This is a genomic window from Phenylobacterium sp. (genome assembly GCF_030651185.1).
Taxonomy (GTDB): Bacteria; Pseudomonadota; Alphaproteobacteria; order Caulobacterales; family Caulobacteraceae; genus Phenylobacterium.
This window is the reverse complement of record NZ_JAUSCJ010000041.1, coordinates 54,979-164,114: the sequence shown is the minus strand read 5'-3', so window position 1 is coordinate 164,114 and position 109,136 is coordinate 54,979. Positions and strand designations below refer to the sequence as shown.

The following is a 109,136-nucleotide window of genomic DNA, read 5'->3' as shown; positions in this document are numbered from 1 at the left end:
TCACGGTGGTGCTGCTCACCACCGACCTGAAGCTCGGCCTGCTGACCCTGACCGTCTTGCCGGCCCTGATCGCCATCCGCGCGGTCTGGCTGCCCTATTCCAAGAAGAGTTTCCGGGTCGCCCGCGACGCGTCCTCCACCGCCAATTCGGCCCTGGCGGAAAACATCAACGGCATTCGCACCGTGCAGGAAAGCCGCCGCGAGCAACTGAATTTCGAGCTCTACAAGGAGAAGGCCCAGGAGAACTTCACCGCCCAGGTGGGGGCCTCCTGGATGACCCAGATCATGGTCCCGACCGTGGACGTGCTCACCGGCCTGGCCATGGCCATCGTCATCATCGTGGGCGGCAACGCGGTGCTGGGCGGCACGCTGAACGTCGGCGTGATGGTGACCTTCATCCTCTATGTGCAGCGGTTCTTCGAGCCGGTCCGCATGCTGTCGATGCAGTACACCATCATGCAGAGAGCGATGGCCGCCGGTCACCGGATCTTCGAGGTGATCGACGTGCCAGTGACCATCGCCGACAAGCCGGGCGCCATCGAACTGAAGGATGTTCCGGCCACCGTGGAATTCCGCAACGTGACCTTCGGCTACGACCCCAAGCGTCCCATCCTGCACGACATCAGCCTGATGGTGCGCCCCAAGGAGGTCGTGGCCCTGGTGGGTCCCACCGGCTCAGGCAAGACCAGCATCATCGCGCTCGCCCACCGCTTCTACGAGGTGGACCAGGGCCAGGTCCTGGTGGGCGGCCACGACGTGCGCGACGTGACCCTGGATTCCCTGGGCGCCAATATCGGCATGGTGCTGCAGGAGCCCTTCCTGTTCACCGGCACCATCGAGCAGAACATCCGCTACAACACGCTCACCGCCACCAAGGACGATGTGATCGCCGCGGCCAAGTCGGTCAGCGCGCACGACTTCATCATGCGGTTGCCGGACGGCTACGACACGCAGCTGGGCCAGCGGGGCCGCAACATCTCCATGGGCCAGCGCCAGCTGATCAGCTTCGCCCGCGCCCTGGTGGCCAATCCGCAGATCCTGATCCTCGACGAGGCCACAGCCAATATCGACAGCTTTACCGAGCAGGCGATCCAGAAGGCGCTGAAGGTGCTGTTCGCCGGCCGCACCTGCATGGTCATCGCCCACCGCCTGGCCACCATCCGCGACGCCGACCGCATCGTGGTGCTGCAGCAGGGGCGCATCCAGGAACAGGGCAGCCACGACGAACTGATGAAGACCGGCGGCCTGTACTCGCACCTCTACACCTCGGCCCACGCCTCCTTCGACGACCAGGTGGTGGCGGTGACCGGCGATTCCGAGTTCGCGACGCGGACCTGAGGCGGCCTCTCCCCGAGGGTCAGTCGCGCCCCGGGGTCGCCAGGACCTCGATGTCGCCGCCATAGCCCAGGGCGCGCACCCGGCCGATCATCGCCTCGACCTCGGTCCGGGGCGGGGCGACGGCCCGGGTGAAGACATAGACCTTGTCAAACTCGGGTTCCGAGGAGATGAACCACTCACCCTGCGCCCCTGCGGCGATCACCCGATACTCGCGCGACGGGCGGAACGGACCGAAGCGGTAGCGGACGTCCAGCACCGCGTTCTGACCGGGGTCCAGGATCGTGCCGATTCCGGAAAGGGCCCGCTCGCGGCCCTCGGGCCCGTCCTGCCGACAGGCGTCTCGCACCGTGATCCGGCCCTGGCTGTCGCGGCCATGCTCGGTGGTGGCGTACTCGCAACCGCGCGTGAGGCTGGTGGGGGTGCGCGCCTGCTCGTACCAGGTCCCGCGATAGAATGTGTCGGGGTTCAGCGGCCCTGCTGTGGGCGGCGTGGTCGGGCGGCTCTGGGCCAGGGCCGGCGCGCCGCAGGCCATTAGGGCCGACACCGTCATCAGGCCGATCAGGGTCGTGCGCATCTCGGGATCTCCATGAGGCTGGTGCTGAGTCTACGCAGGCCGGGCGCGGGCGGATGCCCGTGCGGGGGCGGAGGCGCGCGCGCAGATGTCGGCGGACTTGGCGGCGGCCCTTCGAGAGGAATGACCGATGCACACCATGCCTCTTCCCGGGACGCCTAGCTCAGCGGGCCACCATCGAGCGTGATGCGGTGCATCAGGCGGTACTGGCCGGGATAATCGTTCAAGGCCTGGTGCCAGGTGCAGCGGTTGTCCCAGATGGCCATCGAGCCCTTGGCCCATTGGAAGCGATGGACGAACTGCGGCTTGACGGCGTGCTGGTAGAGGTAGCCCAGCAGGGCCAGGCTCTCCTCGCGAGTCCAGCCGACGATGCCGGTGGTGAAGGCCGGATTGACGTAGAGCGCCTTCTTGCCGCTGCCGGGGTGGGTGATGACCATCGGGTGGACGGCGTCGGGCACGTCCTTGTTTCCGGCCAGGTCGGCGCGGTCGGTCATGGCGTAGACGCTGCTCTCCCCGAATACGTGCTCCGAGGCGTGGTGCGCCTTCAGGGTGGCGAGCGTCGCCTTCAGGCCGTCGGACAGCGCGTCATAGGCGGCGTACATGTCGGCGAACAGGGTGTCGCCGCCGGTGGGCGGGGTCTCGATGGCCAGCAGCACCGAGCCCATGGCCGGCGCGACATCGTAGCTGTGGTCGGTGTGCCAGCCGCCGCCGATGTTGGTCTGCTGCTCCGGCGTCTTCTCGACCTTGGCGATCTCGGGATAGCGCTCGGTCTTGGGGAAGTAGCGGTTGACGACGATGGGGGCGAGCCGCCGGGCGAAGGCGATCTGCTGCTCGGGGGTCATCTGCTGGCCGTGGATGAAGGCCACGCCGCGGTCGAAGACGGTGGACCGGATCAGGTCGATCTCGGCGTCTGTGGCCCGGTTCAAGTCGATACCCTGAACCAGGGCGCCGCAGCCGTCCGTGGGGCGGATCGAGAGGTCGAGGGTGGGGGTCATGGCGGGCTCCTGTTGCGGAGAGCCTAGGCCGGGGGCTTGGTTCAGTTTGTCACCAGGGTTACAATTGAGAATGAGCCCTCGCGAGCGCGCCGCTGAACTGCTGAGGAAGTCGGTCTGGCTGCAGGGGCATGGGCCACCGCTGATCGAGGCCCTGCTGACCCATGGCCGTATCGTCCACCTGGCCGCCGGAGCCTGGGCGCAGTCGGAGGGCGATGAGCAGACCGGGATCACCCTGGTGGTGGACGGCGCGGTCCAGATGCTGTGCGCCGCGCCCGGCGGCCGCGAGGTGCTGTTTGGCCAGGCCGGTCCCGGCGTGGCCCTGGGCCAGACCCTGCGGTTCGGCGGCGGGCCGCGGCTGGTGACCCTGATCTGCGTCGAGCCCAGCGTGCTGCTGGTGGTCCCCGACCATGCCCTGACCCGGATCGCGGCGGAGCGGCCGGAGCTGTGGCAGGCGGTGGCGGCCCTGGTCTATCTGCAGCTGCGCGGCGCCCTGATGATCGCCGCCGAGGCCGTGGCCCTGCCGCCGCGCCAGCGGCTGGCCGCGCGCCTGGACGTCATGGCCCGCACCGGAGGCCCGACCCTGCGCATCAACCAGCAGGCCCTGGCCGAGATGATGGGCCTCAGCCGCAAGACCGTGAACGCCTACCTGCTGGGCTTCCAGCGCGCCGGCCTGCTGACCCTCGGCTACGGCCAGATCGAGGTGCGTGACGCGAGCGGCTTGCGGCGCATCGCCGAAAGCTAGCCGGCCCCCGGACCGGCGCGCGTCTCCACCTCGCGGGCGTCCACCGGGGCGTGGCATTCCGAGCAGGTCATCACCGGATGGAAGTCGCAGCCGCAGGCCTTGTGGCGGTGCAGCAGGGGCGCGCCCGCCTCGCCGGCATAGTGGCGGTCGCCCCAATGCACGATGGCCATCACCACGGGATAGAGGTCCAGGCCCTTCGGCGTCAGGCGATACTCGTGGCGGACGGGACGGTCCTGATAGGGGACCTTGGCCAGCACGCCTTCGTCCACCAGCAGGTTCAGCCGCTCGGTGATGATGGTCCGCGAGATGCCCAGACGGGTCTGGAAAGCCTCGAACCGCCGCACCCCGAGGAAGGCGTCGCGCAGGATCATCAGGGTCCAGCGGTCGCCGATCACCGCCACCGAGCGGGCGATGGAGCAGGGCTGGTCGGCGAGGTCTTCCCACTTCACGGGCGGGTCCTTTTCGTTGCATCACGACTATCCCATTGACTGGGTCCAGATTCAATACGATGGTTCGTCCAGAAACTGAACTTAGGTGAGGCCATGTCTGGAGAACCACTGCACGCGGCGCCTAAAGTGTGCCTGGTGATCGGCGCCGGGGACGGGGTCGGCGGCGCCATCGCCAAGGCCTTCGCCGCCGAGGGCCTGACCGTCTGCGTCACCCGCCGCGCCCGCAATCTCGATCAGCTCGAAGCCCTGGCGGACGACATCCGCAAGGCCGGCGGCAGGGCCCACGCCTTCGGCGTCGACGCCCGCGACGAGGCCGAGATGGTGGCCCTGTTCGATCAGGTGGAGGCCGAGGTCGGACCCCTGGAGGTGGTGGTCTTCAACATCGGCGCGAATGTGCGGTTCACGGTTCTGGAGACCACCACGCGGGTGTTCCAGAAGGTCTGGGAGATGGCCTGTTTCGCGGGCTTCCTCAGCATTCGCGAGGCGGCCCGGGTGATGACGCCGCGCGGCCGGGGCACGATCCTGGTCACCGGGGCCACCGCCTCCCTGCGCGGGGGCAAGATGTATTCGGCCTTCGCCTCAGCCAAGGCGGCCCTCCGCTCGGTGGCCCAGACGGCCGGCCGCGAGCTGGGACCGGCGGGGATCCACGTCGCCCACATCGTGGTGGACGGCGCCATCGACGGGGTCTTCACCCGCACCAACAATTCCCCTGAGGCCGTCGCGGCCAAGCTGGCCGGCGACGAGATCCTCAAGCCCGACGATATAGCCGCGAACTATGTCTGGCTGCACAATCAGAAGCGCTCGGCCTGGACCCACGAACTGGATCTGCGCCCCTGGAAGGAGACCTGGTGATGGGCAAGACGATCGACTTCATCTTCGATTTCGGCAGCCCCAACGGCTACCTGTCCTGGAAGGTCCTTCCCGGGATTGCGGCCAAGCACGGCGCCACGGTCAACCTGATCCCCTGCCTGCTGGGAGGCATCTTCAAGGCCACGGGCAACCAGTCGCCGGTGACCGCCTTCGGCGGGGTGAAGGGCAAGCTGGAATATGAGGGGCTGGAGACCCGGCGCTTCGTGGCCGCCCACAAGCTCACCGCCTATCGCTCCAACCCGCACTTCCCGGTCAACACGCTGCTGATCATGCGCGGCCTGGTGGCGGCGCGGCGGATGGGGGTGGGCGACGCCTATCTCGCGGCCGTGGTCTCGGCGATGTGGGAGCAGGGACTGAAGATGGACGATCCGGAGGTAGTGGCCGGGGTGCTCACCAAGGCCGGCCTCGACGCCCGCGCGATCCTGGAGGCGACCCAGGACCCGGAGGTGAAGGCCGAGTTGGTGGCCAATACCGAGGCCGCAGTGGCCCGGGGCGCCTTCGGGGTGCCGACCTTCTTCGTCGACGGCGAGATGTACTTCGGCAAGGACCGGCTGCACGCCGTCGAGGCGGAGCTTTCGCGGGCCTGATCGGAGTTCTAGGGTCGGCCTCTGTCTGGAGTGTCGCCCATGAAGACCGTCGCCCTCACCCTCGCCGCCGTCCTGATGGCGGGGACCGCCCAGGCCCAGGGCTCGGGGCCTATCGATCCGGCCCGGCTGTCGGCCATCGTCAAGGTGATGGCGTCCGACGAATTCGAGGGCCGCTCGCCGGGATCGCCGGGGGAGCAGAAGACGGTCGACTACCTCATCGGCCAGTTCCAGGCGCTGAAGCTGGAGCCGGCGGGCGACAAGGGCGGCTGGACCCAGGAGGTGCAGCTCCAGAAGTTGCAGGTCCAGCCGGGCGCCAAGCTCAGCATCGCGGTCGGCGGCAAGACCGTTCCCCTCGAACAGGCCCGGCAGATCAATGTCGCCACCCTGCGCCCAGTGGATCACGTGGACATCGCAAACGCTCCGCTGGTCTTCGTCGGCTATGGGGTCAAGGCGCCTGAGCGTGGCTGGGACGACTTCAAGGGCTACGACCTCAAGGGCAAGGTCGCGGTCTTCCTGATCAACGACCCGGACTTCGAGGCCCTGGCCGGCGAGCCGGTGGCCGGCAAGTTCGGCGGCCAGGCGGCGGCCTATTACGCCCGCTGGACCTACAAGTACGAGGAGGCGGTGCGCCAGGGCGCCATCGCCGCCCTGATCGTCCACGAGACCCCGGGCGCCGGCTACGGCTGGTCGACGGTGGCGGCCTCCAACGGCGAGAGTTTCGACATCGTCCGGGCCGATCCGGCCAAGGACAAGCTTTTGTTGCAGGGCTGGCTGGCGCGCGACACCGCGGTGGATCTGTTCAAGAAGGCCGGCCTGGATTTCGAGTCCCTCAAGACCAGCGCCCGCTCGGCGGACTTCAAGCCCGTGGCGCTGACCGGCGCGACCTTCTCTGCCGACTACCGGGTCACCCACAGCCAGGTGGTCAGCCGCAACGTGCTGGCCAAGCTGACGGGCGCGAGCAAGCCCCAGGAGAGCGTGATGTTCTCCGCGCACTGGGACGCCTTCGGCCTGGGCGAGCCGGTGAACGGCGACAAGGTGCGCCACGGCGCGGCCGACGACGCCATCGGGGTGGCCGGCGTGCTGGAGATCGCCCGGGCGCTCGCCGCTAGCCCGCGCCTGGCCCGCACCACTCTGTTCGCCGCCTGGACGGCGGAGGAGCGCGGCCTGCTGGGCTCGGAATACTATGCCGCCCATCCGCACACCCCATTGGACAAGATGGCGGCCAACCTGACGATGGACGTGCTGCAGACGGCAGGCCCCGCCCGGGACGTGGTGCTGGTGGGCTACGGCCAGAGCCAGCTCGACGACCGGCTTATCGCCGCGGCCAAGGACCAGGATCGGACCGTGACGCCGGACGCCAGGCCCGAGCGCGGCCTGTTCTTCCGCGCCGACCATTTCAGTCTGGCAAAGCAGGGGGTGCCGGTGATGCTGCTGATGGGGCTGGGCGGCGGGGCTGATCTTGTGAAGGGCGGCCGGGCCGCGGGCGACAAGTGGGTCAGCGACTATACCGCCAACTGCTACCATCAGCCCTGCGACGCCTGGAGCCCCGACTGGGACCTGCGCGGCGCGGCCCAGGACGTGGAGCTGCTCTACGTGATGGGCAAGGCCATCGCCTCGGACGCCAAGGACTGGCCCGACTGGAAGGCCGGCTCGGAGTTCAAGGCGATCCGCGAACGCACGGCGGCGGCGCGGAAGTAGCAACCAACTTGTGTGGCGGAGCTTTCCAAAGCTTAATCCGCCGCGTCGTTGCGCCATCTCAACGACGGGGCCACATAGGCCGTTAGTCAGGGCCTGATCCTGATGCCTGCTCTTAGGGAGCCACATACCTTGTCCACGCTTCGCAATCGCCTCGCGCGCGCCGCTCTGCTGGTGCTCGCGCCTGTCCTGATCGCCGGCTGCGGGATCAACAACATCCCCACCAAGGAAGAGCGCGCCAAGGCCCAGTGGGCCGAGGTCCAGAATCAGTACCAGCGCCGCGCCGACCTGATTCCCAACCTGGTGGAGACCGTGAAGGGTTACGCCGCCCAGGAGAAGAGCGTCCTGACCGCCGTCACCGAGGCCCGCGCCTCGGCGACCCAGGTGAAGGTCGACGCCTCGACCCTGACCGACCCGGCGCAGTTCGCCCAGTACGCCGCCGCCCAGGACAAGCTGTCGGGCGTGCTCGGCCGGCTGATGATGATTCAGGAAAACTACCCGGACCTGAAGTCCAACCAGAACTTCCTGGCCCTGCAGAGCCAGCTTGAAGGCACCGAGAACCGGATCACAGTGTCGCGCCGCGACTACAACGAGGCGGTCCGTGACTACAATCTGGAGTTCCGCAAGTTCCCCAACAGCTTCTGGGCCTCCACCGTCCATAGCGGCTCCAAGCCGATGGTGATGTTCCAGGCCAACGCCGCGGCCCAGGCCGCGCCCAGTGTCAGCTTCTCGCCGACGGCGGCGCCGGCGGCTTCCAACCTGCCGGCCGCGCCTGCCCAATGACCCCGCGCAAGGGACCGTGGGGCGCTCTCGCCCTCGCGGTCCTCGGCCTCATGCTGATCGGCGGGGCGGCGATGGCCGCCCCGAAGTTCCCGCCGCTCACCGGGCGCGTGGTGGACAATGCCGGCCTGCTGTCGCCGCAAGCCGAGCAGACGCTCACCGCCGAGCTCGCCGATCTCGAGACCAAGACCGGCCGGCAGATGGTGGTGGCGACCCTGCCCGACCTCGGCGGCTATGAGATCGAGGACTACGGCTACCAGCTCGGCCGCGCCTGGGGCATCGGCGACAAGACCCGCAATGACGGGGTCCTGCTGCTGGTGGCGCCCATCGACAAGAAGGTGCGCATCGAGGTCGGCTATGGCCTCGAGGGCATCCTGACCGACGCGCTCTCCAGTGTGATCATCCAGACCAAGATTCTGCCCGCCTTCCGGTCGGGCAAGATGGAGGAGGGCGTGGTCGCTGGCGCCCAGGCCGTGATCGGCCAGCTCTCCCTGCCCGACGACCAGGCCAAGGCCATCGCCGCGGCGACGCCCGAGCCGGAGGTGGAGTCGGAGTCCAGCCTGCCCGGCGTGATCATCTTCATCGTGGTGATCATCTTCTGGGTGCTCAGCAGCATCCTGCGCGGCGGACGCGGGCGCCGCGGACGTCGCGGGGGCGGCCTGTGGTGGATTCTGCCCCTGCTGCTCTCCGGCAACGGCCGTGGCGGCGGCGGAAGCTGGGGCGGCGGTGGCGGCGGCTTCAGCGGTGGCGGCGGATCGTTCGGCGGCGGTGGGTCTTCAGGAGGATGGTGATGCTTTCAGAGGCCGACCGGTCGCGGGTCGAGGCCGCGGTCGCCCGGGGCGAATTGCGCACCCGGGGCGAGATCTACACCGTGGTGGCCCGGGAATCCTCCGACTACGGCGAGGTGCCGGTGGCGTGGGCGGCGATCGCGGCCCTGGCCGCGCCGGCCCTGCTGCTGGCGGGCGGAATCCATGTGAGCGCGCCCGAGATCCTCACCGGGGAGTGGACGGCCGCCCAGATCGGGACCGTGGCCGAGCAGTCGGTGCGCGGGGCCCTGACAGGCGCCCTGATGATGCAGGGGGTGCTTTTCGTGGTGGTGGCGGTGCTGGTGGGGGTGATCCGTCCCCTGCGCCGGCTGCTGACGCCCAAGGGCTTGAAACGCGAGCAGGTCCGCAGGCGGGCCCAGGAGCAGTTCCTGGCCAAGAACCTGGCGGCCACCCGCGAGCGCACCGGCGTGCTGATCTATGTCTCCGCCAAGGAGCGCATGGCCGAGCTGATCGCCGACGAGGGCGTGGCCTCCAAGGTCGATCCCAAGGTGTGGGACGAGGCCATGGCCGCGCTGATCTCCGGCATCAAGGGGAAGAAACCGGCCGAGGGCTTCGAGGCGGCGATCGCGCTCTGCGCCGACATCCTCGCGCAGCACTTCCCCGCCAATGGGTCCGACAATCCCAATGAGCTGCCCGACAGCGTGGTGGTGTTGCCTTAATTCGGTTTCCTTCTCCCGCAAGGGGAGAAGGAAATGGAAGCCTTCCACCTCCGCAGATTCTCGGCGAGGTTGGCGTCATGCTGACCCTGCTAGCCTTCGCCATGGTGGCGACCTTCATGACTCTGATCATGACGGGTCGCGTCTCGGCCCTGGTGGCCCTGATCCTGACGCCGGTGGCCTTCGGGCTGCTGGCCGGGCACGGCGCCGACCTCGGGCTCATGATGCTCGACGGGGTCAAGGCGCTCGCCCCCACCGGGGTGATGCTGGCCTTCGCCATCCTGTTCTTCGGCCTGATGACTGATGCGGGTCTGTTCGATCCCCTGGTGGCCCTGATCGTCCGCGTGGTCGGCGGCGATCCGGTGAAGATCGTGCTCGGCTCGGCGGTGCTGGCCCTGGTGGTGTCGATGGATGGGGACGGGTCGACCACCTACCTGATCTGCTGCGCGGCCATGCTGCCGCTCTACCGGCGGATCGGGCTCAACCCGCTGATCCTGGCCTGCCTGCTGATGCTGGCCTGCGGGGTGACCAACATCACCCCCTGGGGCGGGCCGACGGCGCGGGCGGCCAGCGCCCTGCAGCTCGACGCCGCCGACATCTTCGTCCCGATGATCCCAAGCATGCTGGCGGGGATGGGCTTCATCCTGCTGACAGCCTGGATTCTGGGGCGGGCCGAGCGCAAGCGCCTGGGCCTGCTCTCCTCCACCGGCGAACTGCGGGCGCCGGACGAGGAAGCGCTGGTCCGTGACCTGGTGGACGACAATGACCGCACCGAACGGCCCAGGCTGATCCTGCTGAACCTCGCCCTGACGCTCGGCCTGCTGACCGCCCTGGTGGTGGGGGTCCTGCCGCTGCCGGTGCTGTTCATGATCGCCACGGCCCTGGCGCTGGTTTTGAACTACCCGTCGCTGGCCGCTCAGAAGGCGCGGATCGCGGCCCATGCGCCCAACATCCTGCCGGTGATCGCCCTGATCTTCGCGGCCGGCATCTTCACCGGCATCCTCAATGGCACGGGGATGACGCAGGCCATGGCCGGCAGCGTCACCGGCCTGATCCCGCCGGTCCTGGGTCCCTACCTGGCGCCGATCACGGCCCTGCTGGCCATGCCCTTCACCTTCTTCATCTCCAACGACGCCTTCTATTTCGGCATCCTGCCGATCCTGTCGGAGGCGGCGGGTCCCTATGGGATCACGCCGGTGGAGATCGCGCGGGCCTCGTTGACGGGCCAGGCTGTCCACCTGCTCTCGCCCCTGGTGCCGTCCACCTACCTGCTGGTGGGACTGGTCCGCGTGGAGCTGGCCCAGCACCAGAGGTTCACCCTGGCCTGGGCCGTGGCCCTGTCCCTGGTGCTGCTGATCGCGGGAATCCTCACCGGGATCGTTCCCCTGACTGGCTAAGGGGCGGCGTCGCGGTTAGGCTCAGTGCAACAAGATATTTGGGAGCGGCGCCGCCATGGCCTTCAAGATCAACGTCAACGGCAAGAGCCAGAGCGTGGACGTCGAGGAGGGCACGCCCCTGCTCTGGGCGCTGCGCGACGGACTGGGGATCCTGGGGCCGAAATTCGGCTGCGGCGTCGGCCAGTGCGGCGCCTGCACGGTCCATATCGACGGCCAGCCAGTGCGCTCCTGCGCCCTGCCCATCGAGGCGGTCGGCGCGGCCAAGGTGGTCACCATCGAGGGCATCGGCGCCACCGCCATCGGCAAGAAGGTGCAGGCGGCCTGGACCGAACTGGACGTCGCCCAGTGCGGCTACTGCCAGCCGGGTCAGATCATGTCGGCCACCGCGCTGCTGAACGCCACGCCCAAGCCCGCCGACGCCGATATCGACGCCGCGATGAGCGGGAATATCTGCCGCTGCGCCACCTATGTCCGCATCCGCGCGGCGATCAAACAGGCCTCTGGCCAGAAGGTGGAGGCGTAAGATGGCCGACGGTTTCGCCGAAGGCGCCTCGCGCCGCGACCTGCTCAAGACCGGCGCCCTGGCCGGCGGTCTGGTCCTGTCCTTCAACCTGGCCGGCAAGGCGGGCGCAGCGGCGCCGGCCGCTGACGCCAAGCTCAACGCCTATGTCAGCCTGACCCCCGACAACAAGGTCACCATCGTCTCCAAGAACCCGGAGATCGGCCAGGGGATCAAGACTTCCCTGCCGATGATCATCGCCGAGGAGTTCGACGTCGACTGGGCCCAGGTCACCACCAAGCAGGCCGACGGCGACCCGGCCACCTATGGCCGCCAGTTCGCCGGCGGCAGCATGGCCACGCCGCTGCACTGGGATGAGCTGCGCCGGGTGGGCGCCGCGGGCCGGGCCATGGTGGTGGCCGCCGCCGCCCAGACCTGGAACGTACCGGCCGCCGAATGTACGACGGCCTCGGGCGTCGTCCATCACAAGGCCTCGGGCCGCAAGGCGACCTACGGTTCGCTGGCCGCCAAGGCCGCGACCCTGCCGGCCCCGGACCTGAAGTCCGTGCCGCTGAAGGACCCCAAGGACTACAAGATCCTCGGCAAGTTCATGCCGCAGGTGGACAGCGCCGCTCTGGTGAGCGGCAAGCCGCTGTTCGGGATCGATGTGGTGGTCCCGGGCATGCTCTACGCCACCTTCGACAAGGCGCCGGTGTTCGGCGCCAAGGTGGCCAGCGCCGACCTGGCCGCCGCCAAGGCGGTGAAGGGCGTACGGCAGGCCTTCGTGGTGGAGGGCGGGACCGATCTCTCCGGCCTGGTCCCCGGCGTGGCCGTGGTGGCCGACAGCTGGTGGCAGGCCCGCAAGGGGCGCGAGAAGCTCAATACCCAGTGGGCCGAGCATCCCACCTCCAAGCAATCCAGCGCCGGCTACGACGCCCAGGCCCTGGCGCTGTCCAAGGCCGCGCCGCTGCGCACTGAACGCCATGACGGGGACGTCGCGGCGGCCCTGAAGGGCGCGGCCAAGACGGTGGAGGCCGCCTACAGCTACCCCTTCATCGCCCACGCCGCCCTGGAGCCGATGAACTGCACGGCCGCCTTCAAGGACGGCAAGCTGGAGATCTGGGCGCCGACCCAGAACCCGGAGGCCGGCCGCCAGCTGGTGGCCAAGACCCTGGGCATCGCGCCCGCCGACATCACCCTGCACATGACCCGCTGCGGCGGCGGCTTCGGGCGCCGGCTCGCCAATGACTACATGGTCCAGGCCGCCTGGATCGCCCGCGAGGCCAAGGCCCCGGTGAAGATGCTTTGGACCCGCGAGGACGACCTCCGGTACGATTACTACCGGCCGGCCGGCTATCACTTCCTCTCAGGCGGCGTCGATGCGAGCGGGACGGTCACGGCCTGGCATGACCACTTCGTCAGCCTGGGGAACGACGGCAAGTTCGCCTCCAGCGCCGGCATGTCGCAGACCGAGTTCCCGTCACGCTTCGTGCCCAACTACCGCTACGACCTGTCGCTGATCCCGACGGGCGTGCCGACCGGTCCGCTGCGGGCGCCGGGCAGCAACGCGCTGTCCTTCGTCATCCAGTCGTTCATCGACGAGCTGGCCCATGCGGCGGGCGCCGATCCGGTCACCTTCCGCCTGAAGCTGCTGGGCGGCGGCGGGATGATGGGGACGCCCGGCCAGAACGGCTACGCCGCCGACCGCATGAGCGGTGTGGTCAAGCTGGCCGCCGAGAAGGCCGGCTGGGGCAAGACCAAGCTGCCCAAGGGGACCGGCATGGGGATCGCCTTCCACTTTAGCCACATGGGCTACTTCGCCGAGGTGGTGCAGGCCACTGTCGCCGCCGATGGCGCGGTGAAGGTCGACAAGGTCTGGGTGGCCGCCGATGTGGGCCGCCAGATCGTCAATCCGGCCGGCGGGATCAACCAGGTGCAGGGCTCGGTGCTCGACGGCCTGTCGGCGGCGCTGGGCCAGGTGATCACCATCGAGAACGGCGCGGCGGTGCAGAGCAACTTCGGCGACTATCCGCTGCTGCGGATGGCCGACGCGCCGCCGGTGGAGGTGCATTTCCTGATCACTGACAATCCGCCCACGGGCCTCGGCGAACCCGCCCTGCCGCCGGCCCCGCCGGCCTTGTGCAACGCCATTTTCGCGGCGACCGGCAAGCGTATCCGCAGCCTGCCGATCAATACCGAGGCGTTGAAGAGCGTTTGACCCCCTTGCGGTCCTGGCGGCTTTCGCCGGGGCCGCGGGTCGCGCTAGGGTAGGACCAGAAGACGCGGCGTCAGCCCGCGCGAAGCGGGTGGAGACATGACGGAAACCCTTGAGCTGCAGGCGAAAGCGACCCGTGGTCCGACGCGCCGGTTTGAACAGCGCAAGACCGCCATCGTCGCCTCGGCCGTCGAGGTCCTGAACCGCAAGGGCGTGCGCGGAATGACGCTCGGCGAGGTGGCGGCGAGTCTGAATCTCGTGCCGACCGGGGTGATCTACTATTTCAAGAACAAGGAAGACCTGGCCGCGGCCTGCTTCCTCAAGGGGGTCGAGGGGTTCAGCCAGTTCCTGGCGGCCGGCGAGACCGGCGCCGGCGCCCGCGAGCGCCTGACCCGGTTCTTCGACGCCTATCTCGACTATCGCCGCCGCATGGCCCTGGCGGAGGTCGAACCCCTCACCACCTTCAACGACGTGCGCGCCCTGAACTCCGCAGCCGTCAACGCCGCCTATGTGGACATGTTCCGGCGCGCGCGGGGCCTTCTGGACGGGCGGGAGACCGCGGCGCTCACCCGGCTGGAGCTGAACGCCCGGACCCACATGCTGCTGTCGGAGATCTTCTGGGCGCCGGTCTGGCTGCACCGGCACGATCCCGAGGACTATGGCCGGGTCACCCAGCGCCTGCTGTCCATCACCGCCGACGGCCTGGCTGCGACCGGCGCCGCCTGGAACCCCAGGCCCTTGCCGAACCTGATCCCGGAACCGCCTGAGGGCGGGGAGATATCCAGCGAGCTCTTCCTGCGGGCGGCCACCGAGCTGATCAACGAGGAGGGCTATCTCGGCGCCTCGGTGGAGAAGATCTCGGCGCGGCTGAACGTCACCAAGGGCGCCTTCTACCACCACAACGAGACCAAGGATGAGCTGGTCGAAGCCTGTTTCGAGCGCACCATAGAGGTGATGCGCCGGGCCATCCGCCAGGCCGAGTTGGTCACCACCGACGGGTTGCAGACCCTGGCCACCGTGGCCGCGGCGCTGGTGGAATACCAGATGTCGGGCAATGCGCCCCTGCTGCGCACCTCGGCCCTGACCTCTGCCCCGGAAGCCCTCCAGCCCAAGCTGGTGGCCAAGTTCGACCGCATCTCCGACCGCTTCGCCTCGCTGATCAGCGACGGGATCGCCGACGGATCGCTGCGGCCCATCGACACCAATATCGGCGCCCAGGTGATCACCGCGGCGATCAATGCCGCGGCCGAACTGCGGCACTGGGCGGCGGCGGTGACGCCGGCCCAGGCGGTGAACCTCTATGTGCGGCCACTGTTCGAAGGGCTGCTTTCGCCGCCGGTGCGCTAATCCACAACGACGAGACGGCTACAGGCCGCGAGAGGGTAGGGGACGTGAAGAAGCTTCTGATCGCCAACCGCGGCGAGATCGCCGTGCGGATCGCCCGTACCGCCGCCGAGATGGGCATCGCCACCGTGGCGGTCTTCGCGGAGGATGACGCCGCCTCCCTCCATACCCGCAAGGCGGACGCGGCGGTGGGGCTGAAGGGCTCGGGCCCGGCGGCCTATCTCGACGGCGCGCAGATCCTGGCGGTGGCCGAGGCCTGCGGCGCCGACGCTATCCATCCGGGTTACGGCTTCCTCAGCGAGAACGCCGCCTTCGCGCGGGCCTGCGGCCAGGCCGGGGTGATCTTCGTGGGGCCGAGCCCTGAGACCCTCGACCTGTTCGGCGACAAGGGGCAGGCCCGGGCGCTGGCCGCGCGCTGCGACGTGCCGATCCTGCCGGGAACCGAGGGCGCGACCACGCTGGAACAGGCCAAGGCCTTCCTGGCGGGCCTGGGGGCCGGCGGGGCGGTGATGGTCAAGGCGGTCTGCGGCGGCGGCGGGCGCGGCATGCGCCCCGCCCGGTCGGTGGAAGAGCTGGAACAGGCCTTCGAACGCTGCGCCTCGGAGGCCCTGGCGGCCTTCGGTGACGGCGCGCTCTATGTCGAGCAGTTCCTGGCGAGGGCCCGGCATATCGAGGTGCAGATCCTCGGCGACGGCGTCAGCGTCTCCCACCTGTGGGACCGCGAATGCAGCCTGCAGAGGCAGCGCCAGAAGGTGGTGGAGATGGCGCCCGCCTCGACCCTGCCCATGGCGATCCGCGAGCAGCTGTTCGAGGCCGCTGTGGCCCTGGGCCGCGCCGCCCACTATCGCAGCCTGGGGACGGTGGAGTTCCTGGTGGAGACCGGCGCCGATCCGCGCCTGGTGTTCATCGAGGCCAATCCACGCCTGCAGGTGGAGCATACGGTGACCGAGGAGGTTCTGGGCCTGGATCTGGTGCGCCTGCAGATCGAAGTGGCGCGCGGCCGCTCCCTGGCGGACCTGAATCTCACCCAGACGGAGGTCCCGGCGCCGCGCGGGGTGGCGGTGCAGGCTCGGGTCAATCTGGAGACCATGAGCGCCGATGGTTCGGCGCGTCCGGCGGGGGGTGTGCTCTCGGCCTTTGAACCACCGTCGGGACCAGGGGTTCGGGTCGACGGCTTTGGCTATGCCGGCTACCGGACCAGCGCCCGCTACGACTCCCTGCTGGCCAAGCTGATCGTCCACGCAGGCTCCGGCGGCCTACCGGTGGCCGTGGCCAAGGCGCACCGCGCCTTGTCGGAGTTCAAGATCGCCGGCGCGCCCACCAACATCGGCTTCCTGCAGAGCCTGCTGGCCCATCCGGCGGTGGTGGCCGGCGAGGTCCATACCCGGTTCATCGAGGAGACCATGGGCGAACTGGCCGCCACGGCCGACGCTCCAAAACTCTACTTCGAAGCCGCCGCATCAGGGGGTGTCGCCAAGCGGGCCGGCGTGCAGATCGACGCCGGCGATCCGCTGGCGGTCCTGGCGCTCGGCAGGGAAGAGCGCGCCCGCGTCGAGGAGGCCGACGCCGAGGCCGAGGGACCGGAGGGGACCCGGCCCCTGCGCGCGCCGCTGCAGGGCACGGTGATCGCGCTCTCCGTCGCCGTCGGCGATACAGTCCGTGAGGGCCAGGCGCTGTTCATCATGGAAGCCATGAAGATGGAGCACGTGGTCTCCGCCGCCGTCTCCGGCGTGGTGCGCGAGATCACAGTGGAGGCGGGCGACACGGTCTTCGAGGACCACCCCCTGGCCTTCATCGAGGCGGGCGAGGTGGAGGGCGACGCGGGCGAGGCCGAGGAGATCATCGACCTGGACTTCATCCGCCCCGACCTGGCCGAGGTGCTGGAGCGTCATCGCCTGACCCTGGACGCGGCGCGACCCGAGGCTGTCGCCCGTCGCCGCAAGACGAAACAACGGACCACGCGGGAGAACGTCGAGGACCTCTGCGATCCCGGCACCTTCACCGAATACGGGGCTCTGACCCTCGCCGCGCGCCGCCGCCGCAATACCCTGGATGAGCTGATCGCCACCACGCCGGCCGACGGCATGGTCATGGGCCTGGGCCAGGTGAACGGCGATCGCTTCGCCGAGGACAAGGCCCGGGTCGCGGTCATGGCCTATGACTACACCGTGCTGGCCGGCACCCAGGGGGCGCACAATCACGAGAAGCTCGACCGGATGAGCGAGATCGCCCTGCGCTGGCGGGTCCCCACGGTGTTCTTCACCGAGGGCGGCGGCGGACGGCCCGGCGACACCGAGGGCGGCGGCTTCACCCGGGGCTTCGAGTTCTGGGGACGGCTGTCGGGGGCTGTGCCCCTGGTGGGGATAAATTCCGGCCGCTGCTTCGCCGGCAACGCCGCCATCCTCGGCTGCTGCGACGTGATCATCGCCACCAAGGATTCGGCCCTGGGCATGGGCGGTCCGGCCATGGTGGAGGGCGGCGGGCTCGGCGTCTTCCGCCCCGAGGAGATCGGGCCGCTGAAGGTCATGCAGGCCAACGGCACCATCGATGTGCTGGCGGACGACGAGGCCGACGCCGTACGATTGGCCAAGCAGTACATCTCCTACTTCCAGGGACCTGTCGCCGACTGGACCTGCGCCGACCAGCGGCTGCTGCGCCGGTCGATCCCGGAGAACCGGCTGCGGGTCTATGACGTGCGCAAGGTGATCGAGCTGATCGCCGACGAGGACTCGGTGCTGGAGCTGCGACCGAAGTTCGGCCTGGCCATGATCACCGCCTTCATCCGCATCGAGGGCCGCCCGGTCGGGGTGTTCGCCAATAACCCGCACCATATCGGCGGGGCCATCGACGCCGACGCCTCGGACAAGGCCGCCCGCTTCATGCAGCTGTGCGAGGCCTTCGACATCCCGCTGCTGTCGCTGTCGGACACGCCGGGCAACATGGTGGGGCCGGAGGCGGAGAAGACCGGCCTGATCCGCCACTGCTCGCGGCTGTTCGTGATCGGGGCGAACCTCACCGTGCCGATCTTCTCGGTGATCCTGCGCAAGAGCTATGGTCTGGGCGCCATCGCCATGACCGGGGGGAGCTATCAGGCGGCCATGTTCTGCGTCGCCTGGCCGACCGGCGAGTTCGGCGGCATGGGGCTGGAGGGCTCGGTGAAGCTGGGCTACCGCAACGAGCTGGCGGCCATCGCCGATCCGGTGGAACGCAAGAGGAGCTTCGACGAGCGGGTGGCGCGGGCCTATGCCGCCGGCAAGGCCCTGGCCCGCGGCGCGGGAACCGACCTGGACGACGTCATCGATCCCGCCGACACCCGCCGCTGGGTGCTGGCGGGGCTGAAGTCCCTGCCGCCGGTTCCGGCCCGCACGGAAAAGAAGCTGCGCTGGATCGATTCCTGGTGAGGCGGGCGCCAGCTTGACCGCAGGGGCCGCGCGAAGGACTGTGCGGCTTGGTTAACAGGAGGGCTGGCGGATGTTTCGATCGATCTCAGCGCTTCTGGGCGTGGCCCTGCTGCTGACGGGGCCCGTCGCCACGGCCCAATCCACCAAGCCCGCCCCGGGGGTCGCGCCAGGTCCGGCGGCCGCCGTGCCCTGGTGCCCGCCGGGCCAGGCCAAGGACGCCGCCGGCAAGTGCGTGGCCTTGGCGGCAGGCCCTCCGGCCAGCGCCCAGAAGGCCGCCGAAACGCCCACCGTCTACCAGACCGTCAACGGTGTCCGTACGCCCATCGTCAGCGGCGCCCCGGCGGCGCCGGTCAAGGCGACCGCGACGCCAGCCGCCAAGCCTTCCACCTATGCCAAGCCTGCCGCGGCCTCCCCGGCGATCGCCGCCGCGCCGCCGCCGACGCCTATCGCGGTGGGAGAGCCGAACGGCGACTGCACCACGCGCGCGCGCAACCTCATCCACGACAGCCGCTCACCCGGCGGCTGTGCGCCCTGTCCGCGGGGCCGGGTTCCCAACCATGCCCGCCAGGCCTGCATCATCCCCATCCCGCCGCCCCATCGGCGCTGAGATGTCCGTCATGCGAACCCTGCTGATCCCCGCGACCCTGCTGGCCCTGGCCTGCGCCACGACGGCGTCAGCCCAGTCCTACAGCCGCGCCATCGACCCCTCGGATCGGGGCGGCCAGCCCTATCCGACCGACCGCGCGCCGCGGGACGACGGGTACCGGCAACCGGGCGCCACGCCGCTGGATGACCGCTACGCCCAGCAGGACGGCTACCCGCAGGACGCCTATCGTCAACAGCCAGCCTACCGCCGCCCCCTAGGCAAGAAGTATCGGCGAGCCCAGGCCGCCGTCAGCCGCTACTCCGCACCCGGTCGGCCGGTCTACTACAACGACGGCATGATCCGCACGGGCCGCGACTATCCGGCCGGGACCGTCGGCCTCAACGGCCACTGACACGTCACGAGGCCTAGTTCGGGATGTAGGTCCGCAGCACGTCCTCGATGATTCGCTCCAGCTGGCCCAGGGTGTTGCAAGGCTTGGCCACGTGGCAGAAGGGCTGATAGCGCTGCATCACACTGTCGCCCTGGCCCCAATAGCTCTCGGGTTCGGGGTTCAGCCAGATCATGGCGCGGCAGCGCTTCTGGATCGTCGCGAACAGGTCGACTCGAGGGTCTGCATAGTTTGACCGCGCATCCCCCAGGAAGATCACCGTGGTGTGGCGGTCGATCTGGTCCAGGTGCAGGTCGCAAAAGTCTTCCAGGCTCTTGCCGTAGTCGGTTTGCTGGAAGCCGATCTTCTTCAGAACCTCCAGGATGGCGGTCTCGACCTTGTTCTCGTCCATCACGTCGTTGACGCTGATCATCCGGCCGGAGAAGGCGAAGGCCTCCATCCTGTCGACAACCTCGTTCAAGCTATAAAGGAAGGTCAGCAGGAACTGGGCGGCGGCGGCGACGGACTTCGAGACGTCGCAGATGGCCACGATGTTCGGCTTCTCGACCTTCTTGGTCTTCCAGACGATCTCGAAGGGCATGCCGCCATAGGCCATGGACTTGCGCAGGGTGCGGCGGACGTCCAGGTGGCCGAGCTGGGCCTTGTTGCGGCGGCGCGAATAGCGATCGGCCAGCCGCTTGGCCATCTTCTTCACCAGGGCCTGCATCATCACCAGGTCGGCCGGGTCGATGCCGCCCTCGGCGTTCAGCGCCTTGCGGGCCAGGAGCTCCTCGCGGAGGTTCTTTCCGCTCTCCGAGGCATAGAGTTCGTGCTGGCGATCGACGAAGCGCTGGGCTTCCTCGGTCAGCGCTTTCTTGCCGGACTCCAGCCGCGCCACCAGGGCCTGACTGCGGGCGTCCTCCAGCTTCTTGGCCGCGGCGATGATCTGCTCGATCTCCGACAGCCCCATCTCCTCCAGCATCCGCCGGGTCAGGCGGCTGCGCTGGGTGGAGAGGCGGATGGACGAGACCTGGGCCCGTTCGGCCGCGGCCTCCATCGCCTGGGCCAGGGCCGAGACGTCGCCGTTGAGCAGCATCTGGGCCAGTTCGGAATTCGCGACCTCCGGAGGCGTGCCCTCCGGCTCGCCGTCCTTACCGGCGGGCGGCGGCGGTTCGAGCTGGAAGGTCTCGCGGTCGAAGAAGGTCTCGAAGGTCTCGTCGAAACGAGTGACCTCGTCGGCGGTCTTGGCCAGGGTCGCGCACAGCGCGTCCTTGAACAGCTCGCGGTCGGCGAAGCCCACCGTGGCCACCGTCAGGTGCGCGTCGATCGCCTCGACGGGCGAGACCTTGACGTCCGCGGCCCGTAGGGCCCGGAGGAAGTCTTCCATCGCGCCTTGCATGGCGGGACCCTCAGGCCAGGGGCCGGCGGATCAGCTCGACGATCTGCGGCTCCACGGAGGCGATGTCCTGCTCGAACTTGAGCAGCACGTTGAGACTGTCACGCACGACCTCGCCGTCCAGGCTCTCGGCGTTGAGCAGGATGAGCGCTCGGGCCCAGTCCACGGTCTCGGAGATCGAGGGCGACTTGCGCAGGTCGAGCGTGCGCAGGGACTGCACGAAGCTCACCAGCTCGTGGGTCAACTTGGCCTCAATGCCGGGCACGCGGCTGGCGACGATCTTCCGCTCCAGGGCGGCGTCGGGCAGGGGGATGTGCAGGTGCAGGCAGCGGCGCTTCAGGGCGTCACCCAGGTCGCGGACGTTGTTGGAGGTCAGGAACACGATCGGCGGGGTCTTGGCCTTCAGCACGCCAAGCTCGGGGATCGAGACCTGATAGGCCGAGAGCACCTCCAGCAGGAAGGCCTCGAAGGCCTCGTCGGACTTGTCGATCTCGTCGATCAGCAGGACGCAGCCGTCATCCTCCCGCAGCGCCTTCATCAGCGGGCGCGGCTCCAGGAATTGTTCGGAGAAGAACAGGTCGCCGATGCCGTGCAGGCGGTCCATGGCCTCGTCCATGGTGCCGCCGGCCTCGGCCAGCTGGGCGCCCATGCGGTCCTTGAGAATCTGGGTGTAGAGGAGCTGCTTGCCGTACTTCCACTCGTAGAGGGCCTTGGACTCGTCCAGGCCCTCGTAGCACTGCATGCGGATCAGCGGCAGGCCGAGCAGGGCGGCGGTGGACAGCGCCAGTTCGGTCTTGCCGACCCCGGCCGAGCCTTCCACCAGGATGGGCTTCTGCAGATGCACGGCCATGTAGAGGGCCGTGGCGATGCGACGGGACGCGATGTAGCCGACGCCGGCCAGCCCTTCGATGAGGGCGTCCACCGAAGCCATGGGGCTGCTGGCAGCGGCCGAATATGCCGCCGTAGCTGAAAGGGTCAAAGTCGTAGCTTTCAAAAATTGGCGCAAAGCACGCCGGAGAGAACGTCAATGACGCCAGTGTGCCAAGCCGCGCGCCCCTTGCGCAAGTCTTCGCGTCGTCGCGGGCGAGTCGGGCGCCGCTTTACCCGAGCTTCACACCACTCTGGGTAAGGAGAACGCCATGCGCCTACTCCCGGCCCTCCTCCTCGGGCTGCTGGTGGCTGGCCCGGCCCAGGCCGGCGACCCGGCGGTCAGCCTCAAGCCTCCGTCCGGCAAGCCGGTGGCGGCGGCCGTCGTCATGGTCGCGGCGGCCGTGAAGCCCGGGGGCGACTGACGTGGAGTTCGTGCTGCGCCGTCTGGCGATGTTCAAGTTCCTGCGCACCAAGCTGACCCTGCTCTACGCGGCGCTGTTTGGGGTGACCCTGATCCTGATCTCGGTGGCGGTGTTCTCGGCCATCTCCAGCGCGGCCCAGCGACAGGTGCGCGGTGAGCTTACCGCCTCGGGCACGGTATTCGACCGCGTCTGGTCGCTGCGTTCGGAGCAGCTGCGCCAGGGCGCGGCCCTGCTGAGCCGCGATTTCGGCTTCCGCGAGGCGGTGGCGACACGGGACCAGGCCACCATCGTTTCGGCCATGGAGAACCTGCGCGCCCGACTGCGGATCGACCTGGCCTTCATCGTGGGCGTGGACGGCCAGGTGACGGCCGCCGACAGCAGCCGGCTGACCCTGCGGGCCGATGATCTGGTGGCGGCGATGTACGAGTCCGAGGCGCCCTCGGGTATCTTCGTGCTCGACGGCATGCCCTACCAGATGATCGCCGCCCCGGTGATGTCGCCCGACCTGATCGGCTGGGTGGTGTTCGCCGCCCGCCTGGATCAGACCGAGATGTCGGCCCTGGAGCGGCTGGCCGCCATCCCGCTGGACGCCAGCGTCGCGCACCGGACCAAGGACGGTTGGGTCTCCAGCGAGACGATAAGCCAGGCCGACATGGCCAGCTTGGCGGCCTTCATCGAGAAGGCCGTGGCCGCCAGGATCACCGCGCCGCGCACCCTGAACACCTCGGCCGGCAAGGCCATCGCGCTCGTCAAACCCCTGCCGGTGCTGACGGCGGGCGAGACCGCCGATCTGGTGCTGAGCTATCCGGTGTCTCGGGCCTTTGGTCCGTACCGCCCGCTGCTGGCGATCATCGCCGGGTCCGGCCTGCTGGGCCTGCTGCTGGTGATCTATGGCAGCTGGACCCTGGCCAAGAGCGTCACCCGCCCGATCTCGGCCCTGGACGAGGGCGCGCGGCGGCTGCAACGGGGCGAGGACGCTCACGTGCCGGTGGAGAGCCAGGACGAGATCGGCCGCCTGGCCGAGAGCTTCAACATCATGGCCACCGAGATCCGCGAGCGCGAGCGGCGGATCACTCACCTGGCGCACCATGACCCCGAGACGGGACTGCCCAACCGCCTGGCCCTGGAGAAGGGACTGGATATCCTGCGCGCGCCCGGGGACGAGGGGCTGTTCGTCGCCGTCCTGGGTGTCGACCGCTTCGCCCATGTGCGCGGCGCGATCGGCTATGCGCCCGCCGCCCAGGTGATCCGCGAGGTCGGCGAGCGGCTGGCCGGCCTGCAGCCGCGCGGTCTGGTGGCCAGGCTCTCCACCGATGTCCTGGCGCTCGCCTTCGAGGCCGGCAGCGAGGCGGCGGCCGAGGCCCTGATGCTGCACCTGCTGGGAGATCTTGAGCAGCCCCTGCATATCGGCGGCGACGCCATCGACGTGGCCCTGACGGTCGGCCTGGCCCCCGTCCTGGCCACTGACGCACCCGGCGCGACCATCGAGCGGGCCAATATCGGCTTCGATCAGGCCCGCGCCGCGCGGTGCAAGATCGCCTTCTTCGACGCCGAGGCCTATGGCGACCCGTCCTCGAACCTGGCCCTGATGAGCGGCATGCTCTGGGCCATCCGCTCGGGCCATATCGAGCTTTTTCACCAGCCGAAGTTCGACCTGCGCGCGCGGACCGTGAACGCGGTCGAGGGCCTGGTCCGCTGGCGACATCCGACCCGGGGCCTGCTGCGACCGGACCTGTTCATTCCCATGGCCGAGGAGACCGGCCATATCCGCACCCTCACCGACTGGGTCCTGCGCCAGGCCATCGAGGACCAGGCCAAGCTGGCTCAGCATGGCCATGTCGTCGAGATGTCGGTGAATATCTCGGGCCGTCTGCTGGGGGACCTCGACTTCGCCGATCTGGTGGACCGCATGGCGCCCCAGGCGGTGGGCAAGCTGTGCTTCGAGATCACCGAGACGGCGGTGATCGAGAACCCCGAAGTCGCCCTGCAGGTGCTCGACAGGTTCCGCGCCGCAGGCGTCCTGATCTCCATCGACGACTTCGGCACCGGCCTCTCGTCCCTGGCCTATCTGAAGCAGATCCGCGGGCACGAACTGAAGATCGACCGCTCGCTGATCATGGATGTCACCGAGAGCCAGCGGGACGCCCTGATCGTGCGCTCCACCATCGACCTGGCCCATAGCCTGGGGCTGAAGGTCACCGCTGAGGGGGTGGAGAAGCCCGACGCCTTCCAGATGCTGGCGGCCATGGGCTGCGACGCCATCCAGGGCTACCTGATCGCCAAGCCCCAGCCGCTCCATGAGCTGTTGGTGTTCATGCGCGACGATGAAGAGCGGAAGCGCAGGTTCGGCTGAACGCCCGTCTAGTGGATCATGTTCATCGCGCCCGGCGCGGGACGCAGGTCGACGCTGACCTCCTGGCGGCCGCCGGCGGCGGGGACGGCGATGGTCTTTGCGACCTGGTTCCTGGCGGTCTTCATATAGGGCTGCCAGACGGTCATGGCGGCGCTGCCGCCGGGCGCGTTGCGGATCAGGGCGATCCCGTCGGCGCCGGTCTTGGCCGCGTAGGGGGTGTCCACCACCACCACGTAGGCGATCATCTGGTCGTGGATGTTGCAGCCCAGGGCCACGACGCCGGCCTTGTCGAACACCACGCTGCGGCTCTCGTCGCGGCCGTACAGTTTCAGTTCGAACTTCTTGGCAGGCGAGAACGAATAGACGTGGTGGCGGACATTGTCCTTGTTGGGGAAGGTCACGTTGCTGCCCACCGGCACGATCAGCACGAAGGGATTGAAGCTGATGTTCTGCTGGGCCACCGAATAGGGCCAGGTGAACTTGATGGGCGCGGCGGCCGCCGCTCCGGAGGCTGGCCTCAGGGTGACCACGGCGTCTTTCACCGGTTGTCCGTGCACATTGCGGACCACCACGGAGAGGTCTCCGGCCAGGGCCTGGGGGGAGAGCGTCAGGGCCGCCAGGGCCGCCAGGATGAGTGCGCGCATGGCCCACCATCGCCCCGCGCCGGTCGCCGCGAGGTTAACGTCGCGCCGGTTCGCCGCCGGTGAACCTTCCTTAAAGGGCTGTGAGGCATGCCTTCCGTAACAGGTTCGGCGGGTCCCGGCGGATGTCCGGGCGCGAGGGGAGCGGAAATCATGACAAGCAAATCGGGCGTGATTTCGCTCGCCCTGGGCCTGGCGATGGCGGGAAGCCTCGCCGAGGCCAGCGACATGGAAACCAGCGGCAAGCTGCTGCTGACCGGCGGCGTCACCAGCGTCGAGGGCGCGGGCGGCGGCGGCCTGGCCAGTTGGGCGACGATTACCGGCTACGGAACCCGTGACGAGTGGGGCGCCAACGCCCACGCCACCTTGGTGGAGCTGCCAGACTACCAGTTCCGCGCCGGCGGCGTGTCGGTGGGCTTCCACGACCGGGTCGAGGTCTCCTACACTCGCCAGGCCTTCGACACCGGCGAGACGGGCGCCAAGCTGGGCCTGGGCCAGGGCTTCACCTTCAACCAGGATGTCGTGGGCGCGAAGGTCCGCGTCCTGGGGGACGCCGTCTACGCCCAGGACAGCTGGGTCCCTCAGGTCGCCGTGGGCGTCCAGTGGAAGAAGAATGACAGGGACACCCTCATCAAGGCCCTCGGCGGCAAGGATGACTCGGGCGTCGACTACTATGTGGCGGCCACCAAGGTGCTGCTGAACCAGAGCCTGGTGATGAGCGGCGCCCTGCGCGCCACCAAGGCCAACCAGACCGGCCTGCTGGGTTTCGGCGGCGGCAAGAACGATGACTACCAGATCCAGTTCGAGGGTTCGGCCGGCTACCTGGTCTCCAAGCGTCTGCTGATCGGCGCGGAATACCGCTCCAAGCCCGACAATCTGGTGGGGCTGAAGGAGGACGACTGGGTCGATGTGTTCGCCGCCTACGCCTTCAACAAGAACCTCTCGGTCACCGCAGCCTATGCGGACCTCGGGACCATCGCCACCTTCAAGGACCAGCGCGGTCTCTACCTCTCGATCCAGGCAGGCTTCTGATGTCGAACCTCCGCACCCTGATCTTCGCCACAGCCCTGGCTGTGGCCGCTCCGGCCGTCGCCGAGGAAAAGCCGGTCGATCCCTATACCCAGTCCAGCGCCAACGCCGGGGCGATCCCGTTCACCGGCGATCAGATGCTGGCGGCTTTCCATGGCCGAGACGGCGTGGCCCGCATCGTTGACGACACCCTCGACCGCAGTGTCGCAGATCCGAAGTTGCGGGAGATCTTCCACGCCACCGACATGGAGCGCCTGCGCCGGACTCTGAAGGAACAGGTGGTCTACCTGCTAGGGGCGCCGGTGGCCTATACCGGCCGCGACATGAAGACGACCCACAAGGACCAGGGGATCAACACCGCTGAGTTCAACATCCTGGTCGAACACCTGCAGCTGGCCATGGACAAGGAAGGCGTCGCCTACCGGTACCAGAACCAGCTGCTGGCCAAGCTGGCCCCGATGAAGCGCGACGTCGTCACCCGCTAGAGCCGCGTCTCCAGACACAAAAAAGGCCCGGGGATCACCCGGGCCTTTTCCGTTTCAAGAGGCGCCTAGTACTTCAGGGTCACCGTGGCCATCACGGTGCGCGGGGCGCCGAAATAGGCCGTGCGGATGCCGCCCACCGAGGAGAACTCCTGGGCGTCGGTCTTGTAGACCTCGTCGGCGAGGTTCTTGCCGTAGATCCCGGCCGAGACATGCCGCTGCGAGCTCTCCCAGACGATCTGCGCGTCATAGAGCCAGTAGCTCGGCTGGAAGATGCCGGGGAAGCGGGCGCGGGTGACCAGGTTGGCGTTGTCGATGGCCAGCGCCATCTCCGAACGGTATCGGGCCTGGGCGCCGACGCTGACGAAGCCGGTGTCCCCCAGGTCCCACTCGTAGCGGCCGGCGACTCGGCCGGTCCATTCCGGCGAGAAGGCCGGGGTCTGCCAGGAACGGTCCAGGTTGGTGAAGCCGGTGGCCGGGGCCACGGCGGCGCGCTGTTCGGAGAACTCTCCGTACTCGGCGTTCAGGTAGCCCACCTCGGCGTTCAGGCTGAGGCCTTGGATGGGATTGGCCGCCAGTTCCAGTTCAGCCCCGTAGATCTTCAGCTGGCCGGCGTTCAGCACGGTGAAGTCGATGGCCGGGATCGGCTGGGTCGGCGAGGTGACCGAGTGGCCGACGCGGGCCTGGAAGTCCTGGTAGTCGTTGTAGAAGACCGTGAAGTTGGCCCGGGCGCGGTTGTCGAACAGCTCGGTCTTCACGCCGGCCTCGTAGGAGAGCGCGGTCTCAGGCGCATAGGGCTGCTCTTCGCCCGGCGCGTTGGCGCGGCCGTTGAAGCCGCCCGACTTGAAGCCCTTGGAAATGCGACCGTAGAAGAAGACATCGTCCGAGGCCTGATAGTCCAGGCTGACCATCGGCGAGACGTCGTCCCAGGTTTCTTCGGCCTTGAAGGCGAAGGTCCCGTTCAGCGCGCCCAGGTTCGAGAAGGTCGAGGTGGTGCGGGCGTATTTCTTCTCTTCGTTGGTGTAGCGGACACCGGCCGACAGCCGTAGCTGCTCGGTCAGCGCGTAGCTGGCGTTGGCGTAGGCGGCCCAGCTGGTGGTCTTCAGGTCGTCGTCCACGGTGCGCAGGAAGCTGAAGGGCGCGGTGTAGGCGTTGGCGAAGGCGGCCTGGTGCGATTTCACCGTTTCCTTCAGATAGTAGAGCCCGCCGATCACCTGCCAGGGGCCCTCGTTATAGGCCAGTTGCAGCTCCTCGCTCACCTGGTCCTGGTCCACCGCCACCAGGGCGTCGGTCAGCTGCAGGGCGGTGGCGTCGAAGTCGATGTAGTCGTCGCTGTCGAGGTTGCGGTAGGCGGTGATCGACTTCAGCGACAGGGTGTCGGTCAGGTCGTAGCCGACGGTGACGGCTGCGCCCCAGTGCTCGAACCGGGTCTCGTTGGGCAGGCCCGGCGTCGTGGTGGTGCTGAAGTTGTATTCCGGGATCGCCAGCGGGACGGGATAGAGCACCGGACCGAAGGCCGAGGTGAGGCTGTTCTGGGCCTGGCCGACGCTGAGGCCGGACTTGTCCTTGGTGTAGTCGGCCGAGGCGTTGACGCTCAGCCGGTCATTGGGCGTCCAGGCCAGGGCCACGCGGCTGGAGAAGGTGTGCTTGTCGTTGTACTCGGCGCCGTTCACCGGATCGGTGACGTAGCCGCCCCGGCTCGAACCCATGGCCGCGAAGCCGAGGGCCAGGGTGTCGCTGACGGGACCCGACAGGGCGATCTTGGCTTCGAACAGGTCGTAGCTGCCGACGCTCACCGAGCTCTGCGAGCGGACGGTCTGGTCAGGCTGGCGGCTCACCAGCTTCAGGGCGCCGCCGATGGTGTTCTTGCCGTAGAGCGTGCCCTGGGGGCCGCGCAGCACTTCGACACGGGCAAGGTCCAGGAGGTCGAACTGGGTGCCCCGGATGCGGCTGTAATAGACGTCATCCACGTAGACGCCGACCGCGGGGTCGAAGGTCTGCAGGGCGTCGGGCTGGCCGATGCCGCGGATGTAGATGTTGGTGGAGTTCGACGAGGCGCGGCCCTGGACCAGGTTCAGGTTCGGCACGGCGCCTTGCAGGTCGGTGATCGCCGTCGCGCCCTGGCGTTGCAGGGTCTCGCTCGAGAAGGCCGAAATGGCGACCGGCGTGGTCTGCAGATTTTCCTCGACGCGGCGGGCGGTGACCACCAGCTCCTCGACCGTACCGGGGGTGGTTTGGGCGTAGCCCTGGCCGGCGATAACGCTCCAGGCCGCGCTCGCGGCGAGCGCGAGCTTCCAATTGGATTGCATATGTCCCTCCCATGGCGCCCGGACGGACGCCTCATTTGAGCGTGACCGTGGCCCCGCTCCCGAGGGGCGTCAATTATTCATTCATCGTGGAGTGAATTTCCGACCAGACACTTTTCGACCGATGCAAGCGCGCCACAGAAGCTGACCCGCGCGTCAGGCCGCGGCGGCGAAATAGGCGTCGAGGGCGGCCAGGGCCTGGGGCTCCTCCAGGGTCGGGGCGTGACCGACGCCGGGGATGTCGACCCGGAGCATGTGCGGCAGCAGCGCGGCCATGCGGTCGGCGACGGCGGCCTCCAGGATGTCGGACTGGCCCCCCCGCACCAGCAGCAGGGGCTTGCCCGTCGCCATGGCGACGAACAGCGGCCAGAGGTCGGGGCCCGTCGCGGCGGGCGCGGCGGTGGGGGCGACCTTGAAGACCTCGGAGATGGCCGGGTCGTAGTCGAGGGCCAGCCCCTTGTCGGTTTCCCGGAACACCCGGCGGGCGAAGCGCTCCCAGTCGGCTTCGGTCAGGCCGGGCAGGGCCTCGCCGTTGACGGACCTGGCGTAGGCGGCGGCCTCCGACCAGCTCGCCACCTGGGGCGCGCCGCCGACATAGCCGGCGATCCGCGCCAGGCCCGCCGCGCCGACCTCCGGCCCGACATCATTCAGCACCACCCCGGCGATCAGGTCCGGACGCATGGCCGAGAGGGTCAGCGTGATCAGGCCGCCCATGGAGGTGCCGACGAAGTGGGCGCGGGCAATCCCGCTCTGTTGCAGCAGGGCGATGACGTCTCCGGCATAGACGGCGGGGTTGTAGTTCAGGGGACTGGGGTCCCAGGCCGAACGGCCGCGGCCCCGCACGTCCAGGGCCAGGACGCGTCGGCCGCAGGCGGCGATCCGCGGCGCCACCACCTCGAAGTCACGGGAATTGCGGGTCAGGCCGTGCAGGCAGACCACCGGCGTCCGCGCCGGGCCGTCGGCCGCCGCATAGTCGCGCGCCGACAGGGTCAGACCATCGGCGGTGGTCCAGGTTCTCATCGCGGGGTCGGTCATGGCGGGCTCCTGATGTCCGGGAACAGCACCCCCGTCCGCCTCTCAAGTCAATCACTCAGCGTTGAATGAACATTGACTTGCGAACCGGAGCCGTCAGGGTCGGCGATCACCTTTGAGACTTCGGCGCAGCGCGCCATACTCAAAGCGCGAACCGTTTGGGAAGGCCACATGGCGACAGCGTTGCAGTCCAAGGCCGCCGGCAAGACCCGGGCCCAGAAGAGCTTCGAAACCAGCGAGCGGATCCTCGACGTGGCCGAGGCCGAGTTCTCGCGCCACGGCTTCGACGGCGTCACCCTGCGGGCGGTGGCCAAGAAGGCCAAGGTCGACACCGCCCTGCTGCACTACTATTTCGATTCCAAGAAGGGCCTGTTCGACGCGGTCTTCCTGCGCCGCGCCGAGGTGCTGAACAAGGATCGCCTGGAGGCCATGGACCGCTACGAGGCGGAAGCCGGCGACAACATCACCGTCGAGGGCGCGGTGGCGGCCTTCCTCAACCCGGTGCTGGAACGCTGCGCCAATGCGGGCCCCGAATGGCGCGCCTATTTCGCCCTGATCGGGGTGGTCAACAATACGCCGGTCTGGGGCGGCGAGACCATGACCCGCTACTTCGACCCCGTCATCCACCGCCTGATCCGGGTGGTGCGCCGCGCCCTGCCCTATGCGCGGGAGGAGGACCTGTTCTGGTCCTATCACATGCTGTCGGGCAGCCTGACCCTGACCCTGGCCGAAACCGGCCGCATCGACACCCTCTCGGGTGGCCTGTGCCGCTCCGCGGACATTGCCGCCGTCACCCCGCGGATGATCGCCTATGCGGCCGCGGGGTTCCGGGCGGTCTGCCAGCGCTAAAGTCCGTACGGGCGGTAGGGCCCCGCGATCAGCTGCTCGAACACGCCCATGCCCTTGATGGGCTCATCGCCCGGCGTCGAGAAGGTCACGCGGCTGAGCGCCTGGATGTGCCAGTTCTCGGGGCTGGCCATGTTCGTGGCGGCCAGATCGATGTCCTCGCGGGCCACCACCAGGTCGCCCTTGTAGCCGCCGTGCCGCCACTCGGGATGGCCATAGCCGATGCCGCGCATCAGGAAGGTCAGGAAGGGCTCGAACTTCACGCTGGCCGAGCCCTGGGCCAGGGGAATGTTGAGGGTGCCGCCCTGGGCGTGGCGGGTGCCGGGAATCATCGAGACGTCGTCGATCTTGGCATGCTCACTGTGATAGCCGCCGCCCTCGCCGGCGCCGTCGGGCAGGATCACCGCCCGGGTGTTCCAGGGCGTGCCGTCGGAGTCGGCGTTGACGTGGAAGAAGACGCTGCGGTCGGCGAAGTTCAGCGGCGTCCACTGCCAGAAGAAGCCGGTGATGGTCTGCGGCACGGCCGGCTGAGGATCGGGGGCGCCGATCGGCCGGATGCCCCAGGAGCGATCCCGCGTCCCGACGCTGCCGGCCGCCAGGGTGACCCGCTTGCCGTCCACCTCGATCCAGCCGCTGCAGCGCACGTTCTGGGTCAGGCGGGTGTAGTCCATGAAGGCGCGGGGGCCGTTGCGGCGGGTGAAGCGCGGCTCCTCGATGGGAAAGGTGCGGCCCTCGAAGACGAGCTCGGCGGCGATGCCCTCCGATGAGGTGACCGTCACCTTCAGCTTCTGCAGGGGTTCCAGGATCTCGATGGTGATGGGCCCGCAGGAGAGCTCCATCCGCTCGCTGTTCAGCACGCGGCTGACGTGCAGGCAGTGCTCCACCCCGTCGCGCACCACCGCGAAGTGGGCGTCGGCGACGTTGAGGTTGGGATAGACCCCGAAGGCGGCGGCGAAGAACTCCGTCCCGTCCGGCTGATAGCCGTTGAAGAAGTACCGGTCGTAGAAGTTCCGGTCTGTGCCCGAATAGGCGATGGGATCGGGAGTCTGGTGGATCGGGAAATCATCGGCCTTGGTGAGCATCGGGCATCCTCCGGGGCGCGTGTTATCGTTGTCGGTATTGCCGCCGCGCGTGTCAGGGCAGTATCAAGTGAACAAAGATAACAAGACAAGGGAGAGCGTCGATTGCTGCCCTCACGTAAGCTTACGTAGGGGCGACAAGCGGCCGGTCGAAGATGAGCGCAGCCGACATGACATTTTCGCAGCTCACGGTCGCTCAAGGCCCCTCGAGCGACCGGTGAGCCATCCTCTGGAACCTCGCATCTCGGCCTATATCGCCGTTCAGATGCCGGAGGCCACCGACGTGGCCGTCCGCGACCTGTCGCGTATTTCCGGTGGCGCCTCGCGGGAAACCTACCGCTTCGTGGCGTCCTGGACGCAAGGGGGCCAGGCTCGCGAGCGCAAGCTGATCCTGCGCCGCGATCCCCCCGCCAGCCTGATCGACACCGAGCGCCGGATCGAGTTCGAGGCCTATCGCGCCTTCCACGGAACCAGCGTCCCGGCCCCGGAGATGCTGTGGCTGGAGGAGGGCGATGGGCCGCTGGACCATCCCTTCTTCATCGCCGAGGAGATCGTCGGCTTCCAGGCCGGCCCCGGCCTGCTCTGGGCCGACCCCTATCTCGACACCCATGCCCGCCTGGCCGAGCGCAAGTGGACCATCCTCGGCGAGATCGCCAAGGCCGATCCGGTCGCCAACGGCCTCGCCGCCGTGATGCCCGCCGTCGCGGCGGGCGACTGCTGGAACCGCGAACTCACCTACTGGGAAGGGGTCCTCAACGACGACGAGGCCGAGCCCCTGCCAATCATCCGCGCGGCCATCCGCTGGCTGCGCGCCAATCCGCCGCCGCCGGCCCAGAAGGTGGGCGTGGTGCATGGCGACTACCGCACGGGCAACTTCCTCTATGACACCGAGGGGCAAATCCACGGCATCCTCGACTGGGAGATGGCCCACCTGGGAGACCCCCTGGAGGACCTGGGGTGGAGCCTCAATCCCATCTGGACCTTCGGCCGCGGCCTGGCCGGAGGGCTCGTCCCGCAGGACCAGGCCGTCGCCATCTGGGAGCGGGCGAGCGGCCTCACGGCCGACCCCGCCGCCCTGCACTGGTGGACCCTGTTCAATTGCGTGAAGGGCCAGGCGATCTGGGTCTCCAGCGCCAGGGCCTGGCTGGACGGCGGCAACCGCGAACCCATCATGGTCTATCCCGCCTGGGCCATGACCAACGCCCAGGACCGGGCGGCTCTGCAAGTCATGGGGCGGCTATGATCCCTTCAGTCCCGGCCGTCCTCATGGACCTTGCCGGCAAGGTCGCCGCCAACGCCGCGCCCCATGTGAACCCCGTCGACCGGGCCAGCGCGCTGGGCCTCTCGGCCCTGCTGATGGGCCTGGCCGCTGAGAACTGGGATAGCGCGGCCCATCATCTGGTGATGGAGAACCGTGCCTTCCGCACCCTGCTGGCCCGGGGCGCGGCCTATGCCCCGCCGCCGGCGGAACATGCCGAGGACGACTTCCGGCTCTCGGCCCTGGCCGCGGAGAACGGCCGCCTGCGCGCGGCCCTCATCACCCTACAGACTGCGGTCGAGGGCCGCGACGAGGCGATGAACGACGCCATCTGGGCGGAACTGCGCGCCTCTACCGAACGGCGGAAGACCCAAGGCTCAGCCGTCTAGATCTTGCGGTCCTGCCAGTAGGCGTCGCGCAGGAGGCGCTTGTAGAGCTTGCCGGTGGGCAGGCGCGGCATCTCTTCGATGAAGTCGATGGAGCGCGGGGCCATGTAGTGGGCCAGCCGGGCCTTGGCGTAGGCCAGCAGCTCCTGCGCCAGTTCGTCGCTGGGGGCATGGCCCGGCGCCGGCTCGATCACGGCCTTCACCGCCTCGCCCATTTCCGGATGCGGGATGCCGAACACCGCCACGTCGGCGACCTTGGGGTGGGTCACCAGCAGGTCCTCGATGGCCTGCGGATAGATGTTCACCCCGCCGGAGATGATCATGAAGGACTTGCGGTCGGTGAGGTAGAGATAGCCGTCGGCGTCGAGATAGCCGACGTCGCCCAGAGCGTTCCAATTGGGGTGCTGCGGGTGGCGGGCGTCGGCGGTCTTGCCGGGGTCGTTGTGGTACTCGAAGGTCGGGGTCTCGCGCTCGAAATAGACCAGGCCGGTCTCGCCGACCGGCAGTTCGGCGCCGTTCTCGTCGCAGATGTGCAGCACGCCCAGCGCCGCGCGGCCCACCGAGCCGGGATGCTCCAGCCAGTCCTCCGAGGTGATGAAGGTCGAGCCCGAGCCCTCGGTGCCGGCGTAGTACTCGTAGAGGATCGGCCCCCACCACGCGATCATCTGACGCTTCACCTCCACCGGGCAGGGGGCGGCGGCGTGGATGGCGACCTGATGGCTGGAGAGGTCGTGGCGGGCGCGGGCCTCCGGCGGAAGCTTCATCATGCGGACGAACATGGTGGGCACCCACTGGCTGTGGGTGACGTGGTATTTCTCAATCAGCGCAAGGGCTTGCTCGGCGTCAAAGCGCTCCATCATCACCACCGCGCCGCCGAAGGACTGGACGCTGAGCACATAGGCCAGCGGGGCGGCGTGATAGAGCGGGGCGGGCGAGAGGTAGACGCTGTCGGGCGTCAGGCCATAGCGGTTGACCGCCTGGCGGGCCGCGAAACCCTCGGCCGGCGTGACCTGCGGCAGGGGTCGCAGGATGCCCTTGGGCCGCCCGGTGGTGCCCGACGAATAGAGCATGGAGTCGCCCATCCACTCCTGGGCCAGCGGCTCGGGCGAGGCGGCGGCCAGGGCGTCCTCGTAGGACTCCCAGCCGGGGATCGTGCCGCCCACCATCAGGCGGACCCTGCAGTTGGGGATCAGGTCGGCCAGGGCCTGGGCCAGCTCGCGCTTCTCGTAGGAGGTGACCAGGGCCTTGGCCCCGCAGTCGCCGATGATGTAGGCGGCCTCGTCCGGCGGCAGGTAGCGGTTGATGGTGGTGACGTAGAGCCCTGAGCGGAAGCCCGCCCAGACCGGGTCCATGAAGGCCAGGTTGTTCTCCATCAGGACCGCGATGTGGTCGCCCCGGCGCAGGCCCTGGGCCCAGAGGAACTGGGCCACGCGGTTCGACCGCTCGTCGAGCTGGGCATAGGTCACCACCTGGCCGGTGTCGGCGGAGATCAGGGCCGGCTTGTCGGGCGTCAGGCGCGCGTGGTCGGGCAGGTACATGGTCTCAAGCTCCCTTTGCGGCCCGTCTTCGCGGGCTGTCCAGGGGAGGACGATGGGGCCGCAATCCTTGGCAGGCAAGGCCTAGCCGTGCCGGGTCCTGGAATCGGCCGGCGCTTCCGTACGGTCATTCAGGCCGTAGTCGCGCAGCACCTCGGCCACCCGCAGGCGGTAGTCGGCGAAGACGCCGGACCGGCCCGCCGCCTGGGCTCCCCGGTGCGGCTCCAGGGCCCGCCACTGCGCCACCGCCGCCTCGTCGCGCCAGAAGGAGAGGGAGAGCAGCTTCCCGGGTTCGGTAAGACTTTCAAAGCGTTCGATGGAGACAAAGCCGTCGATCCCGTCCAGCAGCGGGCGCAGGTCAGCGGCGAGGTCGAGGTAGGCGCCGCGGGTCTGTGGGTGGGGCAGGACCTCGAAGATGACGGCGATCACGCGGTCACCGGGGCGAGAAAAGTCCGCTCCTCCCGCAGGATGAACCGCTGCTGCTGGGCCAGGGCGAAGTTGGCGGCTCCGGCCGGGTCGGTGCGCAGGCGGGCGCGGTAGGCCTCGTAGGCGGCGAGGCTCTGGAAGGAGATCAGGGCGTGGGCGACGTCGTTGGTCCCCTCGTGCGGCAGCCAGTAGCCGATCAGGTCGCCGCCGCAGGCCGGGATGATGGTCAGCCAGTTCCTTGCATAGGCCTCGAAGGCGTCGCGCTGGAAGGGGTCGATGACATAGCGGATGTGGCAGGTGATCGTCACGTGTCGGTCTCCACGGAGGGTAGATAAGGCCCCTCTCATAGGGCGCCCGGACGCGGGCATGTTTCGATGGCGGTCGAATTGTCGTCGAAGGGGTTCGGGGCTAGGCTCAGCCTATGAAACTCGGTCCCGACATCGCCCGGATCGGCGCCCTGCTGGGGGACCCGGCAAGGGCCAACATGTTGACCGCGCTGGTCGCCGGTCAGGCGCTGACGGCTGGCGAACTGGCGCGGGAGGCCGGTATCACGGCCTCGACGGCGAGTTCGCATCTCGCCAAGCTGACCGACGATGGCCTGTTGGTGAGGGTCAAGCAGTCACGCAGTGTCTACTACGCCCTGGCCGGCGAGGACGTGGCGGCCCTGCTGGAGACCCTCATGGGCCTGGCCACCCGCACCGGCCATCTGCGCACCCGACCGGGACCGAAGGAGCCCGCCCTGCGCCGGGCACGGGTCTGCTACGACCACCTGGCCGGCGAGCTGGCGGTCATCCTGCTGGACAATCTGCTGGCCCGCGGGGTGATCGAGGACCGCGACGGCGCGCTCAGCCTGGGGCCTGACACCGGCTTCCTGCGCGCCTTCGGGATCGAGCCCGACGCCCTCCCGCGCGGTCGCCGTCCGGTTTGCAAGGCTTGCCTGGACTGGAGCGAGCGCCGCAGCCACCTGGCCGGCTCGCTGGGGGCCGCCATGCTGACCCGGATCTACGACCTGGGCTGGGCGCGGCGGACCCAGGGGACGCGGCTGGTGACCTTCAGCGCGCCGGGCCTGGCGGCGTTCGAGGCGCAGTTTGGAGCATTTCCAGCGCCGTAGATGGGGGCGGAAAAGCAGCGGTGCTCTGGAATGGCGGCGCGATCAGTCGGCGCCGCCCCGGTGGTCACGCTTGGTGGCGCGGTAGGTCTTGGCCTGGGCGGCGGACTGGCGGCGCTCGGCCGCCTTGGCGATCCGCTCGGCCTTCTGCGCCACCGCCGCCAATTCCCGCCCGAGCTTCTGGAAGTTGGCCCAGCGGCCGGGATCGAGGGCGCCGCTCTGCAGGGCGGCCGCGATCGCGCAGCCGGGTTCGTGAGTATGGCCGCAGTCGTTGAACCGGCAGTCGCCGGCCAGGCTCTCGATGTCGTCGAAGACCTCGCTCACGGCCTCCTCGGCGTCGATCAGCCCCACCTCGCGGATGCCCGGCGTGTCGAGCAGCAGGGCGCCGCCCGGCAGCAGGACCAGCTGCCGACTGCTGGTGGTATGGCGGCCCTGGTCGTCGGCCTCGCGGATCTCCGCCACCGATAGGCGGTCCTCGCCCAGGAAGGCGTTGACCAGGGTGGACTTGCCGACCCCGGACGAGCCGATCAGCACGCAGACCTCACCGGGCGCGACCTGGGCCAGCAGGGGCGCCAGGCCAACGCCGTCCCGCGCCGAGACCAGCAGCACCGGGGCGCCGTCCGCCAGGGCGACGATTTCGGCGGCCTCACCTGTCGGATCGTCGGAGAGGTCGGACTTGGTCAGCACCACCACCGGCCGCGCCCCGCTCTGCCAGGCGGCGGCCAGATAGCGCTCGATCCGGCGCGGATTGAGGTCGGCGTTCATCGAGGAGACGACGAACACCACGTCGATATTGGCGGCGATGACCTGCAGCTTGCCCAGGCTGTCGGCGGCGCGGCGGGTGAGCACCGTGCGCCGGGGCAGGACCGCCTCGATGGTGGCCGCGCCGTCGGCGGGGTTCAGCGCCAGGGCCACCCAGTCGCCGACGGACGGCGGGTCGGCCTCCTGGGCCTCGTGATGCAGGCGGCCCGAGAGGTTGGCGCGCAGTTCGCCGTCATCGGTGGCGACGAGATAGCCGTCGCGGTGCTGGGCGATGACGCGGGCCGGCGTGTGGCCGGCCTCGGCGTGGGCCGCGAAGGCCAAGGCCAGCAGGGCCGACCATCCATATTGCGCGATCACGCTTTCAAGCATGGGAAGAGTTTATCGCCTTTCGGCCGGGAATTCCTCACCCGTTCTCGCCGGAGCCCCAGCTATCTCCTCCTCTTCCCCAGGGGGAGAGGAGAGATCGTCCAGCTTCCCGCCACGTTAACAATCGACAAGCGGGCCAACCTCGGGTTTGTTGCAGCGCCCTCGTTTTGAGGGCCAAGACGAATTTGATCAGGGACGATTTTTCATATGGCTCGAATGTTGCCCGAACCCACGCCGGAGACCCGGCATTTCTGGGAGGGTTGCAAGGACGGCGAACTGCGCCTGCAGCGCTGCACCGAATGCACCCACAGCTATTTCCCGCCCCGCCCGTTCTGCCCCAAGTGCGGATCGCGCGATGTCGAGGTCTATGCCGCCAGCGGCAAGGGCTTCCTCTACTCCTACGTCATCAACCACCGCCCGCGCCCCGACATGGGCACCGAGCCGCACTCCATCGCGGTGGTGGAGCTGGATGAAGGTCCTCGCCTGATGACCAACATCGTGGGCTGCCCGCAGACGCCGGAAGCCCTGCAGCTGGACATGAAGGTCCAGGTGAAGTTCGAGAAGCAGACCGACGACATTTCCCTTCCCCTGTTCGAACCGGCGAAGGGCTGAGAGCGCATATGAAACCGAAATCAGTCGCGGTCGTCGGGGCCGCTGAAACCACCAAGATGGGCAAGATTCCGGACGTTTCCGTCCTGGGTCTGCACGCCGACGCCGCCCTCAACGCCATGAAGGACGCCGGCCTGAAGCCGTCGGACATCGACGGCGTCGCCACCGCCGGGGTCAGCCCCGTCGAACTGGCCCAGTATCTCGGCATCACGCCGACCTATGCCGACGGCACCAGCGTCGGTGGCTGCTCCTTCATGCTGCACGTCCGCCACGCGGCCGCCGCCATCAATGCGGGCCTGGCCAAGACCATCCTGATCACCCACGGGGAATCGGGCCGCTCACGGGTCGGCGCCGGCGGCTTTGGCCGTAACGCCAGCTCGCTGATGGGCCAGTTCGAGATGCCCTATGGCGTCACCAGCCCGCCGACCATGTTCACGATCCCGGTGCTTCGCTACATGAAGACCTACGGCGTGACCGAGGAAGACCTGGCCATGGTGGCCGTGATCCAGCGGGAATGGGCGGCGCTGAACCCGCGCTCGTCCTTCAAGGACCCGATCACCGTCGACGACGTGCTGAACTCGCCGATGATCGCCTGGCCGTTCCGGATGCTGATGTGCTGCCTGGTCACCGACGGTGGCGGGGCCCTGATCCTCACCAGCGCCGACCGCGCCAAGGACTTCCCCAACAAGCCGGTCTACGTCCTGGGCACCGGGGAGAGCGTGGAAACCCCGATGGTCAGCCAGATGGAGGACTTCAACTCCTCCAAGGCGTTCCGCGTCTCGGGCAAGAAGGCCTTCGAGGAAGCCGGCATCAAGCATGCCGACGTCGATCACCTGATGATCTACGACGCCTTCGCCCACCTGCCGCTGTACGGCCTGGAGGACCTGGGCTTCGTGAAGCCCGGCGAGGCCAAGGACTTCGTGCGTGAGCGCAACACCGCCATCGGCGGCAAGCTGCCCATGAACACCAACGGCGGCGGCCTGTCGTACATGCACTCGGGCATGTACGGGATGTACGCCCTGATGGAGAGCGTGCGTCAGATGCGCGGCACCGCGGCCGCCCAGGTCGACGGCGCCAAGATCAGCGTCTGCCAGGGCGTCGGCGGCATGTTCGCCGCGGCCGGAACGGTGATCTTCGGCAACGAAGCCTAGTTTTGTTTCAACGACTTACTGCACCTCATGCTGCGCAGCATGAGGTGCAGCAATTCCGCCCTTCCCGGGAAACCGGGGAGGGCGTTTTGCTGCGGGGGATAGGGTGCAGCATTTCCCAATTCCTCCCCCTCCGGGGGAGGGGGACCGCGAAGCGGTGGAGGGGGCTGGGGCTGTGCAGGTTCCACGGGCCGAGCCCCCTCCGTCTCGCAGGCCTGGCCTGCGATCCACGTCCCCCGAACCGCGCTGCGCGCTGAGGGAGGAATTGAGCCCGCTGACGCTCCCGTTTGTTCGTGTGGTTCGTGTGGTTCGTGGATATTCCTTCTGAATGCGGCACAGCTTTCACATCCTCACAATGCTGGTGGTGCTGGTCTTTGGGTCTGCTGCGAGGGCGCAGCAAACGCCCGACCTCACCCTCGCCGGCGCGCTGACGGGCGCCGATCACCAGACCTATCGCGAGGTCCCGTTCAGGGTCCCGGCGGGGGTCACGGCGATCACGGTGGCCTTCGACTATTCGGGGCGCGACCAGAAGGCGACGATCGACTTAGGCGTTCGCGATCCGCAGCGGTTCCGGGGCTGGAGCGGCGGGAACAAGGCCAGCTTCACGATCTCCGACGCCGAGGCGACGCCGTCCTACCTGGCCGGGCCGTTGCCGGCGGGGACCTGGCGGCTGGTGCTGGGGGCGCCGAATATCCGCAAAGGGACGCGCGCGGCCTATCGCGCGAAGATCTGGTTCGAACGCGCGGGCGACGCGCCGACCAGCCTGTCGGCCACGCCGGTGAGGGCCGGGCCCGGCTGGTATCGCGGCGACCTGCACCTGCACACCGCCCATTCCGACGGGACCTGTCTGTCGCGGCGCGGGCTGAAGGTTCCGTGCCCGGTGTTCAAGACCCTGGAGGCCGCCTCGGAGCGGGGGCTCGATTTCATCGCGGTGACCGACCACAACACCGCCTCACAAAACGGGGCCTTGCGGGAACTGGCGCCCTTTTACGACGACCTGCTGCTGATCGCCGGCCGCGAGATCACCACCTTCCAGGGCCACGCCAATGTGTTCGGGCCCACCGGGGCCCTGGACTTCCAGCTGGGGAGCTCTCGCGTCCCGACCCTGGCCAGGCTGTTGGACGCGGTGAGCGCGGCGGGCGGGGTGTTTTCGATCAATCACCCGGCCCTGCCGTCCGGCGAACTCTGCATGGGCTGCGGCTGGACCGTGGCGGGCACGCCCTATGAGCGGATCGGGGTGATGGAGGTGGTGAACGGCGGGGCCCTGGCGCTGGCTGGCGGCAAGGCCGAGGGGTTGTTCTCCGGCATCGCCTTCTGGGAGGCGCGGCTGAACGAAGGCCACCAGATCACCGCCATCGGCGGGTCCGACAACCACGACGCCACCCTGGGTCCCGGCAAGGCGCCGGCGGTGGGCATGCCGACCACCGTGGTCCGTGGCGCCGATCTTTCCCAGGCCGCGATCCTGGCGGGCCTCCAAGCCGGTCACGTCTTCATCGACATCAGCGGCTCGCGCGATCGCCTGATCGAGGTCACGGCGCAGGCCGGCGACGCGCGCGCCGAGATGGGTGATGTGCTCGCCGCGCCGGCCGGGACGACGGTGCGCGTGACCGTGCGGATCGTCGGCGGGGCGGGCGGACAGCTCAGCCTCGCAGGCCCCGCCGCGCGGCTGGCCAAGCTGCCGGACGCGGTCCTGGCCAGCTACGACGAGACGACCACCTTCGATCTGATCAGCGACGGGATCGCCGGCTGGCTGCGGGTCGACCTGCGCGGCGCCGACGGCCAGCTGGTGCTTTTGACCAACCCGATCTACCTGCGGTCGCCGAACACCCGCTGACCCTGTGGGGCGCCCTGTCGCACCCCGGACAGGAAGGTGTTCTTAACCCTCTCGGGTCAGACTGAAACCGTCGCGCCTCGCGGCGAAACATAAGAACTGTCCGGGTCTTACGGGAATCCACCCCAGGCCCGGCATGAAGGACAGCATGGGTCTCAGTCCCGATTCCCGCGCCCGATTCAACCTTGAGCGAGCTTCCGTGCTCATCCTCGAGGAGTCGACCATGGGCATGAGCATCCTGGTGCAGATCCTCACCGGCTTCGGCGCCAAGGTGCTGCATCGCGCCGAGAACGTGGAAGAAGCCCAGGGCCTGGTGGCCAAGGTGGAGCTGGACCTTGTGGTGGCCGACGCGCTGGGGCCGACCGGCGAGGGCTATGACTTCGTGAGGTGGCTGCGCCGCTCGCGCATCGAACCCAATTGCTACGTGCCGGTGTTGCTGACCGCGGGACATACCCCGGGCAACGCCGTGCAGAAGGCCCGCGACTGCGGCGCCCATTTCGTCATGACCAAGCCGCTGACCCCGATCACGGTGCTGGAGCGGGTGCTCTGGATCGCCCGCGAAGGCCGGCGGTTCGTGGAGTGTGACAACTATATGGGTCCCGATCGCCGCTTCAAGAACGAGGGCGTGCCTGCCGGCCAGGTCGGCCGGCGCCGCGACGATCTGGTGGGCGACGTCGGCGAGGCGAACGAGCCCAACATGGAACAGGACAGCATCGACGGCATGCTGAAGACACGGCGGGTGACACTTTGAGCTCTGTAAAGATTCATATTCCCGTGGTGCGGCTGGCCAAGCTGCTGCGCACCCCTGGCGGGGTTCCCGTCGCCGACGCGGTCAAGCGGGCGGGGGCGGGGCTGGAAAGCCTGCGCGCCGAGTGCCTGGATGAACTGCGGGTGACGCTTGATCAGGCCGAGCTGTGCGCTGGCCGGGCCAATGGCGAGTATGACGCCGCCGTCGCCGACGAGCTCTACGCCATCGCCAGCGCGGCGATCGGCGTGCCCACCGCCTGCGGCCTGGCGCCCATCGACACCGCCCTGGTGAGCCTGGCCGACCTGACCGACTATCTGCGGACCCGCAAGACCTGGGACGCCAACGCCGTGGCCGTCCACCTGCGGGCCTTCCGCCTGCTGCTGCACACCGAGGCGGGCAAGGACGCCAACGGCACCAAGGCCATCCTGGAGGGCCTGCGCCGGGTCAGCCAGCGCTACGCCAAGTCGGAGGCCCCGCGCGCCGCCGCGGGCTGAGGGCTTTACGCATCGCGCGCCAGCCGCTTCACTGAGGTCATGACGCAAGACAGCCTCCGGGACCGCTCCCGCCGCACCCTCGACAGCGCCCGATCCAACCATGAGGACGATCCCTCCCTGCCCAACACCGTCTGGTACGGTCGGGTGCTGGGGTTCCGTTACCAGATCGACGAGGCCATCGCGGTGTTCAGCGAGGGGTTGGAGCGGTTCCCCGACTCCTTCGAACTCCTGCGCCAGCGCGGCCACCGCTATCTGTCGACCCGGCGGTTCGCCGAGGGGCTCGCCGACCTGGCCCGCGCCGCGGAGCTGATCGAGGGCAAGCCGGAGTGGATCGAGCCGGACGGCAAGGGCAACGAGCTGCCGGTGCCCGCCACCAGCATCCAGTTCAACACCTGGTACCACCTGGCCCTGGCGCATTATCTGCTGGGGGACTGGGATGCGGCCGAGGCCGCCTATCGGCGCTGTCTGGACTGGGTGGCGCCCGGCGACCATGACGGGCTGACCGCCTGTAACGACTGGCTCTACATGACCCTGCGCCGCAAGGGCGACGAGGTGGGCGCCGAGCAGGTGCTGGCGACGGTCCCGAGCGGGTTGCCGGACGAGGCCTTCGTCGAAGGCCCCTCCTATTATCGCCGCCTGCGGATGTACCGGGGCGAATTCGCGCCGGACGACCTGCTGACCCCGGAGATCGGCTCCCAGGTGATCCACGACCTGGAGACCCTCTACGCCACCCAGGGCTATGGCGTGGGTAACTGGCATCTCTACAATGGCGACACGGCGCGCGCCCGCGAGGTGTTCGAGCAGATCCTCCGCGGTCGCAGCAAGTACGCCTTCGGCTACATCGCCGCCGAGCGGGACCTGAGGGAGATGGCCGGGGACTAGGGATTCCCGAAGCGGCGCCGTCCCCTTCTGGAGAGGCTGGTGGGCCGAAGTCTTGAACTCGGCCGGTGTGTGACCCGCCGAGCGTTGACGAGGCCACCGCAAAAGTCTCGATGCCGAACATGTTCTTGTTTTGTTCTAGACAAAAGAGCGAGCTTGTGGCAGATTTTCCAGATGCGGCAGCCAAGGCCGCGCCGGCGAAATCGCGAGCGAAAGAGATGTTGAATGGCGGAGATGCCGAATGGAAAGCCGCGTTCCGTTCCTAATCCTTTGGGTGACCCGCATGGCAAATTGGTCCGACAGCGTGGTGCAGGGCAGAGTGCGATAGCCGCGCCGACGCCTCTAGCTGCGGGATCATTCCCCTCAGCTTATGGGCGTCTCGCCTTGCTCAATCGAGCCGCTCGTCCGAACCCCTATGTCACGATCGGCGGTCGAACCTACAGGCGAGTCGACAATGGGCGCGCCGACGTCTTGGTGCACGTTGATGATCCGGCGATCTCGCCCACCGTGCGCGCAGACCGGAGGCAGGCGGTCACTCGCGCCCTCTTCATGGCGGACCACCCGCTCGGGAGCGCCGCCTATGCGATCGCCACGCTCGCGAACGCATCCCCACAGGCGCGCAACGGGGCGCTGATAGGCGGAAGTGCGGCGGATGCCGCACTCCTCGGGGCTGCACCCCGTCCCAGGTTCGCCCCTCTTGCGCCGACGGCCAGACGACCAGTGTTGGCGCCGCCCTTGGTCAAACAGCCTGCGGTCAGACACGGTCGCCCCACCCCGCTTGGACAGGCGACGGGGTTGGTTGCGACTCTAACAGCCTCCACTCTCGGCTCTGGGACGAAGGCCAACCGGCGGGTGACCCCGCCCGGTTGGCAAGGCGACGGGACAAAGTACAATGAAGCGCGGGGACACCTCCAAGCAAAGCAACTTGGAGGTTCAGGTCGGAGCCCACTAGACCTCGTCACATTGACGCAAAATCCAACCAACTCATCTCTGATGCAGCGCTTCGAGAACGCGACGGGGCGGCGGGTCAAGGCGGGGGAAATCATCCAGTATACAGCAATGCCGCTGTACAATGCGGGAGTGCTCGCGCCTGCGAGAATTCTGCTCGCTGCGCTTGGTTCTCGCGGGGCGCCCATCGCTCGCATCATCGAGAATCCTGCGGGGAGGAAGCGTGACCATTGAAAACCTGATCAGGGTGGTCCCGCCGCCGGTGGCGCCCGATGAAACCTATGCCGGACCTTGGGAAGCGATTGAGGCTGACCTCGGAACGGGCCTGCCCCAGGATTACAAGGACTTCGTCCGGCTCTACGGGTTCGGCAGCTTTATGGAGTTCGTGGGAGTCCACGTGCCGGTGTCCTGGAGTCCCTATGTGAGGCTGCAATCCGAAGTTCGCGTGATCTGTGACGTCCTCCGGGATGACGAGGATCGCCCCTATCCCCTGTGGCCTGAGCCGGGCGGATTGCTGCCGTTCGGGAAGACCGACTTCGGCGACTATCTTCTTTGGCTCCCGCGCGGCCCACCCGACGCCTGGGGCGTCGTGGTCTGGGATCGCGGCATGGGGGAGTATGAGGCGTTCGATTGCGGCCTCACCGATTTCCTCGCGGGGCTGGCCACCGGCGACATCGAGCCCAAGGAATTTCCCGACGACATGCTGCCCTGCGAGCGCTTGTTCGAGCCGTCACCCCCCCGCCGGCCCGAGCAAGGTGATTGGGCCCCTGATCTCCTGACAGGACGTTTTGGCGGTGAGGGCGTCGTCCGAGTCCAGCTCAGTTGGCCGCGGGCGGCCGATCCCGGACGGGTGGCGCTGTCTCCCGTGTCGTGGCGCGCGTCATGGCGCGTTTCTCACAGGCCCCGGGCGCCGCGCTGAGAGAGACGTCCGAGCCTCCGTTCCGGAGGCGGCGTCATGACCGCCAATGCGCCAAGGACATCACCCTTCGACGCCCGTAACATCTTGTTTTATCGCAGAATTTGGGCGGTGAGAGAGATTCGAACCCTCGTTAGGCTTTCACCTAAACACGCTTTCCAAGCGTGCGCGATCGACCACTCCGCCACCTCACCCGCCGTCGCGAGCCGCCCTCAGGCCGCCCGCGAAGGCGCGCACAACCCTGGCTGATTGAACCTTGGCGCCGCTTCCAACGACCTGCTGGGGGTGAGATGCGGACGGTCTGCGTCCCTCGCAGCCGTCGCAGGCCAGAGGGCTCGCGCCGGTTGCAGCAGGCTGGAGTGTCTCCTTCCATCCCCCCAGGTCGCCGGGATTCAGTCCCGCGCGCCCGCCTATGGAGAAACGACATGAGGCTCAGGATGATGATGGCGGCGACCGCCGCGGGGCTGGCCCTGGCGGGGTCCGCCGACGCCCAGGTGGTCACCTCGGCGACCAATATCTGCGAGATCGCCCCCGGCGGCGGGGGCGTCTACACGGTGAAACTCAACCTGTTCTCCTTCGCCGACGTCGGCCTGGAGTACACCTTCCGCAAGCAGCCCAGCGGGCCGGCCACCATGTTTCCGGCCGCCCCTCTGAACAGCACCGGAACCGTGCGCAAGTTCCAGCTGCCTGAGGGCACGTACAAGCTGACCTTCAAGCATCCCAACAGCGCACCGATCGGGACCTACGCTCAGAATATCGTGGTCCGGCCCTACCGGGTGGTCGGCCAGACCTGCGTGCTGATCAGCCCGCGCGACAAGATCGAAAAGGTTGGTCCGAAGTTCAACTAGATGGCGGCGCGAGGGGGGCGCGCGATTTGAACCGCCTCCCTCGGCCCAACGACCTCTGTTCAGTTCGCGCAAACCCTGGGCGATCCAATTGAGGTGTAGACCGATGAAGCGCACGATTTTCATGACCGCCCTGATCGGCTGTCTGCTGTCGGCAGGCATGGCCCTGGGTCAGGACACCGGCCGTCCCATGCTCTGCCCAAAGCCGTCCTATGAGACGATCGACCTGAGCACGCCGACGCCCATCAACGCCGACTTCCGGCCCGACATGCTCGCCATCGCCCGCGCGGGCCTCAACGACGCCGCGCCCAACAAGTTCTTCCTGCACACCTTCCAGTGGAAGCCGCCCCAGTGCTGCCAGATCCTGGGCGCCACCCTGACCATCACCCTGCGGGCCAACCAGGCCGGGACCTCGGCCGCCGGTTCGGACGCCGGCAATGACTCGATGGGGGTCATGAGCAACGGGGTCGCCTTCCCCGGCCTGAATGGCGCGGTCTACACGGCCTTCCCGGTGGCCATCAACCAGCCCACCACCCGCGTCTACGTCATGAGCGCAGCGGCCCTGGCCGCCATGAACGCCGACAATCGCCTGAGCTTCTATGTGCAGGACGACACCCGCGTCCTCTCGGCCAAGCTGCAGATCAACCGCTGCTGCGTGAAGTAGCCCAGGACGCGCGAGGCGGGCGGCATTCCGTTCGCCCCGCGTGCGTTTGTCGGAGCTTGCAACGTCCCCAAGGCCGAGAGCCGGTTGGGCCGGAAGTTTTGGCGGTGGGGACAGGCGGAGGTCGACTTGTCTCCACAACTCTCAAGCCACTCGTGGGACTCCTCCACGGATGGCCGGTACCTGCCGGCGCGCCCGGTCCTCAGCTGCCGAGGGAAATCAATGAGCATGCCCGTGCGCCTTCGCTTGGCGAACTCTTTGGCTTCAGCCTGTCGCCACCGCGCGGTCAGATCAAAGAATAGGGCAGGCCCCTTTGGGTTGGGGAGGTCCAATAGTCAGGCGCCTCCCGCAGGGGGTGTCCCCAGCTAGTTGAGACGGGGCGGCCGTAAAGCCGCCCCGTCCACCGTCATCAGGAGAAGACGAAGTCGCTGCTGCTCAGGCTCGACAGGTTCACGCCCTGCAGCGTGATCGAGTGGGCGGCGTCGAGTGCAATCACCACCGAGCTCCCGACCTGGGACGCGTGGCTCATCAGGGCGCCGAAGCCGCCCACCAGGTTGTGGTCGATTTGGATGGTGTCGTTCTGCGCCTTGAAGTCGGTGATCGTATCGTTGCCGAAGCCGGCGCCGAAGACGAAACGGTCCGGCCCGTTCCCGCCAGTCAGGATGTCATTGCCGGCCCCACCGTCGAGAGTGTCGGAGCCATTTTCGCCGGAGAGCTGGTCGATGCCCGCCCCGCCGAACAGCCGGTCGCCGCCGTTGCCGCCGAAGAGGTTGTCGGCCCCGTCGTAGCCATTGACGGTGTCGTCGCCGTTGCCGCCCTCGATACGCTCGTCGGCCGCCGTGCCCAACAGAACATCGGACTTCACCGTGCCAAGAATATTGGCCCCGTTGGCGACGCCGCCAACCGTCACGCTGACCGTCGCAGTGCTGGTGGCGCCCGCAGAGTCGGCCATCACATAGGTGAAACTGTCAGTCGCGGTTTGACCCTCGGTCAACAGGTCCTGGGTGTCTGCGTCGGCGGTGTAAACCACCTTGCCATCGACGATGGCGACACTGGCGCCGCTGGTGGTGGCCGACACGGAAACGAGGGTCTTCAGGTCGCCAGTGTCAATATCGGTGTCATTGGCCAGAACGTTGAGGATCACCGACTGGTCTTCGGAAACCGACCCCGCGTCCGCCAGGGCGACCGGTCCGTCGTTCACGCCGGTGACCGTCATGGTCACCGAGGCCGTGCTCTCGGCGCCGGCGGAATCCCGGACCGTATAGCTGAAGGTGTCGGTGGCCGTCGCGCCGGCCTTCAGGCTCTGGAAGGCCGATTCCGTGACGTAGCTCACGGTTCCATCGGCGTTGGCGCTCACCGATCCCAGGGCGCCGGTGGCGTCGACCGAGACCAGGGTCTTGGTGTCGCCCGCATCGACGTCGGTGTCGTTGGTCAGGACGTCCAGCGTCACCGCGGCGCCATCCTCGGTCGCCGCGCCGCTGTCGGCGACGGCGATGACACCGTCGTTCACGCCGGTGACGGTCATGGTGACGGTCGTGGTGCTGGTCAGGCCCGCGGTGTCCTTCAGGGTGTAGCTGAAGGTGTCGGTGGCCGTGGCGCCGGCCTTCAGCGATTGGAAGTTGGCGCCCGGATTGTAGGTCACCGTGCCGTCGGCGTTGGCGGTCGCTGACCCCGTCGTGCCCGTGGTGTTGACCGAGACCAGGGTCTTGGTGTCGCCGGCGTCGGCGTCAGTGTCGTTGGCCAGCACGTTAAGCGTCACCGCCGCGCCATCCTCGGTCGCCGCGAAGGCGTCGGCGACGGCGACGGGCGCCACGTTGCTGGGGCCGAAGGTGGCGTTGAGCGAGATATTGTCCAGACCGAAGGCGCCGGGGCCGGTGAAGTTGCTGGGGATGACCTCGACGAAGGTCAGCGTGTAGTCACCCGCGCTGAGCGAATTCAAGGTCGCACCGATATCCAGCGACACCTGCGTGACCGGGCTCCAGGCCGAGTCGCCGAACGGGGCCACAAAATGATAGAAGCTGGCCTTTGTGACGCCGCCCTGGGTGAGAACAACATCAAAGGTGCGAGCCGCACCACTGTAACTGGTGGTGGAAGCGAAATCGAACTTCAAGATGGCCGAGGACACGGTCTCATCAATGTGAATTGTCTGGCTCAGGGTGAACTTACCCGGGCTGCCGTCGAAGCCATTAAACGCCGTGTAGCCGCTTATCGGAGTGGCGCTGCCGCCTGCGACGTTACGCATGAACCAGGCCGGTTGGCCTGAGGTGGAATTGACGACCTGAGAATTACCGCTCCCACCGAAGGAGGCCTGATACGGGTTGGTTTGGTTGCTGCCCGCAGTCCAGCCCGCAAATGTGCCGGTGCTGAAGCCGCCGTTGGTGATCAGTTCGCTCATGGTGAATTCGCCCCTTAGTAGAATCGGCCCGCGCGCAGGCCGTTACGCAAATACGTCGGGCAGGGGACTAAAGAGAAGTCTCGGTTATTCAAAACGAAAATCTATATTATCTATAAATTACACGCCTAGAGGGAATATTAGTTAATAGTATTTGATACCGTACCAGAAATAGACACCCTCTCTTCAGCTATCATTCAACTTTGCATTGGTGGTCGCGACTTTAAATTGTCGGGACTCTCCGCCTCGACCCGATCAGGTCTGGGGCGCTCGCGGGTGGAGACGCGGCCCGAAACGCTCATGAGCGCCTCTGAAATCGGGCTTTGTGGGAGGCCAAACTCCGGAGCTGCGGAAATCCGCCGCGAATTCCGAGGGCTTCACGACCTGTGAAATTGGGAGCCGGTTGGACCGGAAGTTTTGGCGGTGAGAGAGGGATTCGAACCCTCGTTAGGCTTTCACCTAAACACGCTTTCCAAGCGTGCGCGATCGACCACTCCGCCACCTCACCGGCCGTCGCAAGCCGCCCTCAGGCCGCCCGCGAAGGCGCGCAATATACTCAGGAAGCTCGCCCGGGCAAGCGGCGTCGGCGACCTGTGGCAAGATGGTTGGGATCGGGCCTTCCGCGCCCTATCTGGCGCGCGCCAGGTGGGTGTGGTTCGAGGACCTGGCGGGGATGGACGCCGCCGAGGTCAGCGACTGCCTGACGACGGCCCACGGCCTGGTCGCGGCCAAGCTGACCTGGGCGCAACGCAAAGAGCTGGGGCTCTAACATTCCTCCCCCACCGGGGGAGGGGGACCGCGAAACGGTGGAGGGGGCTGGGGCCTCGCCACATCCACGGCCCAAACCCCCTCCGTCTCGCAGGCCTGGCCTGCGATCCACCTCCCCCGAAACGGCCTACGGCCTGGGGGAGGAATTGAAGGAGTTAGCCCCCCAGCAGCTTGCGCAGGTCGGCGATGGCGCCGGCGGCCTTGGAGCGGCGCTGACGCCAGAGCAGCAGGCTCACCGCACCGAGGGTGGCGGCCAGGAAGGCGATGGGGCCAAACAGCCAGGCCGCGGCCGCCAAAGCGAAGTAGTAGCCGCGAACGCCGGCGTTGAAGGCCGACAGGGCCGGATTGAGCAGCCGGGCGGCGGCCTCGCCATAGGCGGTCTTGAAGGCCGCGTCCTCGCTGTCGGGCGCCGCGCCCACGGCGGCGATGCAGTAGTTCATCTGGCGGATCGACCAGATGAAATCCAGCAGGCCGCGGGCGAGCGCCACCAGCACCAGGGCGATCTGCAACTCGAACACCAGGCGGGTGGAGGTCTGGATCACCACCAGGCTGGAGGCCGAGCGGAAGGTGCTCTCGCCCCCGAACAGCACGCCCGCGGCCCCGGCTATCAGGATCAGGTTGGAGGAGGCGAAGAAGGAGGCGGAGTTCAGGGCGTGGCCCAGGAGCTGGCCGTCCATGAACTTGTTCTCGCGCCCGGCCATGTTCTTCATCCAGGCGACCCGGATGACGGTCATGTCGGTGTTGATGGCGCCCTTGCCCCGGGCGGCGGCCTTCAGCAGCGGCTCATAGGCCAGCCACGCGACGGCGAAGACGATGAGCGCCGTCAAGTCCAGGGGCGAGAGCGCGAGCGGCAAACTAGTCCTCCGTGATCAGGCTGTGCTTGTTGGTGTCGCGCAGGGTCAGCGCCACCAGGAAGGCCAGGCCCATGATCGTCGCGACATAGACATAGAAGCCGCTCTCCATGCCCTCCTTCTTGAACCACAGGGCGACATACTCCGCCGTGCCGCCGAAGATGGCGTTGGCCGTGGCGTAGGGCAGTGCGACGCCGAGCGCCCGGACGTGGGCGGGGAACAGCTCAGCCTTCAGCACCGCGTTGACGGCGGTGTAGCCCGACAGGATCAGCACCAGGGCGCACATCAGGGCAAACGCCATGGTGGGGTCGGTGGTCACCGCGATCTTCGAGAAGATGGGATAGGTGAAGATGGTCCCCAGCAGGAAGGCGGCCACCAGGGTGGTCTTGCGGCCAACCGCATCGGACAGCGCCCCGAAGGCCGGCTGCGCGATCATGTAGACCAGCAGGGCGGCGGCCGTGATCGCGGTGGCCATGTCCTTGGTGAAGCCCGAGGTGTTGACCAGGAATTTCTGCATGTAGGTCGTGTAGGCATAGAAGGCCAAGGACCCCGCCGAGGTCAGGGCGAAGATGGTCGCCGTCTCCTTGGGGAACTTCACGAACAACAGCATGGTGCGGCTGCGTTCCGCGCCCTCGGCCTGGGCGGTCAGGTAGGACTGGCTTTCCTCCAGGCCGGTGCGGATCCAGAACACCACGATGGCCAGGACCCCGCCGATGGCGAAGGGAATGCGCCAGCCCCATTGGGCCAGATCCTCCGGCGACAGCACGTTCTGAAGCAGGATGAGGACGGCCAGGGCGGTGAGCTGGCCCAGGATCAGGGTGACGAACAGGAAGCTCGACCAGAAGCCACGGCGCTTCTTGCCGGCCATCTCCGACATGTAGGTGGCGCTGGCGCCGTACTCGCCCCCCAGGGACAGACCCTGGACCAGGCGCGCCAGGACGAGCGCCACGGGGGCGGCGGTTCCGATCATCGAATAGTCGGGGATGATGGCGATGGCGAAGGAGCCGGCGCACATCATGGAGACCGAGACGGTCAGGGCGGCCTTTCGCCCCGCGCGGTCGGCATAGAGGCCCATGAACCAGGCGCCGATGGGCCGGGCCAGGAAGCCCACGGCGAACACCGCGGCGGCCTGCAGCAGCTGGGCGGTCTCGTCGCCCTTGGGGAAGAAGTGCTTGGCGAAATAGAGGGCGAAGGAGGAGTAGACGAACCAGTCGTACCATTCGACGAAGTTGCCCGCCGATCCGCCCAGGATGGCCCTGAACCGCTGCATGGGGGTCAATCCCGGCGCCAGGGCCTCAGACGGAAGTTCACCGCCGCTTTCCGTAACTGTCATGCATTCCCCCGACCGAACTGGATCGGGGGAATGCTAGAATGTCTTGCCGCCTACGCGAAGGGCGCTTGCGCTATATCCGGCCCATCAGGACCAGGACCAGGACGATCACCAGCACCAGGCCCAGGCCGCCGGAGGGGAAGTAGCCCCACGAACGCGAGTGCCCCCAGGTGGGCAGGGCGCCGATCAGGGCGAGTACGAGAATGATGAGTAGAATAGTCCCCAGCGACATGGCTCAAGCCTCCCTGAGGCCTGGCCGGGTGGCCAGGCGCTATGGCCGGGAAACGAGCGTCGCCGGAGAAGGTTGCTAGTCCGCCATATCGGCGGTGTGCAGGCGGGCGTCGGCTTCCTTGACCTTCAGGGCGTAGAGCAGGCCGATGAAGGCGCCCTTCACCCGGGGCAGCAGGGCCAGCGTCGCCACGGCCAGGGGGATCAGGGTGGCAGGCACCATGATCGCCGCCGGCGCCTGCCAGATGATCGGGAAGAACAGCAGCGGCGCCACCAGCAGGTGGCCGACGATCAGGATGGTGAAATAGGCCGGGCCGTCGTCGGCGGGATACTGGGCGATGTCGTGGCCGCAGACCTGGCAGCGGGGCTCGACCTTCAGGTACTTCCAATAGAGCGCGCCCTGCTCGCAGTGGGGGCAGCGCCCACGGAGGCCGCGGGTCATGGCTTGGATCAGGGTGGGACGTTCGTGACGGGACATGACCGCCATATGTGTATCGGGGCCTTGGGAGTCCAAGGTGACGGGCGGTCGCATCGGGAACATGATCTTCGCAATCCCAGGCGGGGCTTGGAGTTCCCCATTGATGGCGCGTCGTTAGGTCTCACGGCGTGGGCGGGAACGTATCAGCCGCACAACTCATTGATGAGCAAGATGCGGAGAAGATTCATGAATTCCGATCCCAAGCCCATGTCCGACGGAAAATCCGTCCATGGCCATACCGGCCCCACGACCCCGGCCGAGGACAAGATGCGCAATGCCGACCCGGCGGTGGCGCCGCCGGGGGACAGGGTCAAGATCGCGGAAGCGGCGTCCCGCGAAGAGGACGCCTGACAGCGCCTAGCGCTTGGCGTCGTCGGCGGCGCCGCTGACCGCGCGGCCGGCGGCCGAGACGTCACGGCCCGCGCCGGAGATGGTGTTGCAGGCGGCGGTGAGCAGGGCGGTGGCGGCGACGGCGAGAACCAGGATCTTGCGCATTCAGTAGCTCCTTGAGGATGGCGGGCGTCATAGCCAAGCTTGAGGGCGATTTGTAGGCGAGGGTGAGGTCCTGGGGCAAGGCGCGTGGACGGTGCGCAATGACGTCCTTCGCGGGGTCGACAGACCGATCGGGCGAACCCACTGCGTCACCCCGGCCGTAGCGAAGAGGAGAGCCGGAACCCAGGGGCGGTGCGCACGGCCCCTGGGTCCCGGATCGCCTATCGGCGTCCGGGATGACGGGGGTGTCGTTCTGAGATCGGAGCGTGACCCCTCATGCGTCAGCTTCGCTGACAACTCCTCCCGCAAGGGGAGAAGGATAAGCCGCTAATCGGCGTCCATCTTCAGGGCGGCGATGAAGGCTTCCTGCGGGATTTCCACCTTGCCGAACTGGCGCATGCGCTTCTTGCCGGCCTTCTGCTTGTCCAGCAGCTTGCGCTTGCGGCTCATGTCGCCGCCGTAGCACTTGGCGGTCACGTCCTTGCGCAGGGCGCGCACGGTCTCGCGGGCGATGATGCGGCCGCCGATGGCCGCCTGGATCGGGATCTGGAACATGTGGGGACTGATGAGGTCCTTCATCTTCTCCACCATGCCGCGGCCGCGAGCCTCCGCGCGGTCGGCGTGGACCAGCATGGAGAGCGCGTCCACTGGCTCGGCGTTCACCAGGATCGACATCTTCACCAGGTTGCCGACCCGGTAGCCCTCGATGGCGTAGTCGAAGGAGGCGTAGCCCTTGGAGACGCTCTTCAGGCGGTCGTAGAAGTCGAACACCACCTCGTTGAGCGGCAGGTCATAGACCACCAGGGCGCGGGAGCCGACATAGCTGAGTTCCCGCTGTTCGCCGCGGCGGTCCTGGCAGAGCTTGATCACCGAGCCGAGATACTCGTCGGGGGTCAGGATGGTGGCCTTGATCCAGGGCTCGGCGATGGTGGCGATCTTCACCGGATCGGGCAGGTCGGCCGGGTTGTGCAGCTCCATCTCCGAGCCGTCGTTCAGACCGATCTTGTAGACTACCGAGGGCGCGGTCGCGATCAGGTCGAGGTCGAACTCGCGGGAGAGGCGCTCCTGGATGATTTCCAGGTGCAGCAGGCCCAGGAACCCGCAGCGGAAGCCGAAGCCGAGCGCCGCGCTGGTCTCCATCTCGTAGGTGAAGGAGGCGTCGTTCAGGCGCAGGCGGCCGATGGCGGCGCGCAGGTCCTCGAAGTCGGCGGCGTCCACAGGGAACAGGCCGCAGAACACCACTGACTGGGCGACCCGGAAGCCGGGCAGGGCGGTGGCGGTCTGGCGCTTCTCGTCGGTGATGGTGTCACCGACGGCGGCGTCGGCCACCTGCTTGATCTGGGCGGTGATGTAGCCGATTTCGCCGGGGCCGAGCTCGGCGACCTCGGTCTGCTTGGGCTTGAAGACGCCGATGCGGTCGATCTGGTGGGTGACGCCGGCATTCATCATGCGCACCTTCATGCCGGCCTTCAGCACCCCGTCGAGGACGCGGACCAGCACGACGACGCCGAGATAGGGGTCGTACCAGGCGTCCACCAGCAGGGCCTTGAGCGGCGCGTCGCGGTCGCCCTTGGGGGGCGGCAGGCGGGTGACGACGGCCTCCAGCACCTCAGCGATGCCCTCGCCGGTCTTGGCCGAGCAGAGCACGGCTTCGGAGGCGTCGATGCCGATGACGTCCTCGATCTGCTGGCGAATCCGTTCGGGCTCGGCGGCGGGCAGGTCGATCTTGTTGAGGACCGGGACGATCTCGTGATTGTTGTCGATGGCCTGGTAGACGTTGGCCAGCGTCTGGGCCTCGACGCCCTGACTGGAGTCCACCACCAGGATCGAGCCCTCGCAGGCGGCCAGGCTGCGGCTGACCTCATAGGCGAAGTCGACGTGGCCCGGGGTGTCCATCAGGTTGAGGACATAGGTCTCGCCGTCGCGAGCCTTGTACTCCAGACGCACGGTCTGGGCCTTGATGGTGTTGCCGCGCTCGCGCTCGATCTCCATATTGTCCAGGACCTGCTCGGTCATCTCACGCTTGGTGAGGCCGCCGGTCTCCTGGATCAGGCGATCGGACAGGGTCGACTTGCCGTGGTCGATGTGGGCCACGATGGAGAAGTTGCGGATTCTGGAAAGAGGGGTGCTCATGGTGCGCCAGCCTCTACCACATTCCGGCGCTCCTGCGAGGGCGGAGCGGCCCCTGGCGGGTCATCATGCTTAATCGGACGTTAAGCTGCGCCGCCGCATTGATGGCGCCAGGGGATGGGAGGCTGTTTCGCCTTCATTCGGGGACGTTCCATGGATCGCCGCACACTGATCGTTTCGGGCCTGGCCACGCTGGGCGCCGCCGGGGCCGCCAAGGCCCAGGAGCCGGGCCAGCCCGGCCCCTACCAGACACCGAACTATCCGGCCGCCCCGCCGCCGTCTCCGGGCCAGAATCCCAACTATCCGGCCCCGGCCCCGGCCGAGCCCTTCTCCCGCGAGGAGATGGTCAACAACGTCTCCGACTTCCTGGGGGTGACCGCCGAGGCCGCCGGGGGCGCCATCGAGCGGGTGTTCCGCGACAATGGCCGGCCCACGGCCTATATCGCCGGCCAGGAGGCCTCGGGCGCGATCTCGGTCGGCGCCCGCTACGGCAAGGGCCTGCTCTATATGAAGAACCGCGAGCCGCTGGAGGTCTTCTGGCAGGGCCCGTCGGTGGGCTGGGACCTGGGCGGCAACGCCAGCCGGGTCTTCACCCTCTGCTACAATCTCCAGTACCCGGAGATCCTCTTCCAGCGCTTCCCGGGCGTGGAGGGCTCGGCCTATCTGGTGGGCGGGGTGGGCGTGAACTACCTACGCTCCGACGAGGTGATCCTGGCCCCCATCCGCGCCGGCGTCGGCCTGCGGCTGGGCGCCAACATCGGCTATCTCGGCTTTAGCCGTAAGCGCCGGGTCTGGCCCTTCTAGGGACGGCCGGCCTCCTAGTGCTTGTCGGTCTTGGAGGCCAGCAGGTCCATCAGGGCCAGCATGACGCCGGAGACCACGAAGGTCAGGTGGATACCCACCAGCCAGGCCAGGGTCCGGTCGGGGATCGGCTCGTTCTCCGACAGGCGCATGAAGGCCCGCAGCAGGGCGATGCCGGAAATCGCCACGATGGAGGCGATCAGCTTCATCTTCAGGCCCGAGAAGTCCACCGTCCCCATCCAGGAGGGGCGGTCCTCGTCGTCGCCGGTGTCGATCTTCGAGACGAAGTTCTCGTAGCCCGAGAAGGTGACGATCAGCAGCAGGTTGCCGGCCAGGGAGAGGTCGATGAGGGAGAGCGCCATGAGGATGGCCTCCTCCGGGCTCATGGTCGTGATGTGCTGGAACTCGTGCCAGGCCTCGTTGAAGAAGACGATGACCAGGCCGGCCAGGGCCAGGATCAGACCCACATAGAAGGGCGCCATCAGCCAGCGGGAGCGGAACAGGGCCGTCTCCAGCCAGCGTTCGAGGACGGGCTTGGGCTTGGCGTGGCGCGGGGCGGTCGGGGGCGTGGTCATGCGCAAGGTATGGGATGGCGCGCGGGGGGTTTCAAGCGCGCACCCCGGGTGTCATCCCGGTTTCCGCGTGAGCGGAAGACCGGGACCCAGACGCGCTGATCTATCCTGCAAGCCCCGCGCATCTGGGTCCCGGACAACGCTTCGCGTTTCCCGGATGACATCGAGGGCGGAGCTAGCTCCGCAGCTTCGCGCCCACGGCCTTGTCGGCGGCCGCCACGATCCTGGCCGACAGGGCCTCGATCTCCGGCTCGGTGAGGGTCTTCTCGCGGGGCTGGAGCAGGACCTCGATGGCCACCGACTTGGAGCCCTCGGCCACGCCGGCCCCCTGATAGACGTCGAAGACCCGGGCGTCGGCGATCAGGGCCTTGTCGGCGGCGAGGATCGGGCGGACCAGGTCTCCGGCCGCCACCTCGGCGCCGACCACGAAGGCGAAGTCGCGGCTGAGCGGCATGAGGGCCGACAGCTCAAGGGCCGGCCTGGTCTTGGTGGACTTCCTCTTGCCCTCGGGGAGGGCGTCCAGGTTCAGTTCGAAGGCCACCAGCGGGCCGTCGACGTCCAGCGCCTTGAGCACGCGCGGGTGAAGTTCGCCGAACTCGGCGACGATGGTCTTGGGGCCAAGCTGCAGGCGGGCCGAACGACCCGGATGCCACCAGTCCGACGTGCCGCCCTGGACCAGCTGCAGGTTCGGCGCGCCGATCTCCTCCAGGATGGCCATCAGGTCGGCCTTGAGGTCGAACAGCGGATCGGTCCTGGCGCCGTCCCAGCGGCGGGGCGGGTGCGGGGCTGTCAGGGCGGCCAGCACGGTCACCTGGTCCTGCGGCTCGTCGCCGCGATAGAGCGGGCCGATCTCGAAGGCGGCCAGGTCGGGGAAGCCGCGCCGGGCGTTACGGCCCGCCGCCTCGATGAGGTTGGGCAGGATGGACGGCCGCATGCAGTCCAGATCCGAGGCGATGGGATTGGTCACCACCAGCTTGGGATCGCCGCCGCCGAACAGTTTCGCCGTCGCCTGGGCCGTGAAGCTCCAGGTGATGGTCTCGGCATAGCCGCGGGCGGCCATGGCGCGGCGCGCCACCCGGACCCGGCCCTGGCGCACGGTGAGCACGCCGCCGGCGGCGGGGGCCAGTTCGGGCAGGGGCGTGGCGGGCAGGGCGTCGTAGCCCTGGATGCGGGCCACCTCCTCGACGAGGTCGGCCCTGCCCTCCACGTCGCGGCGCCAGGAGGGCGGGGTGACCTGGTCGCCGGCGACTGCGAAGCCGAGCCTGGTGAGGATCTCGTCGATGCGGGCCTCGCCGATATCCAGGCCCGACAGCTGCTTCACGTAAGCCCGGTCGAAGGTCATGGCGGTGGGCGGCGTGGGCGCCTCGCCGGCCAGGGTGAGTTCCGAGGCCTCGCCGCCGCAGAGTTCGAGGATCAGCCGGGTCGCCAGCTCCAGGCCGGGGACCAGGGACTGGGGATCGACGGTGCGGGCGAAGCGGTACTGGGCGTCGGAATTGATGCCGGTGCTGCGGCCTGTCTGGGCGGTCAGGATCGGGTCGAACCAGGCGCTTTCCAGGAAGACCTCGGTGGTGGTCTCCGAGCAGCCGGTGCTCTCGCCGCCCATGACCCCGCCCAGGCCGATGACGCCCGAGCCGTCGGCGATGACGCAGATGTCAGGGGTGACGGCGTAGGTCTTGCCGTCGAGGGCCGCGACCTCTTCGCCCGAGGCGCCCATACGGGCCTCAATGAAGCCGCCGGTCAGCTTGGCGGCGTCATAGACGTGCAGCGGCCGGGCGCGGTCGTAGGTGATCAGGTTGGTGATATCAACGAGGGTGTTGATGGAGCGCAGGCCGATGGAGGTCAGGCGCTGGGCCAGCCAGGCCGGGGAGGGTCCGTTCTTCACGCCGCGGATCAGCCGGCCGGAGAAGGCCGGGCAGGCCTCGGGCGCGGGCAGCCTGATCTCGATGGGATTGGCGAAGCTCCCGGGGACCGGGGCGATGGCGATGTCCTTCAAGTCGCCCAGACCGGCGGCGGCCAGGTCGCGGGCGATGCCCACCACGCCCAGCCAGTCGGGGCGGTTGGGGGTGACCTCGAAGTCGATGACGGCTTCCAGGCTCAGCGCCGTGGCGGCCGGCGTCCCCACCGCCAGGTTGTCGGGCAGGTCCATGATGCCGTCAGACTCAGATGCGGCCTCCAGCTCGGAGGCCGAGCAGAGCATGCCGTTGGAGACCACGCCACGCACCGGCTTCTCCACCAGCGTCACGCCCAGGCCCGGCACATAGGCGCCGATGGGGGCGTAGATGGTGGTCAGGCCGGCCCGCGCATTGGGGGCGCCGCAGACGATCTCCTTGCGGCCGTCGACGGTGTCCACCTGGCAGACCCGCAGGCGGTCGGCGTTGGGGTGCTGAACCGCCTCGACGATCTTGGCGACCGTGAAGGCGGCCAGCTTGGTGGCGGGGTCGGCGACGTGCTCGACCTCCAGGCCGGCCATGGTCATGGCGTCCACCAGTTCGGAGGCGGTGGCGGTGGTGTCGAGGTGCTCGCGCAGCCAGGAGAGGGTGAACTTCATTGGTCGGCTCCTTCGCCGAGAATCTCGATCAGGCGGAAGCGCTCGCACCAGAGCAGCATGTCTGGGGCGTAGGTGGCTTCGCGGACGAAATAGTCCTCATGGACGGCGGCCCAGTGGGCACGGCTGAGGTCGCCCTCGCCCTCCTCCGCGGCGAAGGTGGCGTCGACCTCGTCGAACCGGCGCTGGACCAGTTCCACCGACTCGATGATCGCGCGCGGGGCGCCCGCGCCGTCCTGAACCACATAGCGTGCGCCGGGGGCGCTGCCCTTCAGTCCCTGGGAGGCGGCCCAGCAGGTGGCGGTCTTCTTGCCCGCCAGGACCAGGGCCAGGAGTTCGTCGGCCATGGCGGGGCTGTCGCCGAACATGAAGTGCTCCAGGCCGGCCAGGTCGGTGAGAGCGGCCATCAGCTGAGCCCCGTCGCCGGGTTCGGCGCGGCGAAGGCCGAGAAGCCGTAGTGCTGCAGCCAGCGGACGTCGGTGGCGAACATGTCGCGCAGGTCGGGCATGCCGTATTTCAGGACGCCCAGCCGGTCGACGCCGCAGCCGAAGGCGAAGCCCTGCCAGACGTCGGGATCCAGGCCGCAGTTGCGGAGCACATTGGGATGGACCATCCCGCAGCCGAGGATCTCCAGCCAGTCGGTTCCCTGCCCGATCTTCACCTCACCGCCCGAGCGGTCGCACTGCACGTCCATCTCGGCGCTGGGCTCGGTGAAGGGGAAGTGGTGCGGACGGAAGCGGGTGACCACGTCCGGGGTCTCGAAGAACCGGCCGAGGAAGGTCTCGAGCGTCCACTTCAGGTGGCCCATGTGGATGGCCTTGTCGATCACCAGACCCTCGATCTGGTGGAACATCGGCGTGTGGGTCTGGTCACTGTCCTTGCGGAAGGTGCGGCCCGGCACGATGACGCGGATCGGCGGCTCCTGGCCCGTGGCGATCCAGGGGGCGGCCGGCTTCTGGTTGGTGCGGTTCATGACGCGCACCTGCACGGGACTCGTGTGGGTGCGCAGCACCTTGCGTTCGCCCTGCTCGTTCTCCGGCAGGAAGAAGGTGTCGTGCATCTCCCGGGCCGGATGCTTGGGCGGGAAGTTCAGGGCCGTGAAGTTGTTGAAGTCGGTCTCGATGTCCGGCCCCTCGGCCAGGGCGAAGCCCATGTCGGCGAAGATGGCGATCATCTCGTCCATCACCTGCATGGTGGGGTGGACCCCACCCTTGCGGCGCGGCGGCGCCGGCAGGGAGAGATCGACGCGTTCCGACGCCAGGCGGGCGTCCAGCTCGGCGGCCTCCAGGCCCGCCTTGCGCTCGGCGATGGCGGCGGCGACCCGGTCGCGCAGGCCATTGATCCGCGGGCCCTGTTCCCGGCGCTCGTCGGGGGACATGGCGCCCAGGGATTTGAGCAGGTCGGAGATCGCCCCGGACTTGCCCAGGGCCGAGACCCGTATGGCCTCCAGGGCCTGAAGGTCGGTGGCGGCCGCGATGGCGGCGGTGAGGTCGGCTTCGAGTTTGGCGGTCATGACACGGCGTTCTTAGAGGGGGTGACAGGGCGCGGGAAGAGGACAGCAAAAAGCCCTCCGGCGGTTCGGCCGAAGGGCTTTGAATGCTTTAGGAGCCAAGGGCTCCCGGGCCTCAAGCCAGAGCGGCGCGAACCTTCTCAGCGATGGCCTTAAACGCAACCGGGTCGTTGCCCGCGATGTCCGACAGGACCTTGCGGTCGATCTCGATCCCGGCCAGGTCGAGGCCGTGGATAAAGGTCGCGTAGGTCAGACCCTCGATGCGGGCCGCGGCGTTGATGCGCTGGATCCAGAGCGAGCGGAAATTACGCTTGCGGACCTTGCGGTCGCGATAGGCGTACTGACCGGCGCGGTCGACCGCAGCCTTGGCCGTGCGGATGGTGTTCTTGCGGCGGCCGTAGAAACCCTTGGCCTGCTCAAGAACCTTCTTGTGACGGGCGTGGGCGACAACGCCCCTTTTAACGCGTGCCATGTGTCAGTGCTCCGATCAAAGGCCGTAGGGCAGGTAGGACTTGATGGTCTTGACGTCGGACGACGACATGACCTTCGTGCCACGGTTCTGACGGATGTACTTGGCGCTGTGGCTCATCAGCCGGTGGCGCTTGCCCGCGACGCCGGCCTTGATGAGGCCAGACGCAGTGATTTTGAAGCGCTTCTTGGCGCCTGACTTGGTCTTCAGTTTCGGCATTTCTCTGCGGAGCGTGAGCCCCGTCCTCTGGCGTATTGATGAACCGTCCTGGCATGCCATTGGGCCAGACGGTTCCGAAGGGGAGGGCGAATACGCGAAAGGGTGCGGGAAAGCAAGGGTTTGAGTCCCGGCGCCGCGCGTTCATACCCCTGTCGACACGGAGCGAAACCCCATGGCCCGCCAAGCCGCCGCCAAGCATCCCGCCAGAAAGCCCCGCAAGCATCGGCCCATGGTGATCGGGGCGTTCCTGGCCCGTCCGCGGCTGCTGGCCTCGTTCGCCGTGGGCCTGGCGGTGTGGCTGGCCTGCGCCAGCCTGACGACGTTTCAGTGGAGCACCAGCGCCATCTTCGGCTGGGACGCCACGGCCCTGGTCTTCATCGTCGCCCTGATCGCCTTCATGATCGGAAAGTCGCCGGCGGACATCCGCAGGCAAGCGTCGTCGCAGGACCAGGGCCAGGGCATGATCCTGGCGGTGGTCGTCCTGGCGGCGGCCTTCAGCATCGCGGCGGTGGGGGTGGAGCTCTCAACGGCCAGGGGTGGCCACGGCCTGGAAAGGGCCGGCCGCGTGGCGCTGGCCTTCGGGACGGTGGCGGCCTCCTGGTTCATGGTCCACCTGATCTTCGCCCTGCACTACGCCCACGAGTACTACGCCCCCGAAGCCGAACCGACGGGCAAGGCGGTGGCGGGAGGCCTGGCCTTTCCGGGCGGAGAGGAGCCCGACTACTGGGACTTCGTGCACTTCTCGACGGTGATCGGGGTGGCGGCCCAGACGGCCGACATCGCCTTCACCTCAAAGCCCCTGCGGCGGATCGGCACGATCCACGGGATCGTGGCCTTCACCTTCAACACCGTGGTGTTGGCGCTCACCATCAACCTGCTGGCGGGATTGTTCAGCGGAGGTTGAGGGGCCGAGAGGCCGATTTTTGAACCACGAACCTCACGAACCACACGAACGGGAGGGCCGCCGTCGTCGCTGCCATGAGGACAGCCGCTGCGCGGCGCCGGGCCGCGCGCACGCCCACGCAGCCGCGCGTTCGTGTCGTTCGTGAGGTTCCTGGTTCCTCTTCTTTATGAAGCGGGCGGCTGCCCATGCGGCAGGCGCTTGATCACCTGCAGGGCCAGGATCACGGCGGGCACGATGAGGATGGCGGTGAGCGCGAAGGGCGCGCCGGGGGAGACCAGGCTGAAGAGCTGGCCCGCATAGATCGGGCCGCCGATCCGGGCCAGGGCATTGTTGGACATGTTGAGGCCCAGCATCTCGCCCTGGCGGTCGGGTGGGGTGGACTTGGAGATCAGCCCCACCAGGTTGGGGAAGCAGATCGACTGGCCAAAGCCGACGATGGCCAGACCGAGCACCGCCTGGGCCGGGACCTGCGAGGTGAACTGCACCAGCATGCCGACGAACATCAGGCACAGGCCGGCGATCAGCACCCGCGGCTCGCCGAAGCGGGCCACCAGCCAGCCGGTGGCGATGCCCTGGCTGAAGGCCCCGATCACCCCGATGACCATGAAGGCCAGGCCGATCTCCCGAGGCCCCCAGCCGAACTTGGCGGCGGTCCACAGGCCGTAGGTGGCCTCGATGCCCGCGAAGCCCGAGACGATGACGAAGGAGATGATCAGGACCCGGGCGATCACCGGATGGGCGAAGGCCTCGCGCAGCGCCACCTGACGGCCGCGCGGGCGCACGTCAGGCGTACCCGGCCGGGTCTCGCGCACGAAGAAGAAGACGCCGGCCGCCGAGGCCAGGCCAAGCGCCGCGGCGGCGAACAGGGGCAGCTGGAAGCCGATTGGGCCGAGGCTGGGCTGGGCCAGCAGACCCCCCAGGGCAGGTCCGGTCATGAAGCCCATCGAGAAGGCCGAGCCCATCACCCCCATGCGGCCGGCGCGCTTCTCCGGGGGGGTGATGTCGGCCATGCAGCCCTGCAGGGTGGAGATGTTGCCGGCGAAGAAGCCACCGGCGAACCGCGCAACGAAGGCGAACAGGATGTTGGGGGAGAAGGCGAGCGCCACATAGGCCAGGGCGCTGACCGCGATGGTGACGATCAGCACCGGCCGGCGACCGACCCGGTCCGAGAGCCGGCCCCAGAAGGGCTCACCCAGGAACTGGCCGAAGGAGAACATCGAGAACAGCAGGGCGATCTGCCAGGCCGGCGCGTCGAAGGCCTTGCCGAAGAACGGCAGCAGCGGGATGACCACCCCGAAGCCGGCGATGTTGAGGAACACCACCGACAGCAGGATGATCAGGGCGCGGAGGTCCTGCTTTTCGCTCGGGACGCTCGCGCCGGGCGGGGTCATGGCTCGGGCTTTGGCGGCTCGCTCAGGAGCCGCGACCTGCGGGTCGCCGACAGCGCCAGCAGGATGGCCGGCGCCACCACCAGGGCGCCCAGGATGAACGGGCCGTCCCGCATGACGGGCACCATCAGGCCCGCGCAGACGGGTCCCACCACCCTGGCCAGGGCGCCGGTGGCGTTGTTGAGGCCCATGATCTGACCCTGCCTATGGGGGTCGGCGGTGCGCGAGATGATGGCGCCCACATTGGGGAAGGCCACCGACTGCCCGGCCGCGGTCAGGCACATCAGGGCGATGGTCATGGGGCCGCTGACGGAGAAGACCTGCAGGGCTGCGGCGACCGCGGTCATGCCCATGCCGATGGACAGCATCACCCCCTCGCCGAAGCGCTCGGACATCTGGCCGGTGACCATGGTCTGGAAGAAGAAGGCCGTGGCGCCGGTGAAAGCGAAACATACCGCGATCTCGCGCGGGCCCCAGCCGAAGCGGGCCTGGGACCAGAGGCCAAACTGGCTCTCGATGCCCGTGAAGGCGAAGCCCACCAGGAAGGTCAGCAGCATCATGCGGCCGATCACCGGATGGGTGACGGCCTCGCCAATGGCCGACCAGCGGCTGGGGCGATGGCTGATGCCTTCCTCGCGGACCCGGCTTTCCTTGATGAAGATGGTGATGGCCACGACGCACAGCGCCGCCAGGCCCGAGGCGATGAACAGCGGAATGCGGAAGCCGGCCGGGCCCATGCCGGTGTGGGCGAAGAAGCCCCCCACCGCGGGGCCGATGATCAGGCCGACATTCCAGGCCGCGCCCTGATAGCTCATTTGGCGGGCGCGCTTCTCAGGCGGGGTGACGTCGGCGATATAGCCCTGCACCACGGCGCCGTTGCCGGCGGCCAGCCCGCCCACCAGGCGGATGGCGAAGGCCGCCCAGATGTTGGGGGCGAAGGCCAGCGCCAGGTAGCAGAGGCAGTTGCCGATGATGGTTGAGATCAGCAGCGGCTTGCGGCCGTACTTGTCCGACAGTCGGCCCCATAGGGGTTCGCCGAAGAAGGCCCCCACCGAGTAGGCGCCGAAGATCGCTCCGATCTGCCACGGCTCGGCGTCGAAGGAGTCGGCATAGAAGGGCAACAACGGGACGATGATCCCGAAGCCCAACATGTTGATGAAGATAACGGCGATCAGCGACGCCGCAGCGAAACGCGGCGCCGGGGCCTTATACGGCTCGGACTGGGACATAATGATCCGGTGTTAAGCTGGACCGATCAGGGCGTAAAGACCCAGTGTGACGCTGGGTTGTCGCAGTTCACCTGGGGGCACGAAAAAGCGGCCGCCCCTGGGGGACGGCCGCTTCAAATCGTTTGCGGCGATCAGACCTTAGCGCGGCGCCAGGATCATGATCATCTGGCGGCCTTCCATGCGGGGCTCGTACTCGACCTTGGCCACCGGCTCGAAGTCGGCCTTCACCTGCTGGAGCAGCTTCATGCCAAGTTCCGGGTGGGCGAGTTCGCGGCCACGGAAGCGCAGGGTGACCTTCACCTTGTCGCCCTCTTCGAAGAAGCGGTGCATGGAGCGCGCTTTGACTTCGTAGTCGTGGATGTCGATGTTGGGACGGAGTTTGATCTCCTTGATCTCCACCACCTTCTGCCGCTTGCGCGCCTCGTTCTTCTTCTTCTGCTCCTGGAACTTAAACTTGCCGTAGTCCAGGATCTTGCAGACGGGCGGATCGGCATTCGGCACGATCTCGACCAGGTCCAGACCCGCTTCCAAAGCGGCTTCCAGAGCGGAGGAGGTCGGCATCACGCCCTGTTTCTCACCGTGCTGATCGATGAGCAGAACCTTGGGGACGCGGATGTCTTCGTTGATGCGCGGTCCGTCTTTGACGGGCGGCGCCTGCATGGGGCGGCGAATAGGCTTTTGCTCCGTGAGCTATTTCAAGGCGAACGCGCCGGCCACGCAATGCGCTCCGGGGTCGTTCGGACAGTATATGACCTTGCGGACCCTCGCGATCAAGCGCCGCCGGGGGCTGGGGCCAAAGCATTCGCCGCCTGTGCGACGCTCGCCACAGCCAGATCGCCCAGATTATCGGCCTGCAGCACCGCCACATGGCCGCGCGGAGCCGACAGATTGGGGTCCGAGGCCCGCGAGAACAACACGATGGTCGGCGCGCCCGTGGCCGCGGCCAGGTGCAGCGGTCCGGTGTCGTTTCCCACCACCAGGGCGGCCTTGGCCCCCAGGATTGCGATGCGGGCGAAGTCTGTGCGGCCGGTGAGGTCGCGGGCCTTGCCGACATAGCGCTGGATCTGGCGGGCCTCGGCGCTCTCCTGGGGGCCGCCCAGGATGACGATGTCGAAGCCGCGGTCGTAGAGGATCTTGCCGAGCTCGCCGTAGCGGTCGACGGGCCAACGCTTGTCCAGCCGGTGGGCCGAGCCGCCGGGGATAAACAGCACATAGGGCCGGGGCATGACGCCGCCGGCCACGGGGCGCTCCTGGGGCGCCTTGCGCAGCACCCAGGACAGGTCCGGCGGCGGGGCGCTGCCGGGCTCGGTCGGCGCGTCGGGATAGATGCCCGCATACTTCAACTGGTCGGCCTGGCGCTCCAGGGTGTGCATGGAATTGCGGTGGGGATTCTTGTGCGGCAGGGCGCAGCCCATGGCGATCCCCGACCACTCCGGCGGGAAGGGCCGCAGCATCTGGAAAATGCGGTTGGAGGCCGAGGAGGTCTGTAGGTCGTAGACTCGGTCGTACTTGGCCTTCTTGATCCGGCCGCGCAGGGCCAGCCAGGCGCCGGGGCCGTTGGGTTTGCCGTCGGTCTCCACGGCGTTGAAATAGGGTGAGCTCTTGGCCAGGCCCTCGAACTGCGGGGTGGTCAGCAGGGTGATGTGGGCGCGTTTGTGCGCCTCGCGAATCTTCTTCATCGCCGCCAGGGCCAGGACGAAGTCCCCCAGGGCCGACAGCTTGATCACCAGGATCTTCTTGATCTCACGCGCCATGGGCCCTCGCCGTCAGCACGCGTTCATAGGCTTCCATTGTGGCCGCGCACATGGCCTCGGCGGAATAGAGCTGGCGGGCGCGGGCCGAGGCCAGCTCGCCCATCCTGCGAAGTTCGACAGGCCCAAGCTCGATGGCGTGGGTCATGGCGGCGGCCCAGGCGCTCGCGTCGCCGGGCGGGACCAGCCAGCCGGTCTTGCCGTCTAGCACCGTCTCGGTGGCGCCGCCGTGGCTGGAGGCGATCACCGGGCGCCCCATGGCCTGGGGCTCGACGGCGGTGCGGCCGAAGGACTCCGGGACGGTGGTGGGCAGGATGGCCAGATCGCAGACCAGGCAGGCGGCCGGCATGTCGTCACAGTGGCCCACCAGCTTGACCTCGGCGGTGAGGCCCTGGTCGCGGATCGAGGTTTCCAGTTCCTCGCGATAGTCGGTGCGGCCCTGGTCGTCGCCGGCGAAGATGATCAGGAAATTGGACCGGCCCTGCGCCTTCATCCGGGCGGCGGCCTCGATGATGGTGGGGTGGCCCTTGATGCGGGTCAGGCGCCCGCCCAGCAGGATCTTCACGCGGTTGTCGGTGGGGGCGATCCCCCAGGCGGCGCGCAGATCGGCGATCCGCTCGCGGGTCACCCAGGCGGGGTTGAAGCGGTCCAGGTCCACGCCGCGCGGAATGGTGACGATCTTCTCCGGCGGGAGGTCATGCTCCCTCAGCACGTGGTCGCGGGTGTAGTCGGAATTGGCGATCACCAGATCGCCCCGGGTCATCACCGCATTGTACCAGCGCTTCAGCTTGGTCTTGGCGTTGTAGATGCCGTGATAGGTGGCCACGAAGGGCGTCCCCGTCGCCTGGGCCGCCCACAGGGCCGAGAAGGCCGGGGCCCGGCTGCGGGCGTGGACCAGGCTGACCTTCTCCTTGCGGATCAGGTCCACCAGGCGGGCGGCGTTGCCCAGCATCACCAGCGGGTTCTTCGACTGCACCGGCATCTGGGCCAGGCGGCCGCCGTCGGCCTCCAGGCGCGCAGTCATGCGACCGCCGCGGGTGGCCACCAGGGCCTTGCCGCCGGCGCGCACCACCGCATTGGCCACGTCGATCGTGGTCTGTTCGGCGCCGCCGGTTTCCAGCTCGGGGACGACCTGCAGCAATGTGAAGTTGGGAGGCAGTGTCACGGCCATCTGCATAACGCACTGCGGGGGCGCGTAAAGCCCGTCGCACGCTGACGGGCCTCCTCGCACGGGCTATTGATCAGCCATGAGCGAAGAGACGGGTTTCCTGGCGCGGCCGGACGGCGAGCGCGTGGCGTGGCGGCGCGTGGCGGGCGAAGGTCCCACCGTGGTCTGGCTGGGGGGCTTCCGCTCCGACATGGCCGGGACCAAGGCGGCGGCGATCGCGGACTGGGCGCAGGCGCGGGGCCGAGCCTATGTCCGCTTCGACTATTTCGGCCACGGCGAGTCCAGCGGCGACTTCGCCGATGGGACCATCACCCGCTGGCGCGAGGATGCTCTGGCGGTGATCGACGACCTCGCCGCGGGACCGCTTGTCCTGGTGGGCTCCTCCATGGGCGGCTGGATCAGTTGCCTGGCCGCCGCCGTGCGCGCCGACCGGATCAAGGCCCTGGTGCTGATCGCGCCCGCACCCGACTTCACCGAGAAGCTGATGGCGCCCGAGATCGACGCCGCCGGCCGCGAGGCCCTGGCGCGAGACGGCGTCTGGCTGCGGCCCAGCGACTATGGCGAGCCCTATCCGATCACCGCCAATCTGCTGGAGGACGGCGCCCGCTGGTCGATCCTGCCGGGCCCCGTGCCGATCACCGCGCCGGTGCGTATCCTGCAGGGCGGGGCCGATCCCGATGTTCCCTGGCGCCATGCCCTGGAGCTGGCCCAGGCGCTGAACAGCGACGACGTGGTCTTCAGCCTGATCAAGGACGGCGACCATCGGCTGTCGCGGCCTGCCGACCTCGCCCGGCTGCTGGCCGCGCTCGACGAGGTCTGTCCGGACTGAGACGCGGCGTGTCCGGACAGGTCTTTGATTGCCGTGCGGCGCGGGCGCGGCCAGACCTTGACCATGACAAGCCAACCCGCCACCAAGTCCGCCAAGCAGGAGCTGATCGAGATCGGCAAGACCGTCGGCGCCGCCCTGCTGATCGCGCTCGTGCTGCGGATCATCTTCTTCCAGCCCTTCACGATCCCCTCGGAGTCCATGGAGCCGGCCCTGCTGAAGGGCGACTACATCATCGTCTCGAAATACGACTACGGCTGGAGCGCCCACTCCATCCCGTTCAGCCCGCCTCTGTTCCGGGGCCGGATCCTGGACAAGCAGCCCCAGCGCGGCGACGTGGTGGTCTTCCACCTGCCGCGCGACAAGAAGATCACCTACATCAAGCGGCTGATCGGCCTGCCCGGCGACCGCATCCGGGTGGCGGGAGGCCGGGTCTACGTCAACGGCAAGGCCATCGCACGCAAGCCGCTCGGCATGATCGAGGACCCCGGCGCGCCGGGCGTGCAGGTGATGCAATACGCCGAGCCCAAGCCCAATGGCGCCAGCTACGTCACCTTCGACCGCGCCCCCGACCATGAGGGCGACAACACCGAGGTCTATGTGGTGCCTGAAGGCCGCTACTTCATGATGGGCGACAACCGCGACAACTCGCTGGACAGCCGCTGGCCTCAGGAGATCGGGGTCGGCTACGTCCCGGCCGAGAACCTGGTGGGCAAGGCGCGCTTCATCATGCTGTCCTGGAAGGGCGGCGCCTCGATCTTCAAGCCCTGGACCTGGGTGATGCGGTTCGATGCGAGCCGCGCCTTCCACCGGCTGGACTAGCGGGCGGCGTACTCGGCGCGGCTGAGGACGCCGTCGTGGTTGGTGTCGATGCGTTCGAACTGGGCCGCGGCCACGCTGGGGCGCGCCAGCGACGGCAGGGCCGCAGCGCCAACCGCCGCGGCGATCGCGGCCCCGACGAGCAGGCGCAGGCCCTTGCGGGAGACCCGCGGCTTGGCCGGCGCCTCCAGCTGCTGGTCGATGAAGGCGCGCAGGGCCTCGCTGGCCGAGCGGCCATCGGCCCGGCAACGGGCCATGAAGGCTTCCTTGGTCGGATACGGAATCCGAATCTCCAGGGATTCGCTTTTCTTCAGTCGTCTGGGCTCGGTCATGGTGCGGTCTTCGAAAGGATGAGCGAGGCTAGCCAAGCCTATGTCGCGCCCGTGTGACAGGAAAAAGGTGTCCGGACAGTCTGGGCCCTATGCCCAGGGATCTATGATCGTTGGCCCATAGCCCAAGAAGTCCGTGACGTTTCGCGTCGCGACAGAAGCGCCGCACGCTTGAGCGATCGCGGCGACTTGGACGTCTAAAGCGCCTGCAGGTCGTCCTTCGCGCCGGCGATCGGCCGCCAATTTCGCATAGGCCTTGGCGGCCGATCCGTCGAAAGGCAGAACCCGGTCGGCGAAGTCGATGGCGAACATCTGCTCTGCGGCGGCCAGAAGCATGGTGCGCCGATGACTCTCCGGCAGCAGAGCCACGCCGTACAGGATTTCGGCCTGTGTGATGGTGGTCGTGAAGAGGGTTTCGCTGGGCTGATTGGACAGCCAAGCCCGCACGACCTCGGAGGGGATCGGTCTCATCAGTTCCGACACCACGTTGGTGTCGAGGATGATCACTCTTCAAACCTGGGAGGTTCACGCAACGACTCCCGACCTGTCAGGTCCAGGTCCACGCCGCCCAGGGCGGAGAATCTCATTCGAATAGCCTCGCCGAGGTGAGGTCGGCTCGGCGCCGGGTCTGTTAGGGCGTCCCGCAAGATCGATCGGACCTCTTCCTCCATCGAGCGCCCGTGATGCGCGGCCCGCATGCGGAGGCGTGCTTTCAGCGGATCTTCCAGATTTCGGACGGTGATGCTGGCCATGATATCAATGTAGGCAATGATATCATTGATTGCAATGATGGGGGCCCTAACCGCCCGCCGCCAGGATCGCGGCCAGCCCCTCGCGGTAGGTCGGATACTGCGGCCGCCAGCAAAGCTCGGCCTTGGCCCGTGCGTTGGAGACCCGCTTGGTCTCGGCATAGAAGCGCCGCGCCGCAGGGGTGAGGGCGTCGAGGTCGAGGGCCTCTTCCGGCGGAGGCTCCATCCCCAGAAGCTTGGCGGCGTAGGCCACCACCTGGCTGTTGGGCGCCGGTTCGTCGTCGCAGAGATTGTAGATGCCGCCGGCGCGGGGCCGGGCGATGGAGGCCTCAAGGCCGGCGGCCAGGTCATCGACATGGATGCGGCTGAACACCTGGCCCGGCGCGGCGACCCGGCGGGCACGGCCCTCCCGCAGGCGGTCGAAGGCCGAGCGGCCTGGGCCGTAGATGCCCGGCAGCCGGTGGATTGTGACGGTCAGGCCCATGCCGCGGCCGACCTCGAGCCAGTCGCGCTCGGCGCCGACCCGGCGCGCGCCCTCGGTGGATTGCGCGGCCAGCCGGCTCTGCTCGAACACCCAGCGGCCGCGCCGGTCGCCATAGACCCCGGTGGTGGAGAGGTAGCCGATCCAGTCGGGAAAGGCCCCGACCTTGGCCATGGGGCGCACCAGGGCGGGCAGGGCCGGACAGCCCTCGGCGGTCGGCGGGGCGGTGATCAGCACGGCCTGGGCGGAGCCCATCTCGGCGGCGATGGCGTCGGGGTCGGTGAGCGGGATGGGCTCGACCCCCTCGGCCGAGAGCCGTGCGGCGCCACCCTCATCGCGAAAGGTCGCCGCCACGGTCCAGCCTTGCGGGGTCAGGCGCCTGGCCAGGGCGCGGGCGGAGAAACCGTAGCCGAAGACGAAGAGGCGCATGACCAGGCTTAGAGCAGGGCCTGGACAGCGGCGCGGGCGGCGTCGGCGAATTCCGGCCGGCGCAGGGCGAAGGCGACATTGGCCCGCAGCAGGCCGATCTTGTCGCCGCAGTCGTAGGTGACCCCGTCATATTCCAGAGCGTGGAAGGTCTGGGTCTTCATCAGCTGGACCATGCCGTCGGTGAGCTGGATCTCGCCGCCGGCGCCCTTGCCCTGGCGCTCCAGTAGATCGAAGATTTCCGGCTGCAGGATGTAGCGGCCCGAGATGAACAGGTTGGAGGGCTCGGTCCCCGGGGCGGGCTTCTCCACCATGCCGGTCATGCGGTTCAGGCGGCCGTCCTGACCGTCGAGGGCGACGATGCCGTACTTGTGGGCCTCGCCGGCCGGGCAGGGCTCCACGGCGATGATGTTGCCGCCGACCTTTTCGTAGGAGGCCACCGCCTGGGCCAGGGCCGGGACATCGGCGGCCATCAACATGTCGGGCAGCATGACCGCGAAGGGCTCATCGCCGATGATGTGGCGGGCGCACCAGACGGCGTGACCCAGGCCCAGCGGCGCCATCTGGCGCACGAAGCTCATGCCGCCCGGCGTCGGCAGGTCGGCGCGGACCTCGGCCAGGATGTCGGTCTTGCCCTTGGCCTCCAGGGCGCCTTCGATCTCGGGATTGGAGTCGAAATAGTCCTCGATGGCGCCTTGGCCGCGGCCGGTGACGAAGACGATATGTTCGATCCCCGCGGCGCGCGCCTCCTCCACCACATAGGAGAGGATCGGCCGGTCGAAGATGTTCAGCATGTTCTTCGGCGTGGTCTTGGCGCCGGGAAGCACCCGGGTCCCCAGACCCGCCACGGGAAGCACAGCCTTGCGCACGCGTTTCGTCATTCAGTCCTCCGTCTGGTCCTGACTAGAGGAGCCAACGCACGAAATCCATTCCCGCCGTGTGACTGTATCGGCGAAACCTTGCGGCGCCCGTCGGCTACTCGACGGTGACCGACTTGGCCAGGTTGCGGGGCTGGTCGACGTCGGCCCCCTTCTGGACAGCCACATGGTAGGCCAGCAGCTGGATCGGCGCGGAGAACACCAGGGGGGCCACCAGCGGATCGCAGGTCGGCACGATGATCACCTTCACCCCGGCCGGCGCGTTTTCCGCGCCCTGGGCGTCGGTGAACAGGATGATCGGCCCGCCGCGCGCCATCACCTCGCTCATGTTGGACATGGTCTTTTCGTAGAGCGCGTCTGAGGGGGCGATGACGATCACCGGGGTGGCCTCGTCGATCAGGGCGATAGGGCCGTGCTTCAGCTCGCCGGCGGCATAGCCCTCGGCGTGGATGTAGCTGATCTCCTTGAGCTTCAGGGCGCCTTCGAGGGCCAGGGCCGACATGGCGCCGCGGCCGAAATAGAGCACGTCTCGAGCCTTGGCGAGTTCCGGCGCCAGGGCGCGGATGGCCTCCTCGACCGCGATGGACTGCGCGATCAGGCGCGGGGCTTCCAGCAGCAGCTTGGAGAGCCTGCCTTCCTCCGCGGCGTCGATCCTGCCCCGCGCCGCGCCGGCGGCGATGGCCAGGGCGGTGAGCGCGGCCACCTGGCTGGTGAAGGCCTTGGTGGACGCCACCCCGATCTCGGGGCCCGCATGGGTGGGGAACAGGACGTCGGCCTCGCGGGCCATGGTGGATTCGTGGACATTGACCACGGCGGCAGTGGTCAGCCCCTGGGCCTTGCACCAGCGCAGGGCGGCCAGGGTGTCGGCGGTCTCGCCCGACTGGGAGACGACGATGGCGAGCGTGCCCGGGGTGACCGGCGGCTCGCGGTAGCGGAACTCCGAGGCCACCTCGACGTCCACCGGGATGCGGGCCAGCCGCTCGAACAGGTAGCGGCTGATCAGGCCGGCATAGAAGGCGGTGCCGCAGGCGATGATCTGGATGCGGTCGACCTTGGAAAAGTCGATGCCGCCCGGGGCCGTGGCCTTGCCGGTGACGGGATCAAGATAGGCCGAGAGCGTGTGCTGGCAGGCGTCGGGCTGGTCATGGATCTCCTTTTCCATGAAGTGCCGGTAGTTGCCGCGCTCCACGAGGGCCGCAGACGGCGAGACGACGCGCATCTCGCGGGTGACCGCCTGGCCGTGCTCGTTGAAGATCGCGGCCGAGTTGTGGTCGATGGCGACATAGTCGCCCTCTTCCAGATAGGCGATGCGAGTCGTGAAGGGGCCGACGGCGAGCGCGTCGCTGCCCAGGAACATCTCGCCCGAGCCGTAGCCAACCACAAGGGGGCTGCCGCGCCGGGCGCCGAGGATCAGGTCGTCGCGGCCCTCGATCAGGACGGCGATGGCGTAGGCGCCGTGCAGGCGGTCCAGGGTGGCCTTGAGGGCGGCCAGCGGCTCCAGGCCGGTGGCCAGGTTGGCGTCCAGCAGGTGGGCGATGACCTCGGTGTCGGTCTGGCTCTCGAAGCTGCGGCCCTTGGCCTCCAGTTCGCGGCGCAGTTCGGCGAAGTTCTCGATGATGCCGTTGTGGACCAGGGTCACCTTGCCCGCCTGATGCGGGTGGGCGTTGGCCTCGGTAGGCGCGCCATGAGTGGCCCAGCGGGTGTGGCCGATGCCGACCATGGCCTTCAGCGGGTCAGCGGACAGCACGTCCTCAAGGGCGCGGATCTTGCCCTTGGCGCGGCGGCGCTCGACCTTGCCGCCGACGACGCCGGCGATCCCCGCGGAGTCGTAGCCGCGATACTCCAGGCGCTTGAGGCTCTCCAGAAGCCGATCCTGAACCGGGGCCGTCCCGACAATACCGATGATGCCGCACATGGACCCGAGGTTCCTTTTGTCAAACGAAGGCGCAATAATCTTTGAATGCCCACGCCGCCTTTAGCATTCGCAAACGCGGCGTCGACTAAATCTCAGTTTCGTATCGTTTCGAGAGCTGCTCCTGATGACAAAGCGCGCCTATTTCGGAACTGACGGCATCCGCGGTCAGGCCAATAGCCATCCCATGACCGCCGAGGTGGCGCTGCGCGTGGGCTTGGCGGCGGGCAAGCTGTTCATGTCGCAGGACGACCGCCGTCACATGGTGGTGATCGGCAAGGACACCCGGCTGTCGGGCTACATGGTGGAACCGGCCCTGGTGGCGGGATTCGCCAGCGTCGGCATGGACGTGCGCCTGCTGGGACCGATGCCGACGCCGGGCGTCGCCATGATGACGCGGTCGCTGCGGGCGGACCTGGGGGTCATGATCTCGGCCTCGCACAACGCCTACATCGACAACGGTATCAAGCTGTTCGGCCCCGACGGCTACAAGCTGTCGGACGAGCGCGAGCTGGAGATCGAGGCCCTGATGGACCAGCCCCTGGCCGACGGCCTGGCCGCGCCGGCCGCGCTGGGCCGGGTCGCCCGCGTCGACGACAGCCAGGCGCGCTACGTCGAGATCGCCAAGGCCACCTTCCCGCGCCGCATGAGTCTCGCCGGCCTGCGGGTGGTGATCGATTGCGCCAATGGGGCGGCCTACAAGGTGGCGCCGGTGGTGCTGTACGAACTGGGCGCCGAGGTGATCAAGATCGGGGTCGATCCCAACGGCGCCAATATCAACGAGGAATGCGGCTCCACCCATCCCGAGGCCATGGTTCGGGCTGTGAAGGAATATCGCGCCGACATCGGCATCGCCCTGGATGGCGACGCCGACCGGCTGCTGATCTGCGACGAGAAGGGCCACGTGGTTGATGGCGACCAGATCATGGCCCTGATCGCCGACAACTGGGCCAAGCGCGACCGTCTGAACGGCGGCGGGGTGGTGGCCACGGTGATGTCCAATCTGGGCCTCGAACGTTTCCTGGCCGCCCGGAACCTCAAGCTGGAACGCACCGCCGTGGGCGACCGGGCGGTGATGGTGCGGATGCGCGAGGGCGGCTTCAACCTGGGGGGCGAGCAGTCGGGCCACATGATCATGTCCGACTTTTCCACCACCGGAGACGGCCTGCTGGCGGCCCTGCAGGTGCTGGCGGTGCTGAAGCTGGCCGACAAGCCGATGAGCGAGCTGGCCCACCAGTTTGAGCCGGTGCCGCAACTGTTGCAGAACGTGCGCTTCGCTGGCGGCAAGCCGCTGGAGGACGAGCAGGTCAAGAAGGTGCTGGCCGCGGCCGAGGCGCGCCTGGCCGGAACCGGCCGTCTGGTGGTCCGCGCCTCGGGCACCGAACCCCTGATCCGGGTCATGGCCGAGGGCGACGACGAGAAGCTGGTCCGCGACGTGGTCAAGGATATCGTCGGCGCGGTGAAGAAGGCCACCGCCTAGTCGCCACGCCTGGAAGGATCCGGAGGTCAGCGCCCTACACGCCCATGTGAAGACCCCGCGGTCGCTGCATCCTGAACAAAGGGTTTCCCGGGGTATTCAAGCTCCAGAATTCATGTCAGCTTCGTAATGTTGGGGCCGCTCGACCGGCCCGGACGAAGAAGAAGTGAGTTCTGGGAGGACACATGCAGCGTAACCCCGTTATCGCGGGCGTGACGCGAGGACCGATCCGGGCGACCAGTTCGATCGCCTGCCTCGCCTTCGTCGCGCTTCTCGCCGTCGCCTTCTGGGCCGGCGCGCTCTGGATTGGAACGGTCCTCTTCAACCTGCTGAGCTAGACGCCGCAGGTTGACCGAGTCGTCCGAGCAACGCCCAAGGGGCGTTGCATCTCTGCGACTTACGCCCGCCCGATGGAGGCGTACTTGAAGCCTCGCGAGCGCAGGTCCTCGGGCTTGTAGATATTGCGCAGGTCCACCAGGGTCGGGGTCTTCATCAGCAGCTTGATCCGGTCGAGATCGAGCGCCCGGAACTGATCCCATTCGGTGATGATCACCAGGACGTCGGCGCCGGTGGCCGCCTCATAGGCGTCGGCCTTGAAGTCCACATCCTTCAGCATGTGCTTGGCCTCTTCCCCCTCGGGGTCGAAGGCCTGGATCCTGGCGCCCAGCTTTTGCAGGGCGGGCAGGATGTCGAGGGCCGGGGCGTCGCGCATGTCGTCGGTATTGGGCTTGAAGGTCAGGCCGAGCACGCCGACCGTCTTGCCGGCCAGGTCGCCCTCGACGGCCGCGGCCACCTTGGTGGACATGGCCTTCTTGCGGGCGTCGTTGATCTCCACCGTGGTCTCGATCAGCCGCACGGGGCTGCCGGCGTCGACGGCGGTACGCACCAGGGCCAGGGTATCCTTCGGGAAGCAGGAGCCGCCATAGCCCGGGCCGGCGTTCAGGAACTTGCCGCCGATCCGCTTGTCCAGGCCGATGCCCTTGGCCACCTGCTGCACGTCGGCGCCCAGGGCCTCGCAGAGGTCGGCGATCTCGTTGATGTAGGTGATCTTCAGCGCCAGGAAGGCGTTGGCGGCGTACTTGATCAGCTCGCTGGTGCGGCGGCTGGTGAAGACGATCGGGGTCTCGTTCAGATAGAGCGGGCGATAGAGCTCGGTCATCACCGGCCGGGCGCGCTCATCCTCCAGGCCCACCACCACGCGGTCGGGACGTTTGAAGTCCTCGATGGCCGCGCCTTCGCGCAGGAACTCCGGATTGGAGACCACCGCGAACTGAGCGTCGGGGCGCTTGGCCTTGATGATGCGCTCGATCTCGTCACCGGTGCCCACCGGCACGGTGGACTTGGTGACGATGACGGTGAAGCCGTCCAGCAGGCCGGCGATCTCCTCGGCGGCGGCATAGACGTAGGAGAGGTCGGCATGGCCATCGCCGCGGCGCGAGGGCGTGCCCACGGCGATGAACACCGCGTCGGCCTTGGCCACCGCCTCGGCGGCCTCGGTGTCGAAGCTCAGGCGCCCGGCCTTGACGTTCTGGGCCACCAGCACATCCAGGCCCGGCTCGTAGATCGGGATGCCGCCCGACTTCAGGCGGTCGATCTTGCCCGCGTCCTTGTCGATGCAGATCACGTCATGGCCGAAATCGGCGAAGCAGGCCCCGCTCACCAGGCCCACATAGCCGGTGCCAATCATCGTAACGTGCATCTTCTATCCCCGAATTCGTGCTGGCCCTGCGTCAGGCCGGTACATCTTTTTGCAGCGCAGCAAAAGTGGCGCCGTGCTTCAGACTTCCTGATTGTAGGCGCCGACCTCAGGCCGTTTGGCGAGCCGCGGCTTCACCTCTTCGCGGAACAGGGCGCGCATGTCGGCGTCGGACTGGGTGCTCTCCACCACCACGACGATCTCGGGCTTGTTGGAGGAGGCGCGCACCAGGACCCAGGAGCCGTCTTCGAGCGCCACGCGGACGCCATTGACGGTGATCACCTCGACGATCTTGCGGCCCAGGATCGTGCCGCCGGCCTTGGCCAGGGCCTCGTACTCGGCCACCACGTCGTCCACCACACCGTACTTCACCTCGTCGCCGCAGTGAGGCGACATGGTGAGCGAGGTGTAGGCGATCGGCAGGGCGTCCTTCAGCTGCGAGAGCTTCTTGTCCGGGTTGCGATCCATCATCGCCAGGATGGCGGCCGCCGCCGTCAGGCCGCAGTCGTAGCCCCAGCCCAGCGGGGCGTTGAAGAAGAAGTGGCCGCTTTTCTCGAATCCGGCGAGCGCGCCCAGTTCGGCGGTCTTGCGCTTGATGTAGGAGTGGCCGGTCTTCCAGTAGACGGTCTTGGCGCCATTGGCCGCCAGGACGGGGTCGGTGGCGTAGAGGCCCGTGGATTTCACGTCGACCACGAAGGTGGCGTTCTGGTGCAGGATCGACAGGTCGCGGGCCAGCATCAGGCCGATCTTGTCGGCGAAGATTTCCTCCCCGGTGTCGTCCACCACGCCGCAGCGGTCGCCGTCGCCGTCGAAGCCGAGCGCCAGGTCCGCGCCATGTTCGCGCACCGCCTTGGCCATCTCCTGCAGCATCTCGTGATCTTCAGGGTTGGGATTGTAACGCGGGAAGGTCCAGTCGAGCTCGCAGTCCATCTCGATGACCTCGACGCCCATGCGGCGCAGGGCCTCGGGCGCGAAGGCGCCGGCCGTGCCGTTGCCGCAGGCGCAGACCACCTTCAGGGGGCGCTTCACCGCCACGCGGCGCACGATGTCGGCGACATAGCGTTCCGCGACACCGGCGACGTGGGTCAGGGAGCCGCCGGGGCGCATCTTGGACTGGCCGCCGAGGACGATCTCCTTCAGGCGGCCCATCTCGACGGGGCCGAAGGTCAGGGGCCGTTGCGCGCCCATCTTCACCCCGGTCCAGCCGTTCTCGTTATGGCTGGCGGTGACCATGGCCACGCAGGGGGCGTCTAGGTCGAACTGAGCGAAATAGGCGATGGGCGACAGGGCCAGGCCGATATCCAGGACCTCGCAGCCGGCGGCCAGCAGGCCCACGGTCAGGGCCTGTTTCACATTGATGGAGTAGGATCGGAAGTCGTGGCCGATGACGATCTTGGTCTGGCCCAGCTCCTGGATATAGGTCCCGAGGCCCAGGCCGAGGGCCTCGATGCCCAGCAGGTTGATGTCGGGGCCCAGCAGCCAGCGCGCGTCGTATTCCCGAAAGCCAGTGGCCTTCACAAGTGGATAGATTTCGTAGTCGAGGGTGTTGGGTACGAGGTCGGCGCGCGGAACGGGAAGCATCAGGACTCCATCGTATGTCTTCGGCAGGCTTCTTAGAGGTCTTGAGACCTTAAGACCATGCGAACGCGAGCCTTGAACTTGTGTTTTGTGACGATTGCTAGACGCCTGCGCGCACCAGGTCGTGAACGCGCAAGATTCCGACCGGTTTGTCCCCCTCCACCACAAACAGCACGGTGACCATCGGCAGCGGGTCGCTCATCAGGGCCAGGGCCTCGCCGGCCAGCATGCCGGGGGGCGCGGTCTTCTTGGGGCCTGGCGTCATGACCTCGCCGGCGGTGTGGCCCATCAGGCCGTCGATGTGGCGGCGCAGATCCCCGTCGGTGATCACGCCTTGCAAGGCGCCGTCCGGACCCGTGACGCCGACGATGCCGAAGGCCTTTTCCGTCATCACCAGCAGGGTCTGGGCCATGGGGGTGTCGAGCGACACGAGGGGCAGTTCGGCGGCCCCGTGCATCAGGTCGCCCACCGTCTGCAGCATGGCGCCCAACTTGCCGCCGGGGTGGAAGGTCTTGAAGTCCTTGGCCGTGAAGCCGCGCCGCTCCAGCAGCGCGACGGCCAGCGCGTCGCCCAGCGCGATCTGCAGGGTGGTCGAGGTGGTGGGCGCCTTGACCTCGGCGGTGGCCTCGGCGGCGTCGGCCAGCTGCAGAACCACGTCGGCGGCCTTGCCCAGCGCGCTCATCGGATCGGCGGTCAGCGCGATCAGCGGGATGTGGAAGCGGCGGGAATAGGCCAGGACGTCGGCCAGCTCCTTCACTTCGCCGGACTTGGACAGGCAGAGCACCACGTCCCCCTCGGCGATCATGCCGAGATCCCCGTGGCTGGCCTCGTTGGCGTGGACAAAGAAGGCCGGGGCTCCGGTGGAGGCGAAGGTGGCGGCGATCTTGCGCGCCACGTGGCCCGACTTGCCGATGCCCGAACAGACGATCTTGCCCTTGGCGGCGTGGAGAATGTCCACGGCCCTGGCGAAGGCCTCCCCCAGCCCGTCGGCCTGCTGGGTCAGGGCGTCGGCCTCGGCGGCCAGCACTCGGCGACCCACGGCCACGGCGTCGAAATCGCTCATTGGGTCGGGGCTATGGCTTGGCTTTGCAGGTCGGAAACCGCCTGCCGGGCCTGGTTGACGCGTTTGTTGGCGGCCTCACTCTCGCGCTTCATGGCGGCTTGGACGGCCGGCGTGCGCTGGGTGGGGGTGCGGCCGAAGACGCCTGGCGAGCGGTCGCCGAGCCCCTGGGGCCAGACAAGGGCCAGGGCCACCATCGCGAGGGCGGCCAGGGCGATGGCGGGGAAGAACAGGCGGTCACGCATGGTTGGGCGGATATAGCGGCTACAATCGCCTCGGGCCAGCGAACCCTTGACCTCTCCGCCTTCGCCCCCTAGCCCGCAGGCCTCGACCGCGAATGGAGGTTTCCCAGTGCCCACCCTGATCCTGCTGCGCCATGGCCAGAGCCGCTGGAACCTCGAAGACCGCTTCACCGGCTGGGTGGACGTGGACCTGACGCCGGAGGGCGAGGCCCAGGCGACCAAGGGCGGCGAACTGATCAAGGCGGCCGGGATCCAGATCGACCGGGTGTTCACGTCGGTGCTGACGCGGGCTATCCGCACCAGCTGGCTGGCCCTGACGGCGGCGGGCCAGGTCTTCGTGCCGGAGACCAAGGACTGGCGGCTGAACGAGCGCCACTACGGCGGGCTGACCGGCCTCAACAAGGCCGAGACCGCCAAGAAGCACGGCGACGACCAGGTGAAGGTCTGGCGCCGCTCCTATGACGTGCCGCCGCCGCCGCTGGCGCCCGGCGGTGAGTTCGACTTCGCGGGGGACCGCCGCTATGCCGGCGCCGCCCTGCCGGACACCGAGAGCCTGAAGACCACCCTGGACCGCGTCGAACCCTACTGGGCCGCCGAGATCGCACCGAAGCTGGCGGCCGGAGAAACCGTGCTGGTCGCGGCCCACGGCAACTCCCTGCGGGCCATCGTCAAGCTGCTCTACGCTCTGTCGTCCGATGCGATCATTGACGTGGAGATCCCGACCGGCAATCCGCTGCTGATCGAGCTGGACAGCGCCCTGAAGCCGACCTCGGCCCGTTACCTGGACGCGGCCCGCGCCACCAAGCTGCCGACCTACGGGACCTAGATCGAAAAATGCTCTAAACTTTTGAATTAGAGCCCTTTTTATCCGATCCGATTGAAGCAATCTGATCGGAAAGGGCTCTAGCGCGCCGCCACGCTGAGCGCCTGGGCGATCTGGGCGTCGGTGCGGCGCATGGCCAGCAGCAGCAGCGCCGCCACCACGGCCGGGATCGCCGCCCAGGGCTGACCGGCGGCGGCCAGACCCGTGGCGGCGGCGATGCTGACGCCGACCCCCACCTCGGCCAGGGTGGAGAACCAGCTGGACCCCCGGCGGCGGCGGAATTCCGAGCGCTTGGCCGGACGCTGATACCAGATGTTGATCAAGCCGTTGGCCAGGGTCGCGGCCAGGCAGCCGAGGGCGGCGGCCAGGCCGACGCCGGGCTCCAGCACGATGAGGATCGCCAGGATCGGGGTCAGCAGGGCCGCGACCGGGATGAAGGCCGCCGTCAGCTTGGCCCGACGCGCGGTGGCGATCGGTGTCGGCGCGCAGGCGATCAGGTCCGGGGAGTCCTCCGCCGAGACGGTGATCCAGGCCAGGCTCGCGGCCACCTGACCGGCGACGAAGACGAGGGCCGCGGCCCCGCCCGGCAGGGCGAAGAGTGAGTGACTTCCGGCGTTGCGCACCAGCAGGAAGCCCAACGGCAGCAGGTACAGCACCCGCAGCATGACCTGGGACATCAGGGCCGCGTCGCGGCTCATCAGCCGCAGCTCCTTGCGCACGGTGGCCGCGAAGGCGCCGCCGGTGAAGGCCACCGGCCGGGTGCGCGCCTTGACCGCGCTGGCCTCGGCTCCGGCGGCGGCGGCGGAATCGGCGGCGAACCGGCCCCCCAGCCAGAGGTTCACCCCGGTGAACATCGTCAGCGCCACAGCCAACAGGATCAGCACGGCCGCGGGGTCGCCCAGCAGCGCGCGCAGAGGCAGGGCCGCGACCGGCGGCATGACGAAACTCGGATCGGTGGCGGCGGCCACCAGGTCACTCCACACCGAGCCCACCGGCGCGCCGAAGATGCTTCGCGCCTGGGTGACCAGGAAGAACCCGGCCCCGATCAGGGCCGAGGCGACCTGTGCGATTGTGCGGGTCCGACGCGGCCCGATGGCGGCGAACATGGCCATGGCCACCACCAGGCCGCAGGCTGTGGCGGCGATGGCCACGGCGGCGAGGACCAGGAAGGCCGCCAGCCAGGGCGGATGGCCGATCAGGGCGATGGGGATCAGGAACGGCCCGAGGAAGGCCGAGAACACCAGAAACAGGTTCAACGCGATGGCTGCGAACCGCACCGTCAGCACCTTGCGCGGATCGATGGGGGACGAGAACAACAGGTCCAGGTCGCCGCGGTCGTAGAGGACGTCGGCCGCGGCGGCCAAGGTCTGGGACAGCATCAGGCTGAACATCACCGCCAGGATGACGTCGGCCAGCAGGATGCCCGTAGGTGTGACGCCGATCTCCACCCGGCGCAGCATCAGGCCGATGGGCACGCCGCCGATCAGTGTGACCAACCCCACGCTGGCCAGGGCGATCCAGCCGCCCCGCCGGTTCTCGCCGCGCCGCGCCAGCAGGGTGCGCCAGCCCAGCCGCATCTCGTGGGCCAGCAGCCAGAGGGTCGATCCCGGCGGCGCGATCACGCGGGGGCGGCCTGGGCCTGGCTGGTCAGGTCGAGGAACAGGTCCTCCAGGCTCGCGGCGCCGTCGCCGGCCTGGGCCCTCAGTTCGTCCAGCCGCCCCTCGGTGAGCAGTCGGCCATGCTGGATGATGCCGATGCGGTCGGCCATGCGTTCGGCCACCTCCAGGATGTGGGTCGTCAGGATCACCGTGGCGCCGGCCTTGGTGCGCGCGGTCAGCAGGTCCTTCACCTGGCGCGCGGCCCCGGCGTCCAGGCCGGTGAGCGGTTCATCGAGGATCAGCAGTTTCGGATCGTGGATCAGGGCCCCGGCCAGCGCCGTCTTCTGTTTCATGCCCCGCGAGAAGCCCTCGCAGCGGCGGCCGCGTTCGTCCCACAGGCCCAGCATCCGCAGCAATTCCTCCGACCGCGCGCGGGCCGTCCTGGCCTCCACGCCCCAGAGCCCGGCCACGAATTCCAGGTATTCCAGGGGCGTCAGCCGATCGTAGAGCATGGGCTCGTCGGGCGCCCAGGCGATCAGCCGCTTGGCGGCCATGGGGTCGGCCATCGCATCGACGCCAAACACCCTGATGGATCCGGTATCCGGCTTCAGCAACCCGGCCACCATCCGCAGGGTGGTGGTCTTGCCAGCCCCGTTGGGACCGAGCAGGGCGTACAGCTCACCGGAGCGGACCGTCAGGTTCAGGTCGTCCACGGCGGGCGTGCGGAAGGTCTTGTTGAGGCCCCTGATCACCAATGCGTCGGTCACGAAGCCTCCCCGGTCGAGGCCCGACTATGGGCGAGAGGTGGCAGGCGCTCAACCACGCGGGGTTGCGGGGAGGGCGGTGGGCGCCTCACAAACCTGGCATGATTGACCAGGCTCATATGCGCGCCGCCATCGCGCTCGCTCAGACCCACCTTGGGAAGACCGGGGTTAACCCGTCCGTGGGGTGCGTGATCGTCGCCGGCGGCGAGGTGGTGGGCCAGGGCGTCACCCAGGTGGGCGGCCGTCCACATGCGGAGGAACAGGCCCTCGACCAGGCCGGCGAGGCGGCCCGGGGGGCGACCGCCTATGTCACCCTGGAGCCCTGCGGTCAGAGGTCCACGGGAACCGCCTCCTGCTCGGAACGGCTGGTGGTGTCGGGGATCACGCGCGTGGTCATCGCCTGCACGGACGCCTCAACCTATGCGTCGGGGCGCGGCACGGAAGGGTTGCGGGCGGCCGGCCTCAAGGTGGAGCTTGGCCTGCTGCAAACCGAGGCTGCAGGCCTCTACGCCGGCTATGAGCCGCCCAAGGCTTAGCGATTCTTCACCGTGATTTCGCTAAGTCGCGGAAACAGCGTGTTAATTACGATAACCTAATCTGGGGATAGTAAGTTCACGGTCCCCCAGCCTCCCATGTCGCTTCAAACCGCAACTATCCAGGATCTCCAGCCCCTCACCCAGGCTGAGGTCGACGCCATCTGCGCCAAGCATGACCGGCTGTGGACCTCCAAACCGGGCGGCGCGCGCGCGGTGTTCGCCTGGAAGAATCTCACCGGCCTGGACCTGCGGGGGCGCAATCTTTGCGACGGCGATTTCACTGGCGCGATCCTTTCCGACTGCCAGTTTCAGGGCGCCCGCCTGGACCATGCCAATCTGTTCGGCGCGGACCTGCAGAACGCCAATCTCACCGACGCCTCGATGCGGCGGGCCGATCTGCGCGGCGCCTGCCTGCGCAACGCCAACCTGACCGGCGCAGACCTCTTTGAGTGCGACCTGCGCGAGGGCTCGATCGCCTCTGTGGACCGTGTCCAGGGCTTGAAAGTCATGGAACACCAGAACCGGGTGGGCGAGATGCAGGGCGCCATCCTGGCCGGCGCCAACCTGGAGCGGTCGCGCCTGTCGGGGGTGATGGCGGTGCGGGCCGACTTCACCGACGCGGTGCTCAAGGACGCCAAGCTGATCCGGGCCAACCTCAAGCAATGCACCCTGACCGGCGCCAACCTGGCCGGCGCGGACCTCTCCGGCGCGGATCTCGCGGGCGCGGATCTGCGCGACTGCATTCTGGTGGGCGCCAAGACCTTCTCCTGGAACGTCAGCCAGGCCGACATGCGCGGTGCGCTCACCGACCAGCCCTCGGGCAAGGCGGTCTCCGACTTGCCGTACAAGACCATGATCCGCGACCATGCCCGCTGGTGTGAAACCGGTGGGGCCGAGGGCTCGCCCAGCGTGTTCGACAACGCCGACCTGCGCGCGCTGGAGACGGTGCGCGGCTTCAACCTGACGGCGCTCTCGGCCAAGGGTGCGGTGTTCTACGGTCTGGACATGGAGGGCGTGCAGCTTCAGGGCGCGAACCTGGAGGGCGCGGACCTGCGGGCCTGCAACCTGCGCCGCGCCGATCTGCGGGGTGCGCGGATGATGGGCGCCAAGCTCGCCAGCGCCGACATGCGCGACGCTCAGATGGGGCCGCTGCTGCTGGGGGGCGACCGCATCCTGCCCTGCAACCTGACGGGCGCCAGCCTGAAGAACGCCGACCTGGCGCGGGCCGATCTGCGCCACGTGCTGCTGATCAATTCAGACCTGAGCCGCGCCAACTTCACCAACGCCCAGCTACGACAGGCCAATTTCACCGGCGCCCAGAAGTGGGGCGCGCGGGGCCTGGGCGAGACAATCTGAAGGCCAGCTTAACGGTTCGGTTGCATCTGAGGTCTAGGTCTGAAGACCGCCGTTCGCCAAAAGCCGAGACGCAATGTCCAGCATCACCTTGTCCGGTCGAAGAAAGCTCTCTCCCGGCGAGATCGAGCTGATGGTCTCGAGCCATGAGAAATTCATCGCCGGCCGCCCCGGCGGCAAGCGCGCGATCCTGAAGTTCGTCGACCTGTCGGGCGCCGACCTGGCCGGCCGCAACCTGTCGGACGCCGACGTCTCGGCCTCGGTCTTCGACGGGGCCAAGATGGCCGGGATCAACCTGGAACGCGCCATCCTGTTCGGCTGCGACCTGCGCAAGGCCGATCTGCGCGGCGCGCGCCTGGTCCGGGCCGACCTGCGCGGCGCCTGCCTGCGGGGCGCCAACCTGTCCCAGGCCGACCTGACCCAGGCCGATTTCCGGGTCGGTCAAGTCGCGATCCCTCACGCCTCCAAGGGCCTGGCCTCGGTGGTCCACGAGACCCGCGAGGGCCAGCTCGACCACGCCATCTTCGCCGGCGCCACCCTGGACGGCTCCCGGCTCAACGACGCCTCGCTCTTCGCCTCCGACTTCACCGACTGCTCCCTGAAGGGCGCCAAGATGTCCGGCGCCAATCTGAAGGACGCCAACCTGTCGGGCGCCATGCTGGACGGCGCCGACGTGGCCAACACCAATTTCGAGGGCGCGAACCTCTCCTTCGTCACCATCATCGGGGTCGACGTGGCCCAGGCCCGCACCTACGGGGCCAACATGTCCGGCGCCATGCGCGCCCCGAGCGACGAGGTCGTCGAACGGGCCGAGGAACTGTTCGCCCGCGCTCAGGCCAACCACCTCTGGTGTCAGACCGGCGGCCGCGAGGGGAAGCCCGCGGTGTTCGACAATGAAGACCTGCGGCCCCTGGCCGGCCGTCTGCGGGGCCTGCGGCTCAGCGCCATGAGCGCCAAGGGCGCGATCATGGTTGGGCTCGACCTGACAGGGGCCCACCTGCAGGGCGCCCACATGGACGGCGCGGACCTGCGCGGCGTCCGCCTGCGGGACGCCGACGCGCGCGGCGCGCGGCTGACCGGCGCCAACCTCACCAAGGCCGACCTGCGGGGGGCCATCTTCTCGCCCCTGCCGCTCAGCGCCACCCGTCAGACCGCCGCCAGCTTCGAACGGGCCAATGTCCGCTACGCCGTGGCCCAGGGGGCCGACATGACCGACGTGATTCTGGACGGCGCCGACCTGCGCGGTTGCGACTTCTCCGGGGCCCGGTTGAGCGGGGCCAGCGTCCGCGACGTGCAGCTGCACGCCACCCTCGGCTTCGATCTGGCCCGCGCCGCGGCCTGAGTGTTCGCTGACGCAGCGTCAGAGGCGTAGCCTGACCGCCTCAACGTGAGAGGAAGCTCCCGTGCAGACTGTCAGTGTGGAAACCCGCGGCCGGATCGCCATCGTCACCATCGAGCGGCCGGATAGCCGCAACGCCGTCGACGCCCCCACCGCCCAGCAGCTCTACGACGCCTTCAAGGCCTTCGACGCTGACCCCGACCTGGATGTCGCCATCCTGCAGGGACGGGGCGGGACCTTCTGCGCGGGCGCCGATCTCAAGGGGGTCAGCGAGGGGCGGGGCAATCGCGTGCATCGCGACGGCGATCTTGGCCCCATGGGTTGTACGCGGCTGGAGCTGTCCAAGCCGGTGATCGCCGCCGTCGAGGGCCATGCCGTGGCCGGCGGTATCGAGGTGGCGGCCTGGTGTGATCTGCGGGTGGCGGCGGAGGGCGCGATCTTCGGGGTGTTCTGTCGGCGGTTCGGGGTGCCGCTGATCGACCTGGGCACCGTGCGCCTGCCGCGCCTGATCGGCCACTCGCGGGCCATGGACCTGATCCTCACCGGGCGTCCGGTCGACGCGGCGGAGGCCTACGCAATCGGCCTGGCCAACCGGCTGGTTCCCAAGGGCCAGGCGCTGGAGAGCGCGATCGAACTGGCGCAGCAGCTCTCGGCCTTCCCCCAGGCCTGCCTGCGCAGCGATCGCGCCTCGGCCATCGCCCAGTGGTCGATGGACTGGGACTCGGCGACGGTGAACGAGGCCGACCTCGGGCGCGAGACCCTGAGATCGGGCTCGGCGGCGCAGGGGGCGGCCCGGTTCGCGGCCGGCGAGGGCCGGCACGGCAAGTTCTAGTTCGCGGGCGGACGGAGACCGGCGCGCAGCTCGGCGCCGGTCAAGACGCCGTTCCTGTCGGCGTCCAGCCGGGCGAAGCGGTGGCGGGCATGTCCTTCGACATCGGCCAGGGTGATCTCGCCGTCGGTGTCTGTGTCGGCGCGCATCAGCCGACCGCCGGCCCGGCGCGGGGCGGCGAAGTCGCGGTCGGCCCGGGCCTGTTCGAGTTCCTCGGTGGTCACCTTGCCGTCCTGGTTCAGATCGGCGGCGGCGAACCGCTCGCGGACTCGGGTCAGCATCTGGTCCAGGGTCTGGGACTGGCGCTCTTGAGCCGGCGTGGCGGCGGTCATCGCCGAGGTTTTCGGATCAATCGCCGCGACGGTCTTCTCGGGCGCCCGGGGCGCGCAGGCGGCCAGCAGGGCGGTGGCGAGAGCGACGAAAGCTAGGGGCTTCATGATGTGCTTCTTGGACTGATCTTGTGATTTGAATATGACATCATCGATCTGAGCCCCGTCTGAACGCCGAATATCATCTTCAGTTCATGAAATTTCTTCGGCGAAATCTTTGTCCCGCAATTTGAATACAATAGCGGCCGTGGAGCATCGCTCTGCAACAAGGGTCACGGAAAAGGGCGGCGCGTCCCCGCGCCGCCCTCCCGGAGTTCCGACCTAAGGGGGCTTAGGCGGCCTTCTCGCCTTCGATCAGCGGCGCGCTCTCGCCCGTGGCGATGTCGATCCGGCGAGGCTTGAGAGCCTCGGGAAGTTCGCGCTTCAGGGAGATGGCCAGAAGGCCATCGGAGAGCTTGGCCTCGGTCACCACCACATAGTCGGCCAACTGGAACCGGCGCTCGAAGTCGCGCTCGGCCAGGCCGCGATGCAGGAAGCGGCGCTGGTCGTCATTGGCGGCCTTGCGGCCTTGGACGGTGAGGAGGTTTTCCTTCACCTCGATATTGAGCTCGTCGGGGCGGAAACCCGCCACCGCGATCTCGATGCGGTAGGCGTTCTCGTCGGTGCGCTCGATGTTGTACGGCGGATAGCCGGTGGCGGCGTCCGCGGTGGCGGTCTCAAGCAGGGCCGCGAGGCGATCGAAGCCGACGACGGAGCGATAGAGGGGGGAAAAGTCGACAGTACGCATGTGGGTCACATCCTTCTTGGCTAAAGCAAGGTTGCAGGTCAGGGATGCAGGTTCAGCACGCACCGAAGTCTCGCGCCGCCTGGAAGGCCCGGAAATCCAGCGCCTTCGAGTGATTAGGTAGGAACCGATTTTCGGGCTTCAAGGGGCTTGTTCTGACGCAAACGTCATGGCGCGGGGCCTTGCCAGGGAAGGCTTGGCCATTAGGGTCGCGCGGTCTCCAAACACCTTGAGGTCGCTCAATGTCCGCCCGCTCGCTCGCCCTGCTCTCCGCCTTCGCGCTCATCAGCCTCGCGCCCGCCGCCCAGGCCGCGGAGGACAAGGCGCTGAAGGCCGCCATCGCCGGAGCCGCCCGGACCGAGGCCAATACGGCGCGGGACGCCGCGCGCCATCCCTACGAGACCCTGGCCTTCTGGGGGGTGAAGCCCAAGCAGACCATCCTCGAAATCTCGCCGGGCGGCGGCTATTGGACCGAGATCCTCGCGCCCTACGCCAAGGCCACCGGCGGGACCTACATCGCCAGCGCCGCCGACCTGGACAATCCCAAGCTCTCCGACGGCGCCCGCAAGGGCCGCGTGGCCTTCGAGGCCAAGTACGCCGACGAAGCCAAGTTCGGGAAGGTCGGCTTCGTCAATTTCGGACCTGAGTCCAAGCCCCTGGGGTCGGCCTCGGCCGACATGGTCATCACCGCGCGCAACATCCACAACTGGCTCTGGCAGCCGCCCATGCTCGACAAGGCCATGGCCGATTTCTACGCCGCGCTGAAGCCCGGGGGCGTGTTGGCGGTTGAGGAACACCGCGCCGATCCCCGGCCGCAGAACGCCGACGCCCGCGACGGCTATGTCGCCACGGCCACGGTGGTGGCCGCCGCCGAGAAGGCGGGCTTCAAGCTGGCCGCGTCCTCGGAGGTCAACGCCAACCCCAAGGACACCAAGGACCACCCCTTCGGCGTCTGGACCCTGCCGCCGTCGCGCACCAGCAGCCAGGGCGGCAAGGCTCCGGACCCCGCCTTCGACCGGGCGAAATACGACGCCATCGGCGAGAGCGACCGCATGACCCTACGCTTCGTCAAGCCCGGCTGAGGCGGCGGTTTTGACCGGTCCATCAACGCAGTCTACTGCGGTTGAGTGTTCTTCCAGGGGTTCGGTTTCGTAATGCTTTCAGCGGGGTCTCTGTCGCGGCGTGCGATGATCGGTTCGACCCTGGCGCTCGCCGCCTGCGGCAAGAAGGCTGACAAGCCGCCCACCGCCAAGGCCGGCCCCATGACGCTGGACCAGGTGGTGGCCGGCGCCTGGCGCGACCCCGCCGATCGGGCCCGAGATCCCTGGCGCCATCCCGCCGAAACCCTGGCGTTCTTCCGTCTGGCGCCGGGTCAGAGGGTGGTGGAATTCTGGCCCGGGGCGGGCTGGTATACCGACATCCTGGCCCCCTATCTGGCGGCCACCGACGGTAAGCTGTTCGCGGCCGACCTGCAGACCAACGATCCCGGCGAACCGGCCTCGGCCGAGATCGTGGCGGCCTACCGGCGCAAGCTGCGCGCCAAGCCCAAGCTGTATGGCGACGTGGAGATCACCTCCTTCGGCCCCACCAGCGGCGCGGTGGCGCCGGCCAATTCCGCCAACCTCGTCCTCTTCCTGCGCAATCTGCACAACTGGATGGCCGCCGGCATCGCCGAGAAGGCCTTTCACGACGCCTTCGTGGCCCTGAAGCCCGGCGGCGTGCTGGGGGTCGAGGAGCATCGCGCCACGGCCGGGGCGGTGCAGGACGTGCTGGCCGCCGATGGTTACGTACAGCAGGCCTATGTCATTCAGTTGGCTCAGGAGGCGGGGTTCATTCTCGACAAGACCTCGGAGATCAACGCCAACCCCAAGGACACCAAGGACCATCCCTTCGGCGTCTGGACCCTGCCGCCGGTGCGCCGCTCCTCGCCGCGCGGCCAGCCTGACGATCCGACCTTCAACCACGCCAAGTATGACGCCATCGGCGAGAGCGACCGGATGACCCTGCGCTTCGTCAAGCCGACCTGAAGCCATGGCCACCCCCGACATTTCCGAGATCGCCGCCGGCTTCGCCGCCGGCTTCGCCGCCGCCGGCTGCGACGGCGCCCTGCACATCCTCGACCTCACCACCGGCGCGGAGGTGGGGTTCGAGGCCGACCGCCCCGTCGTCCCGGCCTCTGTCTTCAAGGTCCTGGTGGCCCTGGAGTTCTACGCCCGGGCGGCGGAGGGCGAGATTGATCCGGCCAAGCAGGTGGACCTGCGCCCCGCCGTCGTCACCCCCGGCCCGGTGGGCATTTCCAACTTCCAGGATCCGTTGCGGCTATCCCTGCGCGACCTCGTCCGGATGATGCTCACCTTGAGCGACAACGCCGCCACCGACCTGCTGATCGGCCGCCTGGGTCTCGACGCCATCAATGCGCGGGCCGTGAGCTGCGGCTGCCGCGAGACGCGGATCGTCAGCGACCTGAAGACAATGCTGGACACCATGGCCGTTGAGCTGGAGTTCCGGAACTATGCCGAGCTGCTGGCCGCCCAGGCGGGCAAGCTGGGGCCGGCCGCGCAGGCGGGCAGCGTGGACCCGGCCCGCATCGCCGCGGTGGCCGCCCTCGATCCGGCGCGGGGCTCACGGACCACCGCGCGGGACATGACCACCCTGCTGGCGGCGGTCTGGAACGATACCGCGGCCTTGCCGCCCGCCTGCGCCATGCTGCGCGATGTGATGGGCCAGCAGGTCACCCGGCGCCTGGAGGCGGCGGTGCCCGACGGCGGGGCGCTGGCCGCCAAGAGCGGCGCCCTGTTCGGCCGCGTCCGCAACGAGGTGGGCGTGATCACTTGGCCCGATGGCTCACGCTACGCCGTGGCTGTCTTCACTCATGCCCATGCGCCATTCGCGGGGGCCGCGGCCATCAACGCCCAGATGGCCCGCGCGGTGAAGTCGGGGATCGAGGCCCTTTGGGCCGCGTGATGTCAGAGCTGGGTCTTGTAGTCGGCGAGGATCACCTCGTTGGTCACCGGCAGCTTGCCCATGTTCAGCTGGTCGAAAATGATCTCCGCCCCACTGGGCAGGGCTGAACGTTCGACCTGGGCTTCGGCGTCCCACAGCCGGCCGCGCATGATCGCCTTGGGGCAGTGGAAGAAGGCCTCGTCGACGGCGATGGACAGCACCAGGCGCGGGGTCTTTCCGAACTCCACGAACTGGCCCAGCAGCTCCGGATCGGCGCTGGCGCTGGCCCGCCCGTTCACCCGGTAGACGTCATCGACGCCGGGGATCATGAACATGAAGCCGATGCGGCCGGGACCCGCCAGCAGGTTGCGGAGGGTGTCGAGCCGGTTGTTGCCCGGACGATCGGGCAGGAAGAGCGTCAGCCCGTCCTCGCTGACATGAACAAAGCCCGGCTCCCCGCCGCGCGGCGAGACATCCATCGAACCGTCGGGGCCGGCCGAGGACACCACGCAGAAGGGTGAGAGCGCGATGAAGGCCTTGCCGTGCTTGTCGACAACGGCCAACGCCTTGTCGATCACCAGCTTTCCGGGCTGGCGGTAGATCTGATCCAGGTCGGCGAGTTCGAAGGGCTTCATGGCGTCCTCGTTGTTGCGAAGCATTCGCAACTATGCGCGCCACGCCCACGATGTGCAAGATGAACGGGGCCCTAAACGCCGGGTCAGGAATGAGCCACCTTGATGCGCTATTCTGTCAGCATCATTCGGGTCGAGAGCTGGAACATGTTGCGCATCGTCACTGCTGGACTGATCACCCTGGCCGCCGCGGCGTCGGCCCCGGCCTTCGCCCAGGAGTCCACCATCCAGCCCGGCTACTGGGAGGTGACCAACAAGGTCCAGGCGGTGATCAGCCAGACCAAGAAGGAGCGGCGCTGCATCACGCCCTCGGAGGTGGCCAAGTTCACCATGGGGCCCAGCAATCGCCACTACAGCTGCACCTATCCGACGCGGATCTTCCAGAACGGCAAGATCACCCTGAAGGGAACCTGCGCCAGCAAGAAGGGCCGCCAGGTCGCCATCGAGGCGACGGGCTCCTACTCGCCCAGCACCTTCAAGATGGTGGCGGAGGTGGACACCACCTATGCCGGTCTGCCGCTGGGCGGGCGCTTCACCACCGATGCGCGCCGCTTGGGCGACGCCTGTCCCGCACCGGTCAAGGCGGACTGATCAGCGGCCACCGAAACCCCTCGCTAACCCTGCGAAAAGCGGCGGCGTTTACATCATTCGCCCGAGAGGCGAAGGTGCCCCCTTCATCCACTGGGAAGGGCCGAGTCCTTGGCGAGCTTGCAGGAACTGACGGAGCGGGTGCGGACGGGAGTCGGCGACGACTCCGGCCTGGGCAAATCCGTGAAGTTCGACCTCAAGGGCGAAGGCTTCATCCACATTGACGGCGGGGTCGTCTGCAATGACGACAAGCCGGCCGACCTGACCATCACCATCAGCCAGAACGACATGAAGGCCATGGGCAAGCGCGAGCTGGACCCCATGACGGCGGTGATGCGCGGGAAGATGCGCCTCTCCGACATGGGCCTGGCCATGTCCCTGCAGCCCCAGGTCCAGCAACTCTTCTCCAAGATGGTGGCCGAGCATGGCTGAAGCCGCATCCCTGGTCTCTATCCCCCAGGCGCCGATCCCGGCGGGCGGCGCAGCCGAGTGGGTGGTCTGTTCCGGCGGCGCGAAACTGCGCGTGGCGCTGTTCAAACCCAAGGGCGCCTCGCGCGGCTCGGTGGTGCTGAGCACGGGCCGCACCGAACACATCGAGAAGTACTTCGAGGTGGTGCAGGAGCTGATGGATCGCGGCTTCACGGTCCTGGTCCAGGAGTGGCGCGGCCAGGGCCTGTCCCATCGCGAACTGCCCGACCGGCTGAAGGGCCATGCCTACGGCTACCAGACCTTCCTCGACGACTATCACGCCATCCTGGCCGCCTTCGAGGCGCGCCTGCCCAAGCCGTGGATCGCGGTGGGCCACTCCATGGGCGGCTGCCTGACCCTGCTGGCGCTCGCCAAGGGCGAGGCGCCCCGCTTCGCCGCAGCGGTGCTCTGCGCGCCGATGCTGGGGGTGCGGACGGGAAACACCCCGCTCTACCAGGCCAAGCTGATGGCCGCCTGGAAGAGCCTGACCGGCCGCGGCGGCCAGTATGTGCAGGGCCCGCCCGCCGATCCGTTCAACGAGGTCTTCGAGGGCAATGTCCTCACCCACGATCCCGTCCGCTTCGCCCGCACGCGGGCTCAGGTGGCGGCCAATCGGGACCTGGCGCTGGGCAGCCCCACCTGGGGCTGGCTCGATTTCGCGTTGCGCGCCACCGGCTACCTCGCCAACCCCGCACACCTGCGGAGCGTAAAGATCCCAGTGGTCATCGTTTCAGCCGAAGACGACAAGCTTGTCCTCGACGACGCCCAACGATTGGTCGCATCACACTTGCCCGCCGGCGAATTCGTCAGCGTGGCCGGCTCCTATCATGAGATTCTTATGGAAACGAACACCAAGCGCTCCGGCTTCTGGGCCGCCTTCGACTCTCTGATCGGCAAGATCACCGGCGCCAAGCCCGCCCCGGCCAAGCCCGCCGCCGCAGCGCCGACTCCCGCCCCGGTTCCGGCTCCGGCTCCGGCTCCGGCGCCCGTCGCCGCTGCGCCGAAACCGGCCGCTGCGCCCAAGCCTGCCGCAGCTCCGAAAGCGGCCGGCAAGAAGCCCGCAGCCAAGGCTGCCGCGCCCGCCAAGGCTGCGGCGCCGAAGACGGCCGCCAAGCCCGCCGCGAAAGCCGCTCCGGCCAAGGCTCCGGTCAAGGCCGCGGCTCCGAAGACGGCCGCCGCCCCCGCCAAGGCTGCCGCGCCCAAGACGGCGCCCAAGCCCGCGGCTAAGCCGGTCGCTGCGAAGGCTCCGGCCAAGGCCGCCGCGAAACCCGCGGCTGCGAAGCCCGCGCCCAAGGCCGCGGCCCCGAAAGCCGCCGCCAAGCCTGCCGCGGCGAAAGCGGCGCCTAAGCCCGCCGTCAAGCCCGCCGCCACCAAGACGCCCGCGGCGGCCAAGAAGCCTGCCGCCCCGAAGGCCGCTCCGAAGAAGACCTGATTAGTTCGCTGACCGCTTGAGGGCGACCAGGGCCTCGTCGAGGCAGGCCCGGTCGCCGGCGATCACGATCTGGCCGCCTTGCTGACCCACGGGGTTTCCGCGCCAGTCGGTGACCAGGCCGCCGGCCCCCTCGATCAGGGGGATGGCGCTCTCAATGTCCCAGGATTTCAGGCCGGCCTCGATGACCATGTCCATCGTGCCGGCCGCCACCATGGCGTAGGCGTAGGCGTCGCAGCCCAGCCGGGCCAGCTTGGCCGCCGCCCGAACCTGGGTCCAGGCGCCCAGCTCGGCGCCGTTGAAGCAGCCTTCCGGGTCGGTGGTGGCGATGATGGCGTCGGTCAGTTTCGGGCAGGCGCGAACCTTCAGCGCCTTCTCCTGGCCGCGCGCGATCAGGCGCGAGCCCCCGGCATGGCCGATATAGAGCTCGCCGATATAGGGCTGGCCGATGGAGCCCAGCACCGGGCGTCCGTTGTGCCGCAGGGCGACCAGCGTCGTCCAGACCGGCAGGCCGGCGATGAACGCCCTGGTCCCATCCACCGGATCCAGGACCCACACGAACTCCGCGTCCGGACGATCCTCGCCATACTCCTCACCGATCACCCCGTGCTCGGGATAGTGCGCGGTGATCAGCTGGCGGATGGCCGCCTCCGCGCCCTTGTCGGCGGCGGTGACGGGATCGAACCAGGTGGCCGTGCCCTTGTCCTCCAGCCCGTGATCGGCCCGGAACAGCGGGGCGATGGCGGCGGCTGAGGCGTGGTTCAGTTCGATCAGAAAGCTATCGAGAGCAGCGAGACGGTCGGGAGCGAGCATGCACTCGCTTTATCCCGCCGCTCGCCCTCGCGATATCCCCCCAGATACGCAGGGGAGAGTCAGACAGCCTCGTGTTCGCCGTTCAGCGACTTGGCGAGGTCCAGCAGACGGCGGCGCGGACGCTCACCCAGCTGGTAGTAGGCGCGGATCAGGTCGAGGGTCTCCTTGCGGGCGAACATCTCGCCCCCGCCGTCGCCTTCGTTGGCCGGTTCGCGCTGGGCCAGTTCCGAGAGGCCGTCATAGAAGTAGCCGACCGGCACTTCCAGGGCCTCGGAGAGCTGCCACAGGCGGGCGGCCGAGATGCGGTTCGCGCCGCATTCGTACTTCTGAATCTGTTGGAACCGCACGCCGCAGGCGCCGGCCAGTTGTTGCTGGGTCAGACCCAGAAGACGGCGGCGCCGGCGAAGGCGCTTACCGAGATGAACGTCGATGTCGTTACCCATGGGATGCACCGCCCCTTCTTCGTATCTGTTGGCGCCCGTCCCAAAGCGAGACGGTCTGGCCTGAAATGGGCAAGTCGCGCGCCAGGAGACTCCGGCTCGCGTTGCGCGGATCAGGGGGGGCGGCTAGGACAGGCCATGGCGGAGACGCGACCCTCCCTGGCCCAGCATGTCGTGTGGCGGCTCGAGGCCCTGGCCTATGACCTGGTCACCGGTCTGGCGCGGCTGTTTCCGATCGACGGCGTATCGGACTTCGGCGCCTGGCTGTTCCGCCGGCTGGGCCCGCTCACCAGCACCCACAAGGTGGTCCAGACCAACCTGCGGATCGCCTTCCCCCAGGCGGGCGACGCCGAGATCGCCCTGCTCACCGACGAGAGCTGGGCCGAGGCGGGACGGGTGGCCCTGGAATTCCCGATCCTCGACAAGATCATCAACGATCCCACCCGGGTCGAGGTGGTGAACGCCGAGCGCCTGAAGCAGATCGCCGACACCGGTGAATCCGTGGTGTTCATCTCCGGCCACTTCTCCTCGATGGAGGTGATGCCCGCCGCCATCGTCCACGCCGGGATCACCTGCCAGATCACCTATCGGGCGATGAACAACCCCTATGTGGACGAGAGCTTCCGCCGCTCGCGCTTCCGCTATGGCGTCCGGCTGTTCGCGCCGAAGGGGACCGAGAGCGCCCGGGAGCTGATCCGGGCCCTGGCGCGGGGCGAATGCGTGGCCCTGATGAATGACCAGAAGTTCAACGGCGGGGTGGCCGCGCCGCTGTTCGGCGTCACCTGCTACACCGCGCCAGGCCCCTCCAGCTTCGCCCTGCGCTTCGGAATCCCACTGCAGCCGATGTCGGTGCGACGCACCCACAAGGCCCGCTTCCAGGTGGTGGTCCACGACCCCATCCACCTGGAGAACACCGGCCACCGCAACGAAGACATCGCCGCCGGGGTCGCCCGCGTGAACGCCTTCATCGAGGACCGCATCCGCGACCGGCCCACCGAATGGTTCTGGGTCCACAAGCGCTGGCCGGGCGAGATCTACAAGCGGTCGCGAAAGTGAGCGGCGCGGAGGTTTTCTGAACCTCCGACGCTGACAGGGTGTCAGGCCGCGGCGGCCGGATCAAGCCAAGCTATTGTGCCTTGCCAGGTCGCCCGGCCCTCGCCGATTTTCGGGCCATGACCTCAGATATCTCAGGCGACTGGCACGGCGTGCTCGACACCGGCTCGGTGAAGGTGAAGCTCGGTTTCCGGCTCGACGGACCGGCGGCCTGGCTCAACACGCAGGCGGCGGGGGTGGTCGATCTGCCGATCACGCACGCCGACGGGCGGCTGGCGTTCGAGAGCGATCCGTTCGACATCGCCCTGACCCTCGCGCCGGTGGGCGACCGGCTGCAGGGAACCTGCCGCCAGGGCGGCATCGTCTTTCCCGTCACTTTCGAGCGCGGTGTGGCGCCGGCGGTCGTCCACGCCGCGCGACCCCAGGCCCCGAGGCCGCCCTTCCGATATGAGGTCCAGGACATCACCTTCGCCGGCGCGGACGGCTCGCCGCTGTCGGCGACCTTGACGCTGCCGAAGGGCAAGGGGCCCCACCAGGCTGTTGTGCTCTCCAACTGGTTTGGCCAGACCGGTCGGGATCAGCTGGTGGCCGGTCACCGGCCCTTCGCCATCTGGGCCGACGACCTGACCCGGCGCGGCTTTGCGACCCTGCGCTTCGACAGGCGGGGAACCGGCCGGTCGCAGGGCAATTTCCAGGACGCCACCACCGGCGACTTCGCGGCCGACCTCGCGTGCGCCGTGGCGATGCTGCGCGACCGGTCCGATATCGGCGCGGTCGGTCTGCTGGGGCACAGCGAGGGCGGGCATATCTCCGCCGACGTTGCGGCGGGCGACCCGGCCATCGCCTTCTGTGTCCTAATGACCCCCACCGGAGTCCCCGACGAGGTCATCGTGGAGACCGAGCTTTTCCGCGCCATCGATGCGGTGGGCGGGATGCCGCAGGGCCGTGATCGGATTGCCCGCATCAGCCGGGCCCTGGCGCTTGCCTCCAAGGCCCCGAGCGCCGACGAGGTCATCGCCCAGGTCCGCGCCTCACTTCAGGCTGCGGGTCTTCCCGCCGCGCGGATCGAGTTGCGTGCCGCCGTGGCCGCCACCCCCTGGCGGCGCTACTGGGCGACATACGACCATACGGCCAGCCTCCGGCGGCTGGATTGTCCGACCCTGGTGGTGTTCGCCGAGCACGATCTGCAGACGGCGCCCCGTGTTCACGAGGCGGCGATCACCGCCGCGCTGGCGGGCAATCCCCTGGCGAGGATCGTGACCCTCCCCGGTCTCAACCACTTCCTGCAGCCAGCCATCACCGGCGCACCATCGGAGTACGGGGATATCGAGACCACGCTTGATCCGAGCGCCATCGACGCGGTGTGCGGCTGGATCGCGGCCCTCTAGGCCGGCGTCCTCACGCCGATCAGCAGCATGGGGTCGAGGTTGCGGCCGTGCCACTTCATGCGCCAGCAGAGGTGGGGACCTGTCGCACGGCCCTCCTTGCCCACGGCGCCGATCACTTGGCCGCGCTCCACCATTTCGCCCCGCCGCACGTCAACCCGCGACTGGTGCAGATAGAGGCTGATCAGGCCCTGGCCGTGGTCGATCATGGTCAGACCGCCCTCGAAGTGCAGGCCGGTCTCGGCGAAGGCGATGACGCCCGGCGCGGGCGCCTGGATCGGGGTTCCGGTCGGGGCCGCGAGGTCAGCGCCGAAGTGCGGGGTGCGCGGCTCGCCGTTCAGGATGCGCTGGCCGCCAAAGCGGGTGGTCTGGCGGTACTTGGCCAGCGGGGCGATGAAGCCGCCCTTGAACCCGTCCAGGTCGGTGCGGCTGGCGAAGCCCTGCGCCTTGCGCGCGGCTTCCGCCCGGATACGGGCCAGTAGGGCCTCGCCCGTCGGGTTCACCTGGTTTGGGGCCAGGCCGTTGATGCGCTGGATGTCAAAGCCGCCCGGCGCGATCTGAGCGGTGTGGCTGGCCTCGCCGTCGCCATTGACCACGCGGATAACCGCCTGCGGCCCGGCGTCGCGATCAAAGCCGACGACGAAGAACCCGGTTTCGGAGGCTTCACCCTCGGGCTGGCCGTCCACGAACACCTGGGCGCGAGGACTGGTGCGGCCAATGACGCTGCCGCCCTGCTGGTATCGGCCGGTGAGCGACAGGCCCGGCGTCGCGGCGCGGGCGGACCCCGAGAGCGCCAGGGCGCCCAGGCCCAGGAGGGCGCCGCGCCGGTTCAGCGGTTGGTCGCCTGCCAGCGGGCCAGGCTCTCGGCCGGGCCGGCATAGGCTTCCTGCAGCGGGGCGCTCCAGTAGCGCAGGGCCTCCAGCGGCACCTTCACCGAGGAGACGGCGCAGACCACGTAGCGGCCAGGCTTCAGGACGACGAACTCGCCGTCCCCATAGTGGACGACAGCCAGGTCGGCGGTGGATCCGGAAAGGTCATGGGCGTTCATGGGCGCCATCTTAGACGACCCGACTCGCTCAGAACAGATCGCCCTGCGCGGAAGGTGACGAGGGCTTGGGCGCGCGGACCGGACGGGCCGGCGCCGGCGGCGGTTCGGGGAGGGCGGTGGGGGTTCCGTCGATGGTGGCCTCACGGGTGGTGTCGGCGAAGACCAGGGAAATCCCCTCGCCGCTCCGCAGGGAGGCGCCGTCCAGGGCCAGGGAGCCATCCGCGCGGAGCACCTTGGCGAACCCCCGCCGGGGCGGCGCCTTGGGGTCCAGGGGGGCGAGCAGCTTGGCCTGGTAGGCCAGCCGCTCGGTCATCCGTTCCAGGCCCCGCGCCAGAGCCGGTTGTAGCCGCAAGGCGGTTCGGGCCAGCGCCTGGGCCTGCTGCTCCTGCGGCCGCTGGAGCAGGACCGGGACCAGGCGGGCGGTGAGGCGGGTGAGCTCGGAGCGATGAACGGCGATATTGCGCGTGAGGCCGACCGATAGCCGCGAGGCCACCCCCGACAGCCGCTCGGCCTGGAGCTGCTGCGGGCGCTGGAGCAGGGCGGGCGCGAGACGGCCAGCGACCCGAACCAGTTGGTTGTCGTGGATGGAGAAGTTGCGGTTTAGCGCCGCGGCCAGCCGGTTGGCCACCAGGCCGAAGCGCTGAGCGGCCATTTCCACCAGGTCCCGGGCGCGGGTGAGCGACCGACCGACATTGGCCACACGTTGCCGACGATCCTCCACCATCCGGCCCCCCTGGCGGTGCAGGCGAGAGGACAGGTCGCCGATGGCGGCGCGCAGTTCCGCCAGCACCGGGGTCGCCATTTCGGCCGCCGCCGTGGGGGTCGGCGCGCGGCGGTCGGAGACGAAGTCGATCAGGGTGGTGTCGGTCTCGTGGCCCACCGCCGAGATCAGCGGGATCGTGCCGGCCGCCACGATGCGGGCCAGGCCCTCGTCATTGAAGGCCCAGAGGTCCTCCACCGAGCCGCCGCCGCGCGCCACGATCAGCACGTCGGGCCGCGGCACGGGGCCGTCCGAGGTCAGGGCGTTGAACCGCTGGATGGCGTTCCCCACCTGGGCGGCGGCGGCGTCGCCCTGGACCACGCAGGGCCAGACGATCACCCGGCAGGGCCACCTGTCGCGGATGCGGTGCAGGATGTCGCGGATCACCGCGCCGGTGGGGCTGGTGATCACGCCCACGACCATGGGCATGGCGGGCAGGGGGCGTTTTCGCGAGGCCTCAAACAGGCCCTCGGCCTGCATCTTGGCCTTCAGCCGTTCGAGCTGGGCCAGCAGGGCGCCGACGCCGGCGGCCTCCATGGTCTCGATGACGATCTGGTAGCGGGAACCGGCGGGGTAGGTGGTGATCTTCCCGGTGACGATCACCTCCAGCCCCTGTTCGGGCCGGACCGACAGGTTCTTCACCGAGCCCTTCCACACCACCCCGTCGATGGCGGCGCGTTCGTCCTTCAGGGTCAGATAGACGTGGCCGTTGCCGTGGAAGGTGACCTTGGAAAGCTCGGCGCGCAGTCGGACGAAGCCGTAGGCGTCCTCAAGCGTGCGCTTCAGCGCGAACGCGAGTTCCGAGACGGAATAGGCTTTGGCGTTGGAGTCGGTCGACTCTGGCGCGAGGTCGGTCATGCGGAGAGATTAGCGAGGGCCGGGCCGAATCCCAAACCCTCGCCAGCTCTCCAGAGCAACCTAGATGTAGCGGCGCAGCGAACGGGCCAGTTCGTTGGGGCCCGAGCGCTTCTTGGCCTGGGCCGGCTGATAGGCGACCCGGGCATGCTCGGCGCAGTAGGGGCCGTCATCCTGGCGGCGGCCGCAGAAGGTGAAGCCGTCGGTGGAGGGGTCGCCGATCGGCCACTTGCACATGTGGGCGCCGAGCGTCAGCACGGTGGCCGAGCCGGGAGCCTCGTCGATATAGCGGACCGGCGCCGGCACGGGGGCCTGGGCCACCAGCGGCTCGGCGATGCGGCGCGGCGCGGCGGGCTGGGCCACGGCGCGCTGCGGACGCGGGGCCTTGAAGACCGGGCGGGCGGGCTTGGAAGGGGTGGCGCGGCCCGAGAGGCCAAGCCGGTGAACCTTGCCGATCACCGCGTTGCGGGTGACGCCGCCAAGCTGCTTGGCGATCTGGCTGGCGGACAGGCCGTCCTGCCAGAGCTTCTTGAGATTTTCGACGCGTTCGTCTGTCCAGCCCATGGTCTTGCTCCGCGTGTCCTGGTTCCATCAGCCCCGCGCGGCAGACCCAGGATCAATATGTTGTGGCAGCGCGCTACTCACGACATCACCAACTACCAGATATCGTAAACAGATCCTTAAGAGCCACAATAGGCGCCCCTCCCTTCATCCACAGGAACCACATATAGCGTCGCAAGGCCGCACCCTTGCGCTTGTCGCGGCCTGGGCGCACATGGGCCCTCATGAAGGATATGCCCGACGCCGCAGCCGTTATGCCGCCCCAGCCCCGCGACTATCACGGGGTCAACTGGGCCGGTCTCAGAACCCTCTATATCCGGGAGATCCGCCGGTTCTGGAAGGTGGGCATGCAGACCCTGGCCGCCCCGGTGGTCACGGCCCTGCTCTATATGATGGTCTTCGTGGTGGCCGCCCAGGGCGCGCGGGTCCCCGTCCACGGCGTGGCCTTCGCCACCTTCGTGGCGCCCGGCCTGATCATGATGCAGATCCTCAACAACGCCTTCGCCAACTCGTCCTCGAGCCTGCTGCAGGCCAAGATGAACGGCCTGACCGGCGACTTCCTCACCCCGCCCCTGACGCCCCTGGAGCATGTGGCCGGCTTCGCGCTCGGCGCCGCCACCCGTGGCATCGTGGTCGGCGCGGTGACCTGGCTCGCGGTCCTGCCCTTCGCCGCCCTGCCGGTCACCCACCTCTGGGCGATCCTCTACTTCGGGATCGGCGCCTCGATGATCCTGGGCCTGCTGGGCGTCATGGCCGGGCTGTGGAGCGAGAAGTTCGACCACATGTCGGCGGTGACCAACTTCATCATCATGCCGATGACCTTCCTGTCGGGCACCTTCTACCTCGTGGAGCGCCTGCCCGAGCCGTTCCGCTCGGCCAGCCACTACAACCCGTTCTTCTATCTGATCGACGGCTTCCGCTACGGCTTCATCGGCCACGCCGAGGGCTCGCTGATCGCCGGCATGGGCATGACCGCCGGTCTCGTGATCGCCTTCAGTTGCATCTGCCTGTGGATGTTCGAGACCGGCTACAAGCTGAAGACCTAGCGGTGGCCGATTCTCCGCTCGCGCGAACTTGATCTCTATCAATGTCCGTAGGTTGAATCGGCCTTCTGGTGAAGCTGGGCGTCCGGCGCCCTACAGACCCGGATTGAAACAATGCAGGCAGACCTGTCGCACTTCAAGGCGATGCGCGCCGCGCCCGTTGTGCCACTGTCCCCCGGTCGCGGCGAGCCGCCCATGCCGATCCCCGAGATCGCCTCGGCCTGCGCCGATTGCAGCCTGCTGGTGGAGGCCGATCATCGGATCGCCAACCACCTGACCATGCTCGGCGGCTATGTGCGACTGAAGGCGGCGGGCCTGGACCGGGAGACCCGGCTGCTGCTGGAGACCATAGGCGCCCAGGTGGACGCGGTTGGCCGGCTGCATCGGGCCCTGGCCACCCATGGCCATCGCGGCTCGGTGGACCTCAGCGAGCACCTGCGGGCGATCTGCGCGCCCTTCGCCTCGGGATTGGCGGGCGCCGCCAAGCTCATCCAGGACATCCCGGCCCCGTGCCACGTGCGGGCCGATCAGGTCCTGCCGCTCAGCCAGATCGTCTCGGAGGTGATCACCAACGCCTTCAAGTACGCCCACGCCGACGGTCAGGCCGGAGTTGTCCGGGTGCGGTGCCACGGGCGCGAGGGCGGGGCGGTCCAGATCGAGGTGGTGGACGACGGGCCGGGCCTTCCGGCCGGATTTGATCCGGCCACCGACGGCGGCCTGGGCTTTCGCCTAATCCGGACGCTCAGCCGGCAGGTGGGGGCGACCACGGCCTTCGAGTCTGCGGGCCTGGGCCTGCGCTTCCGCCTCAGCCTGCCCTGAGCGCCGACCTGTCACCGATCGGTCGTGCGCGAGCAATATTGACAGGACTGGGTTCGAAGACGAAAACGTCGAGCCTTCCTGTCCCCGCCGCCACGCGCCGGGGACGGTTCTCTTTTGGGAGGTATCCCCAGTGACTGAAAAGACCGCGACGCAAGCCGCGCCCGTCCCCAGCGATCACATCATGGGCGTGTACAACCGCACCCCGCTGGCGTTCGAGCGAGGTGAGGGCGCGCGACTCTTCACCACCGACGGGGACGCCTATCTCGACTGCATGGCCGGCATCGCCGTGAACGCCCTGGGCCACGCCAATCCCAAGCTGGTGCAGGCGGTGAAGGACCAGGCCGAGAAGCTCTGGCACGTCTCCAACATCTTCACGATCCCGGGCCAGGAAAAGCTCGCCAAGGTGCTGACCGACGCCACCTTCGCCGACGAGGTGTTCTTCACCAACTCCGGCGCCGAGGCCATCGAGTGCGCCATCAAGACGGCGCGCAAGTACCACTGGGCCAAGGGAAACCCGGAACGCATCGACATCATCGGCTTCGAGGGCTCCTTCCACGGCCGGACGCTGGCGGCGGTCAACGCCTCGGGCAACAAGTCCTATCTGGAGGGCTTTGGCCCGCCGATGCCGGGCTTCGTCCACCTGCCCTATGGCGACCACGAGGCGTTGAAGGCGGCCATCGGCCCGACCACCGCGGCCATCCTCATCGAGCCGGTGCAGGGGGAGGGCGGCGCCCGCGCCCTGCCCGAGGTCTGCATGCGCGGCCTGCGGCGCCTGTGCGACGAGCACGGCATCCTGCTGATCTATGACGAGATCCAGTGCGGCCTGGGCCGCACCGGCAAGCTGTTCGCCCACGAATGGGCCACCGACGCCGCGCCCGACATTATGGCGGTCGCCAAGGCGCTCGGCGGCGGCTTCCCGGTGGGCGCCTGCCTGGCCACGGCGGAAGCCGGCCGCGGCATGACCGTCGGCTCCCACGGCTCCACCTATGGCGGCAACCCGCTGGCCATGGCCGTGGGTCTGGCGGCGATGGAGGAGCTCAACAGTCCCGAGCTGCTGGCCCACGTCCGCGAGGTGGCCGGCTACTTCGTCCAGCAGCTTTCGGGCCTGCAGGAGCGCTTCCCCGACGTGGTGGAGGACATCCGTGGCAAGGGCCTGCTGATCGGCATCAAGCTGAAGACCCCGAACCGCGAGTTCATGCAGCATGCCCGCGACCAGCACATGCTGATCGCCGGCGGCGGCGACAACTGCGTGCGCCTGCTGCCGCCGCTGAACCTCACCCTGGAAGAAGCCCAGGAAGCCATCTCGAAACTCGAGGCCTCCTGCGAGGCGGCGCGAACCCAGGCGAAAGCCGCGGCCTAACTTCACACCGCTCATCCCGGCGAAGGCCGGGACTTTAGATTAGGACTCCTCGCTCTCAGGCTGAACCTGGGCCCCGGCCTTCGCCGGGGTGAGCGGGAGTTGGGAGATTCCCATGACCCAAGTCAGACACTTCCTCGACCTCTGGCGGATTCCCCCCGCCGACCTGCGCGCCATCCTGGCCGACGCCAAGGCCCGCAAGGCCGCGCGCAAGGGCTGGACCCAGGGCCGCGTGGACGCCGACGCCCCGGGCGCCGAGCGGACGCTCGCCATGATCTTCGAGAAGAACTCCACCCGCACCCGCTTCTCCTTCGACGCGGCCATGCGTCAGCTGGGCGGCGACGTGATCATCTCCACCGCCAACGACATGCAGCTCGGCCGCGGCGAGACCATCGAGGACACCGCCATGGTGCTCTCGCGCATGGTGGACGCGGTGATGATCCGCGCCAACCGCCACACCGACCTGGAGACCTTCGCCTCGGTCTCCAAGGTGCCCCTGATCAACGGCCTGTCGGACAAGAGCCACCCCTGCCAGATCCTCGCCGACCTACTGGCCTTCGAGGAGCGTTGCGGTTCGGTGGAGGGCAAGACTCTTGCGTGGATCGGCGACGGCAACAACGTCTGCTCGACCTTCATCCACGCCGCCCCGGTCTTCGGGTTCAAGCTGCAGATCGCCAGCCCCGCCAAGTACCACCCCGACCGTGTCGACCTGGCCCGCGCCGCCGAGCTGCAGGGCCGGATCACCGTGACCGACAATCCGCTCGAGGCCGTCGCCGGCGCCGACTGCGTGATCACCGACACCTGGGTCTCCATGGGCGACACCGACCGCGACGACCGCCTCGCCGCGCTCGGCCCCTATCAGGTCACGCAGGAGCTGATGGAGAAGGCCAATCCCGGCGCCGTCTTCATGCACGACCTGCCCGCCCACCGCGGCGAGGAGGTGACGGCTGAGGTGCTGGACGGTCCCCGCTCCCTGGCCTGGGACGAGGCGGAAAACCGTATCCACGCCCAGAAATCGATCCTGGCCTGGTGCTTCGGCGCCATCGGCTGATCTGCCACGCTCGCAAAGCGGCGGGCCTTTCCCTATATGGCCCGCCCATGAGCACTGAAACACTCGCCGCCCCCGACGATCTCGTCGCCCCGTTCCAGATCGAGGGCGAGCCCGTGCGCGGCCGCCTGGCCCGGCTGGGCGCCGCCGTCGACGAGATCCTGGCGGCCCACGACTATCCCGAAGCCGTCGCCAACCTGCTGGGGGAGGCCTGCGCGCTCGCCGCCCTGGTGGGCTCGGCCCTGAAGTTCGACGGCCGGCTGATCGTCCAGGCCCAGGGCGACGGGCCGGTCCGCTACGTCGTGGTGGACTACGACACCGACGGCGCCCTGCGCGGCTACTGCCGCTACGATCCCGACGCCGTGGCCAAGGCGGCCCAGGGCTTCGTGCGGCCGGGCGCCAAGACCCTGCTGGGGGAGGGGGTCTTCATCATGACCGTCGACCAGGGCGCCGACATGGACCGCTACCAGGGCATCACCACCATCGAGGGCGAGACCCTGGCCCTGTGCGCCGAGCAGTACTTCGCCCAGTCCGAACAGACCCCGACCCGCGTGCGCCTGGCCGTGGGTCAGGCCGACCTCGGCGACGGCCTGCGTTGGCGGGCCGGCGGCATGCTGATCCAGAACATCGCCGAGGACGAGAACCGCGGCCCCACCGCCGAGGCCTGGGTCCGCACCCAGGCCTTCTTCGAGACCATCGGCGAGGACGAGCTGATCGACCCCACCATCTCGGCCGAGACCCTGCTGTTCCGCCTCTTCCACGAGGACGGCGTCCGGGTCTTCGAGGCCAAGCCGCTGAAGGCCTTCTGCCGCTGCTCGCAGGAACGCATCGAGAGCGTGCTGACCTCGTTCTCGCCCGAGGAGCGCGCCGACATGGTCGAGGACGACGGCCTGATCAAGGTGACCTGCGAATACTGCTCCAGCACCTATTCGGTCGATCCGGCGCGGCTGACGGCGGAGGCCTGATTCCTTCTCCCCTTGTGGGAGAAGGTGGCCGGTCGGAGATCGGTCGGATGAGGGGTCGATAGACCTATCGGGCAAGCCTTGCGGACTGAGCGGAGAGGGGAGCGCGACCCCTCATCCGTCAGCTTCGCTGACACCTTCTCCCACAAGGGGAGAAGGATCACTCAGGCCGCGTCCAGCGCCCGTTCGACATCGCGGATCAGATCCCCTGACCCCTCCAGGCCCACGCTCATCCGCACCCAGCCCTCGGTGAGGCCGATGCTCAGGCGTTCGGCCTCGGGCATGGAGCGGTGGGTGGTGGTGGACGGGTGGGTGGCCATGGACTTGGCGTCGCCGAGATTGTTGGAGATATCGACGATGGCCAGGGTGTCGAGGAACCGCCAGGCGGCCTCGCGCCCGCCCAGGTCGAAGGCCACGACGCTGCCGCCGCCGGTCATCTGGTTGGCGATGATGGCGGCCTGCGGGTGGTCGGGGCGGCCGGGATAGATCACCTGCCGGCACTTGGCGTGCGCGCCGATGGCGTCGGCCACCTTGGCGGCGTTCTCCGTCTGGCGGGTGACCCGCAGCTCCAGGGTTTCCAGGGCCTTGACCAGCACCCAGGAATTGAAGGGCGAGAGCGCCGGGCCCGTGTGGCGCAGGATGTCCTTGTAGCTCTCGGTCATCAGCTCCGCGCCGCCCAGGATCGCCCCGCCCAGCACCCGGCCCTGGCCGTCGATGTGCTTGGTGGCCGAGTAGACGACGATGTCGGCGCCGAGGGCCAGCGGCTTCTGGAACAGCGGGGTGGCGAAGACATTGTCCACCACCAGCTTGGCGCCGGCGGCATGGGCGACGTCGGCGACGGCCCCGATGGCGGTGATCTCCAGCAGCGGGTTGGCCGGGGTCTCCACCAGGAAGGCCTTGGTGTTGGGGCGCACCGCGTTCTTCCACGCCTCGATGTCGGTGGCGTCGACGAAGGTCACGTCCACGCCGTAGCGCGGCATCAGTTCCGAGAGGATCCAGCGGCAGGAGCCGAACAGGGCCCGGCCCGCCACGATGTGGTCGCCGGCCCGCACCAGGCCCTGCAGGGCCACGTGGACGGCGGCCATGCCAGAGGCCGTCGCCCGGCACTGCTCAGCGCCCTCGAGAAGCGCCAGGCGGTCCTCGAACATCTGGGTCGTGGGGTTGCCGAAGCGTTGGTAGATGAAGCCCGGCTCCTCGCCGGAGAACCGCTTGTCGGCGGCGCTGGCGCTGTCATAGGCGAAGCTCTGAGTCAGGAAGAGCGCCTCGGAGATCTCGCCATAGGGCGAGCGGGCCATGCCGCCGCGCACCAGCTTGGTCTCTTGCTGCCAGGTGTTCGGATCTTCGGCCATGGGGCGCTCCTTGGTATGACGTCCGCAGAAAGCGCCTTCGCGCGCCAAACCGGAATCCAGTTTTCCTGCGAAAGCCTTCAGGGAGGGCGGCATGAACCTCACGGCGCGCCTCGCGGTCAAGCTGGACCGTTCGCCGTCTGGCTGAATCGACTTCCGACCTGCACAAAAACGGGGCAACCTCAGCTTAACTATAGGGAGGACACTACCTAATGCCGCTCAATATGCTGTTTCGCCTTCTCGGCCTGATCCTGGTTGTGCTGGGCCTGCTCAACGTCGCCATCGGCTTCCTGCCGGCCTCGGTCCTGGCCTCAATTCCGAAGCAGCTGATGCTGGTGGAAGGATTCGCCCAGTCGGTGAGTCTGCTCGGCCTCGGCGCCATGATCTACCTGCTGGCCGAGATCGCCGCCAAGCGCCCGGCCAAGAGCTACTAGGCTCCCGTGCCGGTCAATTTTGCGATCCGGGTCTTCAGCCTGATCCTGACCTTCTTCGGGGCGCTGAATCTCGTGATCCTGGCCCTGTCGGACCATCTGCAAAGCTGGGTTCCGGCGGTGCTGCGCCCGGCCGCCACCTTCGGTGAGGCGCTCGCCCTGTTCGGGGTGGGCGCCGCCGTCACCATGCTGGCCGAGATCGCCGGCAGGGTCGGGAAGAAGCACTAGGCGGCGGGGGGAGGAGAGACCCTAGCCGCTGCGCTCAGATCCACCTCCCCCGAAAGGGGAGGAATTTCGCGCTTCCAGTTCCTCCCCCAGCGCGTAGCGCGGTTCGGGGGAGGTGGCGCGCGTGCCAGCGCGTGACGGAGGGGGTTTGGCCCTCGCCAC

At 68.3% G+C, this 109,136-nt stretch carries 113 protein-coding genes and 2 tRNA genes (1 of these 115 running past the window's edge); 61 read left to right on the top strand and 54 right to left on the bottom strand.

Translation table 11 applies throughout. The features are described from left to right. Window positions 1–1,337, top strand: the 3' portion of a protein-coding gene (locus tag Q7J39_RS20220) for an ABC transporter ATP-binding protein (RefSeq protein WP_304829765.1). It extends 529 nt beyond the left edge of the window; only the last 1,337 of its 1,866 coding nucleotides appear in the window; its start codon lies beyond the left edge, outside the window; the stop codon is at window positions 1,335–1,337. 19 nt (window positions 1,338–1,356) lie between these two features. On the opposite strand, the gene Q7J39_RS20215 is transcribed toward Q7J39_RS20220, so the two are convergent. Then, window positions 1,357–1,911, bottom strand: coding sequence for a lipocalin family protein (locus Q7J39_RS20215; RefSeq protein WP_304829762.1), 555 nt, complete (start codon window positions 1,909–1,911; stop codon window positions 1,357–1,359). A gap of 155 nt (window positions 1,912–2,066) precedes the next feature. Beyond that, window positions 2,067–2,903, bottom strand: coding sequence for a TauD/TfdA family dioxygenase (locus tag Q7J39_RS20210; protein ID WP_304829759.1), 837 nt, complete (start codon window positions 2,901–2,903; stop codon window positions 2,067–2,069). Window positions 2,904–2,973: 70 nt separating this feature from the next. On the opposite strand from Q7J39_RS20210, the gene Q7J39_RS20205 reads away from it, so the two are divergent. Continuing rightward, a complete protein-coding gene (locus Q7J39_RS20205) occupies window positions 2,974–3,645 on the top strand; it encodes a Crp/Fnr family transcriptional regulator (protein ID WP_304829756.1) in 672 nt (223 codons plus the stop codon). On the opposite strand, the gene Q7J39_RS20200 is transcribed toward Q7J39_RS20205, so the two are convergent. Next, the gene (locus tag Q7J39_RS20200; RefSeq protein ID WP_304829753.1) at window positions 3,642–4,094 is read right to left on the bottom strand and encodes a helix-turn-helix domain-containing protein; all 453 of its coding nucleotides are present in this window, start codon (window positions 4,092–4,094) and stop codon (window positions 3,642–3,644) included. The two genes, Q7J39_RS20205 and Q7J39_RS20200, sit on opposite strands and share 4 nt — an antisense overlap. A gap of 93 nt (window positions 4,095–4,187) precedes the next feature. On the opposite strand from Q7J39_RS20200, the gene Q7J39_RS20195 reads away from it, so the two are divergent. From Q7J39_RS20195 to Q7J39_RS20135, 13 genes are all read left to right on the top strand, one after another. Continuing rightward, window positions 4,188–4,946, top strand: a complete 759-nt coding sequence (locus tag Q7J39_RS20195) for an SDR family NAD(P)-dependent oxidoreductase (RefSeq protein ID WP_304829750.1) — start codon at window positions 4,188–4,190, stop codon at window positions 4,944–4,946. Further along, window positions 4,946–5,551, top strand: coding sequence for a 2-hydroxychromene-2-carboxylate isomerase (locus Q7J39_RS20190; protein ID WP_304829747.1), 606 nt, complete (start codon window positions 4,946–4,948; stop codon window positions 5,549–5,551). The genes Q7J39_RS20195 and Q7J39_RS20190 overlap by 1 nt, the downstream gene beginning before the upstream one ends. Before the next feature lie 39 nt (window positions 5,552–5,590). Further along, a complete protein-coding gene (locus Q7J39_RS20185; protein WP_304829744.1) occupies window positions 5,591–7,249 on the top strand; it encodes a M28 family metallopeptidase in 1,659 nt (552 codons plus the stop codon). Window positions 7,250–7,351: 102 nt separating this feature from the next. Further along, complete coding sequence (locus Q7J39_RS20180; protein WP_304829740.1) at window positions 7,352–8,029, top strand: LemA family protein; 678 nt, start codon at window positions 7,352–7,354, stop codon at window positions 8,027–8,029. Next, the gene (locus tag Q7J39_RS20175) at window positions 8,026–8,817 is read left to right on the top strand and encodes a YgcG family protein (protein WP_304829737.1); all 792 of its coding nucleotides are present in this window, start codon (window positions 8,026–8,028) and stop codon (window positions 8,815–8,817) included. Before Q7J39_RS20180 ends, Q7J39_RS20175 begins: the two co-directional genes overlap by 4 nt. Next, window positions 8,817–9,512, top strand: a complete 696-nt coding sequence (locus Q7J39_RS20170; RefSeq protein ID WP_304829734.1) for a TPM domain-containing protein — start codon at window positions 8,817–8,819, stop codon at window positions 9,510–9,512. The genes Q7J39_RS20175 and Q7J39_RS20170 overlap by 1 nt, the downstream gene beginning before the upstream one ends. 77 nt (window positions 9,513–9,589) lie before the next feature. Then, window positions 9,590–10,906 carry a CitMHS family transporter gene (locus Q7J39_RS20165; protein ID WP_304829731.1) on the top strand — a complete coding sequence of 439 codons (1,317 nt, stop codon included), beginning with the start codon at window positions 9,590–9,592 and terminating at the stop codon, window positions 10,904–10,906. Between the two features lie 55 nt (window positions 10,907–10,961). After that, window positions 10,962–11,429 (top strand): (2Fe-2S)-binding protein, encoded by a 468-nt coding sequence (locus tag Q7J39_RS20160; RefSeq protein WP_304829728.1) that lies wholly within the window; start codon window positions 10,962–10,964, stop codon window positions 11,427–11,429. Window position 11,430: 1 nt separating this feature from the next. Beyond that, complete coding sequence (locus Q7J39_RS20155; RefSeq protein ID WP_304829725.1) at window positions 11,431–13,623, top strand: xanthine dehydrogenase family protein molybdopterin-binding subunit; 2,193 nt, start codon at window positions 11,431–11,433, stop codon at window positions 13,621–13,623. A gap of 96 nt (window positions 13,624–13,719) precedes the next feature. Then, complete coding sequence (locus Q7J39_RS20150) at window positions 13,720–14,967, top strand: TetR/AcrR family transcriptional regulator (protein ID WP_304829722.1); 1,248 nt, start codon at window positions 13,720–13,722, stop codon at window positions 14,965–14,967. 44 nt (window positions 14,968–15,011) lie between these two features. Continuing rightward, entirely contained in the window at window positions 15,012–18,365 is a 3,354-nt protein-coding gene (locus Q7J39_RS20145) for a carboxyl transferase domain-containing protein (protein ID WP_304829719.1), read from the top strand. Window positions 18,366–18,435: 70 nt separating this feature from the next. Next, complete coding sequence (locus Q7J39_RS20140; protein WP_304829716.1) at window positions 18,436–18,972, top strand: hypothetical protein; 537 nt, start codon at window positions 18,436–18,438, stop codon at window positions 18,970–18,972. A gap of 10 nt (window positions 18,973–18,982) precedes the next feature. Continuing rightward, window positions 18,983–19,363, top strand: coding sequence for a hypothetical protein (locus Q7J39_RS20135; protein ID WP_304829713.1), 381 nt, complete (start codon window positions 18,983–18,985; stop codon window positions 19,361–19,363). Between the two features lie 13 nt (window positions 19,364–19,376). Here Q7J39_RS20135 and Q7J39_RS20130 read toward each other — a convergent pair whose 3' ends face one another. Together Q7J39_RS20130 and Q7J39_RS20125 are read right to left on the bottom strand one after the other, a co-directional pair. Then, on the bottom strand, window positions 19,377–20,726 hold the full coding sequence (locus Q7J39_RS20130) for a VWA domain-containing protein (RefSeq protein ID WP_304829710.1): 1,350 nt from the start codon (window positions 20,724–20,726) through the stop codon (window positions 19,377–19,379). Window positions 20,727–20,748: 22 nt separating this feature from the next. After that, window positions 20,749–21,666: a MoxR family ATPase gene (locus Q7J39_RS20125; protein WP_215342880.1), complete on the bottom strand. Its 918-nt coding sequence runs from the start codon at window positions 21,664–21,666 to the stop codon at window positions 20,749–20,751. A gap of 208 nt (window positions 21,667–21,874) precedes the next feature. On the opposite strand from Q7J39_RS20125, the gene Q7J39_RS20120 reads away from it, so the two are divergent. Next, window positions 21,875–22,027 carry a hypothetical protein gene (locus Q7J39_RS20120; protein ID WP_304829705.1) on the top strand — a complete coding sequence of 51 codons (153 nt, stop codon included), beginning with the start codon at window positions 21,875–21,877 and terminating at the stop codon, window positions 22,025–22,027. A 1-nt stretch (window position 22,028) separates the two neighbouring features. Next, window positions 22,029–24,380 (top strand): bifunctional diguanylate cyclase/phosphodiesterase, encoded by a 2,352-nt coding sequence (locus tag Q7J39_RS20115; RefSeq protein WP_304829702.1) that lies wholly within the window; start codon window positions 22,029–22,031, stop codon window positions 24,378–24,380. An 8-nt stretch (window positions 24,381–24,388) separates the two neighbouring features. Here Q7J39_RS20115 and Q7J39_RS20110 read toward each other — a convergent pair whose 3' ends face one another. After that, window positions 24,389–25,024 (bottom strand): methylamine utilization protein, encoded by a 636-nt coding sequence (locus Q7J39_RS20110; RefSeq protein WP_304829699.1) that lies wholly within the window; start codon window positions 25,022–25,024, stop codon window positions 24,389–24,391. A gap of 150 nt (window positions 25,025–25,174) precedes the next feature. Between Q7J39_RS20110 and Q7J39_RS20105 the strand changes: the two genes are divergently transcribed. After that, window positions 25,175–26,053 (top strand): DUF3034 family protein, encoded by an 879-nt coding sequence (locus Q7J39_RS20105; protein ID WP_304829697.1) that lies wholly within the window; start codon window positions 25,175–25,177, stop codon window positions 26,051–26,053. Further along, entirely contained in the window at window positions 26,053–26,535 is a 483-nt protein-coding gene (locus Q7J39_RS20100; protein WP_304829695.1) for a group 1 truncated hemoglobin, read from the top strand. Before Q7J39_RS20105 ends, Q7J39_RS20100 begins: the two co-directional genes overlap by 1 nt. 65 nt (window positions 26,536–26,600) lie before the next feature. Here Q7J39_RS20100 and Q7J39_RS20095 read toward each other — a convergent pair whose 3' ends face one another. Both Q7J39_RS20095 and Q7J39_RS20090 read right to left on the bottom strand, forming a co-directional pair. Then, window positions 26,601–28,841, bottom strand: a complete 2,241-nt coding sequence (locus Q7J39_RS20095) for a TonB-dependent receptor (RefSeq protein WP_304829693.1) — start codon at window positions 28,839–28,841, stop codon at window positions 26,601–26,603. 153 nt (window positions 28,842–28,994) lie between these two features. Further along, window positions 28,995–29,873: an alpha/beta fold hydrolase gene (locus Q7J39_RS20090; protein ID WP_304829690.1), complete on the bottom strand. Its 879-nt coding sequence runs from the start codon at window positions 29,871–29,873 to the stop codon at window positions 28,995–28,997. Between the two features lie 168 nt (window positions 29,874–30,041). On the opposite strand from Q7J39_RS20090, the gene Q7J39_RS20085 reads away from it, so the two are divergent. Further along, a complete protein-coding gene (locus tag Q7J39_RS20085) occupies window positions 30,042–30,719 on the top strand; it encodes a TetR/AcrR family transcriptional regulator (RefSeq protein ID WP_304829686.1) in 678 nt (225 codons plus the stop codon). On the opposite strand, the gene Q7J39_RS20080 is transcribed toward Q7J39_RS20085, so the two are convergent. Then, complete coding sequence (locus Q7J39_RS20080; RefSeq protein ID WP_304829683.1) at window positions 30,716–31,798, bottom strand: hypothetical protein; 1,083 nt, start codon at window positions 31,796–31,798, stop codon at window positions 30,716–30,718. The genes Q7J39_RS20085 and Q7J39_RS20080 overlap by 4 nt on opposite strands. A gap of 214 nt (window positions 31,799–32,012) precedes the next feature. Here Q7J39_RS20080 and Q7J39_RS20075 point away from each other — a divergent pair, with 214 nt between their 5' ends. After that, a complete protein-coding gene (locus Q7J39_RS20075) occupies window positions 32,013–33,038 on the top strand; it encodes a phosphotransferase family protein (protein ID WP_304829680.1) in 1,026 nt (341 codons plus the stop codon). Then, window positions 33,035–33,442, top strand: coding sequence for a hypothetical protein (locus tag Q7J39_RS20070; RefSeq protein ID WP_304829675.1), 408 nt, complete (start codon window positions 33,035–33,037; stop codon window positions 33,440–33,442). The genes Q7J39_RS20075 and Q7J39_RS20070 overlap by 4 nt, the downstream gene beginning before the upstream one ends. Here Q7J39_RS20070 and Q7J39_RS20065 read toward each other — a convergent pair. From Q7J39_RS20065 to Q7J39_RS20055, 3 genes are all read right to left on the bottom strand, one after another. Next, window positions 33,439–34,977, bottom strand: coding sequence for an acyl-CoA synthetase (locus Q7J39_RS20065; protein ID WP_304829672.1), 1,539 nt, complete (start codon window positions 34,975–34,977; stop codon window positions 33,439–33,441). The two genes, Q7J39_RS20070 and Q7J39_RS20065, sit on opposite strands and share 4 nt — an antisense overlap. Window positions 34,978–35,058: 81 nt before the next feature. Then, on the bottom strand, window positions 35,059–35,403 hold the full coding sequence (locus tag Q7J39_RS20060; RefSeq protein WP_304829668.1) for an antibiotic biosynthesis monooxygenase: 345 nt from the start codon (window positions 35,401–35,403) through the stop codon (window positions 35,059–35,061). Continuing rightward, the gene (locus tag Q7J39_RS20055) at window positions 35,400–35,708 is read right to left on the bottom strand and encodes an NIPSNAP family protein (protein ID WP_304829665.1); all 309 of its coding nucleotides are present in this window, start codon (window positions 35,706–35,708) and stop codon (window positions 35,400–35,402) included. The genes Q7J39_RS20060 and Q7J39_RS20055 overlap by 4 nt, the downstream gene beginning before the upstream one ends. A 113-nt stretch (window positions 35,709–35,821) precedes the next feature. Between Q7J39_RS20055 and Q7J39_RS20050 the strand changes: the two genes are divergently transcribed. Further along, entirely contained in the window at window positions 35,822–36,511 is a 690-nt protein-coding gene (locus Q7J39_RS20050) for a helix-turn-helix transcriptional regulator (RefSeq protein ID WP_304829662.1), read from the top strand. A 42-nt stretch (window positions 36,512–36,553) separates the two neighbouring features. Here the strand turns inward: Q7J39_RS20050 and rsgA are convergent, their stop codons facing one another. Then, entirely contained in the window at window positions 36,554–37,639 is a 1,086-nt protein-coding gene (rsgA, locus tag Q7J39_RS20045; RefSeq protein ID WP_304829658.1) for a ribosome small subunit-dependent GTPase A, read from the bottom strand. Between the two features lie 204 nt (window positions 37,640–37,843). On the opposite strand from rsgA, the gene Q7J39_RS20040 reads away from it, so the two are divergent. From Q7J39_RS20040 to Q7J39_RS20010, 8 genes are all read left to right on the top strand, one after another. Further along, on the top strand, window positions 37,844–38,248 hold the full coding sequence (locus tag Q7J39_RS20040) for a Zn-ribbon domain-containing OB-fold protein (protein ID WP_304829655.1): 405 nt from the start codon (window positions 37,844–37,846) through the stop codon (window positions 38,246–38,248). An 8-nt stretch (window positions 38,249–38,256) separates the two neighbouring features. Next, window positions 38,257–39,396 (top strand): hypothetical protein, encoded by a 1,140-nt coding sequence (locus tag Q7J39_RS20035; protein ID WP_304829652.1) that lies wholly within the window; start codon window positions 38,257–38,259, stop codon window positions 39,394–39,396. A 325-nt stretch (window positions 39,397–39,721) separates the two neighbouring features. Further along, entirely contained in the window at window positions 39,722–41,227 is a 1,506-nt protein-coding gene (locus tag Q7J39_RS20030; RefSeq protein WP_304829648.1) for a CehA/McbA family metallohydrolase, read from the top strand. 133 nt (window positions 41,228–41,360) lie between these two features. Continuing rightward, window positions 41,361–41,975 (top strand): PleD family two-component system response regulator, encoded by a 615-nt coding sequence (locus tag Q7J39_RS20025; RefSeq protein ID WP_370690122.1) that lies wholly within the window; start codon window positions 41,361–41,363, stop codon window positions 41,973–41,975. Continuing rightward, window positions 41,972–42,466 carry a hypothetical protein gene (locus Q7J39_RS20020; protein WP_304829641.1) on the top strand — a complete coding sequence of 165 codons (495 nt, stop codon included), beginning with the start codon at window positions 41,972–41,974 and terminating at the stop codon, window positions 42,464–42,466. Before Q7J39_RS20025 ends, Q7J39_RS20020 begins: the two co-directional genes overlap by 4 nt. Before the next feature lie 39 nt (window positions 42,467–42,505). Further along, entirely contained in the window at window positions 42,506–43,348 is an 843-nt protein-coding gene (locus Q7J39_RS20015; protein WP_304829638.1) for a tetratricopeptide repeat protein, read from the top strand. Window positions 43,349–43,570: 222 nt separating this feature from the next. Then, complete coding sequence (locus tag Q7J39_RS20935; protein ID WP_370690121.1) at window positions 43,571–44,527, top strand: DNA/RNA non-specific endonuclease; 957 nt, start codon at window positions 43,571–43,573, stop codon at window positions 44,525–44,527. Then, window positions 44,517–45,212: an SMI1/KNR4 family protein gene (locus Q7J39_RS20010; RefSeq protein WP_304829634.1), complete on the top strand. Its 696-nt coding sequence runs from the start codon at window positions 44,517–44,519 to the stop codon at window positions 45,210–45,212. The genes Q7J39_RS20935 and Q7J39_RS20010 overlap by 11 nt, the downstream gene beginning before the upstream one ends. Window positions 45,213–45,318: 106 nt before the next feature. On the opposite strand, the gene Q7J39_RS20005 is transcribed toward Q7J39_RS20010, so the two are convergent. Then, window positions 45,319–45,403 (bottom strand) — tRNA-Ser (locus Q7J39_RS20005). A gap of 231 nt (window positions 45,404–45,634) precedes the next feature. On the opposite strand from Q7J39_RS20005, the gene Q7J39_RS20000 reads away from it, so the two are divergent. Beyond that, window positions 45,635–46,057 carry a hypothetical protein gene (locus Q7J39_RS20000; RefSeq protein ID WP_304829631.1) on the top strand — a complete coding sequence of 141 codons (423 nt, stop codon included), beginning with the start codon at window positions 45,635–45,637 and terminating at the stop codon, window positions 46,055–46,057. A 103-nt stretch (window positions 46,058–46,160) separates the two neighbouring features. Then, window positions 46,161–46,718, top strand: a complete 558-nt coding sequence (locus Q7J39_RS19995) for a hypothetical protein (RefSeq protein ID WP_304829628.1) — start codon at window positions 46,161–46,163, stop codon at window positions 46,716–46,718. A 406-nt stretch (window positions 46,719–47,124) separates the two neighbouring features. On the opposite strand, the gene Q7J39_RS19990 is transcribed toward Q7J39_RS19995, so the two are convergent. Further along, window positions 47,125–49,110, bottom strand: coding sequence for an Ig-like domain-containing protein (locus Q7J39_RS19990; RefSeq protein WP_304829626.1), 1,986 nt, complete (start codon window positions 49,108–49,110; stop codon window positions 47,125–47,127). A 415-nt stretch (window positions 49,111–49,525) separates the two neighbouring features. Next, window positions 49,526–49,615: transfer RNA gene (locus Q7J39_RS19985), tRNA-Ser, on the bottom strand. 93 nt (window positions 49,616–49,708) lie between these two features. On the opposite strand from Q7J39_RS19985, the gene Q7J39_RS19980 reads away from it, so the two are divergent. Beyond that, on the top strand, window positions 49,709–49,876 hold the full coding sequence (locus Q7J39_RS19980) for a hypothetical protein (RefSeq protein ID WP_304829623.1): 168 nt from the start codon (window positions 49,709–49,711) through the stop codon (window positions 49,874–49,876). Between the two features lie 154 nt (window positions 49,877–50,030). On the opposite strand, the gene Q7J39_RS19975 is transcribed toward Q7J39_RS19980, so the two are convergent. From Q7J39_RS19975 to Q7J39_RS19960, 4 genes are all read right to left on the bottom strand, one after another. After that, on the bottom strand, window positions 50,031–50,729 hold the full coding sequence (locus Q7J39_RS19975) for a DUF599 domain-containing protein (protein WP_304829620.1): 699 nt from the start codon (window positions 50,727–50,729) through the stop codon (window positions 50,031–50,033). 1 nt (window position 50,730) lies between these two features. After that, entirely contained in the window at window positions 50,731–52,059 is a 1,329-nt protein-coding gene (locus Q7J39_RS19970; RefSeq protein ID WP_304829617.1) for an MFS transporter, read from the bottom strand. A 70-nt stretch (window positions 52,060–52,129) separates the two neighbouring features. Further along, on the bottom strand, window positions 52,130–52,288 hold the full coding sequence (locus Q7J39_RS19965) for a DUF3309 family protein (protein WP_304781084.1): 159 nt from the start codon (window positions 52,286–52,288) through the stop codon (window positions 52,130–52,132). A 75-nt stretch (window positions 52,289–52,363) separates the two neighbouring features. Next, a complete protein-coding gene (locus Q7J39_RS19960) occupies window positions 52,364–52,726 on the bottom strand; it encodes a DUF983 domain-containing protein (RefSeq protein WP_304829614.1) in 363 nt (120 codons plus the stop codon). Between the two features lie 222 nt (window positions 52,727–52,948). Between Q7J39_RS19960 and Q7J39_RS19955 the strand changes: the two genes are divergently transcribed. Then, complete coding sequence (locus tag Q7J39_RS19955; protein WP_304829612.1) at window positions 52,949–53,113, top strand: hypothetical protein; 165 nt, start codon at window positions 52,949–52,951, stop codon at window positions 53,111–53,113. 6 nt (window positions 53,114–53,119) lie between these two features. Here the strand turns inward: Q7J39_RS19955 and Q7J39_RS19950 are convergent, their stop codons facing one another. After that, window positions 53,120–53,257, bottom strand: coding sequence for an entericidin A/B family lipoprotein (locus Q7J39_RS19950; protein WP_304829609.1), 138 nt, complete (start codon window positions 53,255–53,257; stop codon window positions 53,120–53,122). Between the two features lie 324 nt (window positions 53,258–53,581). Then, window positions 53,582–55,387: a translation elongation factor 4 gene (gene lepA, locus Q7J39_RS19945; protein ID WP_304829606.1), complete on the bottom strand. Its 1,806-nt coding sequence runs from the start codon at window positions 55,385–55,387 to the stop codon at window positions 53,582–53,584. Window positions 55,388–55,537: 150 nt separating this feature from the next. Here lepA and Q7J39_RS19940 point away from each other — a divergent pair, with 150 nt between their 5' ends. Then, window positions 55,538–56,188, top strand: coding sequence for a DUF1134 domain-containing protein (locus tag Q7J39_RS19940; protein WP_304829603.1), 651 nt, complete (start codon window positions 55,538–55,540; stop codon window positions 56,186–56,188). A gap of 14 nt (window positions 56,189–56,202) precedes the next feature. On the opposite strand, the gene Q7J39_RS19935 is transcribed toward Q7J39_RS19940, so the two are convergent. The 6 genes from Q7J39_RS19935 to rpmI form a co-directional block, all read right to left on the bottom strand. Next, complete coding sequence (locus Q7J39_RS19935) at window positions 56,203–56,760, bottom strand: TIGR00645 family protein (protein WP_304829600.1); 558 nt, start codon at window positions 56,758–56,760, stop codon at window positions 56,203–56,205. A 172-nt stretch (window positions 56,761–56,932) separates the two neighbouring features. After that, entirely contained in the window at window positions 56,933–59,305 is a 2,373-nt protein-coding gene (pheT, locus tag Q7J39_RS19930) for a phenylalanine--tRNA ligase subunit beta (protein WP_304829597.1), read from the bottom strand. Continuing rightward, window positions 59,302–59,709 carry an ASCH domain-containing protein gene (locus Q7J39_RS19925; RefSeq protein WP_304829594.1) on the bottom strand — a complete coding sequence of 136 codons (408 nt, stop codon included), beginning with the start codon at window positions 59,707–59,709 and terminating at the stop codon, window positions 59,302–59,304. Before Q7J39_RS19925 ends, pheT begins: the two co-directional genes overlap by 4 nt. Further along, window positions 59,709–60,815 carry a phenylalanine--tRNA ligase subunit alpha gene (pheS, locus tag Q7J39_RS19920; protein WP_304829591.1) on the bottom strand — a complete coding sequence of 369 codons (1,107 nt, stop codon included), beginning with the start codon at window positions 60,813–60,815 and terminating at the stop codon, window positions 59,709–59,711. Before pheS ends, Q7J39_RS19925 begins: the two co-directional genes overlap by 1 nt. 112 nt (window positions 60,816–60,927) lie before the next feature. After that, window positions 60,928–61,284 carry a 50S ribosomal protein L20 gene (gene rplT / locus Q7J39_RS19915; RefSeq protein ID WP_293497045.1) on the bottom strand — a complete coding sequence of 119 codons (357 nt, stop codon included), beginning with the start codon at window positions 61,282–61,284 and terminating at the stop codon, window positions 60,928–60,930. A gap of 15 nt (window positions 61,285–61,299) precedes the next feature. Next, a complete protein-coding gene (gene rpmI / locus Q7J39_RS19910) occupies window positions 61,300–61,500 on the bottom strand; it encodes a 50S ribosomal protein L35 (protein WP_215342450.1) in 201 nt (66 codons plus the stop codon). 172 nt (window positions 61,501–61,672) lie between these two features. Here rpmI and Q7J39_RS19905 point away from each other — a divergent pair, with 172 nt between their 5' ends. Beyond that, window positions 61,673–62,404 (top strand): DUF1345 domain-containing protein, encoded by a 732-nt coding sequence (locus tag Q7J39_RS19905; protein WP_304829587.1) that lies wholly within the window; start codon window positions 61,673–61,675, stop codon window positions 62,402–62,404. A gap of 164 nt (window positions 62,405–62,568) precedes the next feature. Here the strand turns inward: Q7J39_RS19905 and Q7J39_RS19900 are convergent, their stop codons facing one another. From Q7J39_RS19900 to Q7J39_RS19880, 5 genes are all read right to left on the bottom strand, one after another. Continuing rightward, window positions 62,569–63,795 carry an MFS transporter gene (locus tag Q7J39_RS19900; RefSeq protein ID WP_304829584.1) on the bottom strand — a complete coding sequence of 409 codons (1,227 nt, stop codon included), beginning with the start codon at window positions 63,793–63,795 and terminating at the stop codon, window positions 62,569–62,571. Further along, window positions 63,792–65,021, bottom strand: coding sequence for an MFS transporter (locus Q7J39_RS19895; RefSeq protein ID WP_304829581.1), 1,230 nt, complete (start codon window positions 65,019–65,021; stop codon window positions 63,792–63,794). The genes Q7J39_RS19900 and Q7J39_RS19895 overlap by 4 nt, the downstream gene beginning before the upstream one ends. Window positions 65,022–65,159: 138 nt before the next feature. Beyond that, window positions 65,160–65,681 carry a translation initiation factor IF-3 gene (infC, locus tag Q7J39_RS19890; protein ID WP_304829578.1) on the bottom strand — a complete coding sequence of 174 codons (522 nt, stop codon included), beginning with the start codon at window positions 65,679–65,681 and terminating at the stop codon, window positions 65,160–65,162. A 110-nt stretch (window positions 65,682–65,791) separates the two neighbouring features. Beyond that, window positions 65,792–66,775: a glycosyltransferase family 9 protein gene (locus Q7J39_RS19885; RefSeq protein WP_304829575.1), complete on the bottom strand. Its 984-nt coding sequence runs from the start codon at window positions 66,773–66,775 to the stop codon at window positions 65,792–65,794. Next, window positions 66,765–67,937: a glycosyltransferase family 4 protein gene (locus Q7J39_RS19880; RefSeq protein WP_370690120.1), complete on the bottom strand. Its 1,173-nt coding sequence runs from the start codon at window positions 67,935–67,937 to the stop codon at window positions 66,765–66,767. Before Q7J39_RS19880 ends, Q7J39_RS19885 begins: the two co-directional genes overlap by 11 nt. Window positions 67,938–68,019: 82 nt before the next feature. Between Q7J39_RS19880 and Q7J39_RS19875 the strand changes: the two genes are divergently transcribed. Together Q7J39_RS19875 and lepB are read left to right on the top strand one after the other, a co-directional pair. Beyond that, complete coding sequence (locus Q7J39_RS19875) at window positions 68,020–68,769, top strand: alpha/beta fold hydrolase (RefSeq protein ID WP_304829570.1); 750 nt, start codon at window positions 68,020–68,022, stop codon at window positions 68,767–68,769. A 63-nt stretch (window positions 68,770–68,832) separates the two neighbouring features. Then, entirely contained in the window at window positions 68,833–69,588 is a 756-nt protein-coding gene (gene lepB / locus Q7J39_RS19870; protein ID WP_304829567.1) for a signal peptidase I, read from the top strand. Here lepB and Q7J39_RS19865 read toward each other — a convergent pair. The 5 genes from Q7J39_RS19865 to glmS form a co-directional block, all read right to left on the bottom strand. Continuing rightward, complete coding sequence (locus Q7J39_RS19865) at window positions 69,585–69,917, bottom strand: hypothetical protein (protein WP_304829564.1); 333 nt, start codon at window positions 69,915–69,917, stop codon at window positions 69,585–69,587. The genes lepB and Q7J39_RS19865 overlap by 4 nt on opposite strands. A gap of 87 nt (window positions 69,918–70,004) precedes the next feature. Next, complete coding sequence (locus tag Q7J39_RS19860) at window positions 70,005–70,421, bottom strand: type II toxin-antitoxin system VapC family toxin (protein WP_304829561.1); 417 nt, start codon at window positions 70,419–70,421, stop codon at window positions 70,005–70,007. A gap of 291 nt (window positions 70,422–70,712) precedes the next feature. Beyond that, window positions 70,713–71,573, bottom strand: a complete 861-nt coding sequence (locus tag Q7J39_RS19855; protein WP_304829558.1) for an SDR family oxidoreductase — start codon at window positions 71,571–71,573, stop codon at window positions 70,713–70,715. 8 nt (window positions 71,574–71,581) lie between these two features. After that, complete coding sequence (locus Q7J39_RS19850; RefSeq protein ID WP_304829555.1) at window positions 71,582–72,451, bottom strand: UTP--glucose-1-phosphate uridylyltransferase; 870 nt, start codon at window positions 72,449–72,451, stop codon at window positions 71,582–71,584. A 94-nt stretch (window positions 72,452–72,545) separates the two neighbouring features. Then, the gene (gene glmS / locus Q7J39_RS19845; RefSeq protein WP_304829552.1) at window positions 72,546–74,363 is read right to left on the bottom strand and encodes a glutamine--fructose-6-phosphate transaminase (isomerizing); all 1,818 of its coding nucleotides are present in this window, start codon (window positions 74,361–74,363) and stop codon (window positions 72,546–72,548) included. A 124-nt stretch (window positions 74,364–74,487) separates the two neighbouring features. Here glmS and glmM point away from each other — a divergent pair, with 124 nt between their 5' ends. Further along, the gene (glmM, locus tag Q7J39_RS19840) at window positions 74,488–75,840 is read left to right on the top strand and encodes a phosphoglucosamine mutase (RefSeq protein WP_304829549.1); all 1,353 of its coding nucleotides are present in this window, start codon (window positions 74,488–74,490) and stop codon (window positions 75,838–75,840) included. Between the two features lie 182 nt (window positions 75,841–76,022). Next, on the top strand, window positions 76,023–76,175 hold the full coding sequence (locus Q7J39_RS19835) for a hypothetical protein (protein WP_304829546.1): 153 nt from the start codon (window positions 76,023–76,025) through the stop codon (window positions 76,173–76,175). A 59-nt stretch (window positions 76,176–76,234) separates the two neighbouring features. On the opposite strand, the gene Q7J39_RS19830 is transcribed toward Q7J39_RS19835, so the two are convergent. The 4 genes from Q7J39_RS19830 to Q7J39_RS19815 all read right to left on the bottom strand — a co-directional run bounded on the left by Q7J39_RS19830 (window position 76,235) and on the right by Q7J39_RS19815 (window position 80,416). Next, window positions 76,235–77,536: a UDP-glucose/GDP-mannose dehydrogenase family protein gene (locus Q7J39_RS19830; RefSeq protein WP_304829543.1), complete on the bottom strand. Its 1,302-nt coding sequence runs from the start codon at window positions 77,534–77,536 to the stop codon at window positions 76,235–76,237. 78 nt (window positions 77,537–77,614) lie between these two features. Further along, window positions 77,615–79,114: a phosphomannomutase/phosphoglucomutase gene (locus Q7J39_RS19825; protein ID WP_304829540.1), complete on the bottom strand. Its 1,500-nt coding sequence runs from the start codon at window positions 79,112–79,114 to the stop codon at window positions 77,615–77,617. 97 nt (window positions 79,115–79,211) lie between these two features. Then, window positions 79,212–80,174 (bottom strand): SIS domain-containing protein, encoded by a 963-nt coding sequence (locus Q7J39_RS19820; protein ID WP_304829538.1) that lies wholly within the window; start codon window positions 80,172–80,174, stop codon window positions 79,212–79,214. Continuing rightward, complete coding sequence (locus tag Q7J39_RS19815) at window positions 80,171–80,416, bottom strand: hypothetical protein (protein WP_304829535.1); 246 nt, start codon at window positions 80,414–80,416, stop codon at window positions 80,171–80,173. Before Q7J39_RS19815 ends, Q7J39_RS19820 begins: the two co-directional genes overlap by 4 nt. 106 nt (window positions 80,417–80,522) lie before the next feature. Between Q7J39_RS19815 and gpmA the strand changes: the two genes are divergently transcribed. Next, window positions 80,523–81,239, top strand: coding sequence for a 2,3-diphosphoglycerate-dependent phosphoglycerate mutase (gene gpmA, locus Q7J39_RS19810; protein ID WP_304829532.1), 717 nt, complete (start codon window positions 80,523–80,525; stop codon window positions 81,237–81,239). 77 nt (window positions 81,240–81,316) lie between these two features. Here the strand turns inward: gpmA and Q7J39_RS19805 are convergent, their stop codons facing one another. Both Q7J39_RS19805 and Q7J39_RS19800 read right to left on the bottom strand, forming a co-directional pair. Beyond that, the gene (locus tag Q7J39_RS19805; RefSeq protein WP_370690119.1) at window positions 81,317–82,858 is read right to left on the bottom strand and encodes a hypothetical protein; all 1,542 of its coding nucleotides are present in this window, start codon (window positions 82,856–82,858) and stop codon (window positions 81,317–81,319) included. Continuing rightward, complete coding sequence (locus tag Q7J39_RS19800) at window positions 82,855–83,601, bottom strand: ABC transporter ATP-binding protein (protein WP_304829529.1); 747 nt, start codon at window positions 83,599–83,601, stop codon at window positions 82,855–82,857. The genes Q7J39_RS19805 and Q7J39_RS19800 overlap by 4 nt, the downstream gene beginning before the upstream one ends. 98 nt (window positions 83,602–83,699) lie before the next feature. Between Q7J39_RS19800 and Q7J39_RS19795 the strand changes: the two genes are divergently transcribed. From Q7J39_RS19795 to Q7J39_RS19780, 4 genes are all read left to right on the top strand, one after another. Then, window positions 83,700–84,134, top strand: coding sequence for a bifunctional diaminohydroxyphosphoribosylaminopyrimidine deaminase/5-amino-6-(5-phosphoribosylamino)uracil reductase RibD (locus tag Q7J39_RS19795; protein ID WP_304829526.1), 435 nt, complete (start codon window positions 83,700–83,702; stop codon window positions 84,132–84,134). A 96-nt stretch (window positions 84,135–84,230) separates the two neighbouring features. Further along, window positions 84,231–85,490, top strand: a complete 1,260-nt coding sequence (locus Q7J39_RS19790) for a pentapeptide repeat-containing protein (protein ID WP_304829523.1) — start codon at window positions 84,231–84,233, stop codon at window positions 85,488–85,490. Window positions 85,491–85,563: 73 nt separating this feature from the next. Continuing rightward, on the top strand, window positions 85,564–86,829 hold the full coding sequence (locus Q7J39_RS19785; RefSeq protein WP_304829520.1) for a pentapeptide repeat-containing protein: 1,266 nt from the start codon (window positions 85,564–85,566) through the stop codon (window positions 86,827–86,829). 61 nt (window positions 86,830–86,890) lie between these two features. Then, window positions 86,891–87,658 (top strand): crotonase/enoyl-CoA hydratase family protein, encoded by a 768-nt coding sequence (locus tag Q7J39_RS19780; RefSeq protein WP_304829515.1) that lies wholly within the window; start codon window positions 86,891–86,893, stop codon window positions 87,656–87,658. Here the strand turns inward: Q7J39_RS19780 and Q7J39_RS19775 are convergent. Then, a complete protein-coding gene (locus Q7J39_RS19775) occupies window positions 87,655–88,092 on the bottom strand; it encodes a hypothetical protein (protein ID WP_304829512.1) in 438 nt (145 codons plus the stop codon). The genes Q7J39_RS19780 and Q7J39_RS19775 overlap by 4 nt on opposite strands. 223 nt (window positions 88,093–88,315) lie before the next feature. After that, entirely contained in the window at window positions 88,316–88,771 is a 456-nt protein-coding gene (locus Q7J39_RS19770) for an Hsp20 family protein (protein WP_304829510.1), read from the bottom strand. A 239-nt stretch (window positions 88,772–89,010) separates the two neighbouring features. Between Q7J39_RS19770 and Q7J39_RS19765 the strand changes: the two genes are divergently transcribed. The 3 genes from Q7J39_RS19765 (at window position 89,011) to Q7J39_RS19755 (ending at window position 91,732) form a co-directional block, all read left to right on the top strand. Next, window positions 89,011–89,850, top strand: coding sequence for a class I SAM-dependent methyltransferase (locus Q7J39_RS19765; RefSeq protein WP_304829505.1), 840 nt, complete (start codon window positions 89,011–89,013; stop codon window positions 89,848–89,850). 105 nt (window positions 89,851–89,955) lie between these two features. After that, a complete protein-coding gene (locus Q7J39_RS19760) occupies window positions 89,956–90,795 on the top strand; it encodes a class I SAM-dependent methyltransferase (RefSeq protein ID WP_304829501.1) in 840 nt (279 codons plus the stop codon). A gap of 4 nt (window positions 90,796–90,799) precedes the next feature. After that, a complete protein-coding gene (locus Q7J39_RS19755; protein ID WP_304829496.1) occupies window positions 90,800–91,732 on the top strand; it encodes a serine hydrolase in 933 nt (310 codons plus the stop codon). A gap of 2 nt (window positions 91,733–91,734) precedes the next feature. Here Q7J39_RS19755 and Q7J39_RS19750 read toward each other — a convergent pair whose 3' ends face one another. After that, entirely contained in the window at window positions 91,735–92,370 is a 636-nt protein-coding gene (locus Q7J39_RS19750) for an MSMEG_1061 family FMN-dependent PPOX-type flavoprotein (protein WP_304829493.1), read from the bottom strand. 78 nt (window positions 92,371–92,448) lie between these two features. Here Q7J39_RS19750 and Q7J39_RS19745 point away from each other — a divergent pair, with 78 nt between their 5' ends. The 3 genes from Q7J39_RS19745 (at window position 92,449) to Q7J39_RS19735 (ending at window position 94,831) form a co-directional block, all read left to right on the top strand. Then, window positions 92,449–92,934, top strand: coding sequence for a DUF3617 family protein (locus Q7J39_RS19745; RefSeq protein ID WP_304829490.1), 486 nt, complete (start codon window positions 92,449–92,451; stop codon window positions 92,932–92,934). Between the two features lie 108 nt (window positions 92,935–93,042). Then, window positions 93,043–93,363, top strand: coding sequence for an SCP2 sterol-binding domain-containing protein (locus Q7J39_RS19740; RefSeq protein WP_304829487.1), 321 nt, complete (start codon window positions 93,043–93,045; stop codon window positions 93,361–93,363). Then, window positions 93,356–94,831: an alpha/beta fold hydrolase gene (locus Q7J39_RS19735; RefSeq protein ID WP_304829484.1), complete on the top strand. Its 1,476-nt coding sequence runs from the start codon at window positions 93,356–93,358 to the stop codon at window positions 94,829–94,831. The genes Q7J39_RS19740 and Q7J39_RS19735 overlap by 8 nt, the downstream gene beginning before the upstream one ends. Here Q7J39_RS19735 and hisN read toward each other — a convergent pair whose 3' ends face one another. Next, window positions 94,832–95,641 carry a histidinol-phosphatase gene (gene hisN / locus Q7J39_RS19730; RefSeq protein WP_304829481.1) on the bottom strand — a complete coding sequence of 270 codons (810 nt, stop codon included), beginning with the start codon at window positions 95,639–95,641 and terminating at the stop codon, window positions 94,832–94,834. It abuts the gene before it with no gap. A gap of 59 nt (window positions 95,642–95,700) precedes the next feature. Continuing rightward, window positions 95,701–96,084 (bottom strand): helix-turn-helix domain-containing protein, encoded by a 384-nt coding sequence (locus Q7J39_RS19725; RefSeq protein ID WP_215906474.1) that lies wholly within the window; start codon window positions 96,082–96,084, stop codon window positions 95,701–95,703. A 135-nt stretch (window positions 96,085–96,219) separates the two neighbouring features. Here Q7J39_RS19725 and Q7J39_RS19720 point away from each other — a divergent pair, with 135 nt between their 5' ends. Further along, the gene (locus tag Q7J39_RS19720) at window positions 96,220–97,137 is read left to right on the top strand and encodes a lysophospholipid acyltransferase family protein (protein WP_304829476.1); all 918 of its coding nucleotides are present in this window, start codon (window positions 96,220–96,222) and stop codon (window positions 97,135–97,137) included. Between the two features lie 116 nt (window positions 97,138–97,253). After that, the gene (locus tag Q7J39_RS19715) at window positions 97,254–98,522 is read left to right on the top strand and encodes a S9 family peptidase (RefSeq protein WP_304829473.1); all 1,269 of its coding nucleotides are present in this window, start codon (window positions 97,254–97,256) and stop codon (window positions 98,520–98,522) included. On the opposite strand, the gene Q7J39_RS19710 is transcribed toward Q7J39_RS19715, so the two are convergent. The 4 genes from Q7J39_RS19710 to Q7J39_RS19695 all read right to left on the bottom strand — a co-directional run bounded on the left by Q7J39_RS19710 (window position 98,519) and on the right by Q7J39_RS19695 (window position 101,746). Beyond that, window positions 98,519–99,205: a M23 family metallopeptidase gene (locus tag Q7J39_RS19710; protein ID WP_304829469.1), complete on the bottom strand. Its 687-nt coding sequence runs from the start codon at window positions 99,203–99,205 to the stop codon at window positions 98,519–98,521. The two genes, Q7J39_RS19715 and Q7J39_RS19710, sit on opposite strands and share 4 nt — an antisense overlap. 143 nt (window positions 99,206–99,348) lie before the next feature. After that, entirely contained in the window at window positions 99,349–99,567 is a 219-nt protein-coding gene (locus Q7J39_RS19705) for a DUF2093 domain-containing protein (RefSeq protein ID WP_304829466.1), read from the bottom strand. A gap of 28 nt (window positions 99,568–99,595) precedes the next feature. Continuing rightward, on the bottom strand, window positions 99,596–101,185 hold the full coding sequence (xseA, locus tag Q7J39_RS19700) for an exodeoxyribonuclease VII large subunit (protein WP_304829463.1): 1,590 nt from the start codon (window positions 101,183–101,185) through the stop codon (window positions 99,596–99,598). Window positions 101,186–101,245: 60 nt separating this feature from the next. Then, on the bottom strand, window positions 101,246–101,746 hold the full coding sequence (locus Q7J39_RS19695) for a GcrA family cell cycle regulator (RefSeq protein WP_215342376.1): 501 nt from the start codon (window positions 101,744–101,746) through the stop codon (window positions 101,246–101,248). Between the two features lie 221 nt (window positions 101,747–101,967). Between Q7J39_RS19695 and Q7J39_RS19690 the strand changes: the two genes are divergently transcribed. The 5 genes from Q7J39_RS19690 to Q7J39_RS19670 all read left to right on the top strand — a co-directional run bounded on the left by Q7J39_RS19690 (window position 101,968) and on the right by Q7J39_RS19670 (window position 106,975). Further along, a complete protein-coding gene (locus Q7J39_RS19690; RefSeq protein ID WP_304829460.1) occupies window positions 101,968–102,789 on the top strand; it encodes an ABC transporter permease in 822 nt (273 codons plus the stop codon). Between the two features lie 111 nt (window positions 102,790–102,900). Next, window positions 102,901–103,605, top strand: a complete 705-nt coding sequence (locus tag Q7J39_RS19685; RefSeq protein WP_304829457.1) for a sensor histidine kinase — start codon at window positions 102,901–102,903, stop codon at window positions 103,603–103,605. A gap of 181 nt (window positions 103,606–103,786) precedes the next feature. Continuing rightward, the gene (locus tag Q7J39_RS19680; protein ID WP_304830119.1) at window positions 103,787–104,965 is read left to right on the top strand and encodes an aspartate aminotransferase family protein; all 1,179 of its coding nucleotides are present in this window, start codon (window positions 103,787–103,789) and stop codon (window positions 104,963–104,965) included. Between the two features lie 112 nt (window positions 104,966–105,077). Beyond that, window positions 105,078–106,013 (top strand): ornithine carbamoyltransferase, encoded by a 936-nt coding sequence (argF, locus tag Q7J39_RS19675; protein WP_304829454.1) that lies wholly within the window; start codon window positions 105,078–105,080, stop codon window positions 106,011–106,013. 47 nt (window positions 106,014–106,060) lie between these two features. After that, window positions 106,061–106,975 carry an Hsp33 family molecular chaperone gene (locus tag Q7J39_RS19670; protein ID WP_304829451.1) on the top strand — a complete coding sequence of 305 codons (915 nt, stop codon included), beginning with the start codon at window positions 106,061–106,063 and terminating at the stop codon, window positions 106,973–106,975. A gap of 161 nt (window positions 106,976–107,136) precedes the next feature. On the opposite strand, the gene metZ is transcribed toward Q7J39_RS19670, so the two are convergent. Continuing rightward, window positions 107,137–108,321, bottom strand: coding sequence for an O-succinylhomoserine sulfhydrylase (gene metZ / locus Q7J39_RS19665; protein WP_304829448.1), 1,185 nt, complete (start codon window positions 108,319–108,321; stop codon window positions 107,137–107,139). A 209-nt stretch (window positions 108,322–108,530) separates the two neighbouring features. Here metZ and Q7J39_RS19660 point away from each other — a divergent pair, with 209 nt between their 5' ends. Together Q7J39_RS19660 and Q7J39_RS19655 are read left to right on the top strand one after the other, a co-directional pair. Continuing rightward, entirely contained in the window at window positions 108,531–108,752 is a 222-nt protein-coding gene (locus tag Q7J39_RS19660; RefSeq protein WP_304780946.1) for a hypothetical protein, read from the top strand. 6 nt (window positions 108,753–108,758) lie between these two features. Then, the gene (locus tag Q7J39_RS19655; protein WP_304829445.1) at window positions 108,759–108,977 is read left to right on the top strand and encodes a hypothetical protein; all 219 of its coding nucleotides are present in this window, start codon (window positions 108,759–108,761) and stop codon (window positions 108,975–108,977) included. Window positions 108,978–109,136: the final 159 nt, after the last annotated feature.

What these genes read in the sequence shown, in the direction of transcription:
- Q7J39_RS20215 (WP_304829762.1), bottom strand. Translation starts at nt 1,911, where the DNA reads ATGCGCACGACCCTGATCGGCCTGATGACGGTGTCGGCCCTAATGGCC.
- Q7J39_RS20210 (WP_304829759.1), bottom strand. Translation starts at nt 2,903, where the DNA reads ATGACCCCCACCCTCGACCTCTCGATCCGCCCCACGGACGGCTGCGGC.
- Q7J39_RS20205 (WP_304829756.1), top strand. Translation starts at nt 2,974, where the DNA reads ATGAGCCCTCGCGAGCGCGCCGCTGAACTGCTGAGGAAGTCGGTCTGG.
- Q7J39_RS20195 (WP_304829750.1), top strand. Translation starts at nt 4,188, where the DNA reads ATGTCTGGAGAACCACTGCACGCGGCGCCTAAAGTGTGCCTGGTGATC.
- Q7J39_RS20190 (WP_304829747.1), top strand. Translation starts at nt 4,946, where the DNA reads ATGGGCAAGACGATCGACTTCATCTTCGATTTCGGCAGCCCCAACGGC.
- Q7J39_RS20185 (WP_304829744.1), top strand. Translation starts at nt 5,591, where the DNA reads ATGAAGACCGTCGCCCTCACCCTCGCCGCCGTCCTGATGGCGGGGACC.
- Q7J39_RS20180 (WP_304829740.1), top strand. Translation starts at nt 7,352, where the DNA reads ATGCCTGCTCTTAGGGAGCCACATACCTTGTCCACGCTTCGCAATCGC.
- Q7J39_RS20175 (WP_304829737.1), top strand. Translation starts at nt 8,026, where the DNA reads ATGACCCCGCGCAAGGGACCGTGGGGCGCTCTCGCCCTCGCGGTCCTC.
- Q7J39_RS20170 (WP_304829734.1), top strand. Translation starts at nt 8,817, where the DNA reads ATGCTTTCAGAGGCCGACCGGTCGCGGGTCGAGGCCGCGGTCGCCCGG.
- Q7J39_RS20165 (WP_304829731.1), top strand. Translation starts at nt 9,590, where the DNA reads ATGCTGACCCTGCTAGCCTTCGCCATGGTGGCGACCTTCATGACTCTG.
- Q7J39_RS20160 (WP_304829728.1), top strand. Translation starts at nt 10,962, where the DNA reads ATGGCCTTCAAGATCAACGTCAACGGCAAGAGCCAGAGCGTGGACGTC.
- Q7J39_RS20155 (WP_304829725.1), top strand. Translation starts at nt 11,431, where the DNA reads ATGGCCGACGGTTTCGCCGAAGGCGCCTCGCGCCGCGACCTGCTCAAG.
- Q7J39_RS20150 (WP_304829722.1), top strand. Translation starts at nt 13,720, where the DNA reads ATGACGGAAACCCTTGAGCTGCAGGCGAAAGCGACCCGTGGTCCGACG.
- Q7J39_RS20140 (WP_304829716.1), top strand. Translation starts at nt 18,436, where the DNA reads ATGTTTCGATCGATCTCAGCGCTTCTGGGCGTGGCCCTGCTGCTGACG.
- Q7J39_RS20135 (WP_304829713.1), top strand. Translation starts at nt 18,983, where the DNA reads ATGCGAACCCTGCTGATCCCCGCGACCCTGCTGGCCCTGGCCTGCGCC.
- Q7J39_RS20130 (WP_304829710.1), bottom strand. Translation starts at nt 20,726, where the DNA reads ATGGAAGACTTCCTCCGGGCCCTACGGGCCGCGGACGTCAAGGTCTCG.
- Q7J39_RS20125 (WP_215342880.1), bottom strand. Translation starts at nt 21,666, where the DNA reads ATGGCTTCGGTGGACGCCCTCATCGAAGGGCTGGCCGGCGTCGGCTAC.
- Q7J39_RS20120 (WP_304829705.1), top strand. Translation starts at nt 21,875, where the DNA reads ATGCGCCTACTCCCGGCCCTCCTCCTCGGGCTGCTGGTGGCTGGCCCG.
- Q7J39_RS20110 (WP_304829699.1), bottom strand. Translation starts at nt 25,024, where the DNA reads ATGCGCGCACTCATCCTGGCGGCCCTGGCGGCCCTGACGCTCTCCCCC.
- Q7J39_RS20105 (WP_304829697.1), top strand. Translation starts at nt 25,175, where the DNA reads ATGACAAGCAAATCGGGCGTGATTTCGCTCGCCCTGGGCCTGGCGATG.
- Q7J39_RS20100 (WP_304829695.1), top strand. Translation starts at nt 26,053, where the DNA reads ATGTCGAACCTCCGCACCCTGATCTTCGCCACAGCCCTGGCTGTGGCC.
- Q7J39_RS20095 (WP_304829693.1), bottom strand. Translation starts at nt 28,841, where the DNA reads ATGCAATCCAATTGGAAGCTCGCGCTCGCCGCGAGCGCGGCCTGGAGC.
- Q7J39_RS20090 (WP_304829690.1), bottom strand. Translation starts at nt 29,873, where the DNA reads ATGACCGACCCCGCGATGAGAACCTGGACCACCGCCGATGGTCTGACC.
- Q7J39_RS20085 (WP_304829686.1), top strand. Translation starts at nt 30,042, where the DNA reads ATGGCGACAGCGTTGCAGTCCAAGGCCGCCGGCAAGACCCGGGCCCAG.
- Q7J39_RS20080 (WP_304829683.1), bottom strand. Translation starts at nt 31,798, where the DNA reads ATGCTCACCAAGGCCGATGATTTCCCGATCCACCAGACTCCCGATCCC.
- Q7J39_RS20070 (WP_304829675.1), top strand. Translation starts at nt 33,035, where the DNA reads ATGATCCCTTCAGTCCCGGCCGTCCTCATGGACCTTGCCGGCAAGGTC.
- Q7J39_RS20065 (WP_304829672.1), bottom strand. Translation starts at nt 34,977, where the DNA reads ATGTACCTGCCCGACCACGCGCGCCTGACGCCCGACAAGCCGGCCCTG.
- Q7J39_RS20050 (WP_304829662.1), top strand. Translation starts at nt 35,822, where the DNA reads ATGAAACTCGGTCCCGACATCGCCCGGATCGGCGCCCTGCTGGGGGAC.
- rsgA (WP_304829658.1), bottom strand. Translation starts at nt 37,639, where the DNA reads ATGCTTGAAAGCGTGATCGCGCAATATGGATGGTCGGCCCTGCTGGCC.
- Q7J39_RS20040 (WP_304829655.1), top strand. Translation starts at nt 37,844, where the DNA reads ATGGCTCGAATGTTGCCCGAACCCACGCCGGAGACCCGGCATTTCTGG.
- Q7J39_RS20035 (WP_304829652.1), top strand. Translation starts at nt 38,257, where the DNA reads ATGAAACCGAAATCAGTCGCGGTCGTCGGGGCCGCTGAAACCACCAAG.
- Q7J39_RS20030 (WP_304829648.1), top strand. Translation starts at nt 39,722, where the DNA reads ATGCGGCACAGCTTTCACATCCTCACAATGCTGGTGGTGCTGGTCTTT.
- Q7J39_RS20025 (WP_370690122.1), top strand. Translation starts at nt 41,361, where the DNA reads ATGAAGGACAGCATGGGTCTCAGTCCCGATTCCCGCGCCCGATTCAAC.
- Q7J39_RS20015 (WP_304829638.1), top strand. Translation starts at nt 42,506, where the DNA reads ATGACGCAAGACAGCCTCCGGGACCGCTCCCGCCGCACCCTCGACAGC.
- Q7J39_RS20935 (WP_370690121.1), top strand. Translation starts at nt 43,571, where the DNA reads ATGGCGGAGATGCCGAATGGAAAGCCGCGTTCCGTTCCTAATCCTTTG.
- Q7J39_RS20000 (WP_304829631.1), top strand. Translation starts at nt 45,635, where the DNA reads ATGAGGCTCAGGATGATGATGGCGGCGACCGCCGCGGGGCTGGCCCTG.
- Q7J39_RS19995 (WP_304829628.1), top strand. Translation starts at nt 46,161, where the DNA reads ATGAAGCGCACGATTTTCATGACCGCCCTGATCGGCTGTCTGCTGTCG.
- Q7J39_RS19990 (WP_304829626.1), bottom strand. Translation starts at nt 49,110, where the DNA reads ATGAGCGAACTGATCACCAACGGCGGCTTCAGCACCGGCACATTTGCG.
- Q7J39_RS19980 (WP_304829623.1), top strand. Translation starts at nt 49,709, where the DNA reads ATGGTTGGGATCGGGCCTTCCGCGCCCTATCTGGCGCGCGCCAGGTGG.
- Q7J39_RS19970 (WP_304829617.1), bottom strand. Translation starts at nt 52,059, where the DNA reads ATGACAGTTACGGAAAGCGGCGGTGAACTTCCGTCTGAGGCCCTGGCG.
- Q7J39_RS19965 (WP_304781084.1), bottom strand. Translation starts at nt 52,288, where the DNA reads ATGTCGCTGGGGACTATTCTACTCATCATTCTCGTACTCGCCCTGATC.
- Q7J39_RS19960 (WP_304829614.1), bottom strand. Translation starts at nt 52,726, where the DNA reads ATGACCCGCGGCCTCCGTGGGCGCTGCCCCCACTGCGAGCAGGGCGCG.
- Q7J39_RS19955 (WP_304829612.1), top strand. Translation starts at nt 52,949, where the DNA reads ATGAATTCCGATCCCAAGCCCATGTCCGACGGAAAATCCGTCCATGGC.
- Q7J39_RS19950 (WP_304829609.1), bottom strand. Translation starts at nt 53,257, where the DNA reads ATGCGCAAGATCCTGGTTCTCGCCGTCGCCGCCACCGCCCTGCTCACC.
- lepA (WP_304829606.1), bottom strand. Translation starts at nt 55,387, where the DNA reads ATGAGCACCCCTCTTTCCAGAATCCGCAACTTCTCCATCGTGGCCCAC.
- Q7J39_RS19940 (WP_304829603.1), top strand. Translation starts at nt 55,538, where the DNA reads ATGGATCGCCGCACACTGATCGTTTCGGGCCTGGCCACGCTGGGCGCC.
- Q7J39_RS19935 (WP_304829600.1), bottom strand. Translation starts at nt 56,760, where the DNA reads ATGACCACGCCCCCGACCGCCCCGCGCCACGCCAAGCCCAAGCCCGTC.
- pheT (WP_304829597.1), bottom strand. Translation starts at nt 59,305, where the DNA reads ATGAAGTTCACCCTCTCCTGGCTGCGCGAGCACCTCGACACCACCGCC.
- Q7J39_RS19925 (WP_304829594.1), bottom strand. Translation starts at nt 59,709, where the DNA reads ATGGCCGCTCTCACCGACCTGGCCGGCCTGGAGCACTTCATGTTCGGC.
- pheS (WP_304829591.1), bottom strand. Translation starts at nt 60,815, where the DNA reads ATGACCGCCAAACTCGAAGCCGACCTCACCGCCGCCATCGCGGCCGCC.
- rplT (WP_293497045.1), bottom strand. Translation starts at nt 61,284, where the DNA reads ATGGCACGCGTTAAAAGGGGCGTTGTCGCCCACGCCCGTCACAAGAAG.
- rpmI (WP_215342450.1), bottom strand. Translation starts at nt 61,500, where the DNA reads ATGCCGAAACTGAAGACCAAGTCAGGCGCCAAGAAGCGCTTCAAAATC.
- Q7J39_RS19905 (WP_304829587.1), top strand. Translation starts at nt 61,673, where the DNA reads ATGGCCCGCCAAGCCGCCGCCAAGCATCCCGCCAGAAAGCCCCGCAAG.
- Q7J39_RS19900 (WP_304829584.1), bottom strand. Translation starts at nt 63,795, where the DNA reads ATGACCCCGCCCGGCGCGAGCGTCCCGAGCGAAAAGCAGGACCTCCGC.
- Q7J39_RS19895 (WP_304829581.1), bottom strand. Translation starts at nt 65,021, where the DNA reads ATGTCCCAGTCCGAGCCGTATAAGGCCCCGGCGCCGCGTTTCGCTGCG.
- infC (WP_304829578.1), bottom strand. Translation starts at nt 65,681, where the DNA reads ATGCAGGCGCCGCCCGTCAAAGACGGACCGCGCATCAACGAAGACATC.
- Q7J39_RS19885 (WP_304829575.1), bottom strand. Translation starts at nt 66,775, where the DNA reads ATGGCGCGTGAGATCAAGAAGATCCTGGTGATCAAGCTGTCGGCCCTG.
- Q7J39_RS19875 (WP_304829570.1), top strand. Translation starts at nt 68,020, where the DNA reads ATGAGCGAAGAGACGGGTTTCCTGGCGCGGCCGGACGGCGAGCGCGTG.
- lepB (WP_304829567.1), top strand. Translation starts at nt 68,833, where the DNA reads ATGACAAGCCAACCCGCCACCAAGTCCGCCAAGCAGGAGCTGATCGAG.
- Q7J39_RS19865 (WP_304829564.1), bottom strand. Translation starts at nt 69,917, where the DNA reads ATGACCGAGCCCAGACGACTGAAGAAAAGCGAATCCCTGGAGATTCGG.
- Q7J39_RS19855 (WP_304829558.1), bottom strand. Translation starts at nt 71,573, where the DNA reads ATGCGCCTCTTCGTCTTCGGCTACGGTTTCTCCGCCCGCGCCCTGGCC.
- Q7J39_RS19850 (WP_304829555.1), bottom strand. Translation starts at nt 72,451, where the DNA reads ATGACGAAACGCGTGCGCAAGGCTGTGCTTCCCGTGGCGGGTCTGGGG.
- glmS (WP_304829552.1), bottom strand. Translation starts at nt 74,363, where the DNA reads ATGTGCGGCATCATCGGTATTGTCGGGACGGCCCCGGTTCAGGATCGG.
- glmM (WP_304829549.1), top strand. Translation starts at nt 74,488, where the DNA reads ATGACAAAGCGCGCCTATTTCGGAACTGACGGCATCCGCGGTCAGGCC.
- Q7J39_RS19835 (WP_304829546.1), top strand. Translation starts at nt 76,023, where the DNA reads ATGCAGCGTAACCCCGTTATCGCGGGCGTGACGCGAGGACCGATCCGG.
- Q7J39_RS19830 (WP_304829543.1), bottom strand. Translation starts at nt 77,536, where the DNA reads ATGCACGTTACGATGATTGGCACCGGCTATGTGGGCCTGGTGAGCGGG.
- Q7J39_RS19825 (WP_304829540.1), bottom strand. Translation starts at nt 79,114, where the DNA reads ATGCTTCCCGTTCCGCGCGCCGACCTCGTACCCAACACCCTCGACTAC.
- Q7J39_RS19820 (WP_304829538.1), bottom strand. Translation starts at nt 80,174, where the DNA reads ATGAGCGATTTCGACGCCGTGGCCGTGGGTCGCCGAGTGCTGGCCGCC.
- Q7J39_RS19815 (WP_304829535.1), bottom strand. Translation starts at nt 80,416, where the DNA reads ATGCGTGACCGCCTGTTCTTCCCCGCCATCGCCCTGGCCGCCCTCGCG.
- Q7J39_RS19795 (WP_304829526.1), top strand. Translation starts at nt 83,700, where the DNA reads ATGATTGACCAGGCTCATATGCGCGCCGCCATCGCGCTCGCTCAGACC.
- Q7J39_RS19790 (WP_304829523.1), top strand. Translation starts at nt 84,231, where the DNA reads ATGTCGCTTCAAACCGCAACTATCCAGGATCTCCAGCCCCTCACCCAG.
- Q7J39_RS19785 (WP_304829520.1), top strand. Translation starts at nt 85,564, where the DNA reads ATGTCCAGCATCACCTTGTCCGGTCGAAGAAAGCTCTCTCCCGGCGAG.
- Q7J39_RS19775 (WP_304829512.1), bottom strand. Translation starts at nt 88,092, where the DNA reads ATGAAGCCCCTAGCTTTCGTCGCTCTCGCCACCGCCCTGCTGGCCGCC.
- Q7J39_RS19770 (WP_304829510.1), bottom strand. Translation starts at nt 88,771, where the DNA reads ATGCGTACTGTCGACTTTTCCCCCCTCTATCGCTCCGTCGTCGGCTTC.
- Q7J39_RS19765 (WP_304829505.1), top strand. Translation starts at nt 89,011, where the DNA reads ATGTCCGCCCGCTCGCTCGCCCTGCTCTCCGCCTTCGCGCTCATCAGC.
- Q7J39_RS19760 (WP_304829501.1), top strand. Translation starts at nt 89,956, where the DNA reads ATGATCGGTTCGACCCTGGCGCTCGCCGCCTGCGGCAAGAAGGCTGAC.
- Q7J39_RS19755 (WP_304829496.1), top strand. Translation starts at nt 90,800, where the DNA reads ATGGCCACCCCCGACATTTCCGAGATCGCCGCCGGCTTCGCCGCCGGC.
- Q7J39_RS19750 (WP_304829493.1), bottom strand. Translation starts at nt 92,370, where the DNA reads ATGCTTCGCAACAACGAGGACGCCATGAAGCCCTTCGAACTCGCCGAC.
- Q7J39_RS19745 (WP_304829490.1), top strand. Translation starts at nt 92,449, where the DNA reads ATGCGCTATTCTGTCAGCATCATTCGGGTCGAGAGCTGGAACATGTTG.
- Q7J39_RS19735 (WP_304829484.1), top strand. Translation starts at nt 93,356, where the DNA reads ATGGCTGAAGCCGCATCCCTGGTCTCTATCCCCCAGGCGCCGATCCCG.
- hisN (WP_304829481.1), bottom strand. Translation starts at nt 95,641, where the DNA reads ATGCTCGCTCCCGACCGTCTCGCTGCTCTCGATAGCTTTCTGATCGAA.
- Q7J39_RS19725 (WP_215906474.1), bottom strand. Translation starts at nt 96,084, where the DNA reads ATGGGTAACGACATCGACGTTCATCTCGGTAAGCGCCTTCGCCGGCGC.
- Q7J39_RS19720 (WP_304829476.1), top strand. Translation starts at nt 96,220, where the DNA reads ATGGCGGAGACGCGACCCTCCCTGGCCCAGCATGTCGTGTGGCGGCTC.
- Q7J39_RS19715 (WP_304829473.1), top strand. Translation starts at nt 97,254, where the DNA reads ATGACCTCAGATATCTCAGGCGACTGGCACGGCGTGCTCGACACCGGC.
- Q7J39_RS19705 (WP_304829466.1), bottom strand. Translation starts at nt 99,567, where the DNA reads ATGAACGCCCATGACCTTTCCGGATCCACCGCCGACCTGGCTGTCGTC.
- xseA (WP_304829463.1), bottom strand. Translation starts at nt 101,185, where the DNA reads ATGACCGACCTCGCGCCAGAGTCGACCGACTCCAACGCCAAAGCCTAT.
- Q7J39_RS19695 (WP_215342376.1), bottom strand. Translation starts at nt 101,746, where the DNA reads ATGGGCTGGACAGACGAACGCGTCGAAAATCTCAAGAAGCTCTGGCAG.
- Q7J39_RS19690 (WP_304829460.1), top strand. Translation starts at nt 101,968, where the DNA reads ATGAAGGATATGCCCGACGCCGCAGCCGTTATGCCGCCCCAGCCCCGC.
- Q7J39_RS19685 (WP_304829457.1), top strand. Translation starts at nt 102,901, where the DNA reads ATGCAGGCAGACCTGTCGCACTTCAAGGCGATGCGCGCCGCGCCCGTT.
- Q7J39_RS19680 (WP_304830119.1), top strand. Translation starts at nt 103,787, where the DNA reads ATGGGCGTGTACAACCGCACCCCGCTGGCGTTCGAGCGAGGTGAGGGC.
- argF (WP_304829454.1), top strand. Translation starts at nt 105,078, where the DNA reads ATGACCCAAGTCAGACACTTCCTCGACCTCTGGCGGATTCCCCCCGCC.
- Q7J39_RS19670 (WP_304829451.1), top strand. Translation starts at nt 106,061, where the DNA reads ATGAGCACTGAAACACTCGCCGCCCCCGACGATCTCGTCGCCCCGTTC.
- metZ (WP_304829448.1), bottom strand. Translation starts at nt 108,321, where the DNA reads ATGGCCGAAGATCCGAACACCTGGCAGCAAGAGACCAAGCTGGTGCGC.
- Q7J39_RS19660 (WP_304780946.1), top strand. Translation starts at nt 108,531, where the DNA reads ATGCCGCTCAATATGCTGTTTCGCCTTCTCGGCCTGATCCTGGTTGTG.